General features: G+C 66.2%; 71 protein-coding genes, 2 pseudogenes and 1 riboswitch. Of the genes and pseudogenes, 26 read left to right on the top strand and 47 right to left on the bottom strand.

What is annotated here, in order from left to right:
• Positions 1-157: 157 nt before the first annotated feature.
• The gene (locus AADJ04_RS02180; RefSeq protein ID WP_341238597.1) at positions 158-337 is read left to right on the top strand and encodes an SDR family oxidoreductase; all 180 of its coding nucleotides are present in this window, start codon (positions 158-160) and stop codon (positions 335-337) included.
• A 56-nt stretch (positions 338-393) separates the two neighbouring features.
• Here AADJ04_RS02180 and AADJ04_RS02175 read toward each other — a convergent pair whose 3' ends face one another.
• Both AADJ04_RS02175 and AADJ04_RS02170 read right to left on the bottom strand, forming a co-directional pair.
• Complete coding sequence (locus AADJ04_RS02175) at positions 394-963, bottom strand: cob(I)yrinic acid a,c-diamide adenosyltransferase (RefSeq protein ID WP_044397232.1); 570 nt, start codon at positions 961-963, stop codon at positions 394-396.
• A 49-nt stretch (positions 964-1,012) separates the two neighbouring features.
• The gene (locus tag AADJ04_RS02170) at positions 1,013-1,297 is read right to left on the bottom strand and encodes a hypothetical protein (protein ID WP_341238596.1); all 285 of its coding nucleotides are present in this window, start codon (positions 1,295-1,297) and stop codon (positions 1,013-1,015) included.
• Positions 1,298-1,589: 292 nt separating this feature from the next.
• On the opposite strand from AADJ04_RS02170, the gene AADJ04_RS02165 reads away from it, so the two are divergent.
• The 4 genes from AADJ04_RS02165 (at position 1,590) to AADJ04_RS02150 (ending at position 5,107) form a co-directional block, all read left to right on the top strand.
• Complete coding sequence (locus AADJ04_RS02165; RefSeq protein WP_341238595.1) at positions 1,590-1,988, top strand: EF-hand domain-containing protein; 399 nt, start codon at positions 1,590-1,592, stop codon at positions 1,986-1,988.
• Positions 1,989-2,145: 157 nt separating this feature from the next.
• On the top strand, positions 2,146-3,570 hold the full coding sequence (locus AADJ04_RS02160) for an FAD-linked oxidase C-terminal domain-containing protein (RefSeq protein WP_341238594.1): 1,425 nt from the start codon (positions 2,146-2,148) through the stop codon (positions 3,568-3,570).
• 194 nt (positions 3,571-3,764) lie between these two features.
• On the top strand, positions 3,765-4,724 hold the full coding sequence (locus AADJ04_RS02155; protein WP_341238593.1) for a sensor domain-containing diguanylate cyclase: 960 nt from the start codon (positions 3,765-3,767) through the stop codon (positions 4,722-4,724).
• A gap of 59 nt (positions 4,725-4,783) precedes the next feature.
• Positions 4,784-5,107, top strand: a complete 324-nt coding sequence (locus AADJ04_RS02150) for a YnfA family protein (RefSeq protein ID WP_341238592.1) — start codon at positions 4,784-4,786, stop codon at positions 5,105-5,107.
• 135 nt (positions 5,108-5,242) lie between these two features.
• Here AADJ04_RS02150 and AADJ04_RS02145 read toward each other — a convergent pair whose 3' ends face one another.
• Positions 5,243-6,829, bottom strand: a complete 1,587-nt coding sequence (locus AADJ04_RS02145; RefSeq protein WP_341238591.1) for an ABC transporter substrate-binding protein — start codon at positions 6,827-6,829, stop codon at positions 5,243-5,245.
• A gap of 322 nt (positions 6,830-7,151) precedes the next feature.
• On the opposite strand from AADJ04_RS02145, the gene AADJ04_RS02140 reads away from it, so the two are divergent.
• From AADJ04_RS02140 to pdeM, 5 genes and pseudogenes are all read left to right on the top strand, one after another.
• Positions 7,152-7,370: a hypothetical protein gene (locus AADJ04_RS02140; protein WP_198847367.1), complete on the top strand. Its 219-nt coding sequence runs from the start codon at positions 7,152-7,154 to the stop codon at positions 7,368-7,370.
• A gap of 209 nt (positions 7,371-7,579) precedes the next feature.
• Positions 7,580-8,641: a ligase-associated DNA damage response exonuclease gene (locus tag AADJ04_RS02135; RefSeq protein ID WP_341238602.1), complete on the top strand. Its 1,062-nt coding sequence runs from the start codon at positions 7,580-7,582 to the stop codon at positions 8,639-8,641.
• Positions 8,638-10,326 (top strand): ATP-dependent DNA ligase, encoded by a 1,689-nt coding sequence (locus AADJ04_RS02130; protein WP_341238590.1) that lies wholly within the window; start codon positions 8,638-8,640, stop codon positions 10,324-10,326. The genes AADJ04_RS02135 and AADJ04_RS02130 overlap by 4 nt, the downstream gene beginning before the upstream one ends.
• Positions 10,323-12,989 (top strand): annotated as a pseudogene (locus tag AADJ04_RS02125) (ligase-associated DNA damage response DEXH box helicase); the annotation flags it as partial. The gene AADJ04_RS02130 and the pseudogene AADJ04_RS02125, both read left to right, overlap by 4 nt.
• 61 nt (positions 12,990-13,050) lie before the next feature.
• Positions 13,051-13,920, top strand: a complete 870-nt coding sequence (pdeM, locus tag AADJ04_RS02120) for a ligase-associated DNA damage response endonuclease PdeM (protein WP_341238601.1) — start codon at positions 13,051-13,053, stop codon at positions 13,918-13,920.
• Positions 13,921-13,924: 4 nt separating this feature from the next.
• On the opposite strand, the pseudogene AADJ04_RS02115 reads toward pdeM, so the two are convergent.
• Positions 13,925-15,299 (bottom strand): annotated as a pseudogene (locus AADJ04_RS02115) (hypothetical protein).
• Between the two features lie 269 nt (positions 15,300-15,568).
• Between AADJ04_RS02115 and AADJ04_RS02110 the strand changes: the two are divergent.
• A complete protein-coding gene (locus AADJ04_RS02110) occupies positions 15,569-16,402 on the top strand; it encodes an SEL1-like repeat protein (protein ID WP_341238589.1) in 834 nt (277 codons plus the stop codon).
• Positions 16,403-16,799: 397 nt separating this feature from the next.
• Here the strand turns inward: AADJ04_RS02110 and AADJ04_RS02105 are convergent, their stop codons facing one another.
• On the bottom strand, positions 16,800-18,083 hold the full coding sequence (locus AADJ04_RS02105) for an MFS transporter (protein WP_341238588.1): 1,284 nt from the start codon (positions 18,081-18,083) through the stop codon (positions 16,800-16,802).
• Between the two features lie 65 nt (positions 18,084-18,148).
• Between AADJ04_RS02105 and AADJ04_RS02100 the strand changes: the two genes are divergently transcribed.
• Positions 18,149-19,045 carry a helix-turn-helix transcriptional regulator gene (locus AADJ04_RS02100; RefSeq protein ID WP_341238587.1) on the top strand — a complete coding sequence of 299 codons (897 nt, stop codon included), beginning with the start codon at positions 18,149-18,151 and terminating at the stop codon, positions 19,043-19,045.
• Between the two features lie 231 nt (positions 19,046-19,276).
• Here the strand turns inward: AADJ04_RS02100 and AADJ04_RS02095 are convergent, their stop codons facing one another.
• Positions 19,277-21,841 carry an EAL domain-containing protein gene (locus AADJ04_RS02095; protein WP_341238586.1) on the bottom strand — a complete coding sequence of 855 codons (2,565 nt, stop codon included), beginning with the start codon at positions 21,839-21,841 and terminating at the stop codon, positions 19,277-19,279.
• A 337-nt stretch (positions 21,842-22,178) separates the two neighbouring features.
• On the opposite strand from AADJ04_RS02095, the gene AADJ04_RS02090 reads away from it, so the two are divergent.
• Both AADJ04_RS02090 and AADJ04_RS02085 read left to right on the top strand, forming a co-directional pair.
• Positions 22,179-23,081: a DMT family transporter gene (locus AADJ04_RS02090; RefSeq protein ID WP_341238585.1), complete on the top strand. Its 903-nt coding sequence runs from the start codon at positions 22,179-22,181 to the stop codon at positions 23,079-23,081.
• Between the two features lie 120 nt (positions 23,082-23,201).
• Positions 23,202-23,825 (top strand): flavin reductase family protein, encoded by a 624-nt coding sequence (locus AADJ04_RS02085; protein WP_341238584.1) that lies wholly within the window; start codon positions 23,202-23,204, stop codon positions 23,823-23,825.
• An 84-nt stretch (positions 23,826-23,909) separates the two neighbouring features.
• Here the strand turns inward: AADJ04_RS02085 and AADJ04_RS02080 are convergent, their stop codons facing one another.
• The 23 genes from AADJ04_RS02080 to mnmG all read right to left on the bottom strand — a co-directional run bounded on the left by AADJ04_RS02080 (position 23,910) and on the right by mnmG (position 45,513).
• The gene (locus AADJ04_RS02080) at positions 23,910-24,296 is read right to left on the bottom strand and encodes a ferredoxin (RefSeq protein WP_341238583.1); all 387 of its coding nucleotides are present in this window, start codon (positions 24,294-24,296) and stop codon (positions 23,910-23,912) included.
• Complete coding sequence (gene cobJ / locus AADJ04_RS02075) at positions 24,293-25,300, bottom strand: precorrin-3B C(17)-methyltransferase (protein WP_341238582.1); 1,008 nt, start codon at positions 25,298-25,300, stop codon at positions 24,293-24,295. Before cobJ ends, AADJ04_RS02080 begins: the two co-directional genes overlap by 4 nt.
• Before the next feature lie 20 nt (positions 25,301-25,320).
• The gene (locus AADJ04_RS02070) at positions 25,321-25,989 is read right to left on the bottom strand and encodes an energy-coupling factor ABC transporter permease (protein ID WP_341238581.1); all 669 of its coding nucleotides are present in this window, start codon (positions 25,987-25,989) and stop codon (positions 25,321-25,323) included.
• A 13-nt stretch (positions 25,990-26,002) separates the two neighbouring features.
• Positions 26,003-26,473 (bottom strand): cobalamin biosynthesis protein, encoded by a 471-nt coding sequence (locus tag AADJ04_RS02065; RefSeq protein WP_341238580.1) that lies wholly within the window; start codon positions 26,471-26,473, stop codon positions 26,003-26,005.
• Between the two features lie 3 nt (positions 26,474-26,476).
• Positions 26,477-27,286 (bottom strand): cobalamin biosynthesis central domain-containing protein, encoded by an 810-nt coding sequence (locus AADJ04_RS02060; RefSeq protein WP_207373676.1) that lies wholly within the window; start codon positions 27,284-27,286, stop codon positions 26,477-26,479.
• Positions 27,283-28,125, bottom strand: coding sequence for a precorrin-2 C(20)-methyltransferase (gene cobI / locus AADJ04_RS02055; RefSeq protein WP_341238579.1), 843 nt, complete (start codon positions 28,123-28,125; stop codon positions 27,283-27,285). The genes AADJ04_RS02060 and cobI overlap by 4 nt, the downstream gene beginning before the upstream one ends.
• An 8-nt stretch (positions 28,126-28,133) precedes the next feature.
• Positions 28,134-29,474 (bottom strand): precorrin-6y C5,15-methyltransferase (decarboxylating) subunit CbiE, encoded by a 1,341-nt coding sequence (gene cbiE, locus AADJ04_RS02050; RefSeq protein WP_341238578.1) that lies wholly within the window; start codon positions 29,472-29,474, stop codon positions 28,134-28,136.
• A complete protein-coding gene (locus AADJ04_RS02045) occupies positions 29,471-30,619 on the bottom strand; it encodes a cobalt-precorrin-5B (C(1))-methyltransferase (RefSeq protein ID WP_207373673.1) in 1,149 nt (382 codons plus the stop codon). Before AADJ04_RS02045 ends, cbiE begins: the two co-directional genes overlap by 4 nt.
• A gap of 13 nt (positions 30,620-30,632) precedes the next feature.
• The gene (locus tag AADJ04_RS02040; protein ID WP_207373672.1) at positions 30,633-31,370 is read right to left on the bottom strand and encodes a precorrin-8X methylmutase; all 738 of its coding nucleotides are present in this window, start codon (positions 31,368-31,370) and stop codon (positions 30,633-30,635) included.
• Positions 31,367-32,377 carry a sirohydrochlorin chelatase gene (locus AADJ04_RS02035; protein WP_207373671.1) on the bottom strand — a complete coding sequence of 337 codons (1,011 nt, stop codon included), beginning with the start codon at positions 32,375-32,377 and terminating at the stop codon, positions 31,367-31,369. Before AADJ04_RS02035 ends, AADJ04_RS02040 begins: the two co-directional genes overlap by 4 nt.
• Positions 32,377-33,183, bottom strand: coding sequence for a precorrin-4 C(11)-methyltransferase (cobM, locus tag AADJ04_RS02030; protein ID WP_066694683.1), 807 nt, complete (start codon positions 33,181-33,183; stop codon positions 32,377-32,379). The genes AADJ04_RS02035 and cobM overlap by 1 nt, the downstream gene beginning before the upstream one ends.
• 155 nt (positions 33,184-33,338) lie before the next feature.
• Positions 33,339-33,576: riboswitch (cobalamin riboswitch) on the bottom strand.
• A 16-nt stretch (positions 33,577-33,592) separates the two neighbouring features.
• A complete protein-coding gene (locus AADJ04_RS02025; protein WP_341238577.1) occupies positions 33,593-34,594 on the bottom strand; it encodes an alpha/beta hydrolase in 1,002 nt (333 codons plus the stop codon).
• Between the two features lie 33 nt (positions 34,595-34,627).
• Positions 34,628-35,593 carry a hypothetical protein gene (locus AADJ04_RS02020; RefSeq protein WP_341238576.1) on the bottom strand — a complete coding sequence of 322 codons (966 nt, stop codon included), beginning with the start codon at positions 35,591-35,593 and terminating at the stop codon, positions 34,628-34,630.
• Positions 35,594-35,604: 11 nt separating this feature from the next.
• A complete protein-coding gene (lpoB, locus tag AADJ04_RS02015) occupies positions 35,605-36,219 on the bottom strand; it encodes a penicillin-binding protein activator LpoB (RefSeq protein WP_044397274.1) in 615 nt (204 codons plus the stop codon).
• 194 nt (positions 36,220-36,413) lie between these two features.
• Positions 36,414-36,809 carry a YcfL family protein gene (locus AADJ04_RS02010; RefSeq protein ID WP_341238575.1) on the bottom strand — a complete coding sequence of 132 codons (396 nt, stop codon included), beginning with the start codon at positions 36,807-36,809 and terminating at the stop codon, positions 36,414-36,416.
• Positions 36,810-36,852: 43 nt separating this feature from the next.
• On the bottom strand, positions 36,853-38,376 hold the full coding sequence (locus tag AADJ04_RS02005; protein ID WP_341238574.1) for a hypothetical protein: 1,524 nt from the start codon (positions 38,374-38,376) through the stop codon (positions 36,853-36,855).
• A 335-nt stretch (positions 38,377-38,711) separates the two neighbouring features.
• Entirely contained in the window at positions 38,712-39,458 is a 747-nt protein-coding gene (locus AADJ04_RS02000) for a class I SAM-dependent methyltransferase (protein ID WP_341238573.1), read from the bottom strand.
• A 306-nt stretch (positions 39,459-39,764) separates the two neighbouring features.
• Positions 39,765-40,682 (bottom strand): ParB/RepB/Spo0J family partition protein, encoded by a 918-nt coding sequence (locus tag AADJ04_RS01995; protein WP_066693070.1) that lies wholly within the window; start codon positions 40,680-40,682, stop codon positions 39,765-39,767.
• A 35-nt stretch (positions 40,683-40,717) separates the two neighbouring features.
• Entirely contained in the window at positions 40,718-41,266 is a 549-nt protein-coding gene (locus AADJ04_RS01990) for an alpha/beta fold hydrolase (RefSeq protein WP_341238572.1), read from the bottom strand.
• 25 nt (positions 41,267-41,291) lie between these two features.
• Positions 41,292-42,092: a ParA family protein gene (locus AADJ04_RS01985; protein ID WP_273624117.1), complete on the bottom strand. Its 801-nt coding sequence runs from the start codon at positions 42,090-42,092 to the stop codon at positions 41,292-41,294.
• A 15-nt stretch (positions 42,093-42,107) separates the two neighbouring features.
• On the bottom strand, positions 42,108-42,722 hold the full coding sequence (locus AADJ04_RS01980) for a LysE family transporter (RefSeq protein WP_341238571.1): 615 nt from the start codon (positions 42,720-42,722) through the stop codon (positions 42,108-42,110).
• A 134-nt stretch (positions 42,723-42,856) separates the two neighbouring features.
• Complete coding sequence (rsmG, locus tag AADJ04_RS01975) at positions 42,857-43,540, bottom strand: 16S rRNA (guanine(527)-N(7))-methyltransferase RsmG (protein ID WP_341238570.1); 684 nt, start codon at positions 43,538-43,540, stop codon at positions 42,857-42,859.
• Positions 43,537-45,513, bottom strand: coding sequence for a tRNA uridine-5-carboxymethylaminomethyl(34) synthesis enzyme MnmG (mnmG, locus tag AADJ04_RS01970; protein ID WP_341238569.1), 1,977 nt, complete (start codon positions 45,511-45,513; stop codon positions 43,537-43,539). Before mnmG ends, rsmG begins: the two co-directional genes overlap by 4 nt.
• 218 nt (positions 45,514-45,731) lie before the next feature.
• Between mnmG and AADJ04_RS01965 the strand changes: the two genes are divergently transcribed.
• From AADJ04_RS01965 to AADJ04_RS01945, 5 genes are all read left to right on the top strand, one after another.
• Positions 45,732-46,328, top strand: coding sequence for an NAD(P)H-dependent oxidoreductase (locus AADJ04_RS01965; protein ID WP_341238568.1), 597 nt, complete (start codon positions 45,732-45,734; stop codon positions 46,326-46,328).
• A 67-nt stretch (positions 46,329-46,395) separates the two neighbouring features.
• Entirely contained in the window at positions 46,396-46,656 is a 261-nt protein-coding gene (locus AADJ04_RS01960; RefSeq protein WP_341238567.1) for a YkgJ family cysteine cluster protein, read from the top strand.
• 712 nt (positions 46,657-47,368) lie between these two features.
• A complete protein-coding gene (locus AADJ04_RS01955) occupies positions 47,369-47,707 on the top strand; it encodes a hypothetical protein (protein ID WP_341238600.1) in 339 nt (112 codons plus the stop codon).
• A 112-nt stretch (positions 47,708-47,819) separates the two neighbouring features.
• Positions 47,820-48,425: a glutathione transferase GstA gene (gene gstA / locus AADJ04_RS01950; RefSeq protein ID WP_341238566.1), complete on the top strand. Its 606-nt coding sequence runs from the start codon at positions 47,820-47,822 to the stop codon at positions 48,423-48,425.
• A 251-nt stretch (positions 48,426-48,676) separates the two neighbouring features.
• The gene (locus AADJ04_RS01945) at positions 48,677-49,780 is read left to right on the top strand and encodes an alkene reductase (protein WP_341238565.1); all 1,104 of its coding nucleotides are present in this window, start codon (positions 48,677-48,679) and stop codon (positions 49,778-49,780) included.
• 31 nt (positions 49,781-49,811) lie between these two features.
• Here the strand turns inward: AADJ04_RS01945 and AADJ04_RS01940 are convergent, their stop codons facing one another.
• From AADJ04_RS01940 to AADJ04_RS01930, 3 genes are all read right to left on the bottom strand, one after another.
• A complete protein-coding gene (locus AADJ04_RS01940) occupies positions 49,812-50,147 on the bottom strand; it encodes a hypothetical protein (protein WP_341238564.1) in 336 nt (111 codons plus the stop codon).
• A gap of 139 nt (positions 50,148-50,286) precedes the next feature.
• A complete protein-coding gene (locus tag AADJ04_RS01935; RefSeq protein ID WP_341238563.1) occupies positions 50,287-51,942 on the bottom strand; it encodes a methyl-accepting chemotaxis protein in 1,656 nt (551 codons plus the stop codon).
• Positions 51,943-52,062: 120 nt separating this feature from the next.
• Positions 52,063-54,378, bottom strand: a complete 2,316-nt coding sequence (locus AADJ04_RS01930; RefSeq protein ID WP_341238562.1) for a heavy metal translocating P-type ATPase — start codon at positions 54,376-54,378, stop codon at positions 52,063-52,065.
• Positions 54,379-54,511: 133 nt separating this feature from the next.
• Between AADJ04_RS01930 and AADJ04_RS01925 the strand changes: the two genes are divergently transcribed.
• Together AADJ04_RS01925 and cueR are read left to right on the top strand one after the other, a co-directional pair.
• On the top strand, positions 54,512-54,712 hold the full coding sequence (locus tag AADJ04_RS01925) for a cation transporter (protein WP_198847673.1): 201 nt from the start codon (positions 54,512-54,514) through the stop codon (positions 54,710-54,712).
• The gene (gene cueR / locus AADJ04_RS01920; RefSeq protein WP_341238561.1) at positions 54,709-55,158 is read left to right on the top strand and encodes a Cu(I)-responsive transcriptional regulator; all 450 of its coding nucleotides are present in this window, start codon (positions 54,709-54,711) and stop codon (positions 55,156-55,158) included. Before AADJ04_RS01925 ends, cueR begins: the two co-directional genes overlap by 4 nt.
• 72 nt (positions 55,159-55,230) lie before the next feature.
• Here the strand turns inward: cueR and AADJ04_RS01915 are convergent, their stop codons facing one another.
• Complete coding sequence (locus tag AADJ04_RS01915; RefSeq protein ID WP_341238560.1) at positions 55,231-55,929, bottom strand: TetR/AcrR family transcriptional regulator; 699 nt, start codon at positions 55,927-55,929, stop codon at positions 55,231-55,233.
• Positions 55,930-56,216: 287 nt separating this feature from the next.
• Between AADJ04_RS01915 and AADJ04_RS01910 the strand changes: the two genes are divergently transcribed.
• The 3 genes from AADJ04_RS01910 (at position 56,217) to AADJ04_RS01900 (ending at position 59,890) form a co-directional block, all read left to right on the top strand.
• Positions 56,217-57,404, top strand: a complete 1,188-nt coding sequence (locus AADJ04_RS01910) for an acetyl-CoA C-acyltransferase family protein (protein WP_341238559.1) — start codon at positions 56,217-56,219, stop codon at positions 57,402-57,404.
• Positions 57,405-57,465: 61 nt separating this feature from the next.
• On the top strand, positions 57,466-58,632 hold the full coding sequence (locus AADJ04_RS01905) for an acyl-CoA dehydrogenase family protein (RefSeq protein ID WP_341238558.1): 1,167 nt from the start codon (positions 57,466-57,468) through the stop codon (positions 58,630-58,632).
• A 166-nt stretch (positions 58,633-58,798) separates the two neighbouring features.
• Positions 58,799-59,890, top strand: coding sequence for a glycerophosphodiester phosphodiesterase (locus AADJ04_RS01900; protein WP_341238599.1), 1,092 nt, complete (start codon positions 58,799-58,801; stop codon positions 59,888-59,890).
• A 91-nt stretch (positions 59,891-59,981) separates the two neighbouring features.
• Here the strand turns inward: AADJ04_RS01900 and AADJ04_RS01895 are convergent, their stop codons facing one another.
• Complete coding sequence (locus AADJ04_RS01895; RefSeq protein WP_142085098.1) at positions 59,982-61,034, bottom strand: recombination-associated protein RdgC; 1,053 nt, start codon at positions 61,032-61,034, stop codon at positions 59,982-59,984.
• A 351-nt stretch (positions 61,035-61,385) separates the two neighbouring features.
• Here AADJ04_RS01895 and AADJ04_RS01890 point away from each other — a divergent pair, with 351 nt between their 5' ends.
• Together AADJ04_RS01890 and AADJ04_RS01885 are read left to right on the top strand one after the other, a co-directional pair.
• Positions 61,386-61,940, top strand: coding sequence for a Spy/CpxP family protein refolding chaperone (locus tag AADJ04_RS01890; RefSeq protein ID WP_341238557.1), 555 nt, complete (start codon positions 61,386-61,388; stop codon positions 61,938-61,940).
• The gene (locus AADJ04_RS01885; protein ID WP_341238556.1) at positions 61,900-62,526 is read left to right on the top strand and encodes a hypothetical protein; all 627 of its coding nucleotides are present in this window, start codon (positions 61,900-61,902) and stop codon (positions 62,524-62,526) included. Before AADJ04_RS01890 ends, AADJ04_RS01885 begins: the two co-directional genes overlap by 41 nt.
• Before the next feature lie 536 nt (positions 62,527-63,062).
• Here the strand turns inward: AADJ04_RS01885 and AADJ04_RS01880 are convergent.
• The 13 genes from AADJ04_RS01880 to dinG all read right to left on the bottom strand — a co-directional run bounded on the left by AADJ04_RS01880 (position 63,063) and on the right by dinG (position 84,496).
• Positions 63,063-67,595: an EAL domain-containing protein gene (locus AADJ04_RS01880; protein ID WP_341238555.1), complete on the bottom strand. Its 4,533-nt coding sequence runs from the start codon at positions 67,593-67,595 to the stop codon at positions 63,063-63,065.
• A gap of 235 nt (positions 67,596-67,830) precedes the next feature.
• A complete protein-coding gene (locus AADJ04_RS01875) occupies positions 67,831-68,940 on the bottom strand; it encodes a 3-deoxy-7-phosphoheptulonate synthase (protein WP_341238554.1) in 1,110 nt (369 codons plus the stop codon).
• A 48-nt stretch (positions 68,941-68,988) separates the two neighbouring features.
• Positions 68,989-69,492, bottom strand: coding sequence for a C40 family peptidase (locus AADJ04_RS01870; protein WP_066787708.1), 504 nt, complete (start codon positions 69,490-69,492; stop codon positions 68,989-68,991).
• Between the two features lie 138 nt (positions 69,493-69,630).
• Positions 69,631-71,316: a 2-isopropylmalate synthase gene (leuA, locus tag AADJ04_RS01865; protein WP_341238598.1), complete on the bottom strand. Its 1,686-nt coding sequence runs from the start codon at positions 71,314-71,316 to the stop codon at positions 69,631-69,633.
• Positions 71,317-71,675: 359 nt separating this feature from the next.
• Complete coding sequence (locus AADJ04_RS01860; RefSeq protein WP_341238553.1) at positions 71,676-73,583, bottom strand: EAL domain-containing protein; 1,908 nt, start codon at positions 73,581-73,583, stop codon at positions 71,676-71,678.
• Positions 73,580-74,122, bottom strand: coding sequence for a YfiR family protein (locus AADJ04_RS01855; RefSeq protein ID WP_341238552.1), 543 nt, complete (start codon positions 74,120-74,122; stop codon positions 73,580-73,582). Before AADJ04_RS01855 ends, AADJ04_RS01860 begins: the two co-directional genes overlap by 4 nt.
• A gap of 3 nt (positions 74,123-74,125) precedes the next feature.
• On the bottom strand, positions 74,126-76,138 hold the full coding sequence (locus AADJ04_RS01850) for a TonB-dependent receptor (RefSeq protein WP_341238551.1): 2,013 nt from the start codon (positions 76,136-76,138) through the stop codon (positions 74,126-74,128).
• Positions 76,139-76,455: 317 nt separating this feature from the next.
• Positions 76,456-79,554 (bottom strand): WG repeat-containing protein, encoded by a 3,099-nt coding sequence (locus tag AADJ04_RS01845; RefSeq protein WP_341238550.1) that lies wholly within the window; start codon positions 79,552-79,554, stop codon positions 76,456-76,458.
• Entirely contained in the window at positions 79,555-80,109 is a 555-nt protein-coding gene (locus tag AADJ04_RS01840; protein WP_341238549.1) for a WG repeat-containing protein, read from the bottom strand.
• 180 nt (positions 80,110-80,289) lie between these two features.
• Positions 80,290-80,976 (bottom strand): 3'-5' exonuclease, encoded by a 687-nt coding sequence (locus tag AADJ04_RS01835; protein ID WP_142082613.1) that lies wholly within the window; start codon positions 80,974-80,976, stop codon positions 80,290-80,292.
• A gap of 111 nt (positions 80,977-81,087) precedes the next feature.
• Positions 81,088-81,591 carry a pyridoxamine 5'-phosphate oxidase family protein gene (locus AADJ04_RS01830; protein ID WP_207373528.1) on the bottom strand — a complete coding sequence of 168 codons (504 nt, stop codon included), beginning with the start codon at positions 81,589-81,591 and terminating at the stop codon, positions 81,088-81,090.
• 164 nt (positions 81,592-81,755) lie between these two features.
• Positions 81,756-82,118: a zinc ribbon domain-containing protein YjdM gene (locus tag AADJ04_RS01825; RefSeq protein WP_341238548.1), complete on the bottom strand. Its 363-nt coding sequence runs from the start codon at positions 82,116-82,118 to the stop codon at positions 81,756-81,758.
• Between the two features lie 50 nt (positions 82,119-82,168).
• On the bottom strand, positions 82,169-84,496 hold the full coding sequence (dinG, locus tag AADJ04_RS01820) for an ATP-dependent DNA helicase DinG (protein ID WP_341238547.1): 2,328 nt from the start codon (positions 84,494-84,496) through the stop codon (positions 82,169-82,171).
• Positions 84,497-84,612 lie beyond the last annotated feature (116 nt).

Raw genomic sequence — 84,612 nt, 5'->3', positions numbered from 1 at the left:
CCTGCAGGGCCGCCAGCGCCTGCTCGCGGCGGCGCTGATGCTGGTGAGTGCCGGCATGGCGGCGGCCTACGGCCCCATGGGCGTGCGCGTGAATGCGGTCAACCCCGGCGCCACGCACACCGAGTGCCTGTAGTCGGGGCTGCAGGCCACCGCCCGCATGCTCCATATTTCCGAGGAAGAAGCAATGGCGCAAGCCACGCGCAAGGTGCCCCTGGGGCGCCTGGCGCGGCCCGAAGAAGTGGCAGACGTGGTGCTGTTCCTGGCATCCGGGCGCGCCAGCTACGTGACAGGGGTGGTGCTCACCATGGATGGCGCGGCCACGCCCATGGTGGTTTGATGCTGTAGCCCAGGCCTTTCACCAAGCCCTGGGCCTTACTGGCGGCATTTGCGGAATTATTCCGATGCTTCTTGCCGCGCCAGCCGCTCGCTTTTCCAGTACACGTCGTCACCGCCGTTCATGCGGTTGAGCACACGGGCCAGCACAAACATCAGGTCGGACAGGCGGTTGAGGTACTGGCGCGGCGCATCGTTGAGCGCCTCTTCATTGCCCAACGCCACCACGGCGCGCTCGGCCCTGCGGGCCACGGTGCGGCAGACATGGGCCTGCGCCGCCGCGCGGGTGCCAGCGGGCAGGATGAACTCCTGCAGGCGCGGCAGGGCCGCGTTGTGCTCTTCCAGCGCCTCGTCCAGTTGCAGCACGGCTTCTTTCTTCAGCAGTTCAAAGCCCGGAATCGACAGCTCTCCGCCCAGGTTGAACAACTGGTGCTGCACCTGCACCAGCAGCTCGCGCACAGCGTCGGGCAGGGGCTCGCACAGCAGCAGGCCGATGTGCGAGTTCAGCTCATCCACATCGCCCATGGCGTGAATGCGCAGGCTGTTTTTGGAAACCCGCTGGTTGTTGCCCAGGCCCGTGGTGCCGGCGTCTCCGGTGCGGGTGGCAATTTCGGTGAGGCGGTTGCCCATGCAATAACTCCTGAAGGGGGTAGGGAATGAGAGTGCGGCGCTGCCGGGCTCACAGGTCCTGGCGCGAATCGAGCACGAACACCATGCCCATGACGCCCACCGACACGGTGCGCCCCCGGATGCTGGTGTACGACGCCACGCCCAACGAATGGTAGTTGGACACAAACGCCGCCAGCGCGCCCAGGCCCAGGGCACCCGCCAGCGGACTGCGCTCGGCCAGGGTTTTTTGAATCTGGCTGCGGTGGCGCTCGGCAGACGGGTTGAGCAGCGCGGCCGCTGCCACGAGCACAGCTACGGCTGCGAGGGCTTGAAGGGCTTTGGAGGCTTGGGTCATGGCAGCACCGGTGTGGACAGAGTGCCCGATTGTGCCCCTGCGGCCCTGCCCTTGGCGCCAGCTATGTTGCTCCGCTATTGATAGCTGCCTGCGCTTATCCAGTATGCGCTGCAGGCCAATTTGGCATCAAACCCTCGTCACAAGGGCTCACACCCGCACCACATACCGCAGCAGAACCAGTTACACGGCGCTGGCAAATGTTGGTGGGGGCAACAGCCGGCAAAAGTGCTGGCCTGCATGTCCATGCTGCGCTGCAATGCAGGCTTGTTCAACTTTCCGGAGCTCTGCATCCATGAAGACGACGCAACGAACTGCACCCGCCCACGCTCGCACCTGGGCACACCATTTCGAAGCCAGCAGCGTCTTGCTGTTTGCCGCCCTGACGTTTGGCACCGCAGGTGCCGTGCAGGCGCAAAGCGGCAGCACCAGCAGCCCGTCCCACGCTTCCAAGTCCGTCATCGGCCCCGCCAGCAGCAACCCCGCCACCCCCCAGGCCACCTTTGGCGGCGGCAAGACCCCCACCAGCAGCGCAGCGGCCGCTTTTGACCGCGCTGATGCCGACCGCAACGGCATGCTCAGCCCCCAGGAGGCATCGACCTTCCCGGCGATTGGCGAGCGCTTCCAGGCGCTGGACAAGAACCAGGACAAGATGCTCTCGCGCGAGGAGTTTGAAGCGGGCGCCAAGTCCTAAGAGCCCTTCCACGATCTCCAGTCGTTGGTAAGCGCAGCGCCCCCTGCCCTCTCCAGTGGGCAGGGGCGCGCTGCGTGGGGCAAGGGGGGCGCCCCTGCAAGCTGGCGGCAGCCATCCTAGAATCAATGCCACTGGCCCACTGCCCCTGGAGACACCGATGAACGCCCCCACCGCCGCTGCCCACCTGCTCCCGCAAATCCAACTGCGCGACGTGCCCCAGGCGCTCATCGATGCGCTGCAGGCCCGCTTTGGCGCGCAGTGCTCGCTGGCCCAGGCCGTGCGCGAACAGCACGGGCGCGACGAAGGCTCGCTGCAGGCGCCCCCGCCCAGCGCCGTGGTGTTTGCCGAAAGCACCCAAGATGTGGCCGACGCCGTGAAGCTGGCCAGCCAGTACGAAGTGCCGGTGATTCCGTACGGCGCGGGTTCCTCGCTCGAAGGCCACCTGCTGGCCGTGCAGGGCGGCATCAGCATCGACGTGAGCCGCATGAACCGGGTGCTCAGCATCAACGCGGACGACCTCACGGTGACGGTGCAGCCGGGCATCACGCGCAAGCAACTCAACGAGGCCATCAAAGACACCGGCCTGTTCTTCCCCATCGACCCCGGCGCCGACGCCAGCATTGGCGGCATGTGCGCCACGCGCGCCAGCGGCACCAACGCCGTGCGCTACGGCACCATGCGCGAGAACGTGCTGGCGCTGGAAGTGGTCACGGCCAGCGGCGAAATCATCCGCACCGGCACGCGCGCCAAAAAGAGCAGCGCGGGCTACGACCTCACGCGCCTGATGGTGGGCAGCGAAGGCACGCTGGGCGTGATCACCGAAGTGACGGTGCGCCTGTACCCGCTGCCTGAAGCAGTGAGCGCCGCCATCTGCTCCTTCCCCAGCATTGAAGCGGCCGTGCGCACCACCATCCAGATCATTCAACTGGGCGTGCCGATTGCGCGCGTGGAGCTGATCGACCGCCACAGCGTGCGCATGGTCAACGCCCACAGCAAGCTCAACCTGCGCGAAGAACCCATGCTGCTGATGGAGTTCCACGGCTCGCCCGCCAGCGTGAAGGAGCAGGCCGAAACCGTGCAGGACATCGCCAGCGAATTTGGCGGCAATGCCTTTGAATGGGCCAGCACTCCCGAAGAGCGCACCCGGCTTTGGACGGCGCGGCACAACGCCTACTTTGCCGCCGTGCAAAGCCGCCCCGGCTGCAAAGCCATCAGCACCGACACCTGCGTGCCCATCAGCCGCCTGGCCGACTGCCTGCTCGAATCGGTGGATGAAGCCGAAGCCAGCGGCCTGCCCTACTTTCTGGTGGGCCATGTGGGCGACGGCAACTTCCACTTCGGCTACCTGCTGGACCCGAATATCCCCGAAGAACGCGTCACCGCCGAAGCCCTGAACCACAAGCTGGTGGCCCGGGCCCTGTCCATGGGCGGCACCTGCACCGGCGAGCATGGTGTGGGCGTGCACAAGATGGGCTTTTTGCTGGACGAAGCCGGCGCAGGCGCGGTGGACATGATGCGCGCCATCAAGCGCGCGCTGGACCCGAAGAACATCCTGAACCCAGGGAAAATCTTTGCGCTGTGACCACAGGGCCGCTGCCACCCCGCTTTCACTCCTGATTTGATAGCTGGTAGCGCTTATCCAGCAAGCGCTAGAGGCCTATTTTCCTGCAAGGCTGATGGCGGGTGCGCGCCTTGCCCATCAACCCTGCTGCTGCGTAGCCCAGGGCATGCACTTTCGGCGCACACGCGTTACAGTCTTGGCCAGGAGGAATCGCCTTGAAAACCCCCGATATCCCGCCGGATGAGGATGCTCGCCTGGCGGAGTTGTGCTCACTCAATGTGCTGGACACCATCGCCGAGGAGCGGTTTGACCGCCTCACGCGCATGGCCAGGCGCTTGTTCGGGGTGGACGTTGCGCTGGTCAGCCTGGTGGACGAAAACCGCCAGTGGTTCAAATCCTGCGCGGGCATGGAGCTGAGCGAGACGCCGCGCGATATCTCTTTTTGCGGCCACGCCATCCTGGGCGATGGCGCCTTTGTCATCCCCGATGCGCTGCAAGACGAGCGCTTTTGCGACAACCCCCTGGTCGCCGGCCCACCGCATGTGCGGTTCTATGCGGGCTGCCCCCTGCGCGGCCCCGGCGGGCGCAAGCTGGGCACGCTGTGCATCATCGACTCCAAGCCCCGCGCCTTCAGCGACGAAGACGTGGAGATGCTGGTGGACCTGGCCCTGATGGTGGAGCGGGAGTTTTCCGCCATCGAGTGGGCCACGGTGGACGAGCTCACCGGCCTGTCCAACCGCCGGGGTTTCATGATGCTGGCCCAGCACAGCCTGCAGTTGTGCACGCGCCAGAACATTCCGGCGGCGCTGGTGTTCATTGACCTGGACTACCTCAAGCAGGTGAACGACCAGCTGGGCCATGCCGAGGGCGACTGGGTGCTGGTCACGTTTGCGCAGCATTTAATGAAGGCGTTCCGTGGCTCGGACGTGGTGGCGCGGCTCGGGGGCGACGAGTTTCTGGTGCTGCTCACCAACCACAGCGAAGCCGCGGCCGAAAGCGCCATGGCACGCCTGCAGCAGGCGCTGGATGCCACCAACGAAGCCGAAGCGCGGGGATATGACATTTCGTTCTCCTACGGGTTGGTAGAGTTCGACCCGAAGCGCCACCACACGATTGGCGCCTTGATCAGCGAGGGCGATTCGCTGATGTACAAAACCAAACAAGCGCGGCGCTGAGCCTGCGCTGCGGGTGCACAGCGCAGGCCCCTCTATCCACGCGCTCCCCCTGTTCCTCCATGAAGACCTTGCTGCTTTTCATCGCCACAGCCCTGGCCGAAATCATCGGCTGCTACCTGCCCTGGCTGTGGCTCAAGCAGGGCAAGCCGGTGTGGCTGCTGCTGCCCGCGGCGGCCAGCCTGGCGCTGTTTGCCTGGCTGCTCACCCTGCACGACACGGCGGGCGCGGGCCGCGTGTATGCGGCCTATGGCGGGGTGTATATCGGTGTGGCGCTGGCCTGGCTGTGGGCGGTGGACAGCATCCGCCCCACGGCGTGGGATGTGGCGGGGGTGCTGGTGGCGCTGGCAGGCATGGCGATCATCATGCTGCAGCCGACGCGCTGACCCAGACTTGCGCAGTGGACGCGGCGCAGGTCAGGGCCCCCGCGCAAGGGCCGCCCCGCCGCGCTGGGGGCGTCCCCCTTCCCAAATCGCGCAGCGATTTGAGAGAAGGGGGAAGGCGCGAAGCGACTCAGGGGGTTAATTCACTTTTATCAGCCGCCAGTCAATGCGGTTGTCCGGCCGCTGCACCAGCTCCACGTTTTTCTTCATGGCCCAGGCCAGCATCTGGTTGTGCAGCGGGATGTGAACCACATCATCGTTGTGCAGTTGCAGTCCTTCGGTGAGCAGGCGGTTGCGCACGGGCAGGTCGGTTTCGGTCTTCACGCGGTCCACGATGTAGTCCATGCGCTGGTTGCCGTAGCGGCCCAGGTTGTAGCTGCCATCGGCACCGGTGGTCTTGGTGCGCGCCAGCGACTGCAGGGTGTACAGCACATCGAACGTGGGCACGCCCCAGCTCAGCAGCGCAATGCTGGCCTCGTGCCGCTGGGCCATGGGGTAGTAGGTGACGGCGGGCAGCGTGCGCAGCTTGGCCTTGACGCCGATGCGCGACCACATCGAGGTGATGGCCTGGCACAGCTCTTCGTCCTGGATGATGGCGTTGTTGCTGCAGGCAAAGTCCACCTCGAAGCCGTCTTTGTAGCCCGCCTCGGCCAGCAGTGCCTTGGCGGCATTGGCGTCGAAGGGCAGGCGCTTGTCCACGGCTTCTGTCCAGCCGTTGACCAGGGGCGAGACGATGGCGCCGGTGGGTTTGGACAGGCCGCGCATCGTCACGCGCTGCAGCGCGGCGGTGTCGATGGCCTGGTACAGCGCCTTGCGCACGCGCAGGTCCTTGAGCGGGTTCTTGCCCTTGATGTTGCTGCCGGGCAGCTCGTCGCGGAACTGGTCCAGCGCCAGGTACACGGTGCGGTTTTCCACCATCTCCATCACCTTGAGCTGGGGGTTGGCCTTGATGCGCGCCAGGTCCTGGATGCTGGTGTCGCGCACCATGTCCACCTCGCCCGAGAGCAGCGCGGCAATGCGCGTGGCTTCGGACTTGATGGGGGCGTAGGTGATTTCGGTGACGTTGCCTTCGGCCTTGCCCGCGTTCCACCAGTGCGGGTTGGCGGTGAAGACGATCTTCTGGTCAGGCACCCATTCCTTCAGCACAAACGGGCCGGTGCCCATGGCGTGGCGGTGGGAGTAGGTTTCTTCCTTGCCCTTGATGTCCTTGGGCTCCACCGAGTTGTGCTTCTCGGCCCAGGCACGGCTCATCACGCGCAGCTCGGTCAGCTGGTTGAGCAGCACGGGGTTGGGGTTCTTCAAGAAGATGTCGATGGTTTCGCCATCCACCTTGGCAATGCGGTCCATGCCCTGGGTGTAGATGGCGTAGGTGGAGGTCTTGCTCATCGCGCGTTGCAGCGAATAGACCACGTCGTCCGCCGTCATGGCAGAGCGGTCGCTGAACTTCACGCCCTGGCGCAGCTTGAAGCGCATCTGCGTGGGGCTGACCTGCTGCCACGAGGTGGCCAGCACCGGTTCCACCTTCAGCGTGCGGCTGTTGAACATGACCAGCGACTCGTACACCGCTGCGTGGATGCCATTGCCCAGGGCACTGTTTTGCGAATGGATGTCCATGGTCTGGATATCGCTGGAACCAGCCCACTTGAACGGTTTTGCCATGGCGGGCAGAACACTGGCTGCCAGGGCAACGGTGGCCGCCGCCAGCACAGAGCGCTTGAATTGCATAGCCTCAATTCCTTGGTAAGGAGGGTTGAATGAAAGGAACGCTGAATATGCAGCAGCCCGCCCCGGCGCCCAAGCCCCTGCGCACCACGTGCGGCAAGAATGTGTCTTGGTCCGGTAGCTGATTGCACGAAAGCGCACGCTGGGGTAGGCGCCACCGCTGCGCTGCGCCCCCCGGCTACACTGCACACCGCAGGGCGCGCGGCGTGCAGGGCTTATGCACCAAAACACCCTGTAGCGCCCATTCTTATTGCGCAACCAGCTATTAAAACAATAGCAAAAATCCGCAACACAATCCACACCGCTTTTTTCCACGGAGTTACGCATGACACCCCTGAGCTTGCACCGCAGCGCTTTCCTGGCCCTTCTGTGCGGCGTGCTCACCGCCTGCGGGGCCGAGGTGGCCAGCACCGCCGTCACGGCCACCAAGCTGCAGGCCGAGCAAGCCAAGCAGGCCACAGCGCAGGCCGAAAAGATCAAGGCAGGACTGGCCGAGGCCACGCAGCGCACGGAAGCCGCTGCCTCGGCCGCTGACAGCCAATAAACGCCGCGAACCAGACTCCCTCCCCCGCCTGAGGCAAGCGAGGGACCCACGGGGGCTGTGCGCGTACCTGTTCGCGTACATATCCGCGCACCTTCACCAAGAATCGGCGCTGGCCCACACGCGGCGGCGCAGCGGCGGCTACGATGGCCTGGCCGGTTGCAGCCTTGCCCGGCCATGCCCCGCGCGGCTGCGCGCTGCGCCCCGTCACCATGCCCAACGATCTTGTCGTCCTGCGCCCAGAGGGGCTGTACTGCCCAGCGGGTGATTTCTACATCGACCCCTGGCGGCCCGTGGAACGCGCCGTGCTCACCCACGCGCATTCGGACCACGCCCGGCGCGGTTCGGCCCATTACCTGGCCCACACCGACAGCGCGGGCACGTTGCGCAACCGGCTGGGCGCAGACATCACCCTGCAGACCCTGGCCTACGGCGAAGCCATCACGCACCAGGGCGTGACGGTGTCGCTGCACCCGGCCGGGCATGTGCTGGGCTCGGCCCAGGTGCGCATTGAGCATGCAGGCCAGGTGTGGGTGGCCTCGGGCGACTACAAGCTCGAAGACGACGGCACCTGCCCCCCGTTTGAACCCGTGCGCTGCCACACCTTCATCACCGAATCCACCTTTGGCCTGCCCATCTACCGCTGGCCTGCGCAGCCCGTGCTGTTTGCCGACATCAACGCCTGGTGGGCCGCAAATGCCGCGGCGGGCAAGGCCAGCGTGCTCTACGCCTATGCGTTTGGCAAAGCACAGCGCCTGCTGCACGGGGTGGACAGCAGCATTGGCCCCATCGTGGTTCACGGCGCGGTGGAGCCGCTCAACGCCGTGTACCGCGCAGCCGGTGTGCCGCTGCCGCCCACCCACCGCGTGACGGACCCGCAACTGACCAAGACCGACCTGCGCCGTGCGCTGGTGATCGCCCCACCCTCGGCCGCTGGCACACCGTGGCTCAAGCGCTTTGGCGAACATTCCGACGCATTTGCCAGCGGCTGGATGCTGGTGCGCGGCGCGCGCCGCCGCCGGGGTGTGGACCGGGGCTTTGTGATGAGCGACCACGCCGACTGGCCCGGCCTGCAAAAGGCCATTGGCGCCACGGGGGCAGAGCGCATCATCGTCACCCACGGCAGCACCGAGGTGATGGTGCGCTGGCTGTGCGAGCAAGGCCTGGATGCGCAGGTGTTCGCCACCGAATATGGCGGGGACGACCTTGACGACAACCCGAGCACGGCGGCAGAAGAACCGGCCAGCGCCCCCACCTCAGAGGCCGCGCCATGAAGCAGTTCGCCGCCCTCTTCCAGGCGCTCGATGCCACCACCGCCCAGTCGGCCAAGCTGGCCGCGCTGGTGGCCTACCTGCGCGTGGCGGCACCCGGCGATGCGGCCTGGGCCGTCTACTTTCTGGCGGGCGGAAAGCCGCGCCAGATGGTGCCGACCAAGCGCCTCAAGGCCCTGGCGCAACAGGCTGCGGGTCTGCCCGAATGGCTGTTTGACGAAAGCTACGAGGCCGTGGGCGACCTGGCCGAAACCATCGCCCTGCTGCTACCCCCGCCCGCCGAGCCCGCTGATGTGCCGCTGGCCGAGTGGATGGCGCAGCTGCTGCCACTGCGCTCCCTGCCGCCCGATGAAGCCGACGCCCACCTGCGCGCGCAGTGGAACCGGCTGGCACCCGAGCAGCGGTTGGTGTACTTCAAGCTCATCACCGGCAACTTCCGCGTGGGGGTGTCGCGCCTGCAGGTCACGCAGGCACTGGCCACCGTGAGCGGGCTGGACGCCAAGCGCATCGCCCACCGGCTGATGGGCTACACGCAAATCGGCCGCCAGCCGCAGGCCGCCGACTATGCCGCGCTGGTGGCACCGGCCGAAGGCGATGCAGACCAAGCCACCGATGGCGCTGCCGGGCACCCTTACCCGTTTTTTCTGGCACACCCGTTCAGCCAGCCGGTGGCCGATATGCCCGCACTGCTGGGCCCGGTGGCAGACTGGCAGGTGGAATGGAAGTGGGACGGCATCCGCGCCCAAATCGTGCGGCGCGCCGGGGCCGTGTGGGTGTGGTCGCGCGGCGAAGAACTGGTGACCGACCGCTTCCCAGAACTGGCTAGCGCCGCACTGCAAAGCCTTCCAGACGGCACGGTGATCGACGGCGAAATCCTCGTGTGGCTGCCGGGCGAACCCGCCCCGCGCCCCTTTGCCGACCTGCAAAAGCGCCTGGGCCGCAAGACGCTGACGCCCAAGCTGCTGCGCGAACTGCCCGTGGTGCTGGTGGCGTATGACCTGCTGGAACACGCGGGGCAGGATGTGCGCGAACAGCCGCAGCATGCGCGGCGGGCGCTGCTAGAAGCCTTGCTGCAACCGCCCTCCACCACCATCGGCGAAACCCCTGCGGGCGCGCTGCGCCTGAGCCCGCTGCTGCAGGGCGCTGACTGGCAAGACCTGGCCCGCCAGCGCGAGGCCGCGCGCAGCCTGGGCACCGAAGGCTTCATGCTCAAGCACCGCCACGCCCACTACGGCGTGGGCCGCACCAAGGACGTGGGCGTGTGGTGGAAGTGGAAGATCGACCCCATGAGCGTGGACGCGGTGCTCATCTACGCCCAGCGCGGCCACGGGCGGCGCGCCAGCCTGTACACCGACTACACATTTGCCGTGTGGAACGGCCCACCGGGCGACCCCGACCGGCAACTGGTACCCTTTGCCAAGGCGTACTCGGGCCTGACGGACGCCGAGATTGCTCAGGTGGATGCCATCATCCGCAAGACCACACGCGAGAGCTTTGGCCCCGTGCGCAGCGTGGAGGCCACGCAAGTCTTCGAGCTGGGCTTTGAAGGCATTGCGCGCAGCCCGCGCCACAAAAGCGGCATTGCCGTGCGCTTTCCGCGCATGCTGCGCTGGCGGCAAGACAAGCCCGTGGCCGAGGCCGACACCTTGCAGACGCTGGCCGCGCTGCTGCCAGAAAGCAGCGCATGAGCGAAGGGGCCGCAAAGCGCTGGATGGCCGCCCGGGGCTGGCAGCCGTTTGCCTTCCAGCAACAGGTGTGGCAAGCCATGGCCGAAGGCCGCTCGGGCCTGCTGCACGCCACCACCGGCGCGGGCAAGACGTACGCCGTGTGGCTCGGCGCTTTGGGGCGTTTTTCGGCTCTGGCGCCCGTGGATAGTGCGCAAGCAGCTCCTAAAAAAGAAGCAAACAAGCCCCCGGCGCTCACGGTGCTGTGGATCACCCCCATGCGCGCGCTGGCGGCCGATTCGCTGCGCGCCCTGCAAGAGCCCCTGCCCGACCTGGCCCCGCACTGGAGCAGCGGCCTGCGCACAGGAGACACCGCCAGCGGCGAGCGTGCCGCGCAAGACCGGCGCCTGCCCACGGTGCTGGTCACCACGCCTGAAAGCGTGGCGCTGCTGCTGGCCCGCGCCGACGCGCACGAGCACTTGGCCAGCGTGCAGCTGGTGGTGGTGGACGAATGGCACGAGCTGGTGGGCAACAAGCGCGGCGTGCAGGTGCAACTGGCGCTGGCGCGCCTGTCGGGCTGGAACCCGCGCCTGCAGGTGTGGGGCATGTCGGCCACGCTGGGCAACCTGCCTGAAGCGCTGGCCACGCTGGTGCCTGCCCTGCCGCCGCGTGCACCGCGCCGCGCCAAACCCCTGCTGGTGCAGGGCCGTATCGACAAAGCGCTGCAGGTGCAGGTGCTGCTGCCCGAACGCGTGGAGCGCTTTGCCTGGGCCGGGCACATGGGCCTGTCGCTGCTGCCGCAGGTGGTGCAGTCCATCGAGGCCAACGCGTCGACGCTGGTGTTGCAGCACCCTTCGGATGCCGAAGATGGCACGCCGCCACCGGCCCACGGCGCAAGGCGCAGTCCGCCGCCAATACCGCAAGTATTGGCAAGGACTGCAACGCCGCGAGGTGGGGCGATGGCAAGTGGCAACCGGCATGCGAGGGGTGGTGCAACACTTCTCTTCACCAACACCCGCTCGCAGGCCGAGCGCTGGTACCAGGCGCTGCTGGAGGCGCGGCCCGACTGGGCGGGCGCCATTGCCTTGCACCATGGCTCGCTCAGCGGCGAGGTGCGCGGCTGGGTGGAGGCGGGGCTGAAGGCTGGCATGTTGAAGGCGGTGGTGTGCACGTCAAGCCTGGACCTGGGCGTGGACTTTTTGCCGGTGGAGCAGGTGCTGCAGATCGGATCGGCCAAGGGCGTGGCGCGGCTGGTGCAACGCGCAGGCCGATCGGGCCACGCGCCGGGGCGCACCAGCAGCATTACGCTGGTGCCCACGCACAGCCTGGAACTGGTGGAAGCCGCCGCCGCCCGCCAGGCGCTAGCCGAAGGCCGCATTGAAGACCGCCACACGCCCCGGGCGCCGCTGGATGTGCTGGTGCAGCACCTGGTGACCATTGCGCTGGGCGGCGGCTTTGTGCCCGACGCCTTGCTGGCCGAGGTGCGCCGTGCCCCGGCCTACGCCACGCTGGCCGACAACGACTGGCAATGGGCACTGCAGTTCGTGCGCCAGGGCGGCGCATCACTGGCCAACTACCCCGACTTTCACCGCGTGGTGCCCGATGAGGACGGCGTGTGGCGCATGCCCGATGCGCGGCTGGCGCGACGGCATCGCAGCAACATCGGCACTATCGTGAGCGACGCGAGCATGCAGGTGCAGTTCGTCAGTGGCGGAAAGCTGGGCTCGGTGGAAGAGAGCTTCATCGCACGCCTCAAACCCGGCGATGTGTTCATGTTTGCCGGCCGCCTGCTGGAGCTGGTGCGCACGCAGCAGATGACGGCTTATGTGCGCACCGCTCCCAAAGGCAGTGCTGCGCTGCCGCGCTGGAACGGCGGGCGCATGCCGCTGTCGAACACGCTGGCCGATGCCATGCTGCGCCAGCTGGAGCAGGCCGAGCGCGGCGTGTTCGCATCGCCCGAGATGCGCTGCGCGCAGCCACTGCTGGCGCTGCAGGATGCGTGGTCGGCCCTGCCCACGCCCAGCCGCCTGGTGGCCGAGGTGCTGCACACGCGCGAGGGCTGGCACCTGTACCTGTACCCGCTGGCGGGGCGGCTGGTGCACCTGGGGCTGGCGGGCCTGCTGGCATGGAGGGCCTCGCAGCAGGTGCCCAACACATTTTCGATTGCCGTCAACGACTACGGGCTGGAGCTGCTGTCAGCCAAACCCGTGGACTGGCCCGCGCTGCTGCCGCACCTGATTGGCGCGGCCACGCACAGCGCCGTGGGGGAAGGACTGGAGGCCGAGGTGCTGGCCAGCCTGAACGCCACTGAAATGGCGCGCAGGCGCTTTCGCGAAATTGCGCGCATTGCCGGGCTGATCTTTCAAAGCCACCCGGGGGAGCAGCGCAGCAGCCGGCAGTTGCAGGCATCCTCCTCGCTGTACTACGACGTGTTCGCGCAGTACGACCCGGACAACCTGCTGCTGGCCCAGGCCCGGGCCGAGCTGCTGGTGCAGGAGCTGGACATGGGCCGCCTGGCCCAGACCCTGCAACGCATGAAGGGCCAGCAACTGTCGGTTCACACGCTGGAACGCCCCACGCCCTTTGCCCTGCCGCTGATGGTGGAGCGCTTTCGCGAGCGGCTCAGCACCGAGAGCCTGGGCGAGCGGCTGGATCGCATGGTGCAGGCGCTGGAAATGGCCGCAGACGACACCATGGGCACGCACCTGGCACCAACGCGCGACACCACCCACTGGGACCTACACCGCGATGCGCCCGAGCGCCCTGCCCATCCACGCGCCACGCGGCCACGCCGGGGCGGCACGGGTTCTGACCCAGCAGCCGGGGCCATTGCGCCACCCCGGCACACACGGCCACGGCCATCGGTATGCTCGGCGCTCCATGGCTGCCCCGACATCTCCCACCACCGCACCCAGCCCGCCCACTCATGCCAATCCAGCGGGCGCGTGCCCCCTGGCCCTGCCCTGCGGCACGGTGCTGTGGCTGCTGCCGGGGCGCGCGGTGTGGTGGCCCGAGGCCCGCAGCCTGTTCGTGGCCGATGTGCACTTTGGCAAGGCGGCCAGCTTCCGCCATGCAGGCCAGCCCGTGCCCACGGGCACCACAGCCGACAACATCGCCCGGCTGGATGCGTTGCTCACCGCCACCGGCGCACAGCGGCTGGTTTTCTTGGGCGACTTTTTGCATGCACGCGGCGGCGCGCAACCCGCCCTGTGGCAGCAACTGCGCGGCTGGCGGGCTCGACACGCGCAAGTGGCCATGGACTTGGTGCTGGGCAACCACGACCGCCATGCGGGCACCCCGCCCGCTGACCTGAACATTGCCTTGCAGGAAGAGCCCTGGGCCCCAGTGCCTGGCGTGCCCTTGCAGGCAGCGCACCACCCGCAGGCCGTGGCGGGGCACACCGTGCTGGCGGGGCATTTGCACCCCTCGGTGGTGCTGCACGGCCCGGCGCGAGACCGCATGCGCCTACCCTGTTTTGCATGGCAGCCAGGGCCGCAAGGGCTGCTGGTGCTACCTGCATTCGGCGCCTTCACCGGCACGCACGCCAACACCCTGCCTGCAGGCTCACGGGCCTATGCCATTGCGGGCACGCGGGTGGTGCAGGTGCCCGGCGGTTGATGGATCACTGCGGCGCCCTTTCGGGCACGCGGGTGTTCAGCGCCGCAGGGCGGTATTCCGGCACAAAAGCGCAGCCCTTGCCAAAGGTGGCCTCCAGCGCCGGGCATTGGCTGGCAATGCTGGCGGGCGTGGGCCGGGTGCCGTCTTCCACCCAGCGCAGCAGGGCCGCCATCAGCGTGGGGTAGGTCGGGTCGCTCAGATAGCTGTGGCTGCTGTGCCGCGTGAAGGTCTGCACCAGGTGGCCGCTGGTGCCCGCCTGCTCCATCGTGGTTTTGAATGCGGCATCCAGTTCCACGAACGCGGTCGCGTCGTCGATGCCTTTGACGGTGAGCACCGGCACAGGGATGCGGCCGGTGGGGTCGGTGTCTTGCGCGAAGCGGGCCAGCGCTGCCGGGTGGGCCCGGTAGCGCAGCACACCGGCGTTCAGTGCTGCATCGTCATCAGAGCCCCGGTAGCGCACGCCTTCGTTGCCAAACGGGCTGGCGCCCCCGGTGCGGTGCTGCACCACGTCGCGGAAGTGGAACGTCGCCCAATTCATGTGGCCCTGGATGGAACTGGCCGGAATACGGATGACGTCGGTGATCACCTTCACACGGCGCTGCTGCTCTGGCGTGCGGGCAGATGCGGGCTTGTCCAGCCCCAGGCATTCATTCACGCGCACAGCCAGGTCGGCCGGGGTCAGGGTCGCATCAGCGGGCAGGCCGATGTTCAGCGGGTACTGCACTTCGGTGGGCCGTGGGTGGTTGTTGCAGAGGTACTGGTAGACCACGCGCAGGTCGGTGCGAAAGTCGTACGAGCGCGAGCCCCCCGGCCAGCACACCGCTGGTGAGCAACACGGCGTCATACGGGCGCTGGCCTTGGGTTGTGGAAGTGAACATCTCGGCCCCCCGCGCCGCCACGCTCGCTCCCCACGACTGCCCGTGCAGGATGGTGCGGCGCGGCTGTGCCACATGGCCCACAAAGATCTGCCGCAGGCGTTCGGTGTCTTCCGCCGCAGCGCGCACCTCCACACCGCCCTGGCGGAAGGTGCTGCCCGCCCACGCATAGCCCGCCTTGACCATGATGGCCCAGCGCTCCAGGTCTTGTACCGATCGCTCCAGCTTGGGCGCTCCCAGCGCTGGCCCGCCGTGGGCGTGCAGCACCAGGTGGCCGTTCCACTGGCGGGGCATGGCGATGAGGTAGTAGGCCCCCGCAGAATCCTGCCCCGCCAGGCAGCGGGCCAGGGCCGCGAGCGCCGGGGGGCAGGCCACAGCCACGGGCGGGGCTTCTGACGTTTTCGCAGGCTTAGGCGACAAGGGCGCACAGGCGGCGGCAGCCAGCGCGATTCCGGTACAGGCCCAGCGCGTGGCGGCAGAGTGAATCCAATGGGGTGCAGGCATGGGCGCGGCTCCGGGGTGCGGGAAGAAGGGCCATCGTAGGGAGCACATCCATGCACGTCAAACCACGCCGTGCGCTGCGCCCGGGCAACACAGGGCGCTTCTGCGCATGTAACGGTTGGCAACCGCTGTGCCGCCACGCCACGGCGCGGGCACACTTCCACCACGCCGCAGCCACAGGGCCCTGCCACCGTGCGCTAGTGGTAACACCAGGGCGTTCACATCCTTCACAACCACGCGGCAGCGCGAGGAGCGCCAAGCCGCTTCAAACCATGCACTTCCAACGTTCACGTTTTCTTCCCTGGATTTCTGCAGCCTGCCTGGGCGCCGCGCTGCTGGCAGGCGCGGCCTGGGCTGGCACCGCCGAAGGCGTGCGCGCCTACGACCGGGGCCAGTTCGCCCTGGCGGCCAAAGAACTGCAACCCGCCGCACAGGCAGGCGACCCCGAGGCGCAATTTCACCTGGGGCTGATGCACGACTTTGGCAAAGGCGTTCAGCTAGAACACGCCAAGGCCGCCGCGCTGTACCGCAAAGCCGCCGAGCAAGGCCATGCCGATGCGCAATACCACCTGGCCGTTTCGTACGACGACGGCGAAGGCGTGCCGCAGGACTTCAAACAGGCGGTGTACTGGTACACCCAGGCCGCCAACCAGGGGCTGGCCAAAGCCCAGTACAACCTGGGCGTTTCGTACGACAAGGGCGAAGGCGTCGCCAAGGACCACCAGATGGCCGCGCAGTGGTACCGCAAGGCGGCGGACCAGGGCGACTCTGACGCGCAGTACAACCTGGGTGTGGCATATGACGAAGGCGAAGGCGTGCCGCAAGACCACCAGCAAGCCGTGGCCTGGTACCGCAAGGCGGCTGCACAAAACCATGTGCGCGCACAGTTCAACCTGGCCGTGTCTTATGACGACGGCGAGGGCGTGGCACAAGACAAGAAGCAGGCCGTGCACTGGTACACGAAGGCCGCCGAGCAAGGCGATGCCGATGCGCAGCAAAACCTGTCTGTCATGTACGCACGCGGCGAAGGCGTGGCCCGCGATGCGACCAAGTCCCGCTACTGGGCGCGCAAGGCGCGCGAGTCACGGGCGCGAGGTGAGGATTGATGGGATGCAAGGGCCTCGAAAGAGGCCCTTTTTATGAAAAGTTGGTTTGGGTGAACGGCTTGGGGAGCGATGCAAAGGGTTGGGGCACTGTGTGTTGTGAGTGCACAAGAATTTCCGTCTGCTTAAACGAGGCACCCCGCTTCGTCTGCGCCTTTAAGAAGACCGGTGACGAACCTAAACGCAAAAGCGTGGTAGACCTAGAGCTGCGCGCTTCTCGTTAAGCTGGGTAATCGGTAAGCTGGTTTTTGACAGCAAGTACGTGATGGCAGGATTACGCTTCAAGCAGTCGTCAGTTATCAACGTGGGGATGACCGATCCTTGCCCAAACTGACTACCCCAAATTAGCCAGCGCCTCGACAGAAAGGGAGCCGAAGGCCCCCCAAAAGCCAAACGCCCCTCACCCCGCCGTCACCGCCGCTGGCCGCGCCATCCGAGCCGCCAGACCCACACCAACAAACGCCGCAGACACCACGCTCAACGCCAGCGTAGCGGCAGAGCCGAAGAAGATGCCCGAGGTCATGCCCCGGTCCAGCATGGCGCCGAACACGGGGGCGGCCAGGCAAAAGCCCAGGTCCAGACCCGAGTACACGGTGCCGTACACACGGCCCGTGGCGCCGGGTGGTGCGGCCCGCTTGATGAGCATGTCGCGCGAGGGGCCTGCCAGGCCCGTGCCCAGGCCGGCGATGGAAGCCACCACCACGGCCGCCAGGCCCGGCAGCCAGCTGGCGCCAGCACCCACCACCACCAGCAACGCGGCGGACGCCAGCAGGCACACCGAAATCACTTTTTCCAGCCGCTGCACGCGGCCCACCAGAAAGCCCCCGGCCACCATGCCGGCAGCGCCGCACAGCATGTAGCCCGTGACCACCATGGCCGTCACGCTCAAGGGCAGGCCGTACATGGATTGCAGCGCGGGGCTGGCAAAGCTCTGGATGGCGCTGAGGGCGCAGGTGCTCCAGAAGAAGAACAAAAAGCACAGCCACACCGAAGGCAGCTTGAGGAAGGCCATGGGATGCTCGGGCTTGACAGCCTGCGCACTGGCGGCGCCCTTGGCCTGATGGGCCCATTCGCCCTGGCGGTCGTCCAGCGCGTCGCGGTTGATCACCATGATGGCCAGCACCAGCAGCGCAAATGCCGCGCCGCACAGGCTGGCTGTGCGCCATGAACCCGTGGCCGTGGCAATGCCTGCCATGAACACTGGCGCCGTGGCCCAGCCCAGGTTGCCGCTGATGCCGTGCACCGCAAAGCCGTGCCCCAGCCGCTGGGGGGATACGCGCTTGTTCAGGATGGTGAAGTCCACCGGGTGGAAGGGCGCGTTGCCCAGCCCGGCCAGGGCTGCAGCCACCACCAGCCCCCCATAGCCCTGCGCAGTGCCCGCCACCAGCCCTGAAGCAGCAAAGCTCGACAGCGCAAAGAACATGACGGGCCGCGCGCCCACACGGTCTACCAAAAAGCCCGACAGGGCCTGGCCCACCCCGGAGATCACGAAAAACACCGACACCAGCACCCCAAGTTCGGAATAGCTGAAGCCGAACTCGGCAATCAGCCACGGGAACAGCGGGGGCAGCAGCATGTGAAAGAAGTGCGAGCTGCCATGGGCCAGGCCCACCAGCCCGATGGTGCGGGCGTCTTGCCGAAACGGCACGGCGCCGGATGAAGTGCCAGAGGATGCAGAGGTCATGGGGTTGATCTTAGGCACGCGGGGCTCGGCAGTTTGACGATAGCCGGTCAATTACTATCGCAAACATGCCAAAACCTGCAACAACCTCCAGCGCACCAGCGCCACGCCGCGCACGGCGCCCGGTGGCGTATGTCGATTCACTGACCCCGCACCTGTTTGTGCCCACGGCCCAGCGCCCGGTGCGCGCCAAGGTGCGCCAGTTGCGGGCCGACACGCGGGTGATGCCGCACAGCCACCCGTGGGCACAGGTGGCCATCTCCACCACCGGGGTGATCCAGCTCACGGTGGACCGGGGCACCTACATCGTGCCGCCATCGCGCGCGCTGTGGATACCGCCGGGCATGGAGCATGCCGTGACGATGGTGGAAGACGCCGAAATGCGCACGCTGTACTTTCACCAGCCGCGCGGGCGCTGCGGCCCAGCGGCCTTGGGCGAGCGCACTGCGCCACACGGGCAGGCTGCGTGGCGCCAGTGCCGGGTGCTGGAAGCCTCAGACCTGCTGCGCGCCGTGGTGCGTGAGATGCCCACCGCCCCTGACGATGGGCCCGCGCCCGATGCCGCCACGCTGCTGCGCGAGCGCCACCTGAGCGCCCTGCTGTGCGACGAACTGGCCCGCGCAGCCCCGGTGCGGCTGGGCGTGGACCTGCCGCACGACAAGCGCCTGCGCCAGCTGTGCGAGGCGGTGCTGGCCGACCCCACCCGCCACACCACGCTGGAGGCCTGGGCGCAAGACACGGGCGCCAGCCTGCGCACGGTGGCACGGCTGTTTCGCACCGAGCTGGGCAGCACCTTCACGCAGTGGCGCCAGCAGGTGATTCTGGCCAAGGCGGTGTCGCTGGCGGCGGGCCGCATGCCTGTGGGCCAGATCGCCACCGAGCTGGGCTACAGCCCCAGCGCGTTCAGTGCGATGGTGCGCAAGTCGGTGGGGCAGCCCCCGGCGCAGTTTTTGGGGCAGCGGTAGCGGTCACCTGGCTCTCATTCCATTTCCCAATCATTCCTGACCAGGTGCGAAGCCGCAGACAGTGCTAAAGCACGGCAAGGCGAAGCAACAACGTCAGGGGTGATTTAGAGCGGATAACACAACCCAGCGCAGCGGTTCTGGCTAGGCGCCGCGTCGCAGGCAGTACGGGTAGTACGACAAGACACGGCAACGACGCCAGAAGGGTTTTGTTAGCCGCTCTTAGAAATGGAATCAGGCCGAAGGCGCTGGCAGTGGCCCTGGTTTGGCAAACAAGAAGCCTTGGCCGAGGTGGCAACCCAGGGCGCACAGCGCATCGGCCTGTGCCTGGGTTTCGATGCCTTCGGCCACCACGCTCAGCCCCAGCGAGCCCGCCAGCGCCACCACGGCGCGCACCACGGCGGCGCTGGCGCTGCCCTGGTTGGCGGTGGGACTGGTGAGGGGCGCGACGAAACTGCGATCGATCTTGAGCGTGAGCAGCGGGAAGCGGTGGAGGTAGCCCAGCGACGAGTAGCCGGTACCGAAGTCGTCCAGCGCCAGCGACATGCCGTGGCTGCGCAGCTCGTTGAGCAGGTCGCAGGTGCGCTCGGGGTCGTCGATCAGAGCGCCTTCGGTGATTTCCAGGCACAGGCGCGAGGGCGGCAGGCCCGCGGCTTTGAGCATGTCCAGCAGTTGCTGGCAAAAGTGCGGGTTGCGAAAGTGGCGCGGCGCCACGTTCAGGCCCAGGTAGCCGGTGAAGTCGGTCTGGGCGGCAATGGCACGGCTGGCGGCGGCAAAAATCTGCCAGTCGATGGCCTCCATGCTGCCGCTGTCTTCGGCCACCTGCAAAAAGTCCGTCGGTGCCAGCAGTCCTTCGGTTGGGTGCTGCCAGCGCACCAGGGCTTCATAGCCCCGCACCTGCCCGTCTTTGAGCGACACGATGGGCTGGAAGTGCGGCACAAACTGGCGCTGCTTGAGGGCCGACCACAGGGCGTTTTCGAGGGTCAGCACGCGCAGGGCATCGCTGTGCAAATGCGCGTCGTACAGCTCAAACCGGCGCCGGCCATTGAGCTTGGCGCGGTACATCGCCGTGTCGGCGTTGCGCAGCAAATCGGTGGGGGCCGCAGCAGGCTGGTCGCACATCATGATGCCGATGCTGACGGACGCGAACAGCTGCTTACCCTCCACCACCATGGGCTCGTCCAGCACCTGCAGCATGCGCCGTGCCGAGCGCATGGCGGCTTCCAGCGTCTGGGCGTTGCTCAGCAGCACGGCAAACTCGTCACCGCCCACGCGGGCGATCATGTCCGAATCACCCAGGGTGGCCAGCAGGCGCCGCCCAACCTCTTGCAGCACCGCATCGCCCGCATGGTGGCCCATGCTTTCGTTGATGAGCTTGAAGCGGTCCACATCCACAAACATCACCGCAAAGCGGCGATGCTCGTGGCGCTGCAGGCGTGCCTGCAGCCAGGTCAGGCGCTCCAGCAGGTAACTGCGGTTGGGCAGACCGGTCAGGGCATCGTGCATCACCTGGTGCTGCAGCTGGGCCTCGACGCGCTCGCGCACGGCGATCTGCTCTTGCAGCTGGCCTGTGCGCTCGGCCACGCGCTGCGCCAGCTCGGCATTGGCGCGTTGCAATGAATCGGTGGTGCGGCGGCGCACCAGGCTGCTGGCGATCTGGTGCGAGACAAAGCTCAGCAGCAGCCGGTCGCGGTCGGAATACGCCACGTCGGCCTGGTAGCTTTGCACCGCAATCACGCCCAGCGCCCGCCCGTCGCACACCAGCGGCACGCCCAGCCAGGAATTGGCACGGGGCCCTACCGTCTGGAAAACACCTTGGGCGATGAGCTCATCGGCCTCGGCCCGGCTCACCAGCAGCGGCTTGCGGGTGCGCAGCACGTATTCGGTCAGCCCCGGGCCCATGCGCCGGGGCATGCCCTTGCCACCCTGCTCGTCCACGTAGTAGGGAAATTCCAGCGCCTGCCCGTCCTCCGACACCAGGGCGATGTAGCAGTTGCGGGCGTTTATGAGATCGCCCACGGTGTCATGCACAGCGCGGTAGAAATCGTCCATGCTGCCCATGTCATTGGCGCGCTCGGCAATGCGGTAGAGGGCGGCCTGCAGCCGCTCGCCACACTGGCGGCGGGCCACCTCGGCCACCAGGGCCTGATTGGCCCGGGCCAGCTCGGCGGTGCTGACCTGCACGGCCTGCTCCAGGGCCTGCTGGCTTTGCTTGCGCTGCACAGCGGTGAGCACGTGGCTGGCCACAAACTCCAGCAGCGCCTGTTCTTCGGGGCCGTAGCGATTGGGCTCGTCGTAGCTTTGCACCACCAGGGCGCCGCGCACGTGGCCGCCCTCGCGCAGGGGCACGCCCAGCCAGTCCTGCGCATGGGCGCCGCGCGCCCGCAAGGGGCCGGGCACCTGCTGCGCCAGAGCCTGCATGGAGCCGCGCCGGGGCAGGCCGTCGCGCACCAGGTACCAGGTCAGCGCCTGGGCGTAGTCGGCCATGGGAATGCGCTGGCCGCTTTGGTGCATGCCGGGGGTGGCTTCGTCCACCATGTAGATGAAGTCCAGGCTGTCGCTGGCCTCGTCGTACAGCGCCATGAACAGGTTGCGCGCGTACATGAGCGAGCCCACGATCGCGTGCAACTGCTGCAGCATGTGGGGCATTTCCAGGTCGGAGTTGGACAGCTCTGAGATGGCAAACAGGGCGCGCTGCAGGCGCTCGGCCTGCTCAGCCCGGTGTACTGCGGCACGCAGGCGCTCCAATTCGCTGGAGGTGACCTCTGGTTCTGGAAGCGGGGAGCGCGTGTCGTTCATGGCGGGCGGTATCCGCACATTGTTGCGCATGCCGAGGGGGCTGATCGGCAAACGGGCCGCTGGCGTTGCTGCAAAACCGAACAACGTTGCGCTGAGGCAGCAGTTTCAACGGGTTTTCAGCGGCCTGCCGCCCACCACCAAGACGGCGGGGAGCAGGTCCTGGGCCGCATTGAGGCAGGCGCGCGAGGAGAACCACCCGTGACCCCAGCCCTGCGCAGGCGGCCCAGGCGTGGCAGAGTACGCATTGCGCGGCAAAAAGCCCCCAGCGCCGCGCACGTGGGACGGCGCCCGCCACCTTCCTCGTTTCCACCAGCTTTCTCCCTGATTGGCCCGCCCCATGAATTCTTCCGCTGTGCAGAGCACGCCCCGCCCGGGCCTGAGCGACACCGCCTACCCCTTGCTGTTCGTGGCCCTGTGGAGCACAGGCTTCATCGGCGCCAAGCTGGGCTTGCCGTTTGTGGAGCCGCTGACTTTTCTGGCGGTGCGGTTTGCCATCGTCACGGTGCTGATGCTGGCGGTGGCCCGGTGGTTTCGCGCGCCCTGGCCGCGCAGTGCGCGGCAGTGGCTGCACATTGCGGTGTCGGGCCTGCTGGTGCATGGCGTGTACCTGGGTGGGGTGTTCACCGCCATTGGCCACGGCCTGCCTTCGGGCATCACGGCGCTGGTGGTGGGGCTGCAGCCGTTGCTCACGGCCCTGGCCGCCGGGCTGTTGCTGGGCGAACGGGTGCGGCCTGCGCAGTGGTGCGGCCTGGCCTTGGGGTTTGCGGGTGTGGCGCTGGTGGTGGCGCAAAAAATTGCCTCCGTGCCCAGCCAGGCGCTGCTGGCCATGCTGCTGCCCGCTGTGGTGGCGCTGGTGGGCATCACCTGCGGCACGCTGTACCAAAAGCGCTTTTGCCCGGCGTTTGACCTGCGCGCGGGCTCGGTGATCCAGTACCTGCCCTGCGTGGCCGCCATGGCCGTGCTCGCCAGCCTGACTGAAACCATGCAGATCCAGTGGACGAGCCAGTTCATGTTTGCCCTGGGCTGGCTGGTGCTGGTGCTGTCGGTGGGCGCAGTCAGCCTTCTGAACCTGCTGATTGGCCGGGGCAGCGCCGTGAACGTGGCCAGCCTGTTTTACCTGACCCCACCCACCACAGCCCTCATCGCCTGGGCGCTGTTTGATGAAACGCTGTCGGGCCTGGCACTGGTGGGCATGGTGGTGGCCGTGGCCGGCGTGTGGCTGGCGCGCCAGGGCAAATGAGGCACGCGGCGGCAGCGCAGCCAACCTTCAAGCAGAATCGGGCTCTAGCGGCCATTCAGTAAGCGCAAGAAGCTATGTTTTTAATAGCAAATTGATCGCATGGAACAAGGACAGCAACCCATGACCGCACGCACCCTGCACAGCTACGAACCCCGCAAGGGCCACGGCCTGCCGCACGACCCGTTCAACGCCATCGTCGGCCCGCGCCCGATTGGCTGGATCTCTACCTGCAACGCACAGGGCGCGCTCAACCTGGCGCCCTACAGCTTCTTCAACGCCTTCAACTACGTGCCGCCCATCGTGGGCTTTGCCAGCATCGGCGCCAAAGACACGCTGCGCAACATCGAGGAAACCGGCGAGTTCGTGTGCAACCTGGCCACCCGCGATCTGGCCGAGGCCATGAACCAGACCTGCGCCGCCGTCGCGCCCGAGGTAAACGAATTTGAGCTGGCGGGCCTCACCCCCCTGGCCAGCACGCAGGTGCGCCCGCCACGCGTGGCCGAAAGCCCCGTCACCCTGGAATGCCGCCGCACGCAGGTCTTGCAACTGCAAGGGGTGGACGGGGTACAGGTGCCCACCTGGCTGGTGCTGGGCGAGGTGGTGGCCGTGCACATCGACACCGCATTGCTGAAAGACGGCGTGTACGACACGGCCAGCGCAGGCCACATCCTGCGCGCAGGCGGCCCGGCCGATTACTTCACCGTGGGGCCGGAGCAGTTGTTCAAGATGCACCGGCCGCGCTGAACGCGCAGAGAATGGCCACAAGCCAAATTGACCGCTAGCGCTTATGCAATAAGCGCTAGCAGCTACAAAACAGATAGCAATCTATCACCCCCCGGTGGGCCCCTGGTGAAACACCAGCTCCTGCACTGGCAGCCCGCCCACCAGGTGCTCGGTGATGATGCGGTCCATGTTGGCGGGGGTGACGTTGTAGTACCAGGTGCCATCGGGCTGCACACACATCACCGGGCCGCCCTTGCAGGCGGCAAAGCAGCCCACGCGGCTGCGCTTCACACGCAGTTCTCCATCGTTCAAACCCGCGGCCTTGAACTTGGCCCCCAGGCTGTTGAACAGGTCTTGCGCGGCCCCATCAGGCGCGCAGCGGGGGCCGGTGCAAATGAGCAGGTGGCGTCGGTAGTCGCTGATCTTGGGGCGAACGACTTCAGGGGGCGCGGTATCGGCAGCCAGGGCCGTATTCATGTTGTCAGTGCTCATGCTTCGGCCTCTTCGGGGGCATCTTGCGCTGCGGCTTCCAGCGGGTTTTCAAGGGTGTCGCGGATGTATTCCACCGGCAGGCGGTGGCGCTGGGCCAGGGCTTCGATGCTGTCGCCCGCAGCGTGGTCGGCAAACAAGTTCTCCAGCCAGCCATTGAGCCCGGTGGAGAGCGACCGGCCTGGGCGCTCGCCCTCGCGCGTGGTGCCCCCGGCTTGCACGTCGTACTTGTTGGCGTAGCCTCGTGGCGTGACCATCAGGCCGTTTTGCACCACGGTGTTGCTGTTGCCGATGAGCACGGTGCTGAGCATGCCGATGTCGGCATCGCTCATGTGCGCCAGCGTGGTGAACTCGATGCGCTCGCGGCGGCGGTAGGCGCTCTTGACGATGGCCACGGGCGTATCAGGGCTGCGGTGGCGCAGGAAAAGGCGCTGCGCTTCCACAATCTGCCGCGTGCGGCGGCCGCTCTTGGGGTTGTAGAGGGCCACCACAAAATCGGAGTACGCCACGGCATCCAGCCTGCGCGCAATGGTGGGCCAGGGCGTGAGCAAATCCGACAGTGAGATGGCACAAAAGTCGTGCGTGAGCGGCGCGCCTACCAGGGCCGCGCAGCTGTTGAGGGCCGAGGCACCGGGCACCACTTCCACCACAATGCCGCCCGCCTCGGGCACACCGTTCTCGTCGATGGCTGGGGGCGTCCACCCGGCCTGGAACAGCACTTCAAACGTGGGCCCGGCCATGCCGTACACGCCCGCATCGCCCGAAGAGATGAGCGCCACCTTCTTGCCCTCGCGGGCACGGGCCAGCGCTTCGATGGCGCGGTCCAGCTCTTCGGTCATGGACTTGCGAATGATCTCCTTGCCTTCGATGAGATCGGCCACCAGCTTGATGTAGGTGACGTAGCCGATGATGGTGTCGGCCTCGGCAATGGCAGCGCGCGCGCGCGCCGTCATGTGCTCGGTGCTGCCGGGGCCAATGCCCACGAGCATGATTTTTCCTGCGGTCATGGAATCAGCCCTGGTACAGATCAAGCAGACGCCACTGCAGGCGCTGCGCGGCGCAGCAGGCGTTCGTCAATGCAGGCGGCGAGCAGGCGTTGACCCACGCGGCTGCCACGCAGACGGCCCGCCAGGGCCACCAGGCCGATGGTCAGCAGCGGCTCCACAGCGACGAGGCTGGTGTACGAGGCCGCAAACAGTGCCCAGTCAGCCACCGGGGCGGCATCGTTGCTGATGGACAGCCAGAAGCCCACCATCAGCGTCACGCCCGCGTAGTACACGGCGTCGAGCTTGAGCACATTGGCCACGCTGATGCCTTGCATCTTCTTGCCCAGGGTGTGGTGCACGGTGACCAGAGGCACGGCCAGGCTCAGGAAGTTGACGGCCAGGTGGGCCATGTCTTGCGGCTCAAACACCAGGGCTTGCACCAGCAGGCCCAGCCCAAAGCCAAACAGCGTGGGGATGAAGCCGAACAGCAGGTACACGGGCATGGCCCCCACCAGGTGCAGCTCTGACGGGCCCACGGGCAGGTGCCAGGCCTGCATCAGCAGGCTGAAGAAGAATGCCGCCAGGGCCGTGCGCAGCCAGGCGGTGGGGCTTTTGAGCAGGCCCATGGTGTGGGCGCCCAAAAGGGCCGTGGCCGCGACGCCAGCGTAGGCCAGCTTTTCGGGAGAGATGATGCCGATTTCGATGTGCATGGGAGGTTTCCTTTCAAGAAACGGACGGGGATGAAAAAGGGGTGGAGGGCGCAGCAGACATACGGGCGATGGACACGGTGGCGTTCTTGCCATCGGGCCCGCGCAACTTGTGCTTTTCCACCACCAGAGCGTGCAGATCGGCCTGTGCGGCCAGCAAGGCAGCGGCCTCGCTCACCGAGGGGGTGCCCATGTACCGCTGCACGGTGGCCGAGGGGTTGGGCACGGGCACAGCCGCCAGTTGCGCGGCGCTGTACCAGTGCAGAGGCCAGCCATGCTGCGCGGCCAGTTGCAGAAAGGCGGCTTCGTCGGCCTTGGCTTCAATGCTCGCCAGCAGCGCCACATCGGCCAGCGTGCCACCGGCCAAAGCGAGGGCCTGCTGCAGGCACTGCTGCACCGTGGCCAGGGGCGTGCCCCGGTCGCAGCCCAGGCCGATGGCCAGGGTGGGCACCACCAGCGCGGGGGAATGGCTTGCCACAGCAGACATGGCTCAGGCCGTGGTGGCGTCTGCAGCCTGCCCCACGGGCGGGCGGTACACCACCAGGCGCTCGGCCCAGTCGGACCAGAGGGTGTCGGGCACATCCGCATGGGTGACCCACAACACGGCCTTGTGGTGATCAGGCCGCACCTGCGCAAACGCGGTGAGGCATTCCACATTGGCGGGCAGCGGCGTGGGCCGGGTCCACCAGCGGGTGCTGCCTGCCTCTTGCACCAGGGCAATGGGCTCGCCGTTGACCACATGGGCCGACACGCGGGTGATGTTGATCTTGGGGGCCTGCACCTGCCAGCCCAGGTGGCGGCCCAGAATGTCTACGGGAATGGTCTTGCCCACATCGGATGCAGTGGTGAGCACAGGCGTCGCGCCGAGCAAATCGGCAATGCGCTCGCTCATGGCGTTGGCCCCGCCCACATGGCCGGAGAGCACCGGGATGACGAACTGACCCGCATCGTCCACCACCGTCACGCCGGGGTCTTCGTCCTTGGACTTCAGCACCGGGGCAATCAGGCGCACCACAGCACCGAGCGAGACGAAAAACACCAGCTGGTCGTAGCCCGCAAACAGCGGGGCCATCTCGTCACGCAGAGCACCTTCGTAGGCGCGCACGGGGTTGGGCAGGCCGTCAAACGCCTGTGCAAACTTGGCGGCGGTGCAGATGTGGGCCTCGGGCAAGTCACGCGCCAGCTGGGCGGCCTGCGCCGCGCCGTGGCGGGTGATGGCGACGATGCAGACGCGGGCCTCCTGCTCAGGGTTCACGGGGGCAGAGAGCACCACGGCGGGTGATACAGAGGGTGCAGTCATTCAGCGGTTTCCTGATCGGCAGAGAGGCCGCTGCCATCCACAGCAGACAACGGCGCGGGCGATGTCTTTTTAAGGCAGCCCTTGATGCGCTCGCCACGAATGCGGTGCGGGTTCTTCACGATCATGAGCGAGAGGTAACTGACCTTGGTGCCGCGCAGCGCGGGCAGGTCCACGCCGTTCACGCTGCGCTCGTCCGGTGCGCCCACGCGCTCGATGAACTGGGTGTGGGGCAGCAGCTCGCGCAGGGTCAGCCAGTTGATCAGGTCGTCCATCAACGGCTTGACCTTCATGAGCACTAAGGTGTCAAAGTCGGTGAGCAAACGATCCACCGCGCTCACGCCGTAGGCAGCGGGCACGATGGCAATGGTGTCGTCCTGCTCCGCCAGGGGCATGCCGCGGGCGGCGCAGGCGGCCGCAAAGGCATTAACGCCCGCGATCACCGGCACATCAATGCGCGCATCCAGCGCCTGCACGGTGCGCGCCAGGTGGCCAAAGGTGGCGTAGGTGCTGGCGTCGCCCTCCACCAAAAACAGCACGTCTTGCCCGGCTTGCAGCCAGGGCAGCACCGTCTCGGCAGCGCGCATCCATGCACGGGCGAGCTTTTCACCGTCGTGCGTCATGGGGAACAGCAGCGTTTGGTGCTGCACGGGCGGTGTGAGCCCGGCGCGGTGCACGATGTCAAACGCGTAGCTGGGCGTTTTGGTGCTGCGCGCGGGGTAGGTCCACACGGCATCGGTGCGCTGCAGTTGGGCCCAGGCTGCGCGGGTGATGAGGCCTGGGTCGCCGGGGCCGAGGGAGACGCCGATGAGGCGGCCCAGTGCAGGGGGATTCTGAAGCATGGTCTCGCTCATGCGGCCTCCCCTTGCGCGGTTTGCACGGCTGACGCGGCCGGCATCGCACTGCCCTCGCCGCGCTGCGCGCACACGATCCACACGGGGTTTTCTGCCGCCATGCGGTGCATGTGCAAAATGGGTTTGCTGCGGGCCGCCTGTAGTTGCAGCACATCCCACACCGCGCCCTGGGCTTGCAGCGCTTGCGTGGCGCTGGCCAGGTTTTCGAGCGTGACAAAGTTCATCACCAGCCAGCCGCCCGTACGCAGGCGGCGCAGGCACAGGGCGATCAGCTCTTGCAGCTCGCCGCCCGAGCCGCCGATGAAAACGGCGTCCGGGTCAGGCCACGCATCCAGCCCCTCGGGGGCCTTGCCGTGCACCAGCGTGTGGTTGCTCACGCCAAAGGCACGGGCGTTCTGGCCTGCAATGGCATGGTCGGCCTCGTTCTTTTCGATGGCCCACACATGGCCTTGCGGGCACAGGCGAGCGGCTTCGAGCCCCACCGAGCCGCTGCCCGCGCCAATGTCCCACACGCGGCTGTCGGCACGCAGTTGCATGCGGGCCAGCGACACGGCGCGCACCTCTTGCTTGGTGATGAGGCCTTTGTCGGGCTGGCGCTGGTGGTAGGCGCTGTCGGCCAGGCCCATGCGCACGGGCTGGGGGCGCACCTGGCTGCGCACCAGCACCACCACGTTGGGGTCGGCAAAGGTCTGCTGCGCGGCGTCGTGCGGTGACAGCTCGGCCACCACGCGCTCGTCGGGCGTGCACAGGCGCTCGGCCACGGCCATCTGAAAATCGTCACCCAGCCCTTCGGTCACGATCAGGCGGGCAATGCGGTCCGGCGTGTTGTCGGGGCTGGTGAGCACCAGCAGGCGGTCGTGCTGGCGCAGGCTTTGCGCCAGGGCATACAGGCCGTGGCCGGGCTCGGCACCCACTTGCCATTCGCCTGCGTCCTTGCTGTGCACGGACACAATGCGCGCATCCTGCCAGGCCAGGCCCAGGCGGGCGCAGGCGAGCTGCACGGTCGAGAGGTTGGGTAGCACCTCCACCGCCTCAATGCACAGGCGCGATGCCAGGTAGCTGGCAATGCCGTGGCACAGCGGGTCGCCGGTGGCCAGCACCACGCTGGTTTGGCCCGCTTCACGTGCGGCGGCAATCCAGCCGGGCACGGCACTGAGCTGGCCCGTCAGGTCGCGGCGCTGGGCGTGGGGGGCGATGTCGTCGTCCAGCAGGGCCAGCGTGCGGCTGCCGCCCACCACCACATCGGCACGGCGCAGCAGGGCCAGTGCGGTAGGGCTCAGGCTGGCAGCGCCATCGTCCAGCACGCCGATCACTCGGCAAGGTTGAGGGTCGGTCATGTCGGTGGGAAAAGAGTTGAATCGGCTTCGGCCATCTTCTGGCCGTCAAAGTCGCACACCAGCACCTGCAGGCGGAACTTGCCGCCGTAGCGGTCCGGGGCCATCAGGGTGCGCACCACGGCCTGGGCCAGGGCTTCATGGAAGGCCGTGGCCAGGCCCAGGGCCTGCATGCGCTCGGCGGCAAAGCGGGCGGTTTCGGCGGAGGCAATCTCGGCGCACACCTCGGGCGGCGCGCCAATGCGGGCGGCCAGTTGGGCGAGTAGTTCGGTGTCCACCTCAGCACGGTTGGCGTGGGTGATGGTTTCGCCCTGGGCGATTTTGGTCAGCTTGCCCACCATGCCGCCAATGACGACTTCAGTGAGGCCCTGGGCCACGGCTTCGTCGAGCGCGTAGCGCAAGAAGTCGCCCATCTGCACAAAGCAGGCGGGGGGCAGACCAGCGCGCTCTTTCATCGCAAACTGTTCGGTGCGCCCGCCGGTGGTGAGCACCACCACACCGTGGCCCAACGTGGCCGCCACCTGCACGCCCTGCACCACGCTGGCGCGGTAGGCCGAGGTGGAATACGGCTTGACGATGCCGGTGGTGCCGAGGATGGAGATGCCGCCCAGAATGCCCAGACGGGCGTTGAGCGTCTTGCGCGCCATCTCCACGCCCTGGGGCACGGAGATGGTCACTTCGAGCCCCGCATGGGTCAGCAGCGGTGCCCCTGCACCGCGCACGTTGTCTTCAATGTTGCGGCGGGGCACGGGGTTGATGGCGGGGCCACCCACCTCCAGACCCAACCCGGCCATGGTGACGGTGCCCACACCAAAGCCGCCACACAGGCGCACCACACCGGCCTCGCCGGGCAGCACACGCACATCGGCAGTGAGGTGGGCCTTGTCGGTGCAATCAGGGTCATCGCCTGCGTCCTTGATGACCATGGCATGGGCGGTGGCAGGGGCTGTGGCATCGGGGGTGCTCACATCGCAGCGCCCGTCGTTCACTGCAAAGCGCACCGTATCGCCGTTGGGCAACAGGCAATCCACCACCTCAGGCACCGCGCCGTGCACCAGGCCCAACACGGCCGCACGCGCAGCGGCCGCAGAGCAGGCCCCGGTGGTGAAGCCGGTGCGGGTGCCACGGCGAACGGTTTTTTCCATCATGGCCGCAGTGCCTTCACGCGTGCAGGCCCGTTTGCGCCAACGGTGCAGTCTGTGCGGCCTGCGTGGTCGCCTGCGCCACCAGCGCCTTCTGGCGCGACTCCGCCAGGGCCAGCAAGGCGTGCAACGCAGCCACCACCAGCGTGGATCCGCCCTTGCGGCCGCGGATCACGATCCAGGGCACTTCGTTCTGCGCGGCAATCAGGTCCTTGGATTCAGCGGCAGACACAAAACCCACTGGCATGCCCACGACCAGTGCCGGGCGCACGCCCTCCTCTGCAATCAGGCGGGCCAGCTCGATGAGCGCCGTGGGTGCGTTGCCAATGCCGACGATAGCCCCTTGCAGCAAGCCCAGGCGGTGGGCTTTGCGCATGGCCTGTACGGCACGGGTGGTGTCTTGCTGCTGGGCCTGCAGCACCACGTCCGCATCTGAGATGAACTGGTGGGTGTGCATGCCAAAGTGCGCCAGGCGCGGAATGGACAGGCCTGAGCAGATCATTTCCACATCGGCCACCACCGGGGTGCCGCCGCGCAGCATGGCGGTGATGCCAGCGTGCACGGCCTGCGGGTGAAAGTCCGTGAGACCATTGAAATCGAAGTCCGCATTCGCGTGGATCATGCGGCGCACGATGGGCCACTGCTCTGCGGTGTAGCTGTGCGCCTGGACCTCTGCGTCAATGATGGCAAAGCTATCGTGCTCGATGGCCTGGCCCGCACGCGTGAGCTGTTCGGTGACGGTGTTGATGGTGCTCATGCAGGCTGCCCCTCTGCGTGGACGGGTTGATGGGCAGCATGGGCAGCATGGGCATGTTCGTGATCATGCGCAGGCCCATGGCCGTGCACATGCACCACCGCCTCTGTGGCCGGTGCGTGGGCATGCGTGTGTTCGTGGCTGTGCCCATGGCCCAGGTCGTGGGCAATCTCGCGGTACTTGCAGCCATCGCAGGGCAGCTTGGCGTCGGGCACGCCCGCGCGCAGGTCGGCCACGCGCTGCTCCAGCAGGGCAAAGATTTCTTTTTCAAACCCGAAGTACGAGGCCTCTGCAAACCGCACCTGCGGGTACTGCTGGCGCAGGTGATCCACCTGGCGGGCAATGCGCTGCATGAGCGTGCCGGTGAACAGGTAGTACGGCAACACCACCACCTGCTTCATGCCCAACATCACCTGCCGCTGCACGGCGCGCTCCAGGCGCGGCCAGGTGATGCCGGTGAAGGCCAGGTCCACCAGTTCGTGGTCCGTCTCCTCCATCAGCCAGCGGGCCATCTTGGCAACATCGCCATTGGCCTGGCGGTCAGACGAGCCACGCCCCAGCAACACCACACCGGTGGTGGTGGGGTCGGGCATGTCCAGCTCGCTCATGCACTTGCGCAGGTTGCGGCGCAGCACATCCAGGATGGGGTCGCATGCGGTGAGGTGTGGGCCGTACAAAAACTCAGTGCCGGGGCAGTGCTCGCGGGCGTGTTCGATGGCTTCGGGAATCTCCATCTTCACGTGGCCTGCCGCATTCAGGATGAGCGGTAGCACCAGCACGCGGCGCGCGTTACGCCCGGCTTGCTGCAGGCCATCATGCAGGCTAGGGGCGGCAAATTCGATGAAGCACACCTCAATATTCCAGCCGGGCTGGCGCGTACGCCACTGGGCCACAAAGCGGTGGATTTCGTCGTTGCCCTCGGGCTCGCGCGAGCCGTGGCCGATGAGCAGGATGGTGTCTTCGTGGCGTGCGCCGTGGTGTGTACCGAGGGGCGTGGCTGGGGTTTGCATCAGGAAGTCTCCGTGGGCGTGGCAGGCACACTGGCCTTGCGAAAGCGGTGGGTGAAGCTGGCGTCGTACAGCTTGGACTTGGCAAGCGTGGGCCAGTGGCGCGCACCCAGGTTGGGGCTGGCAATCACCATGGCCTGGCTGACCACCTTGGCGTCGCGGCAGCGCTGGCGGATGTCGGCCAAGGTGCCGCGGATGATGAGTTCCTCACCCGGCCAGCTGGCCTTGTGCACCACCAGCATGGGGGCGTCATCGGCCCAGCCCGCGGCGCGCAGTTGCTCCTGCACCTTGTGCAGCAGGGTGATGGACAGGAAGATGCACAGCGTGCAGTGGTGGCGCGCCAGCTCGGCCAGCGACTCGCCTTCGGGCATGGGCGTGCGGCCTTCGACGCGGGTGAAGATCACGCTCTGCGTGACTTCGGGCAGCGTGAAACTCTCCACCGCCGCAGCGGCCGAGGCCATGGCCGAGGACACGCCAGGCACCACCCGCACGGGCACCCCAGCGGCATCGAGCGGCTGCACCACTTCAATCAGCGCGCCATACAAGGCGGGGTCGCCCGTCTGCAGGCGGATGACCACAGCGTGCTGCTGCGCCTGGGCAATGAGCCATGCTGCCATCTGCTCCAGCGTCATGTCCTTGCTGTCGGCAATGGTGCAACCGGGCGGGGCCCAGCGGGTCACGGCCTCGTTGACCAGCGAACCTGCAAACAGGATGGCCCCTGCGCGCTCGATGAGCGAGCGGCCCTTGACGGTGATGAGCTCCGGATCGCCCGGGCCCGCGCCCACAAACCAGACGGTACCGACCGTCATGGCTGGCGCCAGCCCCAGCTGTCCATGGATGCACCATGACCCGCCAAATGCTGTGCCGCTGGCTGCGTCGCCAGCACAAAGAAATTCAACATGAAAACGACCCGGACTGACCCAGACCCCTGCCTCCCCGCAGGTTCTGTGAAATGGGTGGGCACGTGGCTCACCCGCTTGTCGGCCGGTCTCCGGGCTGGCGAGATGTTCCTGCGAATCCTTCCCAGGCTCTCAGAACCCAGTGGACATGTGAAGCAGGCTGAAGGCATGCAGCCTTCTCTCGCTTACCGTTGCGGGGGCAGCTCAGGTTAAGCGCGACTCGTGGTGGGCCGCGCTCTCCTGTTTCCCGTTTAACTGTGCCGTTGCAATAACGGCACGAGCACCAACGGGGGCGAGTATAGGGCCTGTGAGAATCGGGTCAACGAAAGGTCACGCTGGCGCACAGCCCGCGCTGGGGTGTTCGTCCCCACCCCTCCAATACGGCCCACACCTGCTGCAAGCCATCCACTTCACCCGCCTGCAGGCCGTGGTTGGCACCGGCCAGGCGCAGCGCGCAGTAGGGTGCGTTGCGGTGCTGGGCACGTTGGGCAAATTGCTCGTAGGCGGCGGGGGGCACCATGTCATCGGCATCGCCCCAGGCGTGCAGCACGGGCCATGGGCCCTGCAGCAAGGGTTGTTGCACGGGCCATTGCCACAGGTCGCGCCAGTAGCGCAGGCTGCGCCCCTGCACCACCTGCGTGTCCGCACCAGGCCCGGCCTGGGCACGGCCCAGCGCAGCCCAGTCTGCTGCATGCCCGAGGCGCTCGGCCTGCATCTGGCCGGCATCACGCGGGTCCAGCCCACTGCCGGCCATCATCACCAGGCCCGCCAGCCCAGGACCTGTGCTGGCTGCCAGGGAAGGCAGCAGTTCCACCCCTTCCGAAATACCCACCAGCAGCCATGGCACGTCGGCATGGCTGTGACGTTGCACAGTAGTGACCTGCTGTAGCGCGGCGCGCGCGTGGTTAGCCCATGCAGAAAGGTGATCGGCCTGCACAAAGCGCGCGGGGCAATCGGCCGCTGGCGTGGTGTCTGCAGGGTGTACGCCCGGCTTGTGCAGCACAGTCACCTGCGCGTGCAACAGGCCCCGAAAGTAGCGATCAGCAAAGGGCCCCATACCGGCACAGCCCGAGCCAGGAACGACCACCACGCGGTAGCGCAGGGGTGGCACCAGCGGGCCCCGCTGCAGGGCCCACAGCTCCTCACCGTGGGCCCCTGGCAGGCGCTGCGCAGAGAAGCGTTCGGCGCCACTGGCTGGCGCTGCAGGCCCCTGAACCGAGCAGGCTTGCAGGCTGAGCGCCGCCAGAAAAAAGGCCAGCACAAGGCTGGCCTGGGCAACGCCGGGGCGGTGGGGCTGGGTCACCTCAGCAGCGCAGGTCATGCCCACGTTGTGCAACCCGGCCCACCCCACCCATCACTTGAGGATGAGCACCTGTTCAGGCTGCTGCGGCACTGGCATCGGCTGAGCCTGGCCACCACCAGCGGGGTACCCCATGGGCTGGGGTGGGCGCACACCGCGCGAAAGGTGCGCGTCAGTGTAGCCGAGCTGGTTGGCTAGCTGCAGGTACACGTCTTGCGCGAGGCTTTGCGAGGTCTCGCGGATCACCTTGGCACGGTTGGGCGGGGCGATATCGCCACGGGTGGAGAGGATCTTGGTGTCGTTGCCTTCACCCTGGGCAGAGAACGCAGCCTTGATCTCGTAGGTTTTGGTGTTGATGAGCGAGAAGTCGGCCAGCAGTTGCAGGCCGTACTGGCGCGTGGCGTTGCTGGTGCCCTGGATGGGGTGCAGTGCATCGGTGAAGTCGATGCTGGAGACCACGCCAAACAACACGTAGTCGGCGCCGTTGAACTCGCCCTTCTTGATGCGGGCGATCACGTCCGTGACCTGGGGCTGTGCCTTGGGCGTGGCCATCTTGCCGCCCTGCACCTGGTTGAGCACCTGCTCGGCCTTGGAAGGCTGCGGCGTGCCCGCGTCAAAGCCCTTGCCCTGCACCAGGCGGAAGTAGGTGCCTTGCAGCAAGGCACCCTTGATGTCGTTGGTGTAGCCACCCAGCTCGCGCTGCTCGATGTAGCTGTAGGTACCGGCCACGTAGGTGCCGCTGGCCTGCTCGGACGCCTGCACCGACTGGCTGCCCGAATACGAGCCGCCACCGCCATACACGCCGTGGCTGTGGCTGCCGCTTTGGCTGCTGCGGGCGCTCATCTGGGCGCTGCGCTGGTAGGCACCGGCCACGAAGTACTCCGACACGCGCTGTGCGTAGGCCAGATCGGTCACGGCGATTTTGGGGGCCGCGTTTTGCGCCAGGGCGCTGCTGCCCCAGGCCAGCGTGGTGGCGGCGACCACGGCCAGGGCCGTGTGCAAGGTGGTTCTGCGTTGCATGGTGTGCTCCGTCACTTCTTGCTGGTCTTGCGGATTTCTTTCTCGTCCTGCCATTCGATCGTGCCTTCCTGCACGTCAAACATCTTCAGCGTGAACTTGTAGAACACGTCCTTGGTGGTGTTGTTCTGCTTGACGATGCTGGTCAGCTCGCCTTCAAGCTGGTACTTGGCCGCCGTCATCTGGCCGACCTTGGCGGTGGTGTTCTGCTTGTACAGGCCGCTCTGGTTCTGGCGCTGCAGCTCATCCACGCCTTGCTGCATTTCGTTGATGGAGCGGGTGAAACGCACCTTGCCCGACTTGACCAGCGCGGTCTGGATCGAGTTCATCACGTTGGTCGTGTCGATGTACTCACTGGTCTTGTTCTTGACGGTGGAGATGGTCACCGTGGGGCGGCCCTGGAAGATGCCGGTTTCGAGCAGGCTGCCGGTCATCTTCTCGGCAATCATCTGCAGGTCGGACGAACCGAATTCGTTGGTCACCAGCTCCACGCCCTTGGCGTCGCCATAGTTGACCTGGCGGTCAAAACGCACAGTAGGGGAAGACAGGTTCTGGCAGGCCGACAAGGCCAGGGTGCTGGCAGCAAAGGCCACGATGAGCGCGGTGCGCTGGAAGGTGTTCTTGGTCATGGTTTTGATATCTTTCATAAGACAGGGCGGTTCACACTACCGGAGGCTCTTGAAACTGGCGCTCCCCCGCCGTAGGCAGCCGCGCAAGGGCCTTTGCTGGCCGCGCCGCCCCGCCGCGCTGGCTGCGCCCCCCTCCCACGCGAAGCGTGAGAGAGGGGGAAGGCGCGCAGCGACTCAGGGGGTGCTTCATATCTTCAGCGCGGCTCGACGTTCATTTCCAGGCGCAGGTCCACGGCCGCGCCGGTGGGGGCCACGCTCTTGATGGTTTGCTGGCCCAGGCCCAGCACGGTGAGTTGCTTCCACGACTCGCCATCGCCCACCTGGTTACCCACGTTGTCCAGCCATTTGAAGCGGTAGAACAGCGTGCGGTCACTGCGCACGGAGCTGGACAGGTCGGCCTGCACCGACAGGATGTCGTTCTTGCGCACCAGGCGCATTTCGCGCACGGCGATGCCGTTGGCTTCACCGCGCAGGGCCACTTTGGCGGCCACGGCGGCAGGGGTTGCGGGGTCGTGCTGCTGGGCGCCGGCAGCGCCGGCCAAACCCACGCAGGCGGCGCACAGGGCGCTCAGGAGGATGCGGTTGGTCATTGAAAAGATTCCTTCAGGCAAATCGTATGAGGGTCGGTGCCCATCAGTTCTTGGCAGCCGGTGTAGGCGCTGCTACGGGGGACTTGGCCACAGGCTTGGCGGGGCGGGTGTTGGCGCGTGGCGCGGGCTTGGCAACAGGAACCGCTGGAGCGGCAACCTCTACCGGCGCGGCGCTGGCGGGAGCCAGCTTGCCCAGGCTCGCGACGGAACCCATCAGCACGGTGTTTTCGTACAGGCGCAGGGGCACCAGAGCGTACTGGCCGTCGATCTTGACGGGGTCAGGCAGCGCACGGCCGTTCACTGTGACGACGTGCTCACCCGGAGGCAGGTAGCCGCGGGCGATGTAGACACGGCCGGGCAACATGCGCCACATGCGGTCATCGGCCACCTCGGTCGCAGCCGAGGCCACAGCGCCAATCAGGCCACCCACCAGACCGCCACCCTTTTGCAACTCGTTCTGCATCACGCCTTTGGCGATGGCACGGGTCACGCCGCGCAGCACCATGCCGGGCATTTCGTCCTTCAGGGCACGGCGGGCCATCACGTTCACGTCCACCACTTTTTCCAGCTTGAGGTCGGTGCCTGCGGCCGACAGCGTGGTCAGCAGTGGGTCGGTAGAGGGCTCAATCACGGGGTAGGAAATGCTGGCAGTGACCATGCCACGGCCTGTGGGCACGGGGATGGTGAACGCCTTGGGCTTGCGGGCGGGCGCATCACCCGCTTCCACCACGAACAGCACGTCCGTCATGCGCTGGCGGCGCTTCCAGGTGAAGCTGGTGCGGTTGTCCAGGCCGCGCAGGCCCTCTTCCAGCACACCGGTTTCGGGCTTGAGCTCGATCGCCTTGCGGTAGCCGGGGGCGGCCAGGCCGGACTCGCCCAGCACTTCGTACATGAAGCCCGCCAGGTAGTGGCTCAGGGCGTTCTGGTAGCCGTTCTTCAGCGCCAGCACTTCGGGATCGTTCAAGGTTTCGACGGGGTAGCCGTTGAGCTCCTTGCCGCCGGCAGCGGCGCCCTTGGACTTGGCTTCTTCTTCAGCCGCCAGGGTTTCCTTGGAGCGGAACTCGGCAATGATGGCCTCGCGTTCGTGCGTGCGCTTGATGTCCACACGGGCGTTTTCAAAGTCGCCCACGGCCACGCGGTTCATGGCCAGGCGGGTGGTGAGCCACACCTTTTCGTAGTCCTGGCCTTCGTAGTTCTTGAGCCGCTCGCTGATCAGCGCGGCGCCCACGGTGCCCATCAGCTTGGAAGGGTTGGTCTTGGCGGTTTCTTCCCATTCCTTGACCTTGATGTCTGCCAGCAAGAAAGCGTTCGTGCTGTCTTCGTAGCGGCGGTCCATGCGCAGCAGCTCACCCCGCTCCAGGTTGTAGAGCAGCGCGGTCTTATCGTCCTCGGACTTGGCAGAGGCTTCCAGCTGGGCCAAGGCAGCAGGAATGCCGCCGGTGCGGCCTGCCGACTGCACATCGCTGGCCAGCTTGTCGTGGCTTTGCATGCTGGCGCAACCTGTCAAGGCTGCGCTCAAGGTCAATACCCACAGCAGACGGGGGCGGAAGTGCGCAAGAGATTTCATTTTTTTCCTAGGAGAACGATGTACGGGATGTCAGAAAGCCCTGCAGCCCCCACCGCACGCTACCAGCCAAAGCTGACGCCAGCCCTGCTGCGCGCACCAAAGCGGACAGACAAGGTACGGGTTGCGAGCGGTGAAAGGTGAATCGGTGCCACGGTGCGCCCCCTCCCGGTGCGCAAGCGTGTCAGGCAGTCCCCTCAAACTGTGAGTTTTCTGGAAGTTATGTTGGCAAATGTCGCCAAGTGGGAATGTATCAAACCGCTGTGACTTTCTACAACCCTAAGGGCCCCTCCAAAGGGCTGCACAGTGAGTCTGGCAAAGCACCAATGCCATAGCGTTCACTTACTCTGGCCCCGCAAAGGCAGGCGATAAATCCACACCACCCGGCCACCCGGAGCACGCAACTGGGCATGGGGCAACACGCCCGGCACGGCAAATTCCAGGCTCACCAGCCAGGTGCCGGGGGCCATCTCGGCCTGGGCCTTGGCGGCAGCACGGGCCATGCTTTCGGGCCGCTGGAACAGGTACACCATCTGGTAGCCACTCCAGTCGGTCTTCCACATATCGGCGCGGCGCACCCGGGCCCAGGGGCAGCGCAACGCGCAGGCCACGCGCAGCGGCCAGCTCCATTCGATGCCGTCCAGCGCCACCTGCGGATAGGCAGAGCGCAGCGCCATAAGGCCGTCACCCAGGCCGCAACCGGCATCCAGCACCCGTGCAGCAGGTGCCAGCGGAGCCTGGGCAGGCAGCGCCTTCAAAGCGTGGCGCGGCGTGGGGAACACGGGCGCATCGCGCCAAGCATTGAGCGGGTACACCAGCATCAGCAAGGCCAGCGGAACCAGCCAGGCCCAAGCGGGCAACGCCACTCCGCCCACCAAGGCCAGCGAGAGCGGAAACCCGGCGGCGATGAGGCCGCGCCGCCACCAGCTCGCGCCCCATACGCTGGCAACCGTTCCCAAAAGGCAAGGCAGCAGCAGGGCCCATAGTGGCGCTACCAGGGGCTGTAACACCATGAACAAGAGCCAGGCGGCGGCCCAGGCCAGCAAGGCCGGTAGCGGCCAGGGCAGGCGCAACGTCATGCCCATGCCCCCGCGGTGGCAGGCGGCACCCCGCCCCGGCACGCTGTGGGTGCAGGCAAGGCGGTGCAATGGATGAAGAGGTGGTGCATGGCCGGGGCTGGAAGAAGGCAGTACGGCGCTTCTTGCGGCCGCCCTGCAGCGCAGCAGTGTAGGCGGCTTGGCTGCGCAGGCCGAGGGGTTCAGCCCCAGGCAACGGCCCGGCGCGTGGCAAAGTTCACAGTCTGGCCCGGCAGGCTGTCAACGCGGGCGCGCAAGGCGGGCGCAAGCCCTGCGGCTGGCCCATCCACGCGGGGCCAAAAAGATGCGGGCAGCTCAGCCCCGCAGGCGCTCGATCAGGCCGTTGAGTTCTTCCAGAGAACCAAACTGGATGGCCAGCTCGCCCATGTCCTCCATGCGCCCTGCCCGCTTCACGCGCTTTTTGACGCGCACTTCCACGGCGGCCATCAGCAGGTCTGACAGTTCTTCTTCCACGCGTTTCATGTCGCGCGACTTTTCCTTCTTGGGTTTTTGGGGCACCAGGTTGAATTCGGCACCGATCTTCTTGACCAGGCTTTCAGCTTCACGCACCGACAGCTTCTTGGCCGCGATCTGGTTGCCCGCGGTGATCTGCGCGGCGCGGTCCAGCGCCAGCAGTGCCCGGGCGTGGCCCATGTCGATGTCACCCGCCATGAGCATGGTCTGCACGGGTTCGGCCAGGTTGAGCAAACGCAGCAAATTGCTGGCCGCGCTGCGCGAGCGGCCCACGGCCTGCGCGGCCTGCTCGTGCGTGAGGCCAAACTCGCGAATCAGGCGCTGCAGGCCCTGCGCTTCTTCCAGCGGGTTCAGGTCTTCACGCTGGATGTTCTCGATCAGCGCCATGGCCGCAGCGGCCTCGTTGGGCACCTCGCGCACCAGCACAGGCACTTCCGCCAGCCCAGCCAGGCGAGAGGCGCGGAAGCGCCGCTCGCCCGCGATGATTTCGTACTTGCCCGCGTTCTCTCCATCCACCAGACGGCGCACCAGAATCGGCTGCATGATGCCCTGGGCCTTGATGGATTCGGCCAGCTCATACAGCGCGCCTTCGTCCATCCGCGTGCGCGGCTGGTACACGCCGGGCACCAGTTCGGTCAGAGGCAGCGAGCTGGGCAAGCCTGCTTGAACGGCCTGGGCCTGCTCGACTTTTTCTTCGACCTTGGGGCCGAGCAATGCTTCGAGGCCACGGCCGAGGCCCTTGGGTTTTTTGGTAACCATGTCTACAAATTCCTGAAAAGTATGCGGACCATCGCTCAAGCGGCAGCCAGTTGCTGCAGCCAGCCATGGCCTTCGGCCCAATCGCCCAGGCCAGATTCCGCGTTGATGTGCCCACGTTCGCCGTAATCCACAAAGCGGGCGCCCCAGGCCTGGGCCAGGGCTTCGGCGCGCTCCAGGCTGCAATACGGGTCATTGCGGCTGCCCACCAGCAGGGCGGGGAAAGGCAGCGGCTGGCGCGCGATGGGGGCCCAGCCGTGGATCTGTGCGGCCAGATCAGGCCGCTCCACATCGCCCGGGGCCACCAGCAAGGCGCCGCGCACCTTGGCCGCATGGCGCGTGTGGGCCGCCCACCAGGCGGTGAGGATGCAGCCCAGGCTGTGCGCCACCAGCAGCACGGGGCCGTCGGCGTCGGCCACGGTCTCTTCCAGCCGGGCCGACCAGTCGCCGCGCAGCGGGCGCATCCAGTCGTGCTGGTCCACGCGGTGGTAGCCGTGCAGCGCTTCCCAGCGGCTTTGCCAGTGGTCGGGGCCAGAGTTCTGCCAGCCGGGCAGCAGCAAGGTGTTGCGGGGGCTGATTACTATCATTTTTATAGCTGCTTGCGCTTGTAAATCAAGCCTTAGAGGCCTTTTTGACTGCAATGCCCATGCGCTTGACCCGGTCCACCATCTCTTTGGCGAAATCCACAAACGCGTGGCTGCCCTTGGCAGAGGGGTCGAACACCACACCGGGCAAGCCGTAGCTGGGGGCTTCGGCCAAGCGCACGTTGCGGGGAATCACGGTGTTGAACACCTTGTCGCCAAAGTGGTCCTTGAGCTGTTCGCTCACCTGCTGCTGCAGCGTGATGCGCGGGTCAAACATCACCCGCAGCAGGCCAATGACCTGCAGGTCGGCGTTGAGGTTGGCGTGCACCTGCTTGATGGTGTTGACCAGATCGGTCAGGCCTTCCAGCGCGAAGTATTCGCACTGCATGGGCACGATCACGCCATGCGCGCTGCACAGGCCGTTGAGGGTGAGCATCGAGAGCGACGGCGGGCAGTCGATGAGCACGAAGTCGTAGTCCGCATCGGCCGCAGCCAGCGCAGCCTTCAGGCGTTTTTCGCGCTGCTCCAGGGCCACCAGTTCCACCTCGGCCCCGGCCAGTTCGCGGTTGGCGCCCAGCACCCAGTAGCCACACTTGTCCGACAGCACCGCGGCCTCTTTGACCGAGGCGGACTCCAGCAGCACGTCGTACACCGACAGCTCCAGCTGGCGCTTGTCCACACCCGAGCCCATGGTGGCGTTGCCCTGGGGGTCCAGGTCCACCATCAGCACGCGCTGGCCAATTTTGGCCAGGCCCGCAGCCAGGTTGACGGTGGTGGTGGTTTTGCCCACACCGCCCTTTTGGTTGGCGATACAAAAAATCTTAGCCATGTGAACGTGCCCGAATTACTTGGAAATGGCCAGCTTGATGCCGAAGCCAATAAGGAAGACGCCAGCCAGTTTTTCCAACACGCGGGCAATGGAAGGGTTGGCGCGCATGCGCTCGGCCAGCCGGTGGGTCAACAGCACCACGATCAGGCCGTAGGCAAAGGTCAGCGCTGCGATGGTGGCTGCCATGACACCAAAGGTGAGCATGCCCTGGTGGCGCGCCGGATCGACAAACAAGGGGAAGAACGCCATGTAGAAAACAATGGCCTTGGGGTTGAGCAGCGTGATCAACCCTGCCTGCTTGAAGTAGTGACGCGGCTCGATGTGGAGCACGGGTTTGGCACCGGGCTTGGCGGTCAGCATCTTGAAGCCCAGCCAGGCCAGGTAACCGGCACCCAGCCATTGCACGGCAGCAAATGCCGTGGGGTACGTGGCCAGTAAGGCCGCCACGCCAGCCACTGCGGCCCACATGAGCACCTGGTCGCCAGCAATCACGCCCAGCGTGGCCGCCAACCCGCCGCGAATGCCGCCCTTGGACGTGGAGGTGATAAGTGCCAGATTGCCGGGGCCTGGAATGGCCAGAAACAACACAATGGCGGCGACATAGGCGCCGTAGTCAGCAATGCCAAACATGATTTTCCCCGGTGCGCTGAAGGGCGCAGCAAAAAGAGTGCGCCCCGAATGAGGTGACGAGTTTACGCGACCCCTGTGGCGGCAACGTGCAGCAAGGCAGTGGCCGCACCACCCAGCACGGCAAAAGCACGCATTCAGACGGGCTGCATCCAGACGATGCAGCGCTCCGCATCCAGCCCCGGCACAGTCAACTGTTCCACGTGAAACACCTTCACGTCTGCAGGCAGCGCAGCAATCTCGTCCGCAGGGTGCTTGCCCTTCATGGCCAGCCACACGCCGTGGGGTGCAGCCAGCGCAGAGCGCGACCACACCACAAAGTCGGGCAGGGAAGCAAAGGCGCGGCAGCTCACCACATCAAAGGCTTCAGTCAGCGTCTCCACCCGGGCGTGTAGGCCGTGCAGGTTGCGCAACTTCAAGGCCACTGCCGCTTGCTGGATGAAGGCGGCTTTCTTGCCCACGGTGTCCACACAGCTCACGTCCAGCTCGGGGCAGCAAATCGCAAACACCACACCGGGCAGGCCACCGCCGGAGCCCACATCCAGCAGGCGCACCCCCCTGCCCTGCACCGCACCACTTTGCGCCAACTGCGCCAGATGGCGACGCAAGGGCAGCACAGCGGCCAGGCTGTCGAGCAGGTGGTGGGTCAGCATTTCCTGCGGGTCGCGCACGGCCGTCAGGTTGTAGACCTTGTTCCACTTTTGCAGCAGGGCCAGAAACTCCATCAGTTGCGCAAGCTGCGGGGCGGACAGCTCCAGTCCCATCGCAGCCGCACCTTCCTGCAGGCGTGCTTGCAGGGCTTCGGTGGTGGATGCACTCATGCAGCCACCTCACCTTCGGCCTGGGCAGGATTCAAAGCAAAGTCTTTGAAGCCACCCTTCTTCAGATGCACCATGAGCAGCGAAATGGCAGCGGGAGTAATACCCGTGATGCGCGACGCCTGGCCCAGCGTTTCAGGGCGATGGCGGGTGAGCGCCTGGCGGGCTTCAATGCTCAGGGCCGTCACCTGCATGTAGTCCAGCTCGGCCGGAAGGCGCAGTTTTTCGTAATACGCAGCGCGCTCCACCTCGCCCTTCTGGCGGTCGATGTAGCCCGAGTACTTTGCAGCGATCTCCACCTGCTCGATCACTGGGGCGCTCAAATCACCCAGCGTTTCACGTGAAACATCGGCGCTGGCGTACTTGCCGCCATCCATGCTCACCAACGCTTCGTAGGTCACATCAGGGCGGCGCAGCAGATCGAACAGGTTGTATTCGTGCTCAATGCTTTTGCCCAGCACACGCTCGGATTCCGAAGCGGGCAGGTTGCGCGGGTTCACCCAGGTGGCCTTGAGGCGTTCTGTTTCACGTGAAACAGCGTCGCGCTTGCGGCTGAATGCGTCCCAGCGGGCATCGTCCACCAGACCCATCTTGCGGCCCACTTCGGTCAAACGCATGTCGGCGTTGTCTTCGCGCAGCTGCAGGCGGAACTCCGCCCGGCTAGTGAACATGCGGTAAGGCTCGGTCACGCCCTTGGTGATGAGGTCATCCACCAGCACGCCCAGGTAGGCCTCATCCCGGCCGGGCAGCCAGGGGCCGTCGCCACGGCATTGCAGCGCGGCATTGATGCCCGCAAACAGGCCCTGGGCCGCCGCCTCTTCATAGCCGGTGGTGCCGTTGATCTGGCCCGCAAAGAACAGGCCCTGGATCTGGCGCGTTTCAAAGCTGCTCTTGAGCGAGCGCGGGTCGAAGTAGTCGTATTCGATGGCGTAGCCGGGGCGCAAGATGTGGGCGTTTTCCAGGCCCTTCATGCTGCGCACCAGGTCGTACTGGATGTCAAACGGCAAGCTGGTGCTGATGCCGTTGGGGTAGTACTCGTGCGTGGTCAGACCTTCTGGCTCCAGAAAGATCTGGTGCCTGTCCTTGTCGGCAAAGCGGTTGATCTTGTCTTCCACACTGGGGCAGTAGCGCGGGCCCACGCCTTCGATTTTGCCGGTGAACATGGGGCTGCGGTCAAAGCCGCTGCGGATGATTTCGTGCGTGCGCTCGTTGGTGTGCGTGATCCAGCACGGCACCTGCTGGGGGTGCATGGCCGCATGGCCCATGAAGCTGAACACGGGCACGGTGCCCTCATTCACGCCGCCGGGCATGCCGTCACCCGGTTGTTCCTCGCACTGGCTGAAGTCAATCGTGCGGCCATCAATGCGCGGTGGTGTGCCGGTCTTCAGGCGGCCCTGGGGCAACTTCAATTCCTTGAGACGGGCGCTGAGCGACACGGCGGGCGGGTCCCCCGCCCGGCCGGCGGAGTAATTGTTCAGGCCCACGTGGATCTTGCCATCGAGGAACGTCCCGGCCGTTAGCACCACGGTGCGCGAGCGGAAGCGGATGCCCACCTGCGTCACCGCGCCCACCACCCGGTCGCCCTCCACCATCAAGTCATCCACGGCCTGCTGGAACAGCCACAGGTTGGGCTGGTTCTCCAGCATGCGGCGGATGGCGGCTTTGTAGAGGATGCGGTCGGCCTGCGCGCGTGTGGCGCGCACGGCAGGGCCTTTGGAGCTGTTGAGGGTGCGGAACTGGATGCCACCCTCGTCCGTGGCCAGCGCCATGGCACCGCCCAGGGCATCCACCTCCTTGACCAGATGGCCCTTGCCAATGCCGCCAATGCTGGGGTTGCAGCTCATCTGCCCCAGGGTCTCGATGTTGTGGGTGAGCAGCAAGGTTTTGCAGCCCATGCGGGCAGCGGCCAAGGCGGCCTCGGTGCCAGCATGGCCACCGCCGACAACGATCACATCAAATTCCTGGGGGTACAACATGGGAGGGCTCCGGGGCCCTGCGGGGCCCAATCAACAAAAACACCCGCGCGAGGTTCGCACTGCAAGCCAGGCGGAAGGCCTCGGCAGTCCATCAGGCGCGATTGCGGGTAACCCCTGATTTTCCCACTTTGTGCGCTTTGTGTCTGGGCAACCCTGTGTTTCACGTGGAACACCCCCACGCAGGAATCCTGCCCGGCCGGTGTGATTCAATGGAGTCCATGCCAAACGCCCAACTCCTCATCTTCGCTGGCAGCACACGCCAGCAGTCGTTCAACCGCAAACTGGCCCACGCCACTGCCGCTATCGCGCGCGATGCCGGTGCCAGCGTCACGGTGCTGGAGCTGTCTGACTTTGACATCCCGCTCTACAACGCTGACCTCGAAGCCGAGGGCACACCGGCCGACGTAGTGCGACTCAAGCAGGCGCTGTTCGACCACCCCGCCTGGATCATCTGCTCGCCCGAGTACAACGGCAGCTACACCGCCCTGCTCAAGAACACCATCGACTGGGCCTCCAGCCCGGTGAAGGGCCACCCCGATTGGCAGGACGGCACCCGCTCGTTCCGCGGCAAAGTGGTGGGCATGCTCAGCGCGTCGCCCGGCGCCCTGGGTGGCCTGCGCTCACAAAGCCACCTGGGCCCCTTGCTCACCAACCTGGAATGCTGGCTCGCGCCCAAGGCATTTGCACTGGGCTCGGCAGGCAGCGCCTTTGACGAATCAGGCGCCCTGGTGCAGCAAGCCCACCGCGACCGCGTGCGCGCCGTGGTGGATCAGGTGCTGTGGGCGGCTGAACGCCTGCAACCACCGGCCGCGTGAGCATTTCAAGCCAAAACAGGCTCTGGCGCTTATCCAGCAAGCGCCAGCAGCTATCAAAATAATAGCGATGGACTGTCGCTCCGGCTGTGGTGCCTGTTGCATCGCCCCTTCCATTTCCACCCCCACGCCGAAGATGCCCCACGGCAAGCGGGCGGGCGAGCCGTGTGCACACCTCATGCCCAGCCTGGCGTGCGATCTGTTCGACAGCCCCGAGCGCCCCGCCGTTTGCGGCAGCCTGCAGCCCAGTGCCGAGATGTGCGGCGCATCGCGTGAACACGCGCTTTTCTGGCTGAATCGGCTGGAGCAGTTGACGCGTCCCCAGGCTTAAACCCTGTGGACAGAACCGGTTCTCAGACACCAACGAGCCACTCACGACATCCAACCCGGCCGTGAGTGGTGTTATTTACCGAAGCACGAGCACGCCTCGCACCAGAAACATAAACTCACAGTTCAAAATACGACTTTTTGTTCATTTTTCATACTTTGCGCACAAAAAGCTACCCGCCTCCGACCTCTCCATGAGTTTTTCGCACACCATCACGGTCTTGGACTTCACCGCCCAAATTGGCCTGCACGCACTGGCCCAGCTGAGTGGCTCCGGCACCCTGCCCACCGCCACCCAGCAGCGCTCCTGGCCTCAGCTGGCACTGGCCCATGTGGCGGGCGCCCCGTTGGTGGACTGGCACCGGCCCGCGCAAGTGGGCGACCTGGGCCAACTGCAGCCAGAGGTAGCGGCAACAGCCGTGCTGATGGGGCCAGGCTCCATCCATTTGCTGGAAGCCGCACTGGGCTCCGATGTGCTGCACACATCCAAGGCTGTCTGGATTTTCCTGCTGCCGAACGCCGTGCTGGCGCGCCATGCCATCGATGCGGCGCTGCGCACCCGCCCGCACCCCAACGTGCAGGTTTTTCAACTCCCCAACAGCGACCCCAAGACGCTGTGGTTCATCCTGATGGAACAACTGGGCAAGCTGCAAGTGCTGGCCTCGCCTCCATCGCTCACCGACCAACACACCATGACAACCAATCTCAAAGAATCCATGAACACCGCCATGGGCATCGACGGCGCGATGGCCGTCGCGCTGGTGGACTACCGCAGCGGCATGTGCCTGGCCCAGGCGGGCAGCGGCATGAACCTGGACCTGGCGGCCGCCGGCAATGCGCAGGTGGTGCAGGCCAAGCTGAAAACGATGGAGAGCCTGGGCCTGCGCAAGGGCATTGAGGACATCCTCATCACCCTCGCAGACCAGTACCACCTGATCCGCCTGGTGCGCCACATCCCTGGCCTGTTCCTCTACCTCGTGCTGGACAAGAACAAGGGCAACCTGGCGCTAGCGCGCTACAAGCTGACCGACATCGAGCGCACGCTCAAGGTCTGACGCCTCTTGGAACCTGCTCACAGCACGCCCTGAAAAACCGCAGGGGTGCAACCATCGCACACCCCGCATACGATGCACGTTCCGTGATTTCTTGATCTGAGGACACACACCCATGAAGCTGTATTACTCTCCCGGCGCCTGCTCACTCTCGCCCCACATCGTGCTGCACGAAGCCGGCCTGGCTTTTGATGCCGTGCTGGCCAGCACCAAGACGCACAAACTGCAAGACGGCACGGACTTCTACACCATCAACGAACTGGGCTACGTGCCCGTGCTGGAGCTGGACAATGGTGAGCGCCTGCGCGAAGGCCCCGCCATCGTGCAGTACATCGCCGACCAGGTGCCTGCCAAGAACCTCGCACCCGCCAACGGCACGATGGACCGCTACCGCCTGCAAGAGTGGCTGACTTTCATCGGCACCGAACTTCACAAGGGCCACAGCCCCCTGTTTGCCCCCGGCACGCCCGAAGACTACAAGCCCCTGGTGCGCGAACGCCTGCAAAGCCGCTTCGCCTGGATCGACAAGCAACTGGCGGGCAAGGACTACCTGATGGGCAGCTTCAGCGTGGCCGATGCCTACCTGTACACCGTCTCGCGCTGGGGCCAGTTTGTGGGCGTGGACACCTCGGGCCTTGCCAATCTGCAAGCCTTCAAGCAGCGCATGGAGGCACGCCCTGGCGTGCAGGCTGCTCTCAAGGCCGAAGGCCTGATCAAGTAAGCGCCGCCAGCCACCTCGGCAGTCTGGCCAGAGCTGAGCCCGATCAGCGCGACCTTTGCAAAAAGGCCGCGCTTTTTTCATGGAGTTCCACCGCCCACGACGTTTCACGTGAAACGCCAGCCACACCGACCAGTCATCGGGGGCAGCACAAAAAGAAAGCCCTTGTTGATGCATCCGTCCTGCACGTTTTGCGCAACGGCGGTATTCTTTGCGGGTTAGCCCTTGTGTAGCCTCTTTCTCAGAAAGTGCCCATGACTTCTCTTTTCGAACCCACCCACGCAGGCGACATCGCCCTGGCCAACCGCATCGCAATGGCCCCGCTCACGCGCAACCGCGCACCCGACGCCATTCCCACCGAACTCACCGCCACCTACTACGCGCAACGCGCCACTGCCGGGCTGATCATCTCGGAAGCCACCGCCATCAGCCCTGAAGGCCAGGGCTACGCTGACGTGCCCGGCCTGTACGGCACGGAGCAGCTTGACGGCTGGAAGAAGGTGACGCGCGCCGTGCACGAGGCCGGCGGCAAGATCGTGGTGCAGCTGTGGCACGTGGGCCGCATCTCGCACACCTCGCTGCAGCCCGGCCATGCCAAGCCTGTGGCGCCTTCGGCCATCCGCGCCCATGCCAAAACCGTGCTGCTCAAGGACGGCGTGCCCACCTTCACCGACACCTCCGAGCCCCGCGCGCTCGACGCCGAAGAACTGCCCCGCATCGTGCAGGACTACCGCCACGCCGCGCGCAATGCCATTGCCGCCGGCTTTGATGGCGTGGAAATCCACGCGGCCAACGGCTACCTGATTGACCAGTTCCTGAAGACCGGCGCCAACCAGCGCACCGACGACTACGGCGGCAGCATCAAGAACCGCGCACGCCTGCTGCTGGAAGTGACCCGCGCCATCGTCGATGAAATCGGCGGCGGCCGCACCGGCATTCGCCTCTCGCCCGTCACCCCCGCCAACGACATCGTGGACGAGAACCCACAGCCGCTGTTTGACTACGTGGTGCGCGAACTGGGCAAGCTGGGCCTGGCCTATGTGCACATCATCGAAGGCGCCACCGGCGGCCCGCGCGAGCTGCCCGACCGCCCCTTTGACTACGCCGAACTGCGCAACGCCTACCGCGCCGCCGGTGGCAAGGGCGCCTGGATGGTGAACAACGGCTACGACCGAGCCCTGGCAGAAGCCGCCCTGGCCAACGGCGCCGACATCGTGGCGTTTGGCCGCCCCTTCATCTCCAACCCCGACCTGGTGGAACGCCTCAAGCAAAACGCGCCGCTCAACGAGCTGAACCGCGACACCCTGTACGGCGGCGGTGCCAAGGGCTACACCGACTACCCCACCCTGGCAGGCTGATCGCTGCGCCCCACGGGCCAGGCAGGGCCGCTCAGCCCTGGCCCAAGGGGCTCTTCACCCGCATCACGATGCGGGTGAAGAGCCGGTCATACGCCGGGTCGCGTGGGCGGCCAAGGGCCAGCGGGTTCACGTTGGTGGCAAACGCGGCGTCCACGGCAGCCCAGTCATCGTCATCCAGGTAAGCCTGCGCCGCAGGCAGCACCATGGTTTCTTCCAGGCGCATGTGCTCACGGTAAAAGGTCAGGTAGCGCCACAGCGCCTCGGTAAACACCCCACGGCGCCCTTCCCCCATCAGCTCCCAGGCCAGCAGCAAGTGCTGCAGCTCGCGCACTGCGGCTTCGCCACGGACATGCTCAGCATCCAGCATTGGCTATCGCTTGACCTCTATGGCCAAAGCTCAATTGATCAAGCCTGCACTGTACAAACAACAAAGACCCCGAAGGGCCTTTGCTTAACTTACTGGCATTGCCCCAAGCGGGGGCTTTGTGAGCTGACCGTGGCGGGGTTCACCCCAGCAAGGCGCGCGGTGCCGGCTCAGGGGCAGACAGGCCTTGTGGTGCTGGCGCAGAGAAGTTGCCGTGGCCCGCAAAGCCCATGGAGTCAGCCAAGCGGAACTGCTGCACCACTTGCGACAGGCGGGCTGCCTGCTCACGCAGCGATTCGGCCGCTGCGGCCGACTCTTCCACCAGCGCTGCGTTCTGCTGCGTCATGCGGTCGATCTCGGCCACCGACTGGTTCACCTGACCAATGCCGGCAGACTGCTCTGAAGCCGCCGCCGTGATCTCGCCAATGATGTCGCCCACGCGCTGCACGCTGCTCACGATGTCCTTCATCGCCGTGCCCGCGTCTTCCACATGGCGCACGCCACCGTCCACCGCGGCCACGCTGCTCTGGATCAGCACCTTGATGTCGCTGGCCGCGGCCGCCGAGCGCTGGGCCAGGCTGCGCACTTCACTGGCCACCACCGCAAAGCCCCGGCCCTGCTCGCCCGCGCGGGCGGCTTCCACGGCCGCGTTCAGCGCCAGGATGTTGGTCTGGAAGGCAATCGAATCGATCAGGCCAATGATGTCCCCGATCTTGCGGCTGGAGGCCGAGATCTCATGCATGCTGGACACCGCCTGCGCCACCACCGAGCCACCACGCGTTGCCGTGGTGGAGGCCGATGCCGCCAGCTGGTTGGCCATTTGCGAAGACGATGCCGTTTGCTGCACCGTGGCGGTGATTTCCGACAGCGAACTGACGGCCGCCTGCGCGTTGCTGGCGGTTTGCTCGGTGCGGTGCGACAAATCCTGATTGCCCGTGGCAATCTCCTGGCTGGCTGTGGCGATGTTGCCGCTGGCGTCACGCACCTGCGCCACCAGGGTACCCAGGCCTCGCTGCATTTCGTCCAGGGCGCGCAGCAGGTCTGCCACCTCATCGCGCCCTTCCGTGCGGATGGACTGCGACAGATCCCCACCTGCAATGGCCTTGGCCAAGCGCTGTGCCTGGTCCAGCGGCTTGCAGATGGAATGCAGGTTCAGCAGCGTGAGCGGCACCACCACCACCACGGTGATCAGCACCGCCAGCGCAAACAGCCACTTGGTCTGGTTAGACACGCCCTGCTGTTCGGCCACCGATTTCTGCACCTCGTTGCGCAGCACTTCATCCAGTTGCGTCATCAGCTTGTCGGCCTCGGCAAACTCGGCCACGGCCTTGCCGCTCATGCGGTTGGCAATGGTGACCGTGTCGTAGCCGCCGGCTTCCAGCTGGCGTGCCACGTGGGCAAAGGCTTCCTTGTAGCTATCCAGGCGCTTGATGATGTCGCGCACCACGGCGTTGTCCACATCCTCTTCACCTTGCAGGAACTGGTTGGCCACCTTCTTGGCCTTCTCCTGGCTCTCCAGCCACTGGGTGTGCGCGGCCTTCACGGCTTCGGGCTTCTCGTAGCCAATGATCATGTCCTTCTCATACTGGCGGATAGCGCCCATCTCGCTGTGCAGCTGGGCCAAGTAACCCACCTCCTGAAAGGAGCTGTTCATGAAGTCCTCGCTCATGGAATAGATGCGGAACATGCCGAACATGCCCGCGCCCCCCAAAAGGCCCAGCAAGACCAGCACCACAGCGATGGCCCCCAACATGCGAAACCGGATGGTGAACTGCCGCATGAGCGAAAAGAGATTCATGATTAGGTCGTCCTCAATGGAATGCTTGGGCCAGGCCCGTGTTTGCGCGAACTAGTTTACAGTTTTGAAACTATTTGTTGCAGTTTGCCAGACATCCAGGCCGCCGACCATTGCGGTTTATCACATGCGCCAGCGTTTGAGTAGCAGGGCGTTTGCCATCACGCTCACCGAACTGAGGGCCATGGCCGCCCCCGCCACCACGGGGCTGAGGTAGCCCAGCGCGGCCAGCGGGATGCCCGCCACGTTGTACGCAAACGCCCAGAACAGGTTCTGGCGGATCTTGCTCACCGTGCGGTGGGAGATGTCCAGCGCCGCAGCCACCAGCATCGGGTCGCCGCGCATCAGCGTGATGCCCGCCGCATGCATGGCCACATCGGTGCCATTGCCCATGGCCATGCCCACGTCGGCAGCAGCCAGGGCCGGGGCATCGTTCACGCCGTCGCCTACCATCGCCACAATGCGGGGCTGGGGGGCAGAGCCCGCCCCACTTTTTACATTTGCAGCGTTGCCGCGCTGCAACAACTGGATCTGCGCAGCCTTGTCGCCGGGCAGCACCTCGGCCATCACCTCGCCCGCAGCAGGGTCCAATCCCAGGCGGCGCGCCATGGCCTCGGCCGCGCCCCGGTTGTCCCCCGAAATCATCACCGTGCGAATGCCCCGGGCCTTCAGCGCAGCCAACGCCTCACGTGCGCCGGGCTTGGGCTCGTCGCCAAAGGCCAGCAACGCCAGCACCCGCAAACCCTGCGGCGTGGGCCCGGCCACGGCCGACACGGTAAAGCCCTCTTGCTGCAACGCCAGCGCACGCTGCGCCAGCGGGCCCGCGTTGGCAGCGCCCTCGTCGGCTGCGGCAGGCAGCACGGGCACGCCCAGTTCCTGCATCCAGCGCAGGCTGCCAATGTGCCAGGTCTGGCCCTGCACCACCCCTTCGGTGCCCCGCCCTGGCACGGCACGCACGCCATCGGCCGCTTCAGGTGCCATGCCGCGCTGCGCAGCCGCTGCCACCACGGCGCGCGCCAGGGGGTGTTCGCTGCCGCTTTGCACACCGGCCACAGCCGCCAGCACAGCGGCTTCGTCTGCACCCGCCGCCAGCTCCAGCGCCACCAGCCGGGGCTGGCCCACGGTCAGCGTGCCCGTCTTGTCAAACGCCACGGTGTCCACCCGGTGCGCCACCTCCAGCGCCTGCACGTCCTTGATCAGAATGCCGTGCTGCGCCGCCACGCCCGTGCCCGCCATGATGGCCGCCGGTGTGGCCAGCCCCAGGGCACAGGGGCAGGCAATCACCAGCACCGCCACGGCGTGGATCAGCGCCGCCTCCGTGCCCGCACCCGCCCACAGCCAGCCCAGCAGCGTGATCAATGCCAGCCCCAGCACCACGGGCACGAACACGGCAGACACCTTGTCCACCAGGCGCTGTAGCGGCGCCTTGGCGGCCTGCGCGTCTTCCACCAGGCGGATGATCTGGGCCAGCACGGTTTCAGAGCCCACCGCCTGCACCTGCATCACGATGCGGCCATCGCCGTTGATGGAGCCGCCCGTCAGCCGCCCGCCCAGCTCGCGCGCCACCGGCAACGGCTCGCCCGTCAGCATCGATTCATCCACCTGCGTCTGCCCCTCGGTCACGACCCCATCGGCCGGAATGCGCTCACCCGGGCGCACCACCAGCCGGTCGCCCACCATCACCTCGGCCACGGGCACGTCCACCTCGCCGGTTTTCGACAGCAGGTGCACCACATCCGGCCGCAGGGCGTGCAGCGCGCGGATGGCAGCGGTGGTCTGCCGCTTGGCGCGCGCCTCCAGCCACTTGCCCAGCAGCACCAGTGTGACCACCACGGCCGACGCCTCAAAGTACAGGTGCGGCACATTGCCTGGGTGATCGGTCGGCGCCGTCAGCCACAGCCACATCGACAAGCCCCAGCCCGCGCTGGTGCCCACCGCCACCAGCAAGTCCATGTTGCCGCTCAGCGCCTTGGCCGCCGCCCAGCCTGCCTTGTAGAAGCGGGCACCCAGAATGAACTGCACCGGCGTGTCCAGCAGAAACTGCACCCACGCCGGAAGCATCCAGTGCTGGCCAAACAGGTCGCCCAACATGGGCAGCACCAGCGGCGCCGACAACGCCAGCCCCACCGCCACGGGCAAGAAGCCCGCCCAGGGCGAGGCGTCCTCCGGCGCATCGGTGGCATCGGCCGCGCGCGGCTCGTAGCCCGCATTGCGCACCGCTCGCCGCACCAGCGCCTGCAGGGCGGCGGCGTCGGTGCCATCGGGCACGGTGTAGGCAATGCGCGCCGACTCGGTGGCCAGGTTCACCGTGGCATCCTGCACGCCGGGCACCTTGCGCAGCGCGCGTTCCACACGGCCCACGCAGCTCGCGCAGGTCATGCCGCCAATGCCCAAGTCCAGCGACTGGGCCCCTTCGGGGGTAGGTTGGGTGGTTTTCATAGGCCCGACAGTAATCCTTGACGCCATGGCAAGGTCAAGGCATTTTTAAAGGGCTTGACCATGACATGATGTAAAGGTTCATGATCGGATGCAGGGTGAATCCCACCCGCCAACCATCCACAGGAGTTTTTCCATGCAAACGCAAACTTTCCAGGTCCAGGGCATGACATGCGGCCACTGCGAACGGGCCGTCACGCAAGCCATCCAGCAAGTGGACCCTGCCGCCACGGTGCAGATCGACCGCGCCAGCGGCCAGGTGCAGGTGCAAAGCGCCGCCCCGCGCGAGCAACTGGCCGCCGCCATTGCCGAAGAAGGCTACACCGTCGCCGCATGAACCGGCTCAGCCCACGCCGCAGCCCCGCCCCACAGGCCTGGCCCGTGCCCATCAGCGAAGCGGCGCGCCTGGCCGGTGTGTCGGCCCGCATGGTGCGGCATTACGAATCGCTGGGCCTGCTGCAAAGCGTGGCCCGCTCTGAAGGTGGCTACCGCCAGTACACCGAGGCCGATGTGCACACCCTGCACTTCATCCGCCGCGCACGCGACCTGGGCTTCTCCATCGAAGAAATCTCCACGCTGCTGGCCCTGTGGCACGACCGCAGCCGCACCAGCGCCCAGGTCAAGCGCATCGCGCAAAGCCACATCGACCAGCTCACCCAGCGCATCGCTGCCATGCAAGCCATGCAGCGCACCCTGCAAACCCTGGTGGGCTGCTGCCAGGGGGACGACCGACCGGACTGCCCCATCCTGGACGATCTGGCTGGGGGCGGGCTCCTGAAGTGAATCAACGCTATTGATTCAATAGCACGTCGCGCTTGATGGGAGAGCGCTAGCGCCCAAAATGGCTTAAAGCCATCACCGGCCCGCTGCAGCCACACGGCCGGGGCCCAGCACGCCGTGCATCAGCGTGCCAATGCACTGCTCGGCCACCTGGGCGGCGCTGTATTCGCCGCCGCTCTGGTACCAGCGGCCGATCCAGCTCAGCGCTCCGGCAATCACAAAGGCCGTCATCTTCGGGTCGCACGGGGCGAGCGTGCCTTCCTGCACGCCCTGCGCCACCAGGCGGCGAAACGCCTGGTCGATCTCGGACTTCATGCGGCGCAGCTCGGTGCGGCTGGGCTCGGGCACCTCTTCGTCACCAATGCGGATGATGCACATGCCAAACGGCTGGGTGACGATGTCGGCATACACCTGCATGCACGCGCGCAGCTGGTCCACCGCGTTGCCGCCAGCCTGGCGCGAGGCCTCGATGCCTTCCAGAATCAGGTGCAGGCCTTTCTTCACGCACTCCAGCAGGATCTCGTCCTTGTTCTTCACGTAGTAGTACAGCGTGGGTTTGGAGACCTGCAGCCGCGCGGCAATGTCGTCGAGCGACGTGGCATGGAAGCCGCGCTCGTTGAACATTTGCGCCGCTGTGGACAACACCGCGTTGCGCTTGGCCTCGCGCTGCTGTTCGCGCGCGGGGGCCTGCGGCCAGGGCGATGGCTGCGCTAGCGCACGCGGGCGGCGCGCGCCGGGCTTGGGTGCCGCGCGGGGGGTGGAAGGTGGGGCCATGGGGGTGTCTTCTGGTCGGTGTACCGGGTAAATCCTGATGCCGCCGGGGGCGGACGCTTCAAAAATCTACTTTCAAGTAACAAGTCTACGTAAAAGTAGCCCCCACCCGACTGCAAGAAAACCCGCAGGGGCAAACCCTGCAGGTGCTGAAGCTCCTGTTGCGACCAGAAACGGCTGGATGGCCCGGCAGACCAGGGCAGTGGTTCCCACGGCATCAAGGTTTTTGCTCTCCGGCCCTGATTTGCCCAGCCACGGCACACCCCCTTTTCATTTCCAGGAGTTTTTTCATGACCCACCGTGACGTCGTCGTCGTCAGCACCGCCCGCACCGCCATCGGCACCTTCGGCGGCAGCCTGAAGGACATGCCCAACACCCAGCTCGCCACCACCGCCGTCAAAGCCGCCATCCAGCGCGCCGGCATCGCGCCCGACGCCGTGGGCCATGTGGTGATGGGCAACGTGATTCCCACCGACACCAAGGACGCGTACCTGAGCCGCGTGGCCGCCATCGACGCGGGCTGCCCCATCGAGACGCCTGCCTTCAACGTCAACCGCCTGTGCGGCTCGGGCCTGCAAGCCATCATCAGCGCCGCGCAGGCCATTGGCTATGGCGACTGCGATGTGGCCTTGGGCGGTGGCTCCGAGAGCATGAGCCGCGGCCCCTACTTCGACCAGGGCGCGCGCTGGGGCGCCCGCATGGGCGACAGCAAGAGCATCGACTACATGCTCGGCATCCTGCACGACCCCTGGCAGAAGATGCACATGGGCATCACCGCCGAGAACGTGGCTGAGCGCTACAAGATTTCGCGCGCGATGCAGGACGAACTGGCCCTGACCAGCCAGCAGCGCGCCGCCGCCGCCATCGTTGCGGGTTACTTCAAGGAGCAGATCGTTCCCGTCGAAATCGCCACGCGCAAGGGCACCGTGCTGTTTCAGGAAGACGAGCATGTGCGTGCCAGCACCACCCTGGAAGTGCTGGCCGGAATGAAGCCCGCGTTCAAGAAGGAAGGCGGCACCGTGACCGCTGGCAACGCATCGGGCATCAACGACGGCGCGGCGGCCGTGGTGCTGGCCGCAGGTGACCGCGTGGCGGCCCTGGGCCTCAAGCCCCTGGCGCGCCTGGTCGGCTATGCGCACGCAGGCGTGGACCCGGCCTACATGGGCATCGGCCCCGTGCCTGCCACGCAGAAGGTGCTGGCACGTACCGGCCTGAAAGTGCAGGACATGGATGTGATCGAAGCCAACGAAGCCTTTGCCGCCCAGGCCTGCGCCGTGGTGCAGGAACTGGGCCTGGACCCCGCCCGCGTCAACCCCAACGGCTCGGGCATTTCGCTGGGCCACCCCGTGGGTGCCACCGGCGCCATCATCACCACCAAGGCGATTGCCGAGCTGCACCGCACCGGCGGGCGCTATGCGCTGGTGACCATGTGCATCGGCGGCGGCCAGGGCATCGCTGCCATCTTCGAACGGGTTTGAGTCATTTTGGCCTCCAGCGCTTATCCAGAAAGCGCTGGCAGCTCCTATATTCATAGCAATCATGCTTCCCAACACCCTCCTCACGGCCGAGCAGAAGGCCGAACTGCAAGTCTTCACCGGATCGCTGGAGCGCTTTTGCGACACCGAGATCGAGCCCCATTACCGCGACTGGGAAAAGGCGGGCCTTGTCCACCGCGAGCTCTTTCGCAAGATGGGCGAGAACGGCTACCTCTGTGCCGACGTGCCCGAGCAGTACGGCGGCGCGGGCGCCAGCGTGCACTTCTCGTTTGCCGTGGTGGAGGTGCTCTCGCGCCGGGGCTACGGCGGTTTTGTGGGCGGGCTGCAGGTGCACAACGACATCATCCCGCCCTACCTGCTGCACTGCGGCACCGAGGCGCAGCGCGAATACTGGCTGCCGCGCATGGTCAGCGGCGAAGCGGTGGCCGCCATCGGCATGACGGAGCCCGGCGCAGGCAGCGACCTGAAAGCCATCCGCACCACGGCCAAAAAAGATGGAGATGGCTACGTCATCAACGGCAGCAAGATCTTCATCAGCAACGGCCAGCACTGCGACCTGCTGGTGCTTGCCGCCAAGACCGACCCGGCGGCCGGCGCCAAGGGCGTGAGCCTGTTCCTGGTCGATACGAAAAGCCCCGGCTTCACGCGCGGTCAGAACCTGGAAAAAATCGGCCAGCACGCGGGCGATACGTCGGAGCTGTTCTTCAACGACCTGCGCGTGCCCGCCGACGCGCTGCTGGGCGGGGTGGAAGGCCAAGGCTTCGTGCAGATGATGCGCGAGCTGCCGCGCGAACGCCTCATCATCGGCGTGCAGGCGGTGTATGGCGCCAAGGGTGCGCTCGACGCCACGGTGAAGTACGTACAAGAACGCCAGGCATTTGGCCAAGCGATTGGGCAGTTCCAGAACACGCGCTTCACGCTGGCCCAATGCGCGAGCGACATCGCCGCCGCGGAGGCGTTTTTGAATGCCAGCGTGGCCGCCTACGAGCGCGGCGAACTCACCCCCGAGGCGGTGAGCGCACTCAAGCTGCACACCACTGAAGTCATGGGCCGCGTGGCCGATGCCTGCCTGCAACTGTTTGGCGGCTACGGCTACATGGCTGAATACCCCATCTCGCGCTTCTGGACCGATGCGCGCGTGCTGCGCATCTATGGCGGCACATCAGAAATCATGAAAGAGCTGGTGGCGCGATCGCTGCTGGGGCGTTGAGAGACGGCACCGCAAAATACCAACAGTGCGCACCCAGCGGCCACTCAGCGGTGGCAGCCCCGCCCGGGCACAGCCCGTCACACTCTTTTCACAAGGGGCCGTGAGCATCGCCCGTCTTTCACAAAACGAGGAGAACCGTATGCAAATTCGAAACGTACTACTGGCCATGGCAGCCGCGGTGGTGGCATCCACGGCCTGCGCTGGCAGCGACACACCGGCCTGGCCTCCCACCCCCACCGTGATTGCCCACCGCGGGGCTTCGGCGCTGCGGCCCGAACACACGCTGGCTGCGTACCAAAAGGCGATTGACGACGGCGCCAACGTCATTGAGCCCGACCTCGTCATCACCAAGGACGGCGTATTGGTAGCCCGCCACGAGAACGCGATTGCCATCCTCAACGCCGACGGCAGCGTGCGCGAAGCCACCACCGATGTGATGGACCGCCCCGAGTTTGCCGCCCGCAAGACCACCAAGACCATCGATGGCACGGCCATCACCGGCTGGTTTGTGGAGGACTTCACCCTGGCCGAACTCAAGACCCTGCGCGCACGCGAACGCATTCCGGCCATTCGCCCAGCCAATGTGGCCTACAACGGCCAGTTCGAAGTGCCCACGCTGCAGGAAGTGATCGACCTGGCCAAGGCGCAGTCGGCCGCCAAGGGCCGAATCATCGGTATCGCGCCTGAAACCAAACACCCCAGCTTCTTCCAGTCGATTGGCATGCCGCTGGAGCCCGCATTGCTGGCTGTGCTGACCAAGAACGGCTGGAACAGCAAGGATGCGCCCGTGTATGTGCAGTCGTTCGAGGTGGCCAACCTGAAGGCGCTGCGCAAGCAGAGCACGGTGCGTCTGGTGCAGTTGCTATCTAGCGGCGGCCGCCCCTATGACTTCACCGCCTCGGGCAACCCCCAGACCTACGCCAACATGGCCACGGCCGCCGGGCTCAAGGAAATTGCCACCTACGCCGATGTGGTGGGCGCGCACAAGGACCTGGTCATCCCCGTGAAAGACGGCGCCCTGGGCACCCCCACCACGCTGGTGAAAGACGCCCACGCGCTGAACCTGGCCGTGCACATCTGGACACTGCGGCCTGAAAACGCCTTCCTGCCTGCCGCCTACAAAAAGGCCCCCACCACGGACAACACCGTGCGCGGCGACAGCGTGAGCGAGATCCAGGCCTTCCTGAAGGCCGGGGTGGATGGCTTCTTCACCGATGACTCGGCCGTGGGCCGCCTGGCGGTGGACAGCCTGAAGTAAACCGCAGCGCTTCCCCCCATGAAAAATGCCGAGGTCACCCTCGGCATTTTTGTTGGCGCACCGGCCGCGCGCCGGGGCTCAGAACCGGCGCTCAGAACGGCGCCGATTCCGGGTCGGTATCCACCGGTGCAGTGGCCGGGCCAGTGACCACGCCCGCGCCCGACTTGCGGGGGGGCAACGTGGCAGCTGCGGGCGCCCTTTGGGGAGCCGCCGCAGGGCCGCCCGCTGCAATGGCTTCGGCCGCGCTGGCCACGCCGCTTTCGGCTTCGCCGCCCAGGGCTTCGATCAGGTCGGGGATGAGCTTGACCAGCTCGCCCGTGGCAATCGCCACATCGGTGTCAAACCCGCCGTCATCGGCCTTGGTGCCTTCAAACACCGTGTCCAGAAACGCCACCTTCTTGAGCTGCATGCCTTCGGTCAGCATGAACGAAACGCGGTCGTCCCAGGTCAGCGCCAGCTTGGTGGGCAGCTTGCCAGCGGCAATGTGGGCCTGGATTTCTTCGATATCGAGCGGGTGGCGCGCATAGCGCACCACGGCCTTGGCTTCGTCCGCGCTTTTGAGCTCGCACTCGCGGTCAATGCTGAAGCCCACGGGCGGCTCTTGCGTGGCCAGCCAGTGCGCCATGGCCGCCTGGGGGCTGGTCTGCGTGTTGATGAGCGACACCGCGAGGCCTGGCAATGATTCCACCAGCAGGCTCACCACCTCGTCGGCGCGGCCCTGGGAGGAGGTGTCCAGCACCAGCAGGCGCGACTCGGTGTCGATCCACACCCACATGCTGCCCTGCTTGGTGAAGGCCATGGGCAGCAAGTCCAGCTTGGCTTCTTCCTTGAGCTCCTTGCTTTCCTTCTTGCCGGGCTTGCGGCCGGTTTCCTGCTCGATGCGGGCGGCCTTTTCCTTCACGCGGCGGTTGAGCACCGAGCCGGGCAGCACCTTGGACTCGACCATGAAACGCAAAATCCACTGCCCGCCCACCGATTCGGCCAGCGCGCCATGCTGCTCACCGCGCGGCGGCACCCAGCCCAGCGATTTTTCCTGGGTGGCCCCGCACTCCATGAAAGGGGCCTTGGCCAGGGCTTCTTCCACCTGCACCAAATCCGCCTGCCAGCCGGGGGCAATGCGGTACACGATCATGTTCTTGAACACGGAAATCCTTCGCTTCGTTGTCTGACTGGGGGTAATTGTCGGCGCTGGCGCGGGCCCCGCCGGCCTACGCGCCAAACAGGGTCGCCGCGCCGAACCCTAATGATATCCACAGCCTGCAGCAATCGCTATCAATTCAATAGCTGCTTGCGCTTTCTTGGATTCGCCTGGAGGCACTTTCTGGCACAAAACTTCCGCGGCTCCACCCGCGCGCCGTACACCCCGGCTTGTCACAACTTTACACAGGCTTCAATCCTGCTCACGCAGGCGATACATGGGCGGCGCACACTGGCTTCAACCGCTGCAACGGTCGTTGTGGCGGAGAACTTCACCCCCTGTGAAAGGACTGATTCCATGACCGCTGCATTTTCAAGCCGCCGCTGGGTAGCCACCGCCGTGCTGGCCGCACTCACTTTGCCCGCCCTGGCCCAAACCCAGGCTCCTGCACCCGCTGCCGCACAGGCCGCCAGCGCCCCCGCCCGCAAGGCCGGTGACATGGCGCAGCGCTACCAGGAACGCATGGCCCAGCGCCAGGCCGCCCTGAAAGAAAAACTCAAGCTGACCGCCGCCCAGGAAAGCGCCTGGACCCAGTTCACCGCCGCGATGCAACCCGGCGAGCGCCCCGCCCGCCCCGACTACAAGGAACTGGACAAACTCACCACCCCCGAGCGCATTGACCGCATGCGCGAAATGCGCGCCCGGCACACCGCCCAGGCCGACAAGCGCGATGAAGCCGTGAAAACCTTCTACGCCGCCTTGAGCCCTGAGCAGCAAAAGACGTTTGACGCCGAATTCCACCGCCAAGGCCCCGGCAAGCACCGGGGTGGGCGCGACCACGGCGGCATGCACGGCCACCACCACGGCCCCGATGGCCACGGCGGCCGCGGCCCAGGCGGCCCCGCACGCTGATCTGGCGCATCCCCCACCCCTGGGGGCCATTCCCGCCCCCAGCAGCCCGCAATCCACCCGGATTGCGGGCTTTTTTCATGGCGCTGGCAGCAGCCTGTGGATAAAGCTGTGCTTTCCGGCAGAGCAACTACCCAGTTATCCACACAAAAATCCGCCGCGCCAAAGTTGTTGTCTGTCAGACAGCGATTTCATACAGACCAGCGCACATGGTTTTTTGCAACGCAAGTGCGCGCAGACATTGAGAAAAATGCAGTTGTCCACAAAAAAGGCGTTGCTCTACTACTACTGCTATTTCAATATAAAGCTTTTAAAGAACAACCTATCAACCGCCGGGAGGCAAACCGGGCAGGGTTGTGAATACCTGAAAAGTGGCGGGGCGGTGTGCGGGGTGTGGAAAAAAGGGTGGACTGGCCGGCGCATGGGGTGGGCTTGCCCGCACGAACCTGGGCAAACGCTGGCAGGTGCACCCCTTTTTTTGCGGCAATGCCCCGTTTTGCTATTAAAAAATGAGCTGATAGCGCTTGCTGGTAAAGCGCTAGCCTGCGTTTTGGCTGAAAACAGGCGTTGCCGACGCGGTGCTGCATAAAACTGGGGATATTTCTGGCACAAGTGCTGGCTTATCCACAGAAAAAGCCGATGTGCCCGTTTTGTCCCCGCTGGCGTGACAGCGCCAACAGGGTTCGGCGCACAGGGTTTGCATGCACGCAAGTGCTTGTGGTGCAAAGGAAAAAAAGGGTTGTCCACACCCAGGGCCCTGCTCTACTACTACGACTATGTTTTTATAAAGACATTAAAGAAGAAGACAGAAGAACAACCGGGAACCCGCAGCGCAGGCCCATGCGGTACACCGGGTAGGCGCTGGCGATGGAAAAGACAGGAAACCCCGGCGTTGGCAGCCAGGTGTGGGGGTTCTGGTGCGGTGCCGGGGCCTTCAAAGGCCGTCAGGCAGCCCACAACGCGCTGGATGACATCAACGGCTGGGGGGGTGGCGCTGCAATGGCGCAGTCCGCGCAAGGCCCCTTGGCGGGGCTGAAAGGGTGGAGCCAGTGGCGCGCGCTGCCCACAGAAGACAAAAGCTGTGGGCGCGGCAGGGAAAACCGGCACAGGGTGCCGGCAACATGCTCAGCCCTGCAGGGCTTGCGTGAGGAAGGCTTCGAGGTCTGCCACAGGCAGCGGTTTGCTGAACAGGTAGCCCTGGTACAGGTCGCAACCGGCCCCGCCCAGCGAAATGCGCTGCTCTTGGGTTTCAACCCCTTCGGCGATCACGTCCAGCCCCAGGCTGCGCGAGAGCCCGATGATGGTGTGCACGATAGCGGCGTCGTTGGGGTCGGAGAGCACATCGCGCACAAAGCTCTGGTCGATCTTGAGCTGGTCGAGCGGCATGCGCTTGAGGTAGCTCAGTGAGGAATAGCCGGTGCCAAAGTCGTCCAGCGAGAAGCCCACGCCATAGGCGCGCAGGGCTTCCATGGTGGCGATGGTGCTTTCCATGTCTTCCACCAGCACGCTTTCGGTCAGTTCCAGCTTGAGCTGGCCCGAGGGCGCCCCTGTGATGGCCAGCACGCGCGCCACGTCGTCCACAAAGCTGGGGCTGCGGAACTGGCTGGAGCTGACGTTCACGGCCATGGTCAGGTCGCGGCGCAAGGGGTCGTTCTGCCAGCTGGCCAGCAGCTTGCAGGCGTGGTGCAGCACCCAGCGGCCCAGCGGCACGATCAGCCCGGTTTCTTCAGCCAAGGCAATGAAGTCGGAAGGCGGCACCATGCCGCGCTGGGCGTGGTTCCAGCGCAGCAGTGCTTCCACACCCGCAATCGCGCCGCTTTGGCGCAGCTGGGGCTGGAAGTGCAAAAAAAACTCGTCTTGCGCCAGGGCCGCGCGCAGGTCGGCCTCCAGCGCTGCGCGCGCCGTCACCACGGCCTGCATCTGCGGGTCAAAGAACCGCAGGGTGTTGCGCCCTGCAGCTTTGGCCTGGTACATGGCCAGGTCGGCCTGCTTGAGCAGCTCGCTCACGGTGGTGGACTCGGTGCCGGTGAAGGGTGCAATGCCAACGCTGGGGGTGCTGCGGTATTGGTAGCCCTGCAGCGGGTAGGGCATGGACAGCATGTTCAGGATTTTTTCACCCACGCTGCGCGCCTGCAGCACCAGCTCGTCGCCCGAGGCGCTGAGTTCTTCGAGCATGACCACAAACTCGTCGCCACCCAGCCGCGCCACGGTGTCCACGCTGCGCACGCAGTGGCCCAGCCGCTTGGCCACTTGCTGCAGCAGCAAATCGCCCTGGTCGTGGCCCAGGGTGTCGTTGAGCTGCTTGAAGTTGTCCAGGTCGATGAACAGCAGCGCCCCGCCCTGCTGGTGGCGCTGCGCGGCAGCCAGGGCATGGTGCATGCGGTCCATCAGCAGCATGCGGTTGGGCAGGCTGGTCAGCGGGTCGTAAAAGGCCAGGCGCTGGATTTCACGCTCGGTGGCCTTGCGCTGGGTGATGTCGGTGTTGATGGCCAGGATGGACTGGGGCTGCCCGTCTTCGCCGCGCACCAGGGTCCAGCGCCCTTCCACGTCGATGGCGCGCCCGTCACGGTGGCGCTGCACCAGCTCACCCGTCCATTCGCCATGTTCCAGGGTGGCTTCGGTGGCGCGGTAGAACTGCGCGTCGTCTTTGTACAGCAGGGTGTGCACGGGTTGGCCCAGCGCCTGCAGCTGGCTCCAGCCGTACAGGCGCTCGGCGCTCTTGTTCCAGTAGATGATGCGGTGGTCCAGGTCGCGCACCAGGATGGCGTCCTGCGCCTTGTCCAGCAGCGACGCCTGGTGGCGGATGCGGGCATCGGCTGCTAGGCGCTCGATCTCTGCCGAGGCCCGGGTCGCAAAAATCTGCAGGGTGGAGGTGACGAAGTCCGGGTCTGTCAACGCCTGGCGGAACAGCACAAAAATGGCGCCAATCACCTGCCCGTCGGCACTGCACAGCTGCTGGCCCGCATAGGCCCGGGCTCCGATCTTGCCGCCCAGGTACGAGCGCGGGTAATGTTGCAGCACATGGTCGGCCACCACGTATTGCCGCTGCGTCAGCAGCTGTATGTTGGGGGAGCCCTCCATGGGCATGTCAAAGGCAGGTTGCTCTACCCCGTCAATGACGGTGGCCAGGCTGATGGCGCGGGGTGGCTGGCCAAGGGGCTGGCTCATGCGCATCACGCCGCCGACCTGCGCGCCCAGCGCCTCGGCCATGTTGGTGGCCAGCTGCACAAAAAATGCCGTGCCGGTGCTGGCCGACACCGCCGCCGCCACCTTGATGACTGAGTCCAGAATGCGCTGCTGCGCCTTGTGGGCACGCAAGCTGGTGATGCCGAAGGCCAGGTCGTTGGCCAGGTCTTGCAGCAGCGCGGTTTCCTGCGGGCTGATGTGCAGGATCTCCGGGGCGTACAGGTACAGCAGGCCAAAGGTCTTGTCCTGTGCGCGCAGGGGCAGGCAAATCACGCCGTGAAAACCGTTGTCGAGCATGCGCTGGGTCCAGTCGCCCAGGTCGTTGCTCTTGCGCAGGTCGTGCACGATCACGGGCTGGCCGCTGCGCACCGCCTGGCCCGCAGGCCCTTGGCCGGTGGGGCTGTTTTCGTCCCAGGTCGGGCGCACCTTGTCCAGGTATTCGTGTTGGTAGCCAGCATGGGCCACGCGGGCAATCGTCTTGTGTTCGTCGTCGTGGGCAAAGCCCACCCAGCCCATGCGGTAGCCGCCAATGTCCACCGCGATCTGGCAGATGGCCTGCAGTAAGGCAGATTCAGACGTCGCGCGCACCAGGGTTTCGTTGCAGGCACTCAGCAGCTTCTGGGCACGCGCCATGCGCGCAATCTCGCGTTCGGCCCGCAGCCGCTCGGTCACGTCCACCGCCAGCACCTGGCGGGCGGCCACGCCGTTGAAGCTGATGCTGCCCGCAGTCACTTCTGCGTCAAACAGGCTGCCTTCCTTGCGCAACTGCTGGCACAGTGCGGGCACATGCCGACTTTCTGAGGCCGTGGCATGCACGGCGGTGCGCACGTTCTCACGCTCCGAAGCGGGAAACAGGTCCAATAGCGTCAACTGCAACGCCTCGGCTTCGGTGTAGCCGTATTGCAAAAGCATGGCCCGGTTCACCGCCAGCAGGCGCAGGCTGGCGCTTTCGTACACCCACATCGGGTGCGGGTGCTCGTTGAACATCAGGCGGTACTGCCGCGCAGACGCTTCGAGCTGGCTGGTCACATGCCGCAGTTGTACCGTGGTGCCGAGTGATTCGGTGAGGATTTCCAGCCGGTCCACATCGTTGCGCGAAAAGGCATCGGGCTGATCGGAGGTGACCTTGAGGCTGCCCACGATGTGGTTGCCCGCGCGCAGCGGTGTGGCCATCACCGAGCGAACGCCCCAGCGGTGCGGCATGGAGGCCATGTCCCAGCCCGCCGCCTGGGTGTCGTTGCACCACACCGTGCGGCCTTGGTGCAGCGCAGGCCACAAGATGCTGTCGTGTACCGACAGCAGGTTGCCTTCAGGGCGCACCATGTCGCCCACCGACGCCTTGGCCACCAGTTGCTCGGCCTCCAGCAGTTCGATCATGGCCCCGCGCGCGGCCGTCTGTTTTTGCACGGTGTGGGCCACCAGCCGCAGGGCGTCGGGCAGCGCCATGTCCAGCGACGAGATTTGCTGCTGCACCTGCAGCAGCTCGGCGTGGTGCTGTGCGTTGCGCTGGGCCTGCATTTCGGCCTGGTGCTGCGCAGAGATGTCCTGGAACGCGCCTTCGACCCGCACGATCCGGCCCGCTTCATCGCGCACGGCATGGCCGCTGGTGCGCACCCACAGCCGCTGTCCTTGCGGCAGCGGCACCTCGGCCACCTCGTCCAGGTCGCGCCCGGTTTGTATGCAGGTAGCAAAGGCCTGCTGCATCCGTTCGTGAAAGGGGGGCTGGAAGGCTTTCAACACCTCGTCCAGGGCGTACGTGGCAGGGCGGTCTTCGCTGGTGGACTCTTCTGCGCGGCGCATGCCAAAGGTGCTGGCAATGCTGGAAGACAGCGTGAACGCCCGGCTGGGCAGTTCCATCACCCAGCCACCCAGGCGCGCCACGCGGCCCGCGGCCTGCAGCACGTTGTTTTGCGCTTGCAGCGCGGCACGCATCTGTTCGCGCTCTTGCAGCGCCATGGACAGCTGCAGTTTTTGCCTGCGCAGTTCCAGCTGGTCCATGGTCTGGCGGGCCAGCATCTGCAGCGCTTGTAATTCCTCCGCCGCCAGGCCCCGGCAGCGTGTGTCCATCACCGCCAGGGTGCCCAGGGCATGGCCTTCGTCCGTGACGAGGGGGACGCAGGCGTAAAAGCGAATGTGGGGCTCACCCACCACCGAAGGGTAGGTGGCAAAAATCGGGTGCCGGGTGGTGTCTTGCACCACGGTGGGCTGGTGCGGGCTGCGCAAGGCGTGGTCGCAAAATGCCTCGGAGCGGGGCGTTTCGCGCATGGGCACGCCCACAGCGGCCTTGAACCATTGCCGCTCGGCATCCAGAAAATTCACCACCGCCATGGGGGCGCTGCACAGCCGCGCCGCCAGCAAGGCCAGCTGGTCAAAAGACTCTTCCTGGTCAGTGTCCAGGATTGCGTATTCCGCCAGCGCCCGCAGCCTGGCGGCATCGGTGGAGTGCACGGGCGGTAACTGCAACGCGGCCATGATCAGACAGGCCTCCGTGGGGGTGGCCTGCGGTGTATCGGCAGTGGTCGGTGGGAAAAAATCACCAGCATGGAATGGCCTGGGCCCCGCCAGAGGGGTGATGGACAAGCTCGGGGGGCACTCGGCGTCTATGCTACACCGTGAAACAAGTGCGTACCCACATGGGTGGCAGACGCACTGCCTGTTCTTGCTCCCTTGGGCGGCTCGGGCAGCTGGGCGCCCCAGCCCAACTCGCTTATGCCGCTGCGCGATGTGCCCGGCGGGCGCGCACGGCGGCGGCCAGTTCCTGCAGCACCGGCACGGTCTGGGCCATGCTGATGCAGGCGTCCGTCACCGACACGCCTTTTTGCAGCGCCTGGCCGGGCACGATGTCCTGGCGGCCTTCCTGCAGGTGGCTTTCAATCATCAATCCGGTGATGCGGTGGTCGCCCGCCGCAATCTGGCCAGCCACGTCTTGCGCCACGGTGATCTGGCGCTGGTGCTGCTTGCTGCTGTTGGCATGGCTCACGTCGATCATCACCTGCTCGCGCAGGCCAGCGGCCTTGAGCACAGCGCAGGTGGCATCCACATCGGCGGCGCTGTAGTTGGGTTGCTTGCCGCCGCGCAGGATCACGTGGCAGTCCTGGTTGCCGCGGGTTTCAAAAATCGCGGCCTGGCCCATCTTGGTCATGCCCATGAAGGCGTGCGAGGCCTGCGCGGCCTGGATGGCGTCGCTCGCCACTTTCACGCCACCGTCGGTGCCGTTCTTGAAGCCCACGGGGCAGCTCAGGCCGCTGGCCAGCTGGCGGTGGCTCTGGCTCTCGGTGGTGCGCGCGCCAATGGCACCCCAGCTCACCAGGTCGCTGATGAATTGCGGCGACAGCAGGTCCAGAAACTCGGTGCCCACGGGCAGGCCGGTGGCCAGCACATCCAGCAGCAGCTTGCGCGCCAGCTCCAGCCCTTCGTTGATGGCGAAGCTGCCGTCCAGGTGCGGGTCGTTGATGTAGCCCTTCCAGCCCACGGTGGTGCGGGGCTTTTCAAAGTACACGCGCATCACCACCAGCAGGTCGTCCTGTAGCGCATCGGCCTGCACCTTCAGGGCATGGGCATATTCCATGGCCTGGGCATGGTCGTGGATGGAGCACGGGCCCACCACCACCACCAGCCGGCCGTCCTGCCCGTGCAGCACGCGCGAGATGGCGGCGCGGCTCGATTCCACCAGCGCCAGCGCGGCTTCGGTGGGCGGCAGCCACTCTTGCAGCAGCGCGGGCGTGATGAGCGGGCGCACGGCTTTGATGCGCGTGTCATCAATGCGTGTGGTGTCGTGGGTGGAAACGGGGGTGGCGGAGCGGTGTGCGTGGGTCATGCCCCCGATTGTCGCGCGGCGCGGCGAAGCCGCTCAGGGCGGCCGAATTCAGGGCCTGCGAAACGAGGCGTTTTGCTTCGCCCAGTATTTGGATTCCAGGTGGTCCATGCGCACCTCGCCGCCGGTGGAAGGCGCATGCACGAAGCGGCCTTCGCCCACGTAGATGCCGGCGTGCGAAGGGTTGCGGCCCCGGCCAAACACCACCAGGTCGCCGGTGCGCCGTTCGCTGCGGTCAATCACCTGGCCCCAGCTGCTCAGTTGCGCCACAGTGCGTGGTGGCGCGGAGCCCACCTGGTTGCGGTACACATAGCCAATGAGTCCGCTGCAGTCAAAGCCCGAGTCCGGCGTGTTGCCCCCGTAGCGATACGGCGTGCCCACCAGCCCCAGGGCGTGGATGGCAATGCCGTGGGCCTGCTCGTCCGACAGCGTGGGCGCTGCCGAGCGCTGTGTGGGCCAGGCCCCCGTGGCGCTGGGCGATGGGGTGGGTGGAGTGCTGCAACCGACCAGGGCCACAGTGGCCGCCAGCAGCAGTGAACAGGAAAGGGCTCGCATGGGCCGAAGGGTAACGGATGCCGTGGGCCCTTGCCAATGCTGCCCGGGGCCGCAGGGTTTTTGAATGAAAAAAGGCTGCAGCGCTTGCTGGATAAGCGCTGGCAGCTATGTTTTATATAGCGGAAAAAGGCCGATGGTTCAGGCGTGCGCAGCAGCAGTGCCAGCCTGGTGGGGCAGCCGGTGTGCCAGGCGGTTGGCCACGCTCACGATGGCGTTGACTGATGCGGTCACGATGTTGTGGCTCATACCCGCGCCAAAGGTGGCACCGTTCACGCCCTCCATGGCGGCTTCCACAATGGCCAGCGCCTGGGCGTTGGCACCGCTGCCGGTGGCGCGTTCTTCGTAGTGGTCCACGCGCAGCGGCAGGCCCAGGGCGTCCACCGTGGCGGCAATGGGGCCGTTGCCCTGGCCGCGCAAGGTCTGGCGCACGCCCTGCACCGTCACGTCCAGCTCAATGCCTTGGCCGTCTTCGTCCAGCCGGTGGCTGTGGCACACCACGGCGGGCTCGGCCGGGGCGCGCAGGTAGGTGGCCTGGAACAGTTCCCACAGTTGCGCGGCGCCCATTTCGGTCTCGCTCGCATCGGTGTGGCGCTGCACGGTGGCGCTGAACTCCACCTGCATGCGGCGCGGCATCACCACGCCGTGTTCGCGTTCCAGCAAGAACGCAATGCCGCCCTTGCCTGACTGGCTGTTCACGCGGATCACGCTGTCGTAGGTGCGGCCCAGGTCCGCCGGGTCGATGGGAAGGTAGGGCACTTCCCACAGCGCATCCGGGTCTTGCGCAGCAAAGCCTTTCTTGATCGCATCCTGGTGCGAGCCCGAGAACGCGGTGAACACGAGGTCGCCCGCGTACGGGTGGCGCGGGTGGATGGGGATGCCCGTGCATTCCTCGGCCACGCGCGCCACCGCGGTGATGTTGGAAAAATCAAGCTGCGGGTGCACGCCCTGTGTGTAGAGGTTCAGTGCCATGGTCACGATGTCCATGTTGCCGCAGCGTTCGCCATTGCCAAACAGGCAGCCTTCCACGCGCTGGGCGCCCGCCATCACCGCCAGCTCGGCGGCGGCCACGCCGGTGCCCCGGTCGTTGTGGGTGTGTACCGACAGCACGATGTGCTCGCGCGGGCTCAGGTGGCGGTCCATCCACTCGATCTGGTCGGCAAACACGTTGGGCGTGGCGTTTTCCACCGTGGTGGGCAGGTTGATGATGATGGGGCGGCCGGGCCCGGCGTTCCACGCGGCAATGGCGGCCTGGCAGGCCTTGAGCGAGACGTGCAGTTCGGTGGCGCTGAAGGTTTCGGGGGAATACTGCAGCGTCCATTGCGTTTCAGGCCGCGCATCGGTGAGCTGCTTGAGGTAACCCACATGGTGGGCGATGAGCTGCATCACCTGCGTGACGTTCATGCCAAACACAATGCGCCGCCACGCGGGCGCGGTGGCGTTGTACAGGTGCACGATGGCGCGCGGTGCGCCTTTGACTGCTTCGACGGTGCGCGCAATCAGGTCTTCGCGCGACTGGGTCATGACCATGAGGGTCACGTCCTCGGGGATCAGGTTTTCGTCGATGAGGCGGCGCACAAAGTCAAAGTCGGTCTGTGATGCGGCTGGAAAGCCCACCTCGATTTCCTTGAAGCCGATGCGCACCAGCTCCATGAAGAGTTTCATCTTGCGTTCGCCGTTCATGGGCTCAAACAGCGCCTGGTTGCCGTCGCGCAGATCGGTAGAGAGCCAGCGCGGCGCGCGGGTGATGCTGCGGCTGGGCCACTGGCGGTCGGGCAATGCCACGGGGGCCATGGCTTGGTATTTGGTGGCGGGTTTGGCGATCATCATGGCAAGGCTCCACTTCGGTGGTGCCGGGCTGCGCGAGCACTTGGAGTGCGTTGTGGCAGCAGCCCCGGCACGGGTCATCAGAAACAAATCGGATGACGTCCCCTGCAGCCCCTTGCGCATGGCACAAGAGCTGGTGTGGGGGCCGGGGTCAGGGGGATGTCGGGTGGTTCAACGGCTGCGCGAGGTGGCAGCCGGGTGTGCGAACGCGTGCAGACCCCGGCCAAGCACTAGTAGGCTTAGCGGTAGTGGGGACAGGCGCAGTGTGCGTTGCATAGGGGGCAAATGCTAGCACAGGCACCTGGGCGCGGAGCCTTGCGGGCGGCGCGCGGTCATGCGCAGTGACACATGCAATGCCATCAGTGCGAAGCCTGCAGTTCCACAAACTGCTGCACGGGCATGGGCCGCGCAAAGGCATAGCCTTGCAGCACATCGCAGCCCTGCTCCACCAGGTACTCGGCCTGTTCCAGCGTTTCCACGCCTTCGGCGGTGACTTCCAGCCCCAGGCCGTGCGCCAGTGCCACGATGGCGGTGACGATTTTGCGGCTGTGCTCTTGCGAGGGCAGGTCGCGCACGAAACTGCGGTCGATCTTCAGGCGCCGCATGGGGAGCTGGCGCAGGTAGGCCAGCGACGAATACCCGGTACCAAAATCGTCAATCGCCAGGTGGATGCCGAGCTGGCTCAGGCGGTGCAGCGTGTACGCGCCGGCTTCCATGTTTTCCATCAGCACGGTTTCGGTCAGCTCGATCTCCAGCAGGTCGGCAGGCAGCTTCTCTGCGCGCAGGATGTCCATGACCTGCTCCAGAAACTGCGGGTCGCCCAGCTGGCGGGCCGAAATGTTCACGGCCACGCGCTGTGGGTGGGCGTGCCTGCCCTGCCAGCGCGATGCGTCACGGCACGCCGTGCGCAGCACCCAGTAGCCCAGTGGCACGATGAGGCCGCAGTCTTCCGCCACCGAAATCGCCTCCAGCGGGGGCACGTTGCCCAGCTCGGCGTGGGTCCAACGCAGCAGGGCCTCGGCCCCCACCAGGGCGTTGTCGCGCGCGCTAAACAGCGGCTGGTAATGCAGCGCCAGGCCGTGGCCGCCTTCCAGCTCGGCGCGCAGCGCTTGCTCGATCGCTTGGCGGCGCACCATGGCCTGGTTCATCGACGCGTCAAAGCGCACGCAGCGGTTCTTGCCCAGCTCCTTGGCGCGGTACATCGCCGTGTCTGCGTTGCTGACCAGGGCATCCATGTCCGGAGCGTCGTCGGGAAAGGACGCAATGCCGGCGCTGCACGTCACGTTCACCTGCTGACCGGCTTCGGTATAGGGGAGCTCAAAGACGCTGATGATCCGCTCGCCGTACTGACTCAGGGCCTCGTCATCCATGTTCTGGCGCAGGATCACGGCGAATTCATCGCCACCCATGCGCGAGATGCTGTCGCTGCGGCGCATCACCGACTGCAGGCGGCTGGCCACCTGGCGCAGCAGCCCGTCGCCCGCTGCGTGGCCGAAGGTGTCGTTGAGCGTCTTGAAGTTGTCCAGGTCGATGTACACCAGAGCCACCCGCTGGTCCGTGCTGCGTGCCAGTTCAAGCTCTGCGGCCAACCGCTCGTTGAAGGCATGGCGGTTGTTCACGCCGGTGATGGCATCGGTGTGGGCCAGCACTTGCAGGCGGTTTTCGGCCTCGCGCACCACTTCGCGGCTGCGCAGCACAATGGCCGTGGCCAATGCCATCACACAGGCGGCGATGAGCGAAGCGCTCAGAAAGCGAAAGCCCAGGCGCTTGTACACAGCCTCCATCGACTTGCGCACGTACAGGGTGCCCACTTCGGCATCCGCGCCGTGGATGGGGTGCGTGATCTCCAGCATGGTCCACCCGGCGCGCTCGGCAATGCGGTCCATGCCCGTGGCGCGCAAGGTGGTGGGGAAGTGGGGGTCGCGCGAGCGGGCGTAGTGCGCAAACAGCACGCCGTCGCGGTCATACACACCGGCGCTGAGCACCATGGACGATGAGCGCAGTGCCGACAGCATCTCGGTGGCGGTTTCGGTGTCGCGGAACACCACGGCGGCCGAGACGTTGTCGGCCACGATGGCGGCCTCCACGGCGCTGTCTTGCAGCATGGAGGCGCGTGCGCTCCAGTAATCCACCGCCGTGAGCGCCAGCACCACCGTGAGCAGTGCCAGCCCAGCCGTCCAGATGCCCGTGACGACCAGCTTGGACGACAGCAGCAGCGGCTGCAACTGCAGGGCCACGGTAGATGTGGGGGATGCCTTGCTTTTCATCGGGTGCCTTTGGCCAGGCGCAGCAGCCGGGAACTGATGGTGAGACCGGCCTTGGTGGCCGCATCGGCGTGGATGTGGAACACCAAGCGCCCTTCGGATTGCGCCAGCGCGATCACGATGTCGGGGTCCACGAAAGTCATGTCGTCGGCAATCGTCAACACGCCGTGGCCCTGCGGTGCGGCCCGCAGCGCGCGCAAGACATGTTCGGCATCAGGGTTGTGCACGATCAGGGCTTCGCACTCTCGCAGGGTGGCGGCTTCCAGGTGCCGGATCTTGATGGCCTGGCCCCGGGTGGTCTGCTTGTTTTCCAGCGCCGTGAGCGAGCGCTTCAACGGGCTGAAGGGCGATACACAGACGGTGAATTCGTTGCCGCTTCCCTGCTTTTCGGGCCATTCGATGAACTGGATGAAGTTGAAGATGTAGGCGGCCTTCAGGTCCTGCTCTGCCACAGGCTCTGCGCTGTGCGCCGCAGTCCAGGCGCCGCACAGCAGGGCCAGCCACCACAGTGGCTTGCCGCAGGAGCGCAGGAAGGTGTGCATGGCTCAGAACGCGTAAGTGAGCTTCACGCGGAAGGTGCGCCCGTCCTGCCGCAGGGCGTCGTCCCGTATTTCCAGCGATGTGGCGCTGTAATGCCGCTGGTTGAACAGGTTGTAGATGCCCACCGACACATCCACCTGCGAGATGCGCATGGAATAGTTCACATTGGTGAGGAGATGCCCCGGCAGGTTGGTTCCGCTGGAAGTGCTGCGTGGCCCCACGCCAATGGCTTCGATGGCATAGCGGCCCCGGCCCCAGGCGCTGGCGGGGCTTGCGCTCACCGTGTCAGACCACTGCACTTTGAGCAAATGGCGGGGCGAGTTGCTCAGCGTGCCATCCACGGAAGAGTCGCGCGCTTTTTGCCAGCCATACACCAGGCGCAGGCGCTGCCCGGCTTGCCAGCGCTGCTCCAGCTCGGCTTCCACGCCGTGCACTTTGACCGAGTGCGTGTTGTCCAGCAGGAAGCGGTCGATGCTGGCTGCAGCGCTCATCGAAATGAGGTCTTTCACTTCCGAGCTAAAGGCCGTCAGCAGGTAGCGTGTGCCGCCGGAGGGGGCGTGCTCCAGCGCCAACTCGGTGGTGCGCACACGCTCCGAGCGGACATGCTGGCTGTCCACAATGCTGCCGGGCATGTCCACGCGGTAGTCGCGCTCGTATGCGTTGGGTGGTCGGTATGCGGTGCCGTGCAGCAGCTTGATGGCGGTGGCTGGGTTCCACCAGTACACCAGCCCCAGCCGCGGGTTCAGCGTGCCGGAGCTGCCCGTCTGCTTGCCCCAGCGCAGGCCGGTGTGCAGCGTCAGGTTGGGTTGCAAGGCGAATTCGTCCTGCACATACACGCCTGCCACGTCGCCTGTGCGCCGGGCGTTCAGGTACTCGGCCGGTGGGTCCAGGTCGGCGTTGGTCTGGGTGATGCGCGTGTCGCGCCGGTAGTCCAGGCCCCACACCAGCTTGTGGCGTGCCAGGGCTGTGCTCACCCACTGCAATTCGCCGCCCCACCATTGCCCGGTACCCACATCGCGGTTGATGGTGAGCGGTGGGTAGTCGTACACATAGTCGCCCACGTACTGGTAGCGCGCTGCGTGGGCACGGCCGGTGAAGGCCAGCGTGGGCGAGACTTGCGCGGTGTACTCGGCCGCCAGGCGGGTGCTCTGGTCGGTGACCCGGGAGCGCGGGTCGTTGAACACCTGCGAGAACGCCGCCGTGGGCACGCCCTTGTGGCGCTCGGCATGTGCCAGGGTCAGCGCCAGGCCATCGCGGCGCATGCGGGCAAACAGCTGGGTGCTGCGGTCAAAGTCCAGCCCCTGGGCCACGCCGTGGTTGCTGTTGGGGGCGTCGTAGCTTGGGAAGTAAAGGTCTGCGCCCCGGCGCGTGGCCCGGGTGGCTGCCACCAGCCAGTCGCCGCCGTAGGCATCCACGGTGCCCACCGACAGGCGCGCCTTGGCACTGCCCTGGCTGCCCGCTTCCACCGACACTTGCGGCCCGGGCAGCTGGCGCCCGTCGCGCGTGATGACGTTGACCACGCCAAAGAAGGCGTTGGCCCCATACACGGCCGAGCCCGGGCCGGAGACAAACTCCACCCGCTCGATCAGGTCCAGATCTATCGGGAAGTCGGTGCCAATATTGGCCTGGTCGTAGAGGTTGTCGTTGAGCCGCACCCCGTTGACCAGCAACAGCACGCGCGTGTTGTAGTCGCCCGGCGTGGCAAAGCCCCGGGTGCCCAGGTAGTGGTAGGCGCGGTCGTAAGACACATACAGCCCGCGCATGCTGGCCAGCACCTCTGCCAGCGAGCGGTACCCAAAAAGACGGATGTCCTCGGCAGTGACCACGCTGACGGCCGCCGGGGCTTCCAGCGCGGTTTGTGCGTAGCGGCTGGCGGTGGTCACCTGCATCTGCATCAACTGTTCCAGTGGCAGATCAACCATGTCTGCCTGCGCATAGGCGCTGGTGATGCCCGCGAGCAGCCAGGAAACGACCAGGGGCCGCAGCGTGCGCTGGCGAGGGGGTGAGCCTCGTTTCATGGGCGTTGCACAGTCAGTGGCTGGCCGGTGGTCTGTCAAACAGGGTTAAACAGGGCGGCTGGCTAGTGGAAGAACATTTTTATCAGAATTATCAATATTGTAGCAAATGACCTGTGCGTGCTTTGCTGCAGATACCCGTGTTGTAAATAAATGTGGGAGGGCTTGGAGCGAATGCAGGCCGCGGTAGCCACACCGTGCAAATGGCTGAAACGAAGTGGTTTTAGATGAAAAACGGATCTAACGCCCATGTATAAAGCGCCAGCAGCTATCAAAATGATACTGATTTGTGCCACCGGCCGCCGCACGGCGGGGCGCAGTCAGCTGCTGGTTTGCCGGGGGTGGCCGAGCGCGCGCCCGGCCTTGCGGTACAGCGGGCACCACACCACCAGGTACAGCACCACCGCGCTGGCGGCCAGGGTCAGGCTGGGGCGGGTGGCCTCCCAGGCGAATTGCCAGGCCCAGTAGGCGTCGGCAAAGCCCACCAGCACAAAGGTGCCCAGCCCGGCTTCGGGCCCTTCGGCCAGCCACACGGCCACCGACACGGTGGTGTGCAGCGCCACGGCCAGCAGGCTCAGCAGGGCATGCAGCGCAGACGCGACCAGCGGACGCTGTTCCAGCCAGTGCACCAGGCCCCGCGCGCTGGCGGGATGGCCCACGGCGCTGCGCAGCACGGTGCCCAGCAGCCACCAGGCCCATGGCGTGGCCACACGCGGGGTGCCTGGATGTGGCGGGCGAGGAGCCTCTGCAGGGGGCTGCGCACGGCGCTCTGCTTGCAACGGGCGTGGTGCAGGCATGGCCGGTGCGCTGGCAGCAGGCTGTGCCTGGGTAGCCTGGTCCAGGGCCATGACCATGGCGGGTGGAATGTCCTCAGGCCGTTTCACGCCCACACGCAGCGCCACGGCGTAGTGGGCGGGCGTCATCAGCCGCTTGGGCACCCAGCGCACCGTGGCAGGGTCGGCTGCCAGGGCTGCGTCCACCATGGCGGGGGTGATGCGCGCACGCGGCATATCGGCCAGGGTTTGCGGGTGCAGCGCCAGCTGGTGGATGAGGGTGGCTTCGTCGGCATGGCCCATGTGCCAGCGCGCCAGGGCGGTGAGCCAGCCCGTGTCTTCTGTGGGGCCCCATGCGGGCCGGTAGGGCGACTGCAGCGACAGCACGCTGCAGGCCGCCAGCGCCGCCTGCGCGGTGTGGCCCAGCGCCTGGTAGGCGCGGGCCAGCACGTAGTGGGCGTGCTGGGGCGCTGGCACATGGGGCAGGCCGCGCAGGGCGTCGTCCACAGCCGCCTGGGGTTGGTTCACGGCCAGTTGGGCCCAGGCCCGCGCCACATGCCAGGCGCTGCCCTCGCGCGGTGCGCCCTGTTCGCGGGCGCGGGCCAGGTCGTTGTCGATCAGCGCGGTGGTCACCGCCACGGCCAGCTCGGTCGGTATCTGGGGGAACATGTCGGGCTGGTCTTCCAGCGCGGCCACGCACACTTCCAGGCTGCGCAGTGGCGGGGGAATGTCTTGCAGCGTCAGCCCGTTGGCCTGGGCGGAGGCCAGGCACAACGCTGGCGTGAGCAGCTCTGCGGGCACATGCCGGATGAGGCGGCCGTCGGCGTGCAGCACGGCGCGCTGGGCCAGCACGGGCGTGATCTGGCCCGGGGCCAGGTGCGCCAGGTTGGCGATGTCAGCGTCCAGCGCCGCCTGCTCCAGGGCATTGGTGCGCAGCCAGTGGGGCATATCGCATAAAGGCACACCGGCCTGTAGCGCGTGCAGGGCCTGTTCTGGCGTGAGCAGGCAGCCCCATAACACGGGCGCCGTTGGCTGCGCCAGGGGCTGGCTGCAGCGCTCGTCCCGCGCGTCCCAGGTGGGGTGGCCCGCGTACAGCTCGCGGGCCAGCAGCAGGGCGTCGCGGGTCATGCAGTGGGGCGGGATCTGCACCGCCACGTCCACACCCCGGCGCAGCAGGGCCTCCAGCCGCGCAGGGGTTTGCAAGGCAGCAGGCACCTGGGCCAGTGCGGCGGGGTGGGCTTGCAGGGCAGCATCGACCATGGCGTCGTCCAGCCACGCGGCGGGCACCTGGCCCAGGGCTTGCGGCTGGTTCAGCACAGCGGCCAGCCACGCTGCGCGGGTGGTGGGCGCCTCGGTGTTTTCTGCCTCCTTTGCGGTGTTCAGCGAGGGGGCGGCGGTGTGCGCCAGCACCGCATCGCGCGCGTGCTGTGCGGCCAGCAGGGCGTCCACGCTGGGGGCGGCCATCAACCACAGCGACCACCAGGCGCCGCTTTCGTCCGCACCGGTCTGGGGGTAGAGGCTGATCCACAGCGCATTCGCTTCCGGCAGGTGCACCCACTCGCCGCTGGTGGGGCTGGGGGCCAAGGGGGTTTGCAAAGGCCGCCGCCATGCGGCCAGGGGCGTGCCCAGGCTCTGCGCGGGCGCTGCGTGTTCGGGGTCGGGGTCGGCCACGCCCCACTGCGCTTGCAGGTGCTGCACCAATGCCTGCCGGGCGTGGGCCAGTGCGTCGTGCAAGCTTGCTTCCATGAAGGGGTAGGCCCTGCGCTGCGCCAGGCCCAGGTGGGTGTGCACCACGCGTTGCTGGGCCACGGGCTGTGCTGCGTGTGGCTCCTGCGCCTGGGCCCATGCATGCAGGCGGCTTTCGGCTTCGTGTGCCAGTGCCGTGGCGGCGGGGACGATGTGGTCCATGTCTTCCAGGTGATCCAGCCAGTCTGCCGCGTGGGGCTGGAAAAACGCGCGTGGCGCGCGGTGGCTGGCAGCGACCGGGCTGCGCCACAGAATCTGATCTTGCGCGTTGCAAAAAATGACTTGTCCGCCGTCATAACGGGCGCGCCAAACCACCTGCCCTTCCCTGTCGATCCACACCACTTGCTTATCTCTGGCCAGAAAGGGCGCCAGCGCGGTGTCGGGCTGGGTGGGCGGGATGGAGCCATCGCTCTGCGTCAGCGGCTCCCTCAGGCCTTGAGGCGCAGGCACCAACCGGCCATCGGTGTGCAGCAAGCCCCAGGGGTTGGCATCGGGTGATGTTGTACAGGCAAGCCTTGACACAGCGCATTCCAGCTCGGGCTGAAAGTCGGTGGCGTAGCTCAGCGCCGCGCCTGGCAGCGGGGCGCCGTGCAGGTCAAAAAAACGTGTTTCGTGGGTACGGTCTGCCACCAGCCCGCACGCCATCTGGGGCGACAGGCCCTGCCCGCCCCGCACCGCCACCTTGCCCCGCGTGTTCAGGTAGCCGCAGGGGCCGTCGCCCGTGGCGTCGGCGTAGTAGGCCAGCGCTTCGCTGTTGAAGGCATCCATGCGTGTGTGGCAGGGCTGCAGCACCCATTGCCCCTGTGCGTTGATGAGGCCCCAGGTCTTGCCGTTGGCCGACACCGCTGCCACCGCCTGTTCGTCGAAGCTGTGCGCCTGCGCAAAGCGCGGCGCCACCACCTACTGGCCCCGGTGGTCCACATAGCCCCACAGCGGCAGGCCGCGGTCGGGGTCCCAGGGCTGGGCCGGGGCCAGCCCCACCGCGCCAAAGTTGCCCAGGTCGGCAAACGTGGCGGCGCAGGTGAACTGGCCTTGCAGGTCGATGATGCGCCAGGCATGCGGCCCTGTCTTGACGGCAGCCAGGCCGTTGCGTAGGGGGCGTGCGTCGTCAAACTGTGGCGCGATCACCTCCTGCCCCAGCAGGTTGAGATAGCCCCAGCGGCCAGCCCGGCAAAAGCGGGCCACGCCGTCTTCGGTGAAGCCGCGCGCGTTGTCCAGCGTGGGCGGCACCAGCCACTGGCCCTGTTCGTTGATGTAGCCCCAGCCCCCATCGTGCGCCTGCGCCGCGCTGATGAAGCCGCCGTGCGGCGTGCTCTCAAACTCCACCACCTGGCGCAGCGCGGGCTGGGGCGCGATGGCGCGGTCGGCATGCACGATGAGCAGCGCGTACGCCTGGCGGTCCGCGTCCAGCGGGACCTTGGCCAGGCAGGGCGTTGCCGGGGCGGTCTGGGTCATCGGGTTGGGGTCCTCCGGGCGGCATCGTAGCCAGCGCCCGCCGCAGCCGTGGTAACCATTTGCACCCGTAGGCAAGAACCCGACACCTGGGAACCTCACCCAAAGTGCACCGCAGGCTTCAGCCCCAGTGATTTCAATGAAAAAGGCCTCCAGCGCTTATGGGGTAAGCGCCAGCAGCTATCAATCAAATAGCAGCGACATTTGCGGTATGGCTGCCGTTGCACGGGGGCTTGCCTTCGCCGCGCTGGCGGCGTGGGCGTTGTGGGCCTGCCGGGCCAGCCATTGCGCCAGGGTTTTGCGCGTGCAGCGCTGCACGGCTTGCAGCTGCGCAAAGTCGGCGCTGGGCAGCTGCCACTGGGTGGTCAGGTCGTGCTGCATGCGGGCCAGCAGCGCGGCAGCCATCTCGGCATCGGCCAGCGCCCGGTGGGCGCGCTCGGCCCGCGGCAGGCCCAGGTGCTGCACCAGCGGCCCCAGCTTGTGCGTGGGAGCATCGGGGTACAGGCGACGCGACAGCAGCACCGTGCAGGCAAAAGGCTGCGGCGCCGGCACATCGGCGAGTTGCAGCTCGGCCTGCCAGAACTTGCTGTCAAACGATGCGTTGTGCGCCACCATGGGCGCCTTGCCCACAAAGCGCGCCGCATCGCGCATCACGGCGTCAGCACTGGGCGCATCCTGAAGCATGGCGTTGCTGATGCCCGTCAGCTCGGTGATGAAGGGCGGAATCCACGCCCCGGTTTTCATCAGGCTTTGAAAACGGTCCACCACCTGGCCGCCCTCCAGCAGCACGATGGCCACCTCGGTCGCCCGCGCGCCCTGGCTGGGCGACATGCCGGTGGTTTCAAAGTCGATGACAGCAATGGGGGGCATGGGGGGAAGGCAGGCAAACGCAAGGGGCTGGCCCCAAGGGTACAACGGCCGGCCTTCGGCCCGGCGGGCGGGGTGCGCAGGGGCGCTGTCCGCCCAGGTGGGCTCGTCGCCTCAGGGCATCGCCAATTCCTTGTGCTCACCCAGGCTGCGCGGTGGTTCGCCGCTAACCACGGCCTTGGCCATCTTGAACAGCTGGGTGATCTTGGCTTCGGCCACATCCCAATATTCGGCGTGGCGCACGCGCACCACCAGCAGGGCCAGGTCCGGGTCCGTCACGCCGCCTGGGAACCAGGCCTGCGCAGCGGGCGACCACAGCGCCTCTTTCAACGCCATGTCGTCTGAAAAACGTGCCTGGCCTGACAGCGAAACATAGCTGTCTGCGCCGGGGTCGGCATACGAGACATTGACCTCCCCGTCGGTGAGCAGGCGCTCGTACAGCTCGCCCGATTGGGGAATGAAGAAATACAGTTCGCCCTTCTCATCCACCTTGCGGTTCTGCGTGGTCAGCGGGTGGGCGTGCAGCATGCCCGATGACGTGCGGTGGGTGAGCATGGCGAAACGAATGTCTTTGATGAGCTTCCAGAGCGTTTCGTGGGCGGGGGAATCGTGTGTCATGGGCAGGTGCCTCCAGCGGTGTCAAAGGGATGGTGCGTGGCGATGGCCAGGCACTTCAATGCACTGTAGGAGGCAGCGCGGCGCAGCGGCGTCGGCAGCCCGCGCGCCTGCCTGTGGGGCGTTGTCTGACACCTGCGCACACCCCGTGGCAGTGGCCTGCGCTGTCAGGCCTTCTTCAAAAACTCCGACTTCAGCAGCATGCTGCCCAGGTCGGTCTTGCAGTCCACGTTGTGGCCGTCGGCCCCATCGACCAAGCGGATGCTCTTGATCTTGGTGCCCTTCTTGAGGGAGGAGGACGAGCCCTTGACCTTGAGGTCTTTCACCAGGATCACCGCGTCGCCATCGGCCAGCGGGTTGCCATTTGCATCACGTACGGCATCGCGCACGATGCCGTCGCCTGCGTCGGTGTCCGTCGTGTCAGCCACCTGCGGCCATTCAAACGCGCAGTCGGGGCACACGTAGTTGCTGCCATCGGGATAGGTGTTTTCCAGGCCGCATTGGGGGCAGGCAGGCACGGTATGGGGCATGGGGGTCTTTCTGGTTGTAGTGGTGAAACGGGGTGGCGACTTTACAGCGCTCACAGCGGCGCCCGTTGCTCCAGCGCAAACGGCGGCAGCCCTTTGAGCAGGCGCTGGCCGTAGCTGGTGCGCGTCAGGCGCTTGTCGTAGCAGTACACATGCGCCATGTCTTCTTCGGTGCGAATGGCGCGGCCCACCCATTGCGCCAGGCGGATGGCGGTGGCGGGCACCACGAGCTCGCTGAACGGGTCGCGGCCCACGGCGCGCAGCCACTCGGCGCGGGCCTCGCCCACGGGGTCGTCGGGCGGGGCAAAGGGCAGTTTGGTGATGAACACCGATTCGCACAGCCGCCCCGGTAGATCCAGTCCCTCGCCAAACGACTGCATGCCAAAGATGACCGAGGGTTCGCCGTTCTCCACCCGCTCGCGGTGGCGTTTGAGCAGCTGCGTGCGCGGCAGCGCGTTCTGCACCAGCACCACGCTGCGCATGGCGGTGGGCAGCGCGTCCACGGCTTGGCGCATCTGCTCGCGCGAGGTAAACAGCACCAGCGCGCCGTATTCCACACGGGCAATGTCGTGCAGCAGCGCTTCGACCATCTCGGTGGTGAACTGCGCGGCGTTCTTGGGGTCGGCGCGGGTTTCGGCGGCAATCAGCGTGCCCTGTGCGGCGTAGTTGAAGGGGCTGGGCACTTCGAGCGTGGTGGTGGCTTCATCGCCATGCAAGCCCGCCTCGCGCAGGAAGAAATCAAAGTGCCCGCAACTGGTGAGCGTGGCCGATGTCAGCACCGCCCCGCGCACCGCACTCCACAGGTGGTTGCGCAGCGTGGTGCCAGGCAGGATCGGGCTGGCGTGCGCCTTGACCACGATGAAGTCGCCGTCCACCTCCAGCGTGAACCACTTGGCGGCGGGCACCGTGCCCTCGGGGGCGTCCTGCAGCAGCAGTTGCGCGGTGGCGTGCAGCTCTTCGAGGCGCGGGGCCAGCATGCCGATCTGCGCATACAGCGTGGACAGGCGCTTGGCCTCGTCGGGCTTGTCGCGCATCTCGGCGCGCAGGGCCTTGCTGATGGCGCGCAGGGCTTCCAGAAAGCCGTCTGCACTGGCGGCCAGCAGGCCCAGTGGGGCGATGAGTTGTTCGGGCAGTTCACCGCGCGGCACCCGCACCCGCGCCGGTCCCCAGGCGCTGGGCTGGCGCAGGGGATTCTCTGCACGAATCCTCGCGCCGTGGGCATCTGCGGGCTCGGGCGGTCTGCCGCGTTGCAAATGCTCGCCATAGCGCCCGCTATGGCTGTGCTTTGCGCCTTGCAGCCCATCCCGATCCGCAGCGCCCACTTGCCGCTCGATTCGCCCAGAGAATCCCTTGAGCTGCTCGCCGTACACATCCATCACGATGCGCGCCAGGTCTTGCAACGTTTGCCGCAGCTGGGCCGAATGCTTGGGGATGTCGGCAATCTCTTCCACCTCCAGCAGTGCCCCAATGCGCAGGCCCCGGCTGGCAAGGCGCTCGATCCAGGTGATGCGCGACAGGTCCATGCTGCACGCGAATTGATCCAGAGCGGTCGATGGCAGATGGTGGGCTTCGTCCAGCACCAGCAGGCAGTTGTCCAGCTCGGGCAGCACGCGCGCGCCCAGGGACGACAGCAGCAAATCGTGGTTGGCCACGATCACTTGCGCACCCACCAGCTCCTTGCGCTTGTCGTAGTAGGTGCACTGGCTGAAGGCCGGGCAATGCTTGCCGGTGCACGAGGCGCCCTCGGCCGCCACGGGGCTCCACACCTCGGGCTCGGGGGGCGTATCGAGGCTGTCGCGGTCGCCGTCCCACGCGCCTTTGGCCAGCGTCTGCGCCATCGTCGAATAGAACTGGATGCGCGCCTCGGTCTCGTGCCGGGGGCGCTTGGCGCGGGCGGCGGCTTCTTCCTCGGCAAACAGGTCGTCTTCGCCCTCTTCTTGCGCCTCGCCATGGCCTGCGAGGCGGTCGAGCTTGAGCTTGCACACATAGCGCCCGCGCCCTTTGGCCAGCGCAAACTTGAAGGGCTGCGGCATCAGCGCGGCCAATGCAGGCAGGTCCTTGTTGACCAGTTGCTCCTGCAGCGCCACCGTGGCGGTAGAGATCAACACCCGCGTGCCCCGCGCCAGCGCCAGTGCAATGGCGGGTGCGCAATACGCCAGCGACTTGCCCACGCCCGTGCCCGCCTGGATGACGGCGATGGAACGCGTGGGCGCGGGCTCGCCACTTTCTTCGTCCACCTTGCCCAGCGTGGCCCGGCTGAAGGTGCGCGCCACCTGCTCGGCCATCAGCCGCTGCCCGGGGCGGCTGCGAAACCCTTCGGTGGCGCTGACCACCGCATCAAACGACTGCAGGGCCGCCTGGGCCCATTCTGTAGAAGACATAACCACCTGCTTTGAGGGGTGAGAGTGTGGCACGGCCGGGGAATTTTTACTGTATGCATGCAAGGGGTATCTATTTAGCTCCAGTGACGTGAGAATAGCTGGATGGAAACCCAGAT

It is taken from the genome of uncultured Acidovorax sp., assembly GCF_964021665.1.
GTDB lineage: Bacteria > Pseudomonadota > Gammaproteobacteria > Burkholderiales > Burkholderiaceae_C > Acidovorax > Acidovorax temperans.
This window is presented reverse-complemented; position numbering and strand designations above follow the sequence as displayed.

Coding starts and splice junctions, on each gene's coding strand:
- AADJ04_RS02180 (WP_341238597.1), top strand. CDS start 158: ATGCTCCATATTTCCGAGGAAGAAGCAATGGCGCAAGCCACGCGCAAG.
- AADJ04_RS02175 (WP_044397232.1), bottom strand. CDS start 963: ATGGGCAACCGCCTCACCGAAATTGCCACCCGCACCGGAGACGCCGGC.
- AADJ04_RS02170 (WP_341238596.1), bottom strand. CDS start 1,297: ATGACCCAAGCCTCCAAAGCCCTTCAAGCCCTCGCAGCCGTAGCTGTG.
- AADJ04_RS02165 (WP_341238595.1), top strand. CDS start 1,590: ATGAAGACGACGCAACGAACTGCACCCGCCCACGCTCGCACCTGGGCA.
- AADJ04_RS02160 (WP_341238594.1), top strand. CDS start 2,146: ATGAACGCCCCCACCGCCGCTGCCCACCTGCTCCCGCAAATCCAACTG.
- AADJ04_RS02150 (WP_341238592.1), top strand. CDS start 4,784: ATGAAGACCTTGCTGCTTTTCATCGCCACAGCCCTGGCCGAAATCATC.
- AADJ04_RS02145 (WP_341238591.1), bottom strand. CDS start 6,829: ATGCAATTCAAGCGCTCTGTGCTGGCGGCGGCCACCGTTGCCCTGGCA.
- AADJ04_RS02140 (WP_198847367.1), top strand. CDS start 7,152: ATGACACCCCTGAGCTTGCACCGCAGCGCTTTCCTGGCCCTTCTGTGC.
- AADJ04_RS02135 (WP_341238602.1), top strand. CDS start 7,580: ATGCCCAACGATCTTGTCGTCCTGCGCCCAGAGGGGCTGTACTGCCCA.
- AADJ04_RS02130 (WP_341238590.1), top strand. CDS start 8,638: ATGAAGCAGTTCGCCGCCCTCTTCCAGGCGCTCGATGCCACCACCGCC.
- pdeM (WP_341238601.1), top strand. CDS start 13,051: ATGCGCCCGAGCGCCCTGCCCATCCACGCGCCACGCGGCCACGCCGGG.
- AADJ04_RS02110 (WP_341238589.1), top strand. CDS start 15,569: ATGCACTTCCAACGTTCACGTTTTCTTCCCTGGATTTCTGCAGCCTGC.
- AADJ04_RS02105 (WP_341238588.1), bottom strand. CDS start 18,083: ATGACCTCTGCATCCTCTGGCACTTCATCCGGCGCCGTGCCGTTTCGG.
- AADJ04_RS02100 (WP_341238587.1), top strand. CDS start 18,149: ATGCCAAAACCTGCAACAACCTCCAGCGCACCAGCGCCACGCCGCGCA.
- AADJ04_RS02095 (WP_341238586.1), bottom strand. CDS start 21,841: ATGAACGACACGCGCTCCCCGCTTCCAGAACCAGAGGTCACCTCCAGC.
- AADJ04_RS02090 (WP_341238585.1), top strand. CDS start 22,179: ATGAATTCTTCCGCTGTGCAGAGCACGCCCCGCCCGGGCCTGAGCGAC.
- AADJ04_RS02085 (WP_341238584.1), top strand. CDS start 23,202: ATGACCGCACGCACCCTGCACAGCTACGAACCCCGCAAGGGCCACGGC.
- AADJ04_RS02080 (WP_341238583.1), bottom strand. CDS start 24,296: ATGAGCACTGACAACATGAATACGGCCCTGGCTGCCGATACCGCGCCC.
- cobJ (WP_341238582.1), bottom strand. CDS start 25,300: ATGACCGCAGGAAAAATCATGCTCGTGGGCATTGGCCCCGGCAGCACC.
- AADJ04_RS02070 (WP_341238581.1), bottom strand. CDS start 25,989: ATGCACATCGAAATCGGCATCATCTCTCCCGAAAAGCTGGCCTACGCT.
- AADJ04_RS02065 (WP_341238580.1), bottom strand. CDS start 26,473: ATGTCTGCTGTGGCAAGCCATTCCCCCGCGCTGGTGGTGCCCACCCTG.
- AADJ04_RS02060 (WP_207373676.1), bottom strand. CDS start 27,286: ATGACTGCACCCTCTGTATCACCCGCCGTGGTGCTCTCTGCCCCCGTG.
- cobI (WP_341238579.1), bottom strand. CDS start 28,125: ATGCTTCAGAATCCCCCTGCACTGGGCCGCCTCATCGGCGTCTCCCTC.
- cbiE (WP_341238578.1), bottom strand. CDS start 29,474: ATGACCGACCCTCAACCTTGCCGAGTGATCGGCGTGCTGGACGATGGC.
- AADJ04_RS02045 (WP_207373673.1), bottom strand. CDS start 30,619: ATGATGGAAAAAACCGTTCGCCGTGGCACCCGCACCGGCTTCACCACC.
- AADJ04_RS02040 (WP_207373672.1), bottom strand. CDS start 31,370: ATGAGCACCATCAACACCGTCACCGAACAGCTCACGCGTGCGGGCCAG.
- AADJ04_RS02035 (WP_207373671.1), bottom strand. CDS start 32,377: ATGCAAACCCCAGCCACGCCCCTCGGTACACACCACGGCGCACGCCAC.
- cobM (WP_066694683.1), bottom strand. CDS start 33,183: ATGACGGTCGGTACCGTCTGGTTTGTGGGCGCGGGCCCGGGCGATCCG.
- AADJ04_RS02025 (WP_341238577.1), bottom strand. CDS start 34,594: ATGACCTGCGCTGCTGAGGTGACCCAGCCCCACCGCCCCGGCGTTGCC.
- AADJ04_RS02020 (WP_341238576.1), bottom strand. CDS start 35,593: ATGCAACGCAGAACCACCTTGCACACGGCCCTGGCCGTGGTCGCCGCC.
- lpoB (WP_044397274.1), bottom strand. CDS start 36,219: ATGACCAAGAACACCTTCCAGCGCACCGCGCTCATCGTGGCCTTTGCT.
- AADJ04_RS02010 (WP_341238575.1), bottom strand. CDS start 36,809: ATGACCAACCGCATCCTCCTGAGCGCCCTGTGCGCCGCCTGCGTGGGT.
- AADJ04_RS02005 (WP_341238574.1), bottom strand. CDS start 38,376: ATGAAATCTCTTGCGCACTTCCGCCCCCGTCTGCTGTGGGTATTGACC.
- AADJ04_RS02000 (WP_341238573.1), bottom strand. CDS start 39,458: ATGGGCATGACGTTGCGCCTGCCCTGGCCGCTACCGGCCTTGCTGGCC.
- AADJ04_RS01995 (WP_066693070.1), bottom strand. CDS start 40,682: ATGGTTACCAAAAAACCCAAGGGCCTCGGCCGTGGCCTCGAAGCATTG.
- AADJ04_RS01990 (WP_341238572.1), bottom strand. CDS start 41,266: ATGATAGTAATCAGCCCCCGCAACACCTTGCTGCTGCCCGGCTGGCAG.
- AADJ04_RS01985 (WP_273624117.1), bottom strand. CDS start 42,092: ATGGCTAAGATTTTTTGTATCGCCAACCAAAAGGGCGGTGTGGGCAAA.
- AADJ04_RS01980 (WP_341238571.1), bottom strand. CDS start 42,722: ATGTTTGGCATTGCTGACTACGGCGCCTATGTCGCCGCCATTGTGTTG.
- rsmG (WP_341238570.1), bottom strand. CDS start 43,540: ATGAGTGCATCCACCACCGAAGCCCTGCAAGCACGCCTGCAGGAAGGT.
- mnmG (WP_341238569.1), bottom strand. CDS start 45,513: ATGTTGTACCCCCAGGAATTTGATGTGATCGTTGTCGGCGGTGGCCAT.
- AADJ04_RS01965 (WP_341238568.1), top strand. CDS start 45,732: ATGCCAAACGCCCAACTCCTCATCTTCGCTGGCAGCACACGCCAGCAG.
- AADJ04_RS01960 (WP_341238567.1), top strand. CDS start 46,396: ATGGACTGTCGCTCCGGCTGTGGTGCCTGTTGCATCGCCCCTTCCATT.
- AADJ04_RS01955 (WP_341238600.1), top strand. CDS start 47,369: ATGAACACCGCCATGGGCATCGACGGCGCGATGGCCGTCGCGCTGGTG.
- gstA (WP_341238566.1), top strand. CDS start 47,820: ATGAAGCTGTATTACTCTCCCGGCGCCTGCTCACTCTCGCCCCACATC.
- AADJ04_RS01945 (WP_341238565.1), top strand. CDS start 48,677: ATGACTTCTCTTTTCGAACCCACCCACGCAGGCGACATCGCCCTGGCC.
- AADJ04_RS01940 (WP_341238564.1), bottom strand. CDS start 50,147: ATGCTGGATGCTGAGCATGTCCGTGGCGAAGCCGCAGTGCGCGAGCTG.
- AADJ04_RS01935 (WP_341238563.1), bottom strand. CDS start 51,942: ATGAATCTCTTTTCGCTCATGCGGCAGTTCACCATCCGGTTTCGCATG.
- AADJ04_RS01930 (WP_341238562.1), bottom strand. CDS start 54,378: ATGAAAACCACCCAACCTACCCCCGAAGGGGCCCAGTCGCTGGACTTG.
- AADJ04_RS01925 (WP_198847673.1), top strand. CDS start 54,512: ATGCAAACGCAAACTTTCCAGGTCCAGGGCATGACATGCGGCCACTGC.
- cueR (WP_341238561.1), top strand. CDS start 54,709: ATGAACCGGCTCAGCCCACGCCGCAGCCCCGCCCCACAGGCCTGGCCC.
- AADJ04_RS01915 (WP_341238560.1), bottom strand. CDS start 55,929: ATGGCCCCACCTTCCACCCCCCGCGCGGCACCCAAGCCCGGCGCGCGC.
- AADJ04_RS01910 (WP_341238559.1), top strand. CDS start 56,217: ATGACCCACCGTGACGTCGTCGTCGTCAGCACCGCCCGCACCGCCATC.
- AADJ04_RS01905 (WP_341238558.1), top strand. CDS start 57,466: ATGCTTCCCAACACCCTCCTCACGGCCGAGCAGAAGGCCGAACTGCAA.
- AADJ04_RS01900 (WP_341238599.1), top strand. CDS start 58,799: ATGGCAGCCGCGGTGGTGGCATCCACGGCCTGCGCTGGCAGCGACACA.
- AADJ04_RS01890 (WP_341238557.1), top strand. CDS start 61,386: ATGACCGCTGCATTTTCAAGCCGCCGCTGGGTAGCCACCGCCGTGCTG.
- AADJ04_RS01885 (WP_341238556.1), top strand. CDS start 61,900: ATGGCCACGGCGGCCGCGGCCCAGGCGGCCCCGCACGCTGATCTGGCG.
- AADJ04_RS01880 (WP_341238555.1), bottom strand. CDS start 67,595: ATGGCCGCGTTGCAGTTACCGCCCGTGCACTCCACCGATGCCGCCAGG.
- AADJ04_RS01875 (WP_341238554.1), bottom strand. CDS start 68,940: ATGACCCACGCACACCGCTCCGCCACCCCCGTTTCCACCCACGACACC.
- AADJ04_RS01870 (WP_066787708.1), bottom strand. CDS start 69,492: ATGCGAGCCCTTTCCTGTTCACTGCTGCTGGCGGCCACTGTGGCCCTG.
- leuA (WP_341238598.1), bottom strand. CDS start 71,316: ATGATCGCCAAACCCGCCACCAAATACCAAGCCATGGCCCCCGTGGCA.
- AADJ04_RS01860 (WP_341238553.1), bottom strand. CDS start 73,583: ATGAAAAGCAAGGCATCCCCCACATCTACCGTGGCCCTGCAGTTGCAG.
- AADJ04_RS01855 (WP_341238552.1), bottom strand. CDS start 74,122: ATGCACACCTTCCTGCGCTCCTGCGGCAAGCCACTGTGGTGGCTGGCC.
- AADJ04_RS01850 (WP_341238551.1), bottom strand. CDS start 76,138: ATGAAACGAGGCTCACCCCCTCGCCAGCGCACGCTGCGGCCCCTGGTC.
- AADJ04_RS01840 (WP_341238549.1), bottom strand. CDS start 80,109: ATGACCCAGACCGCCCCGGCAACGCCCTGCCTGGCCAAGGTCCCGCTG.
- AADJ04_RS01835 (WP_142082613.1), bottom strand. CDS start 80,976: ATGCCCCCCATTGCTGTCATCGACTTTGAAACCACCGGCATGTCGCCC.
- AADJ04_RS01830 (WP_207373528.1), bottom strand. CDS start 81,591: ATGACACACGATTCCCCCGCCCACGAAACGCTCTGGAAGCTCATCAAA.
- AADJ04_RS01825 (WP_341238548.1), bottom strand. CDS start 82,118: ATGCCCCATACCGTGCCTGCCTGCCCCCAATGCGGCCTGGAAAACACC.
- dinG (WP_341238547.1), bottom strand. CDS start 84,496: ATGTCTTCTACAGAATGGGCCCAGGCGGCCCTGCAGTCGTTTGATGCG.